The following is a 98,514-nucleotide window of genomic DNA, read 5'->3' as shown; positions in this document are numbered from 1 at the left end:
GCCGAAGGGCGCAGCCGAGACGGGGCCATAGCCGGTGGCGGGGCCGGCCTCGGCGGTGGCGGTGGCGGCGGCGGTGGCGGCGGCGGCGGAGGTGGTTCCTCCACATCCAGCACCGGCACCGTCTCCTCCGGCGCCGGGGCCTCCACCGGCTCCGGCTCGGCCACCTCCACGGGCGGCGGATCGGCCATTTCCACAGGCGGCGGCTCGGACATGGCGACAGGCGGCGGCTCCGCCGGCTGCACCATCGGCGGCGGCTCGGCCGCCACCGGCTCGGGGGGCGCCACGGCGGTCACCGGCGGCGGCTCGGCCATGGTGGGGGTGGGCGGCGGCGCCACGGCCTGCACCGGCTCCGCCACCTCCATGGCTTCGCTGGCCTCCGAGGCGGGGGCGCTGGGCATGCTCGCCACTTCCAGCACCGGCATGTCCAGCGCCGGCGGCTCCTGCGCCGGCATGCCGTAGAGCAGGAACACCGCCGCGCCGCCATGCAGCAGCGCCGAGGCGCCCCAGCCCAGGGCGCGGCTGCCGCGCAGGCCGAGGCCGGGCGCGACACCCAAGGTCTGCGTTGTCATGCCATCAGCCTGTTCAGCGGGCGCGAATGGCGGGGCCGGGCTCCGCCTCGGCGATCAGCGAGACCTTGCTGATGCCGGCCTGGGTGATGCGGCCCATCACGCGCAGCACCTCGCCATAGGGCACGCTGCGGTCGCCGCGCACATAGACCGGGGCCTCGGGGTCCTCCTCGCGCAGCGTGGCGAGGCGGGCGGCCAGCTCGGCGGCCGGCACCTCCTCCTGGCGAAGGAAGATACGGCTGTCGGCGGCCACGGTCAGCACCACGGGCGGGCGCTGGGCGGCGGCGCGCGGCGCGGCCGTCTTGGGCAGCTCGACCGGCACGCCCACCACCATCATCGGCGCCGCCACCATGAAGACGATGAGCAGCACCAGCATGACGTCCACCAGCGGCGTGACGTTCATGTCCGCCATCGGCAGCGGGCCGTCATCCTCGCCACCGCCATGGCTGGGTCCGGCGAAGGCCATGCCGGCTTACTCCGCCGCCGCGTGGCTGGCGTGCGCGGCCACCCGGCTGGGCGGGCGGCGGGAGAGGCCGGAGGCCAGATCGGCCGCCGCCGCCTGCCCGTCCTGCCGCAGCCGGCCGAGGCGGACCAGCAGGCGGTTGTAGGCCATGACGGCGGGAATGGCGGCGACAAGGCCGATGGCGGTGGCGAACAGCGCCTCGGCGATGCCGGGGGCCACCACGGCCAGGCTGGTGTCGTTGCTCTGCGCGATGTTGGCGAAGCTGTTCATGATGCCCCACACCGTGCCGAACAGGCCGATGAAGGGCGCCACCGCCCCGGTGGTGGCGAGGAAGGGCAGGCCCGGCTCCACCTTGCGCAGCTCGCCGCTCAGGGCGTGGCGCATGGCGTGCTCCATGCGGTGGCGGTACTCGAAGCGGCTCTCGCCCTCCTCCCGGCCATCACGCCATTCACGGGTGCCGGCGCGCAGCACGCGGGCGGCCAGCCCCTCGCCCTGCGGCGCCTGCGGGGCGGCCTGGCCACCCGGCGCGGCGGCGCCGACCAGCTTGCGCACCTCCCGCCCCAGCCGGCCCAGCAGCAGCGACTTCTCGACGATGATGGCCCAGCAGATCACGGAGGCGAGCACCAGCGCGATCATGACCGATTTGACCACCCAGTCCGCCATGAGGAACAGGCCGAGCATCGACATGTCGGCATGGCTCGCCGCATTGGCGATTTCCGGGAGGGCGGTGGCGGCGTCGGTCGGGTTCATCGCGACCTCCTCACTTCTCGAAGGAAACGCCGTCGACGCGCGACGACAGCGCGAGACGGGGCAGGCAGGCGGCGGCGGTCTCGGCCGCGCCGCAGGCCAGCAGATCGTTCAGCAGGAAGGCGCCGATGCCGTCGCAGGGCTGGGTGCTCAGGTCGAACACCCGCGCCATGGTCTTCTCGCGCGGCAGCGGGCCGACATCGAGGGAAAGGCGCTGCGCCACCACCCCATCCTTGCCGAAGATCAGCAGGTCGAGGCGCAGCGGATCGACCGGCTCGGCGCCGGGGTTGCGCAGCACCAGCCAGACGCGGCAGCCATTGGCGCCGGCGTTCTGGCGCGGCTCCAGCCGGTTCAGCTCCAGGCCGATGCGCTCCGCCGCGGGCGTGGCGCCGGGCACCGCCGCACCCTGGGCGGCTGCCGGCGAGGCCAGCGGCGCGGCGAGCAGCGCGGCCGTGGCGAGCCCCAGGGCGCCCAGTGTCTGGCGGATCGGCATGGTGGAATCATCCCTTCGCAACTGCGCTGGCTTATGCCGCCAATGAGAGGCGGTTGCAATGCGAATGACTCGCAATATTCCACAAAGATCCGGCACCACGCGCGCAAGGGGGCGTGCCGGCCCCTGGGAGGGACCGTGGGACAAACCGAAAACCATGAAGGAAGGGGGGCTGGTGCCGACGCCCGGGATTGAACCGGGGACCTACTGATTACGAAAAAGTGCATCTCTCATGCAGTGAGACGCAGAAAGAGGCACAGAACCCCTAAGCCATTGAAATTAATTGCTCGAAAATTGTCACTTGATGCGAGGGAGTGACAGACGGTGCGCGGGATGCTGTTTCAGATGAGTCCGCAGTGAGTCCGCGACTGAACCATCAGAGGGTCCGAGCCATGACAAGCGACCTAGCGCCAGGGTGGAACCTAAAATGCCGTGTTCTATGTGTTCTTGTGTTCTACACATACAATATATATAGCCTTTTCAATGTTCTAAAGTCCAAAAATCCATGGAACACGGGCCTTCCTGTTTGTGTTCCGTGTGTTCCGAGGGTCTCGTGAAGCTGGGGAAGCGCGAGATCGACGCCATCACCTGCCCGCCTGACCGCCAGGATCTGCTGGTGTTTGACGACCAGCTTCCGGGGTTCGCTCTCCGCGTCACCAAGGCCGGCAAGAAGGTGTTCCTTTTTCAGTACCGCTTTGGCGGCCGGGTGCAGCGGATGGTGCTGGGGGATTACGGCGTCCTCACCCCCTCGCAGGCGCGTGGGAAGGCGGAGGAAGCCCGTGGCAGGGTCCGGGAGGGCCGTGACCCCTTGGGCGAGCGCAAGACCGCCCAGGCCACCGCCATAGCCGCCGAGACCAGCGCCAGGCGCCAGAAGGTGGCCGATGCCTTGACGGTGGAGATCCTGATCGAGCGCTGGGCCGGGATGGCGCTGAAGGACCGCAGGCCCGCCTACAGCCGGGAGGCAGTCCGGGCCCTACGGGTCAACCTGCCGGATCTGCTGCCCCTGCCAGCCGCAGGCATAGACCACGAGATGGCACAGCGGAGCATTGATGCCGTGGCGCTGGACCGCGGCGAGACCATGGCCCGCCGGAGCCACGCCTACGCCCGAGCGCTGTATGGCTGGGCGATGAAGCGGCGCCTGGTGCCGACCAATCCCTTCGCCGAGGTGCATACCGAGGGCCGCGAGGTATCTCGGGACCGTGCGCTGAGCGATGCCGAGTTGCGGGAAGTGTGGCAGGCGACGGCGAGCCTGGGCCTCCTCTTCGGTTCATATTTCCGGATCCTGATCCTGACGCTTCAGCGCCGCTCAGAGGTGGCGGGCATGAGGTGGAGCGAGTTGTCGCCGGATCTGTCCACCTGGACGGTACCGGCGCAGCGTTCGAAGAATGGTCGGGCGCACCTGGTGCATCTGCCGGAGCCCGCCAGGGCCATCCTGTCCGCCCTGCCCCGCTTACCACCTGCGCTAGGCCGAGGGGGCGCAGGCGCCGAGGCCGCCCCTTCGGAGCTGGTCTTCAGCACCACGGGCACGACGCCCGTTTCCGGCATCAGCAAGGCGAAGGTCCGCCTGGACGAGCTCATCCACAAGGCGCGGCTCAAGGCGGCAGCGGAGGCAGGCCAGGCGGCTACGCCGGCGGCTTTCCCTCCCTGGCGGCTGCATGACCTACGGCGGACAGGCGTGACGACCCTGGCTCGGCTCGGGATCGCGCCGCATGTGGCGGACAGGCTGCTGAACCATGTTGAGGCGACAGGGATCCAAGGCGTAGCGGCGGTCTATCAGCGGCATGACTTCCTGGCCGAGCGGCAGGCAGCCAGCGAAGCCTGGGCGGGGCATGTGCTTCGGCTGGCGGCACAGGACTCGTCTTGACGCCGACAGGCGGCAGGCACATCAATGGGAGCATGAAGCACCGCGATGACAGGCATCGGGCTCCGCAGGCTTCCGGCACACCCAGCCGGCATAGCCGGTATGTCGGCGGCCTGCTGGCATTTGCCGGGCCGGCAGCGCCGTACCCCGCCGTGACCGCGCGGGAGCTCACGGTTAGATCCTGGGCGGCTGTGGGCGCTGCAATGCGCCAAGCCCTGAGTGTGACCAGTGAAGAAGCCAGCCGCGCACCAACCAAAGCCCGCAAGCCAGCCGCCTAGCCCTACCTCAGCACCTCCATTGCCGACTTCGGTCGGCATGTCGGTTCAGATGATGGAGGTGACGGAGGCGCACGCCGGGCCGCTGCCTCCCCCTCGCCAGCTCGAGGGCTACGGCGCCATAGATCCGTCCTTTCCGGAGCGGATCATGCGCATGGCGGAGCAGAACGCGGACACCGGCCGCAAGACGGCTGAGCGCGCTCAGACATTCATGCTGGCCGAGGCGCTGTTTGGGCGGCTGCTGGGCTTTCTGTTTGCGGGCGGCGCCTTTGCGGGATCTGTCTGGCTTGCATTCGCAGGCCATGACTGGGCCGCCGTTGGCTTGGGCACGAGCATAATCGCAGGCGTCACCGCAGCGCTGGTATGGGGCAGGACCTCTTAACCCCGACCTCAGATGCTGAGCAATGGCTGGTCATGGAGCCGCCTTCCTCGGCCGCTTCAGCCGCACCCCTGCCCCGCCACCATTTTCCGGAATGGCTTTACCGCCGGCTGCGGCTAAGTGCCGCTTCCTGAGCGCCCTCAGCCGGTCCTGCGCCTCCTGGCACGAGACCTCCGCCTCAGCGTGCAGGAGGCTGAAGTACTCGCTGGTCTCGTCCGCGGTCAGGCCGACGAGGGTGCGGACGTCATCTGCGTCGATGGTCCAGTGGGCCTTACCCGAGCTGCGGTCCTCGGTCACTGTCGCCTCTTCAGCCACACCACCAGACACGCCACGGCCACCATGATGATGACGCCGGTGGTGTTCTGGCTGATCCACTCGAGGAGGTGGTTAATCGGCAATGATTGGCTCCCTTATGCGCCACGGCTTTTTAGGCACGCCCTAGCGCCCCCGCTATCTTCAGGGGTGAACTCAGCGCCGGCCGCCTCGAGGGCGGCGTAAATCTTCTGGACCGTCGTGGCTCTGGCCAAACTGCCCTTCTCAAACCGGAGCAGCGTCTCGCCAGAAATGCCTGCCAGTGACGCCAGACGAACAGCACTAAGACCAAGTACGGTCCGCGCCTGCCGGCACTGTCCAGCTGTGAGGGGCAAGGTTTTGGAAGCCATGCCAGGATCACTCTTCCCCCACATCACGCTCGCCCCGCACCTCATCTTCGGGTGAGACGGTACGGAGCTGAGGCTCGGGCTCGGTGCTTTCAGGATCACCCTTAGCCCGCTCCGGCAGCTTCTCCAGCGCGGCCCCGATCGTCGCCGCGAAGCTGGGCGGAGCGGTGGTGGGCGTTGGGCTGGTCGCGTCTCGCAGCCGCACGCCAGGGCCGCCACCGTTCTGGGGGATGAAGACCACCCCGGCGGCTTCAAGGGCGGTGCGGACGGAAACGGCAGTCCGGCGCGAAGACGCGTGTCTGCCAGCTTCCAGTCTATCGAGGGTTCGGACAGTTACCCCACAGACTGAGGCAAGATGGTCGCGAGACCAGCCTAGGAGGGCGCGTGCGGCGCGAACCTGAGCGGGGGTGATGTCAGGAAAGACGCCGTTCCCTATCGCGTCCACCTCTAATCAACTTCCGCTGCTGGACAGACGCCCTTTCTCAGCCGCACTCCCGCACCCCCACCATTCTCCGGGATGAACTCAACGCCGGCAGCTTTGAAGGCGGTGCGGACCGCGGCGAGAGTGCTTGGGTGTGGAGAGCGAGCGCCCCGCTCAAAATCAACTATCGTCTGCCTGGCGACCCTTGCCGCCTCAGCCAATTGCATCTGGTTCCAGCCAAGCATGGCTCGTGCACCACGACACTGTGCAGCAGAGATCTCGTTTTCGGACAATCTCAATCTTTCTGATTGACGTTAGACACAAGGCCAATCATATTAATTGAGGTTGGGCACCACTCCAACTAAAAACGGCCGAGCGAGGAGCACCACCTCCACCGCCCGGCCTCCATCACCACCAGCTCGGATCAGGAGCCGGCAACGATGTCGTTTGCCCATAGCACACCCACGCCCACCGCCAGAAGCCTCCAGGCGGCTGACGACGCCCAGCCCAGAAGAAGAGTTCCCTCTGCTCAGGGCGCGCCCACGGTGCGCCCCACCACCGCCGGCTTCTACCTGGCGTACCTGGCCAATGGCGATACCCCGCCCTGGCCACTGGCTGACCGGCTGCTGTTCGGCTTCACCGCGGCAGCTGGCGGCCTCTGCATTCTCTTCGGCGCCTGGGGAGCAGTGGTATGATCCGCCTCCCAAGAAGAGCGGCGCTCGCTGCCGGGCTGAGCCTGCCCACCGCTGCGGCGGGTTTGGGCGCTCTCTCTGCCGTCTCCAGCCTCGACGTGGAACTGCTGGCGACCTGCGCCGAGTACCACGATGCCGTGGCCAAGATCGAAGCCTGGGATAGCCGGGAGGACCCGCCAAAGGGCAGCCAGGAGGCTATCGCCGATGAAGCCTATTGCAGTGATTTGTGCGGGCGAGAGGACGCGGCGCTGATAAAGGCGTGCACTCTGCCAGCGCGCTCCCTCGATGGTCTGCATGCCAAGGCGGCGATGCTGGAGCACGTGATGACCTGGGGCATCAAAGATTGCTCCATCGAGACTGGGTGCCCGCAGGTAGAGCTGACCTTGTCCTTCGTCGAGGACGTGCAGCGCCTGCTGGGTCACCAGCTATGAGCCTGCCCTGCTCCTTCGTCATCCCGCCGCCGCTGAACGGGGAGCCGCCCAAGCCTCCGAAACTTCCCGCGCCGTGGGGCAGAAAGCGCCTGCTGGGTCACCAGCCATGAGCCGCCACAGCCAGCCCGCCACTCACCGCTGCGCCTGGTGCCTCCGGACCTTCGAGACCGTGGCGCAGCGCAGGACCCACGAGCACCTGTTGCACCGGGGGAATTTCTCCCGGTCTCAGGAGGCCGAGGCCGCGGCGAAGATGCAGCATTATCACGCCGACCGCATGGCGGTGCTTCGTGGAAGAGCACCGGCGCCATGATGGGCATGCCCTCAAGCCTTGCTTGCCACTCTGCGAGGCAGATAAAATTCCTGTCGGCGCGGCTAGGTTTGGCCGCCGAAAGCAGGTTCCTCACGCCCTGCCCGCCGCGCCGTCTCCTACTCCGTGAGGCGAGCCGGCGTGAGGCGGGCATGACCGATGATGAGCGGGGCGGGAGCGGTCCCACCCCTGTTGACGCGTCGCTTGAACAGGCATGGGAAAGGTTCGCCGATCCGGCGCTTCTTCAGAGCTATCAGCTTGCCCGGAACGCTTTGCGCGCTCTTTCTCGCCCTTCCTCCCAATCAATCACCTATTCATCCTACCTGAACAACGCTCCCCCCAGTCTTGGGGTAGGCCGACAGGCTGCCGAGTGGCGTCGCAGGGAAAAGCGGGTCCGCCAGATCTGGAGCAGCATAAGCGATGATGTGCTCCGAAAGCTGAAGAGCGGCGAGCTGGCGGCGACCGGCATTATCCACGGTAAACGCTGCCCCATCCTTGCCGAAGTCTGGGCTAACCCGCGCTTCGTTGCGGGAAATCGGAACAGAGTCACCTTGGCAGGCATGGATTATCACCTTGTCCGCGTTGGCCCTCCCCTCCGTGAAGAATCTCCGGCTGTCCAGGAGTCGCAGAAGAAGTCTCGGCCGCACCTGTCGATCTCTGAAGCTAATGATCTGCATCGCGAGTGCGTCGAAGAAGTGCGGAAGGCTGTGGAACAGTCGCCAGAAGGGGTGACCCTTCCGAGCGAGCAGCACAAACGGCACTGGATGGCCAAAGGGATGACGCGCGATGGCTGGCAAGCGGCTCGCAACGAGGGGATAGCCCAAGCCGTCCACAGTTTGGGGACAGGCGAAAGCAAGGCGTGGTCGAAGGGCGGCAGGCCGCGAAGAGCCCGAAAAAACCTACCGGATAACCATCCGCCGGGCGGTTAGACGGGGCGGTTTTCGCCGGTCTTTTCTCCTTCATGCCAGGAGGTGCGCCGGAGCGCATCGGTGGCCAAGAGGAGATCCCGATGCATTCCAGCCAAGAGCGATATCGCACCCGTGAAGAAGCGGCTGAATTCGTGCGCCTTTCCAAGCGCACCCTGGCGGAACTTGCCCGCGTGGGGGGAGGCCCGGCCATGTGCAAGATCGGCCGGCGCGTCGTCTACCCTGAGACCGAGCTGGTGCGGTGGATGGCCAACCGGGTTGTCTCCAGCACCAGCGAAGCGACCCTTCGTCGCCAGCGCGGCTGAGGCGGGCCAGGGCATGCGAGTCCAGCCGCTCTACATCGGGCGTGTGCGGGGCATGCCGGTACGCTTCATCTCGAGCCCACGCTCTGGGCCGGATTATCCATGGCCCGTCTTCGGGGACCTGATGAAGGTGCTGCGCTGCGACCCTGCCCTTCAGGCCGAGCATCTGCGGGCGCTCCAAAGCTACTGGGGCGGCATCACCCATCGGGTGGCCATCGGTAGTGAGATTGCCCTGGCGGTGTCGTTCTGGCTTGCGATGGAGACCATACGAGGCGGGCGTGATCGGGGCCGCGCCTCAAGCCACGACGAAGGCGCACTTCGCATGGCGGGTCAGGACGCCCTGGCCGAGCGTGTGCGGATCATGCCGCCAGCAGCGGGCATCAAGTGGGCCTTGGCAGCTCGGGCTCGGTGCGGGGTGGGCGATGCCTGCACCGCGCATGGTGGTGCCGCATGATGAAAGGGCCTGGCGCTCGCGAACTGGCGCAGATGCTCGGTGCCCGGGCAGCGGTTCTGGCGGCAGAGCTGCTGCCGGCCGGCCGGCGGGACGGCCAGGAATGGCGTTGCGGCAGCCTCAGCGGCGAGCGCGGTCAGTCGTTGGCGGTGCGCCTCACGGGCGAAAGAGCCGGCATATGGTCAGACTTCGCCAGCGGTGAGCGGGGTGACGCTCTCGATCTGGTCGCGGCGGTCCTCTACCGGGGCAACAGAAGCGAGGCGATGCGCTGGGCGCGCCGCTGGCTGGGCCTTAGCGATGGCGGGCGCGCCGCGCCGCTCCCTGCCCATCCCCGCCCTGACACTCGCGCGGCAAGCCGTGATGCCGATGCTGAGCGGCGACGGCGCGCCGCACTGGCGTTGTTCCTCGAGGCAGAGCAGCGCCTGGCCGGCACGCCGGTCGATCTCTATCTCCGATGCCGGGCTATCGACCTGTCCGCCCTCGGCCGCCAGCCGGCTGCCCTGCGGTTTCATCCGCGGTGCTGGTGTCAGGAGACAGGCCGGACCATGCCCGCGATGGTTGCCGCGATCACCGAGCCAGGTGGCCGGCATCTGGCGACGCATCGGACCTACCTGGAACAAGACAAGAGCGGCCGCTGGATCAAGGCCCGGCTCAAACACCCCAAAATGGTGCTGGGCAGCTTCGTGGGGGGCGTGATCCCCCTCCAGCGGGGCGCCAGCGGCAAGCCTCTGCGGCAGGCATCAGAGGGCGAAGAGACTGCCCTGGGAGAGGGCATTGAGAACTGCTTGTCGGCGGCCCTGGCGGCGCCGGAGCTCCGCGTCATGGCCGGCATCAGCGTCGGCAACCTTGCCCGCATCAGCCTTCCGCCTGCGATCAGCCGCATCCTTCTACTGGCCGACAACGACCCGCCCGGCACCCCAGCGGCCTTGGCGCTGCAACGGGCCGTGGATCGGTTCCTGGCCGAAGGACGGCGAATCCGGGTCGCACGGCCACCCCACGGCTTCAAAGACCTGAACGACCTCGCGCAAAGCGACGAAATGGAAACAGCATGACCAACTCTCGTGATGGAGAGAGCGGCAAGTCGAATGTCAGGCGCGCCATTGAAGCCGCTGAGCCCGCCCAGGCGACGCCCTCCGCTTCTGGCAACGTGGTCCCCTTTCAGCCCTTCGGCCGCTTCTTCAAGGTGGATGAGTCTGGGATCTGGAAGCCGGCATCCGACGCCGAGAAGAACGCCATCTGGATCTGCGCGCCCATGGAGGTTCTGGCCGAAAGCCGGTCTCATGAGGGCATGGGCTGGGGCCTTCTGGTCCGCTTCGCTGATCGCGACAACAATACCAAGGATCTGGTGATTCCTCGCCGCCTGCTGGCCGGTGACGGCGCTGCTGTGCGGGAGCTGCTGGCGGATGCCGGCCTGGCTATCGGCACCAGCCCCCCGGCCCGACAAGCGCTTGTTGAGTTGCTGGGGCAGGCACGATCTCCGGCACGGGCAACAAGCGTGCCCCGCAATGGCTGGCATCGGATTGGCGGCAAGCTTGTCTTTGTGCTGCCGGAGGGCGCTGTCGGCGTGAGTGATGAGCGCATCTTTGTTGAGCAAGAGAGCAAGGCGCCGCATGCCTTCCACTCGCAAGGCACTCTTGCCGGCTGGCAGGCCGAGGTTGCGCAACTGTGCACTGGCAACAGCCGACTTGGTTTCGCGCTGTCATGTGCCTTGGCTGCTCCGCTGCTCGAGCTGACAGGATCAGATGGCGGCGGCGCCAACTTCAAAGGGAAGTCGAAGAGCGGCAAGACCACGGCGCTGCGCCTGGCGGCCAGTGTTTGGGGCGGCGAACCAGGATCCGGCGCATCAGGCTACGTTCGCACCTGGCGCGTGACGGGAAACGCGTTGGAGGGCGTAGCGATGGCGCATTCTGGCGCTCTGCTTGCGCTGGATGAGATGGATGAGTTTGGCGACGCCGAGATTGGGCCTGTCGCCTACATGCTGGCATCCGGTCGCGGCAAGGCTCGGGCCAACAGGATGGGTGCGGCTCGCACCGAGGCGCGATGGACCACGCTGCTTCTCTCTACAGGAGAAGTTGGCCTGACAGAGAAGATGGCTGCCGCGAACAAGGTCAGCCGGACAGGCCAGACCGTGCGCCTTGTCGATATTCCTGCCGATGCTGGCGCCGGTCTGGGAATGTTTGAGGTTTTGCATGGGGCGGACAACCTGGGGGACTTCGCGAGGCGCCTAGTGAGCGCCACCACAAATCATTTTGGCACCGCTGCGCGTCCCTGGCTCCAATGGCTGACGGCGCGACTTGCCGAAGATGAGGCAGGCTTTCAGCACTCACTTCGCCAGCGGCGAGATGATCTGGCAAAACGACTTATGCCACAGGGCGCTGAAGGTCAGGTCGCCAGCGTCGCGAACTTCTTCGCTCTGGTCGGGCTGGCAGGGGAATTGGCAAGTCAGGCCGGTATCCTTCCCTGGCCGGAGAGTGAGGCAGAAGACGCTGCGCGCCTGTGCTTCGAGGCTTGGCTCAGCGAGCGAGGCACGATCGGCGCCCGTGAGGATCACCAGGCAGCAGAAGCGCTTCGCAAGTTCATCCAGCTTCATGGCAGAGCACGCTTCCAGCCTTGGGGGCCGCTCCCGGATGAGGTTCAGGAGGATGAAGGCGGGCGGCGCCAGCCTCTGCACGAGCGGTTTCCCGTGGTGAACCGCGCTGGCTTCCGGCGCTGGGAGCAGGATGACCGGAAGCGCTGGCGATGGGTCTACTATGTCAGCCCGGCTGGTATGGCCGAAGCGATGACCGGACTGAACTTCCGCGATGCCATCGGCAGTCTGTTGAAATCCGGCTTTCTGATTAGTGGCGCTGACAGCAAAGCTTCCCGCTCCATGACACCGGCCGGCGAGGCAAAGCAGCGCCTCTATCACGTCAGCGACACAATCCTTATGTCTGAAGACGACGGGGAGTGATCAATATGGATCTGGATCAGGATAGGCCTGTCCCACATCATCCAGTGTATGGAGCTCCCCGCCGCCGGCGCCAGGCACCACCGCTTCAAGCGCCCGTGTTGAACGATGAGGCGCTGCACTTCATCGTCGAGCGGGCTGGCGCGAAGCGTATCCTTGCGCTGGTAGATGCCGCTCAGAGTAATCCGGCGGAGGTCATAGCGCGGCTAGAGCTCGCCGCCCGCCATGTCATTGCTTCTGGGCTGGCTGTGCGGCGTTCGCCACGGCGCGACTATGCCACGCAGATGGATGAGATGGATCGACTGCTGGCCGCCGACCCCACTCTCACCTTCGAAAACGCAGCCCGGATTGCCAGCGGTAACCGGGCCGGGACCATGCACATGGGCCTTCTGCGCCGGCACCGGGCACGAAGGAAGAGGTTTGGCGCTCCTTCCTCCTCCTGAGACAAATCCAGTTCAATCGCAGAGGATAATCAGTGAGATACGGCCGGTTGGTGGTGCTCCCGGCGCGTCTCGCAGCTCCATCGGCGATTCCAGGTTCCGCATTGTCGGTGGAGTGGGCGCCGTTGCTCCATGAGGCAACGGCGCCCTCCCCCTTCCAGGGACCGGAGCATTTCCAATGCCTTTCACCTATGATCAAGAACGGCTTCACCGGCTACGGGTGACGGCCACCACGAAGCGTGCAGCGAGTGAAGCGCTGGCAAAGCGCATCAGTGACGTCCTCTATCCGCGCCAGGCTGAGCTAGAACAGCATTCTGACGAGCTGCAGCGGAACCCGCAGAAGAATGCCCGCTCCATAGCCAGCATCGAGGCCGAAATCTCCCGCGTGAAGGGTGAGATCAAGGCGGTGCTGCAGGAACAGGAACTCTTCGCGGCACCTGCGGCTATCGCAAAAGCTCTACTGCGGGCATGCGATGACTGGATTTCACAGAATAGTGCTGTCCCGCGCGCCAGCGTCTCCTCCCAACGTATGGCGCCGATCTCGAAGGGAGGCTTTGGGGATGATCTTCGCAAGGCGCGCGCGGATCTCGAGAAAGCGCAGCAGTCTATCGAGACTGCCCGCGCCGCGCCGGTTGCCCTTGAAGAAGCCTGCGCCACGCTGGACAGGCTGATTGCAAGCGCTGCGGCCCGGCAGGCCCCATCGATGGGCAGCCTTCTCCGGCGAGATGGACACAAGTCGCTCGATGAACTCGGCTTTCAGGTAACGGTTCGCAATATGGGCGAAGCCTATCCCTCGATAGCTTCGCTTGAATTCCTGGTGGCTCTCTTTCCAGACGCGATCAAAGCCGCGCTTACCCGTCGCCTGGAAGAGGAGGCGGCCAAGGTCGGCCCTGGTCTCACCGAAGTTGAGCGACGGCAGAAGATTGCTGAAGCGGAGCAGCAGATTCGTGCTGCTGAGGTGGCAGAAGAGGTCGCCATTCGTGGGCTCGAGGCTCAGGGCCACGAGATCCTGCGGCGTGCCGATGCGCGACCGGAGATTGTGATTGACGGTCAGGACCAGGCTACCCCCGCAGCTCGAGGCGGCGAGGCTCTTCATCTGGCCTTCAGCTGATCCAGGCCTCCTGGGCATGCCCGGCTTTGAAAGGCCCGGCCAAGTTCCGAAGCCCGCCCCGGAGGAGTGTGCGGCGGGAACACCCTCCCCTCACCAATTTCAGCATAGGAGACGCACAGTGAAAGCCAGACGGACTGATTACGACTACCTGCTCCTGGGCATTATGGACTCCATCGAAGATCAGGCAGCGCCCCCTGAGCCTCAGAAGTCCGCTTCCTCTATCTCAACCAGCGGTCATGATGACAAATGGGGTGCCTCCCATCGTCGGGTGCTGGGCATTGGGGGGCAAAAGGACAGCGTTTCTGGCCTCAGTGCCGTTCCCGCACCGCCGGGCCAACGTACAACCCCTAGTGATCCTGATGGGTGGAATGCCTCCATCATGCGTGTATGCGGGCAGATTAGAGCCGACACCTCGGGCCTTTAGGTGATGGGTTCATGGCAGGGCGGCACGGACAGGGTTCGTGCCGCCTTTCGTGTTCTGAGGGCCTGAAGGAACACGAAAAAAGGGCCTAATGGAACACCCCCAGATATCGCATGTTCCAAGCATATACGTTTTTCTTCAAACACTTAACTGCCATGGAACACGGGAACACGCAGAACACGCAAAAATAGAAAGGAAGCCAGAAGGAGGAATGCGAGACAGATGATGATCCTTTGACGGGCCTACACACCACAGCCTCAGGTTGTCGTCATCTTCGGGCGGCTGGCTTACCCTCCACAATCATAGGTGGCATGGGTCCTTCCCCAATCCAGCTCTAACCAGGGGTAATTCGGACCCCGGTCACGGCCGGTATGTTATACCATAACATCAGCTTTCTTTTGCTGTTGTTGCTGAGAGCGGTCGCCAAAAAGTTGAGATGGCAAAAAGTGGCTTGGGAGGTGCGCCTTCTGAGGAAAGCGGCTGAGCTGATTCGCTCAATGAGTCCGCAGTGAGTCCGCGAAAGAAGGCTAGGCCGGCTCTGAAGAAGCCTGAGCGGCGTAAGTCGCTGAAAAGATGGTGCCGACGCCCGGGATTGAACCGGGGACCTACTGATTACGAATCAGTTGCTCTACCGCTGAGCTACGTCGGCGTGCGGGCGCTCTCTAGCGCCCCTCGCCGGCCAGGGCAACCACCTTCCTGCATCTGCCGCGCCGGAAATGGAACCGCGCCTAGGGCAGCTCGATAATCCGCTATGGATCAGGCTTGAGGCCGCCTGCCGGGTGGCGGAAGGGCGGCGCGGGGCGGGCTGCAGGCCAAGGCCCACCCTTCCCCTAGCCCTGCGCGGCGCCCGGACGGAGCGTGGCTGGCTCGGCGTGTCCCTGTCGGCGGAGACGGAAGGGGTGCGGGTGGCGGCGGTGGAGCGCGGCGGCAAGAGCCGGCCTGTGCCCGGGCGACCCGGTCCTCAACGCCGAAGACGGGCTGGTGCCGAAGACAGGCCGGTGCAGGACAGCTGATCCCCCCGCCCGGCTGCTGGCGGGGCAGGTGCCGGGGGCGGCGCTTCGTCTCACCACCCGGCGCAAGGATGATGTGTGGCACATGCAGGCAGTACTGGGCGAGCAGCCTGTCCAGGGCTGACGCCAGGCGCGCGGCACGCCAAGGCCGGGGGAGATCGCTCCCCCGGCCCCCGCTCGATGGCCTCAGTGGACCAGGACGGGCAGCATCTCGTGCTGGAGGATCGCCGCCGTGGCGAGGCTGGCATCCGGCGCCGCGCCGATCTGCGTCCCGTCCGCCGCGTGGATCGCGACGGCCGGGTTTCCGTCCACCAGGACGGGCCGGATATAGGCGATCTGTTCCGCACCGAAGCGCGCCCAGTCGGCCGGTGCCAGCTGACGCAGCGCGTCGGCGGCGGCGAAGGGGCGTGTCGGACCTTCCTTGTTCATCGCAGGAATCTCCTTTGGCCGTTCCCGGAATGGGACCCGGCGCGCGGCCGGCTTTGCCGCACCGCGTGTGAAACACCGACCGTTCCCGTTTCGGCCGTTCCCCGGCGGGCGGATGGCGACGCTGCCCCAGGCAGTCCGTCGGCGCACCGCCCGGCCAGGGGGGGATAGGGGAAGAATGGCCGGTGGACGTGAAAGTTTAGGCGATGGAAGCCGAACCATCGTCAAGGGCGTTGCCATTGACGAGAGGACGGCCGCCCTGCGCGCCCCGCGTGCCGATGTGGATGGATTTCACCCGCACCTCCGGCTGCGGCCGCTTCAGGTCGATGTGCAGCAGGCCGTTATCCAGCCATGCACCTTCTACGTCGATACCCTCGGCCAGCACGAAGGCGCGCTGGAACTGGCGGGCGGCGATGCCACGGTGCAGGAAGACACGGCCCTCCACCTCCTCGCGCTGCTTGCCGCGGACCACCAGCTGGTTGTCCTCCTGCGTGAGCTGGAGGTCGTCCATGCTGAAGCCGGCGACGGCGAGGGTGATGCGGAGGCGGTTCTCACCGGTCTGCTCGATGTTGTAGGGCGGGTAGCCATCGGCGTTCTTTGCCACCCGGTCGAGCATCTGCTCCAGATGATCGAAGCCGAGGAACAGGGGTGAGCCGAAGAGCGACGAGCGGGACATGGGCCTGGAACTCCTCACGGTGAGCGAGCGTCTGGCAGAGCCCGAAGCACCCTGCCGTCGAGCCCATATTTTGGGCAGCGGTGCGGCGGATGCAAGACCCACCGCCAGCCTCAGAGATTGAAGCCCGGGAGCCGCAGGGCTAAAGCAGCGGCCTCATGTCCGACACCGACCTGCTGCCCATCCTCCTGGTGCCCGACGCGCGGCTGCGCGCCAAGGCCCGCCCCGTCGGCCCCGGCGACGCGGAGGCGGTGCGCGCCCTCGCGCCGCGCATGCTGGCCACCATGTACAAGGCGCCCGGCATCGGCCTCGCCGCGCCGCAGATCGGCGAGCTGCTGCGGCTCGTCGTCATCGACCTGCAGCCGGAGGACCAGCCGCAGCCCTATGTGATGGTGAACCCCGAGATCGTCGCCGCCAGCACCGGGCTGGCCGCGCGCGAGGAGGGCTGCCTCTCCCTGCCCAACCAGTATGCCGAGGTGACGCGCCCGGCCGAGGTGAAGGTGCGCTGGCAGGATCTCGACGGCAGCAGGCGGGAGATGCAGGCGGATGGCCTGCTCGCCACCTGCATCCAGCACGAGATCGACCACCTGAACGGCGTGCTGTTCGTCGACCACATCTCGGCGCTGAAGCGCAACATGCTGCTGCGCAAGCTGGCCAAGGAACTCAAGGGCCGGCAGCGGGACGGCGAATGAGCGGGACGCTCCGCCTCGCCTTCATGGGCAGCCCGGATTTCGCGGTGCCGGCGCTGCGCGCGCTGCACGCGGCGGGGCATGAGGTCGCGGCGGTCTATACCCAGCCGCCCCGCCCCTCCGGCCGCGGCCAGCGCGAGACCCCCTGCCCCGTGCACCGCGCCGCGCTGGAACTCGGCCTGCCCGTGCGCCACCCCGCCCGGGTGAAGCGCGACGTGGCGGAACACGAGGCCTTCCGCGCCCTCGATCTCGACGTGGCGGTGGTGGCGGCCTACGGGCTGATCCTGCCGCCGGCCATGCTGGAGGCGCCGCGTCGGGGCTGCCTGAACATCCATGCCTCGCTGCTGCCGCGCTGGCGCGGCGCCGGCCCGATCCAGGCCGCCATCCTCGCCGGGGACGCCGAGACGGGCATCACCATCATGCGCATGGAGGAAGGGCTGGACACCGGCCCGATGCTGCTCTCCGCCCGGCTGCCGATCGGCCCGCGCGACGGCACGCCCGCCGTGCACGACGCGCTGGCCGCCATGGGCGCCGGCCTCATCCTGCGCGCCCTGGCGGAAAACCCGGCGCCGGTGCCGCAGCCCGAGGCGGGCGTGACCTACGCGCCGAAGCTCAGCAAGGCCGATGGCCGGCTGGACTGGGCGCAGGAGGCCGCCGCGCTGGACCGCCGCGTGCGCGCGCTGAACCCCTGGCCCGGCACCTTCTTCGAGCACCAGGGCGAGACGATCCGCGTGCTGGAGGCCGCACCGGCCGGGGGCGCTCCCGGCGCGGCACCCGGCACGGTGCTGGCGGAGGGCGCCGTCATCGCCTGCGGCGAGGGCGCGCTGCGCCTGACGCGGCTGCAGCGCCCCGGGCGTGGCCCGCTGCCGGCGGCGGATTTCCTGCGCGGCTTCCCGCTGCCGCCCGGCACGGTGCTCGGCTGAGATGCCGCGCTACGCCCTGCTGGTGGAGTATGACGGCGCGCCCTTCGTCGGCTGGCAGCGCCAGGCGGGCAGCCTCTCGGTGCAGCAGGTGCTGGAGGATGCCGCCGCGCCGCTGAATGGCGGGCAGCCCGCCGCCACCCAGGCCTCCGGCCGCACCGATGCGGGGGTGCATGCCGAGGGCCAGGTGGTGCAGATCGAGATCGCCACCGAGCTGGAGCCGCTGCGCCTGCGCGAGGCGCTGAACTACCACACCCGTCCGCACCCGGTCTCGGTGCTGGCGGCGGCGCGGGCGCCGGAGGGGTGGTCGGCGCGCTTCTCCTGCATCGGCCGCGGCTACCGCTACCGCATCCTGAACCGCCGGGCGCGGCCGGCGCTGGAGGCCGGGCGCGTCTGGCACGTGCAGCAGCCGCTGGACGCCGCGGCCATGCACGCCGCGGCGCAGGGCCTGCTCGGCCAGCATGATTTCTCCGCCTTCCGCGCCGCCGCCTGCCAGGCCAAGAGCGCGCTGCGCACGCTGGACCGACTGGACATCGCCCGCCAGGGCGACGAGGTGGTGGTGCACACCGCCGCCCGCAGCTTCCTGCACCACCAGGTTCGCAACATGGTGGGCACGCTGGTGCAGGTGGGGCTGGGCCGCCGCCCCGCCACATGGCCCCGCCAGCTGCTGGACGGGCGCGACCGCACCCTGGCCGGTCAGAACGCGCCGCCCGAGGGGCTCACCTTCCTCTTCGCCCGCTACGAGACGCCGCCGGACTGGTGCTGAAGCCATGCGGGAAGGGCTTGCGGCCGCCGCGCCCGCCCCGCACCCTGGCACCATGTCCGAGCCGAATTTCCAGCGCATCATCCCCGAGGGCGAGGACCGCGAGCGGCTGACCTGCGCCGAATGCGGCTTCATCGCCTATGAGAACCCGAAGATCGTGGTGGGCGCGGTGGTGGCGGAGGGGGAGCGGGTGCTGCTCTGCCGCCGCGCCATCGAGCCGCGCCGGGGCTTCTGGACCCTGCCCGCCGGCTACATGGAGCTGGGCGAGACGGTGGAGGAAGGCGCCCTGCGCGAGGCCTGGGAGGAAGCCCAGGCGCGCATCGCGACGGAGGGGGTGCTGGCCCTCTACTCCATTCCCCGCATCGGGCAGGTGCAGGTGATCTTCCGCGCCCATCTGGCCGTGCCGGGCTTCGCGGCGGGGCCGGAAAGCCTGGAGGTGCGGCTGTTCAATTGGGCGGAGATCCCGTGGGAACAGCTGGCCTTCCCCACCGTGCACGCGGCGCTGCGGCGCTGGCACGCGACGCGCGGCCAGCCGCTTGGTGCGCCCGTGCTGGAGACGGCGGGGCGCTTTCCCGGCGCCACCTCCCCGCAGGGGGTCTGAGCACCGGGAAGCTCGCACCGCGCGGCAACGGGCGGGGCCGCGGCGACGTTACAGCTTCCCATGCCCGCACCGTCACCTTGGCAGCGCGCCGCGCCGTGCCACGATCCCCTGTCCGCCCCGCAGGTGCCGGACGCCGTCCTGGCCATTCCGGTCCGCAACGAGGTGGCGCAGATCGGCGCCTGCCTGGCGGCCCTGGCGGCACAGACCGCGCTGGCACAGCTGACGGTGCTGCTCCTGCTCAACAACTGCACCGACGGCACGCGGGACCGGGTGCGCGGGCTGCGCCCCGCCCTGCCCTTCGCGCTGCTGGCGCTGCGCGTCAGCCTGCCGCCGGAGCGGGCGCATGCCGGCGAGGCGCGCGGCCTGGCGCTCGATGCCGCCGCCGCGCTGCTGGAGGCGCGCGGCGCGTCGGACGGGCTGCTGCTGACCACCGACGCCGACAGCCGCGTGGCGCCGGACTGGCTGGAGGCGATGCGCGCCGCCCTCGCCGCCGCCGCCGATGCCGTGGCCGGCGCGGTGCGCTACGACCCGGCGGAGCGGCGGCGGCTGCCCGCCATGCTGCGCCGGCGGATGCTGCTGGAGGAGCGCTACCACGCCCTGCTGGCGCGGCTGGAGGCGCGGCAGGACCCTTGCCCGCACGACCCCTGGCCACGGCACCGCGGGGCCTCCGGCGCCAGCCTGGCGGTGACGCTGCGGGCCTACCGCCGTGCCGGCGGCCTGCCCCGCTGGCCGGTGGGCGAGGGCCGCGCCCAGGCGGCCGCCCTGCGCTTCGGCGGTGCCCGCATCCGCCACGCGACCGATGTGCGGGTGCGCACCGCCTGCCGCCTGCAGGGCCGCGCCTTGGGCGGCGCCGCCGACACGCTGCGCCAGCAGGCCCTCTGCCCCGAACTGCCCTGCGACCCGATGCTGGAGCCGGCGGACGGCGCGGCGCGGCGCTTCTCGCTGCGGGCGGCGCTGCGCGGGGCCTGGGAGAGAGGGGCCCTGGAACGGATCGTGGAGGCGCCGCGCTGGGAGGCACGGCTTGACCTGCCGCTCGGCTTCCTGACCAGCCGCGCCGCCCTGCCCTTCGTGGCGTTGTGGCCCATGGTGGAATATGCCAGCCCGCTGCTGCGGCCCGAGCCGCTGCTGCCGCAGGCCCTGCCGGGCGAGATCCGCACCGCGGCGCTGCTGCTGACCGGCCTCAGCCCGGCCGGCGCAGCAGGTCCAGCCGATAGTGTTCCGCCCGTTCCTGCCGCACTGCCGGCATGACACCGGCCAGCGCGCCGCTCAGGCCTTCCGCCGCGGCATCGCCCGAGAGCGGATAGTCCGTCGTGCCGGTCCAGTGCACCAGCAGCACCTCGCCGCCCGGCGCCAGATCCCGCCGCGTGAGCGCAGCGACGCGGGCAAGGTCGGCCTCGTCCAGGTAGTAGAGCACCTCGGAGAACAGGATCAGGTCGTAGCGGGCGCGCGGCCACTGCCGCGGCACCTCGCGCTGCGCCAGGGTGAGGCCGGGCAGAGGCCCGCAATGGCGCCGCGCCGACGCGATGGCGCGGGCCGAGCCGTCGATCGCCAGCAGCGAATCGCAGCGCCCGGCCAGCTGCTTCGTCAGCACGCCGATCGAGCAGCCCACCTCCAGCACGCGGCCGTAGCGCGGGCGCTCCAGCGCGGCCAGGGTGGCGGCATACTTGCCGGCCTCGTAGGCGCTGTCGCGGAAGCGCCAGGGGTCGGGGTCGGCGGCGTAGAGCGCCTCGAAATAGGCCGCGGGCAGCGATCCCGTGGGGTGGGTCATGCCTCGGGCTCCACCTCCAGCACGATCTCATAGGGCCGGTCGAAGCGGGCCAGCATGGAAGCGTCCAGCACGAAGCCCTGTGGGTCGTCCAGGATCACCTCGCCAAGCTGGGAGCGGTGGGCGCGGATGGCGGCGCGCTTGTGCGGCAGCACCGAGCCGACCGCCAGCCGGGCACCGCGCGGCGCCATGCCGATCTCGGTCTCGGGCGGCAGGGTATGGCCCCAGACGGGATAGGCCAGGTGCCGCAGCCCCGGGTGGCGCCGCCGCAGCGCCGCCGCCATGGCGTGGGTCGCCTGATGGTCGCAATGCGGGTCGTGCCCCCAGCTGGCCAGCACCGTGCCGGCGCCGATACACCGCACCAGCCCGGAAAGCCGCTCCACCGCCGCCAGGAACCGCATCCCCTCATGCGGCACGGCGGCATCCGGCAGGTGCAGGAAGCGCACCATGCCCGGCGGCACCCCCAGCAGCGCCAACGCGCCGAGCGCCTCGGACTCGCGCAGCGCCCGCAGCGCCTCCGGCGGGTAGTCGCGCGAGCCCGGGTGCGAGGCTGCGCCATCGCTGATGAACGCCACGCAGACCGGCCGCGCCTGCCGGGCCGCCAGGGCGATCAGCCCGCCGCAGCCCAGGCTTTCGTCGTCGGGGTGCGGCGCCAGCACCAGCAGCCCTCCCGGCGCCAGGATCTCGTCCAGCGCGGCGAAGGGGAGCGCCTCGGCGGCATGGAAGAAGGCGCCGGCGGTCACGGCCATGGCAACGGGTCCCTCTCGAGCCAATGGGCGGCGCCCTGCGCCAGCGCCCGGTCCGGCGCCGGCTGGCGCAGATAGGTTGCCAGGTCGCGCGCCACGCGCTCCAGCGGCTGCGGCCGCATGAAGGCCATCAGTCCCACGGAGCGCTGCGCCGCCTCCAGCACCTCCAGCGCCGCGCGCTCCACGGCGCGGCGGGCGAGGTTGATGAAGCCGGCGATGGCATCGGGCGCCGCGTCGCTGCCGGCCAGGGCAGCGGCACGGTCCACCCAGAGCCGGGCGGTCCCGAGCGCGATGGCGGCCTCGCCCGCGCGGTGCAGCTGGTAGGGATCGGCATCGCGGCCACGGGCACGCAGCTGCTCGCGCAGCAGCGCGACGGCCTCCGCCATGCCACCCGACTGCACGGCGAGGAAGCGCCAGGCGCCGCCGGCGAAATGCGGCTCCGCCAGATACTGCTCCGGCGCGCCCAGGCACTGCCCCGTGGCGATGGGCAGCCCCTCCAGATCCACCGCCCCGGTGGCGGAGGCGCGCATCCCCTGTGCCGTCCAGCCGGAGAGGTCGGCGCGCTCGCGCGGGGAGAGATGGGGCAGCACCATGCGCAGCCCGTCCGCGGCACGCGCCGTCACCAGCGGGCGCGTGACCCGGCCTGCCCCGGAGGCGAGGATCTTGCGGCCCCGCAGCACCCCGCCGCCTTCCGCACCTTCCAGACGGAGCGGCGCGGCACCGTCATCGGTCGCCCAGACGCCGAAGAGATGGCCGGCCCGCACATCCTCGGCCATGGCCGCGCGCTGCGCCTCGGTGCCGTAGGCCTGGATCAGGCCGAGGGCGTTGACGTGACCTTCGTACAGCCGCCCCAGCGGCAGGCTGCCGGCCCCGATGGCGGCCAGAACCCGCGCCAGCCGGCGCAGCCCGTCCGCGCCCTGCAGCAGCCCCGCCCCGCCCAGCCCGGCCGGGAGTGGCGCCAGCAGCAGGCCTTCATCGTGCAGCGCGGCCACCTCCGAATCCGGAAAGGCCCCGTCGGCGTCGCGGGCGGCGCCGAGGGCCCGGGCCAGCGAGGCCACGCGCTGCGCGGCGGCGAGAGGGTCCGCCGCCAGGGCGCGGCCGGTCGTAAGGCGCTGTGTCACAGCCGCCGCAACGCAGCGCCAAGGTCAAGGTTACGGCAGAGGTTGAAAAAAGACTGCCGGCTGCCCGTGCCTCAGGCGTGGGACGGCGCCATGCCGGGAACCCGCAGCACCCTTGGGGGTGCTTCGGGCACAGGCCGGGCAGATGCCGCGCAGCGGCCAAACCGGCAGCGCGGCGGGCGCCGGTGTCAGCGCCGCCATGCCGGGGGCGGTGGTTGGATTGCAGGCCGGAAGATGGCCAGAACGGCACCCGCGCAGGGAAAGCAGCGAGATGCCGGCGGCGCCCGGCCATGCCCGTGCCGCGGCCGGGTTGGCGGGGCGCCCCGGGAAGGCCGGGCGGCGGCGCGCCACCGCCGCCCGGTTTCCGTGGCTCAGCCCGCCAGGGTACGGCCGGCGGAGCCGAGATCGGCGAAGGCCTCGTCCAGCCGCTTGACGATGCCCTTCTCGCCGGCGCGCAGCCACTTGCGCGGGTCGTAGAGCTTCTTCGTGGGCTTGCCGTTGGAGGGGTCGATCTGGTGGGTGAAGGCCACCGGACTGGCCTGCACATAGGCGCCCACCGGCTCGGCGAAGGCGAACTGCGTGTCCGTGTCGATGTTCATCTTGAACACGCCGTAGGACACCGCCTCGGTGATCTTGTCCTTCTCGGAGCCGGAGCCGCCGTGGAAGACCAGGCTCATCGGCTTCTCGCCACCGCCGAACTTGGCGGAGACGGCCTCCTGCGAGCCCTTCAGGATCTCCGGCCGCAGCTTGACGTTGCCGGGGGCGTAGACGCCATGGACGTTGCCGAAGGAGGCGGCGACGGTGACATGGCCGATCGGCGCCAGCACCTCCCACGCCTTCAGCACGTCCTCCGGCTGGGTGTAGAGGTGGGCGTTGTCGGCCGATTCCTCGAGGTCGTGGCCGATGCCGTCCTCCTCGCCGCCGGTCACGCCCAGCTCGATCTCCAGGCTCATGCCGAGCGGCGCCATCCGCTTCAGGACCTTGGCGCATTCCTCGATGTTGACGTCCAGCGGCTCGGCCGACAGGTCGATCATGTGCGAGGAGAAGAGCGGCTTGCCGGTGCGCTTCATGTGCTCCTCGCCATGGTCGATCATGGCGTTGACCCAGGGGAGCAGGCTGCGGTCGGCATGGTCGGTGTGCAGCACGACGCAGATGCCATAGGCGGCGGCCACGGTGTGCACATGCTGCGCGGCGGAGACGGCGCCCAGCACGCGGGCGGCGGCGGCATCGGGGCAGCCCTCGCCGGCGAAGAAGCGGGCGCCGCCGTTGGAGAGCTGGATGATGACGTCGGACTTGTTCTTGGCCGCGGCTTCCAGCACGGCGTTGATGCTGTTGGTGCCGACCACGTTCACCGCCGGCAGGGCGTAGCCGCCGTCGCGGCAGGCATCCAGCAGGGCCAGGTAGTCGGCGCCGGTCACCACGCCCGGGCGAAGCTTGGTCGGGGCCTTCTGGCCGGGGGGCAGCATGTCGTTCATCTCGGGTCTCCGGCTGTCTCGCGCGCGCGCTTGGTCATGGCATGAAAAGGCCGCCCCCCGCCGAGGGAGGCCAGCCTTTCCGTTCGATTAACCCTGCCATACGGCAGAGTTGTGGCGGTCGCCAAGCGCAAGCTCAAGACACGCTTCGATCAGCCCCGCGCTCCCAGCGCGGGCGGAACCCTCGCGGCCGGCACGCCGGCCATCAGCCTCCTCAGGCCGCGGCCAGCTGCAGCGGGGCCTTGCGCGGGCGGCGGCTCCTGGTGGGAGCCATGGCCGGCAGCAGCGGCGACATGGCAGAGAGGGTCTCCAGCAGCCGGCTGCGGGCCAGTTCCGCCCCGCGGCTCAGCTGCCCGGTGCCACCATCGGCGGTCAGGTTCAGCCGGTGGCCATCCAGCACCTTCTGCACCAGCTGCGCCACCGGGCCCTCGGCCAGCGCCGCGGCCAGCCAGGCGGCGGAGATGCCGCGCGGCAGCATGCAGCGAATCACCAGCCCCTGCCGCACCAGGAGCGGCACATCCCCGTCGGCGCCGAGCGGCGGCTCGATCTCGACGGTCACGCCATGCATGGCGCCGATCTTGAGGAAGGCGGCGCTGGACATCCTCCGCACCTCGCCGGCCTCGGCGACGTCATCGAGCATGGCCTGGTCGATCCCCGCCATGGCGTCCGAAAAATCGGTCGGCTTCCGCTGCATCTGAGCGCCCTGTCATGTGTTAATCAATTTTTCGTGATGGAAAACCTAGCAGAAAATTCGCCTTTTGCAACGTGCGAATTTCCGCGGCCTTCCCTTCCCGTTCAGCGGCGCCGCAACCTGCGACTCGGCTGGGACAGCCTGCGGCCTCTGTGTTAACAACAAGAAACTCAGGAAGCCGTGGCCCAGGAACAGACCAATGGTGCAGATCACAGCCGGAAGCCGGACCAGCCTCGATTTCCGGAATCCGGAGGCTGTTTCCTGGAATTACCTGACGTTTAGTTCACGGCAGGCAGGCTATGCCCGGGCGGATCTGAGATTCACCGGGGATGCCTCCTACGCCCTCGAGTTCTTCGGCAGCGGCTTCCAGTACGATGCCTATGGCGCTCCCGCGCAGGGCACCGTCTCCGGCTTCCAGGAGAGCCGGGACGGCATCACCACCCTCAGGGTGGAGGGGCTTTCCATGCCGGTCGGCCAGCTGCTGGGCGGCACCTGGCACGGCATGAGCGAGGCCGCCCGCGCCGCCCTCCTGGCCGGCGACGACATCCTGTCCGGCTCACCGCTCGACGACCATGTGCGCGCCTATGCGGGGAACGACGTGCTGCGGCTGGGCGCCGGCAACGACACCGCCCTGCCTGGCCCCGGCGACGACGTGATCGACGGCGGAGCCGGGCTGGACACGGTGGTGCTGAACGGCCCGGCCGCCGAGTACCGGCTGGTGGCGTGGAGCGGCACCCTGGCCACCATCCCGCTGACCGCCTCCGCCCTGGCGCTGGAGGGAAGCGACCGGCTGATCGGCGTCGAGCGCCTCCAGTTCACCAGCGGCGAGCTCCGCCCCGCCATCGGCGAGAGCTTCGCGCCGCTGGCCTACATCGCCGCCAATCCGGAGCTGATCCGCGCCTTCGGTGCCGATGCGGGGGCCGGATTCGAGCATTACCTGCATCATGGCGCCCGCGAGGGGCGGCCGGTGGCCTTCCAGGGCGCGGAATACCTCGCCTCCCACACGGACCTGCAGCTGAACCTCGGCATCGATGTGCAGGCCGCCATCGCCCACTACATCCGGCAGGGCCATGCGGAGAAACGGGCGATCACCTTCAACGCCCTCGAATACACCGCCTCCTACGCGGACCTGATGAACGCCTTCGGCACCGACCGCGAGGCCGGCGCCCTGCACCAGATGACGCATGGCTGGGCCGAGGGGCGCGTGACGCGGTTCGAGAGCCTCGAATACACCGCCTCCTACACCGACCTCATCCTGGCCTTCGGCAGCAACCAGGACAGGGCGGCGGCGCACTATATCGAGCAGGGCCGGCACGAAGGGCGGACGGTGCTGTTCGACGCCCTCGACTACATCGCCTCCCATGACGACCTGATCGACGCCTTTGGCGCCAACCGCGAGGCCGGCGCCCTGCACTACCTCCAGTACGGACGGTTCGAGGGCCGCAAGGTCAGCTTCGACGCCGTGCAGTACCTGACCAACTATGTCGATCTCCAGGTCGCCTTCGGCGCTGACCAGGACGCGGCCGCACGGCACTACATCCTGTACGGCTCCCAGGAAGGCCGCACGGACGACCTCCTGGGCTGAAGGGCCCCGGCCGGACCGGGCCGGCGGAAGCGAGGGGCGGTGTTGCGGCCGGGCGGCGCCTCCCGCACATTCGGTGCCCGCCAGAAACCCTTTCTCCGCAGGAACCGGCATGGCCATTCTGAAGATCGCCCGCATGGGCCACCCCGTTCTGCTGGAGCGGTGCCAGCCGGTGCCGGACCCCGGCGCGCCGGAGATCCGCCGGCTGGTGCAGGACATGTTCGAGACGATGGAGGATGCGCCGGGTGCCGGCCTCGCCGCGCCGCAGGTGCATGTGCCGTTGCGGCTCTTCGTCTTCCGCGTCCTGCCCAACCGCGCCACCGGCGCGCCGGGCGACGTGCCGGTGGGCAACACCGTGCTGATCAATCCGGTGATCGAGCCGCTGGGCGAGGAGAAGCATCTCCGCTGGGAAGGCTGCCTCTCCATCCCCGGCCTGCGCGCCGCCGTGCCACGCTACAAGCGGGTGCGCTACACCGGGCAGGATTGCGATGGCCGCACCATCTCGGCCGAGGTGGGCGGCTTCCATGCCGGCGTCGTCCAGCACGAGAACGACCATCTCGACGGCATCCTCTACCCGACGCGGATGACCGATTTCCGGCTGATGGGCTTCAACGAGGAGATCGCCCGCGTGCAGGAGGCGCAGGCCCTGGCCGAGGCCCGCCAGGAAGCCGGGGCCGCCGAAGCCGGGGCCGCTGGCGCCTGACGCCGCGCGTCAGGCGCTGAGACTCAGGCGCTGAGCGTCAGGCGGCGCTCGCGCCCGGCGGCCAGGGCATCGCACACCGCCATCGCCAGGTGCCGGGCGCAGAAGGGCTTGCGCACCACGAAGGCCGGGGCGCGCTGCCCCGGCAGGGGAATCGGCTCCTCGCTCGCCGTCACGAAGACGATGGGCGCCGCGTCCGCCGCGCCGAGCTGGCGCAGCATCGCCTGGCCGGCGCCGGTGGCCAGCCGCAGCTCGGACAGGATCAGGTCGGGCCGCCCGTCCTTCAGCAGCATCTCGGCCTCCCGCGCCGAGCTGGCGATGCCCAGCACGGTATGGCCGAGGTCGCGCATCGTCATCGACATGTCGAGCGCCGTCAGCATCTCGTCCTCGATGATCAGGATCTCCGCCGGGCAGGGCGGCACGGTGATGGCCCAGGCCTGCGCCAGCAGGGTGCGCGCGGCGCCCGGATCGACCCGGAGGATGCGGGCGATCTGCAACGGGGTGAAGCCTTCCAGGTGGCACAGCAGCAGGGCGTGGCGCTGCGGCGCCGTCAGCCGCCGCAGCCGGCGCCGCAGCCAGAGCCGGACCAGCGCATGCGCCTGCGATTCGGCCTCTTCCGGCAGCGCTTCCACGAGCCGACCCGGATGGGGAGGCGGACAGTCCAGGAGGCTGGAGAGCCGGTCCTGCACCGCGCGGTAGAGCCGCAGCCGCCCCGGAGAGCGTTTCGAAGGGCGGCGCGATTCGTCGGTCAGCAGATCGTTCAGCGCGACTTCCACCACGCGGTCGGCCAGCACGCGGGACCCGAGTGCGGCGTGGGTGTAGCGGCGCAGGGCCCGCAGGACGGGTAACAGGTCGGCGGGGTCAGAGCCCATGCTCGCGTGACCTTCCTGCTCCTGGCAACCAACCTCCGTGCCGGCGGGTTTTCGGCCGGCGGGGCGCGCTTGAATTTCAGACCGAAGGCCTCACCGTTACAACTTCCCTGTCGAAATGCACAGGCCTATGCCTTTACGATGGCACACCACTTCGTGAGAAGAGAGCCCCCGCGTGGCTAAATCCGTCCCTGCGCCCGTGCCTGCCGAGGAAGATCAGGCCAGCGAAACGGCACCCGAGGACAAGGCGGCCGGCATCGCCAGCCCTGACGCCGGGAACACGCGGCGGGACTGGCTCGACGAGCGCCTGCGCGAGGAATACCAGGACGCGGCCGAGGAGCCGCTGCCGCCGCGGCTCCTGGCGCTGCTGCGCAAGCTGCGGCCCTCCGTTCATTAGGTGGCCGCTACCGGCCTGAGAGGGCGCGGCGCGATGTGACGGGGCGGAGGACCACCGCGGGCAGCCGTGGCGGCCGCCCTGCTTCGCCGGAACGTCATGCCGCCGCCACGCATCTGTCGCAGGCCGCGGGTTAACGAATGCGGATCATCAAGCTGAGGTTCCGCATGCCCGACGCACTGCCCCCGCATGCCGAGGTTCCGCCCGGGAAGGTCGCCCATGCCGGTCTGTTTCTGCGGCGCTGGCTGGCCAATCCCCTGCAGATGGGGTCCGTGGTGCCCTCCTCCCCCACCCTCTGCCGCCGCATCGCGGCGCTGACGAGCCAGGGGCCCGGGGAGTACGTGCTGGAGTTGGGGGCGGGCACCGGAGTGCTGTCGCGCGCCCTGCTGGAGCGGGGCGTGCCGCCGGAGCGGCTGATCGTCGTCGAGATCGTGCCGGAGATGGCGGCGCATCTGCGCCGGGTGCTGCCTGGCGTGCGCGTGGTGCAGGGCGACGCCTTCAACCTGCCCGGCTGCCTGCCGCCCGAGGCGCGGGGGCGGATCGGCACCGCCATCTGCGGCATCCCGCTGGTGCTGCTGCCGCTGGAGCGCCAGCGCCGCTTCCTGGCGAGCCTGGAGGCGGTGGCGCCGGGGCTCGGCTTCCTGCTCTACAGCTACTGCATCACCTCGCCCCTGCCCTGGCGCAAGCTCGGCCTGAGCGCCCGGCGCGAGGCCTGGACGCCGCGCAACTTCCCGCCCGCCAGCGTCTGGCGCTACACGCCGCAATGAGAGGCATGCCGGGGGGGTGTGGCCCCTCCCCGGCCCTTTTGCCTATGCCCGTAGCGGCACGAGCTGGGCGCGGAACTGTGCCGCGCAGGCCTCCCAGGAGAAGGACTCCGCCCGTGCGCGGCAGGCGGCCCGGTCCGCCGAGAGGGCGCGCAGGCAGGCGGCGCGCAGGTCCGTGTCCATCGCCCCGATGTTCAGGGGCGGCTCGGCGTTGCCCAGCACGGTGCGCGGCCCGGGCTGCGGGTAGGCGGCGATCGGCGTGCCGCAGGCCATCGCCTCCAGCAGCACCAGCCCGAAGGTGTCGGTCCGGGAGGGGAACACCATCACGTCGGCCGCCGCGTAGGCGGCCGCCAGCGCCTCGCGGTGCAGGAAGCCGGTGAAGCGCGCCTCGGGGTAGCGCCGCTCCAGCGTGGCGCGCAGCGGTCCGTCCCCCACCACCACCTTGCTGCCCGGGAGCGGCAGGGCCAGGAAGTCCTCCACCCCCTTCTCCGGCGCGACGCGCCCGGCGCACAGGAAGATGGGCCGCGGCAAGCCGGCAAAGGCGTCGCGCGGGCCAGGCTGGAACAGGGCGGTGTCCACGCCGCGCGACCAGGGGCGCAGGCGGGTGAAGCCCTGCCCCGCCAGCTCCTGCCGCAGCGCCTCGGTGGCGACGAAGGTGCCGGCGGCAGCGGCATGGAAGCGCCGCAGCACATGCCAGGAGATCGCCGCCGGGACGCCGAGCCGCGCCCGCAGGTAATCTGGGAAGCGGGTGTGGAAGGCCGTGGTGAAGGACCAGCCGCGGGCCCGGCAGAGTCGGCGCATGCTCCAGCCGAGCGGCCCCTCGGTGGCGATGTGCACGGCGTCCGGCGCGAAGACCCCGGCCAGGGCACCCAGCTGCGGCCCCGCTCCCAGCGCCAGGCGGAGGCCCGGCTCACCGGGCACGGCGAGGCCGCGGAAGCGGTCCGGCCCCAGCACCTCCACCGTGTCGCCGCCGCGCCGCAGCGCGGCGGAGACCATGCCGAGGGTGCGCACCACGCCGTTCACCTGGGGCGCCCAGGCGTCGGAGACGATCAGGATGCGCATCTCATGCCGCCGGCAATGCGACGGGCGCCGGCAGGGCAGGCGGCGCGGCGTGGCGCCGGCGCTGCTCGGCGGCCCAGTCGATCAGCTCGAAGCGGCCATCGGCGTTCTCCACCAGCGCGGTGCAGCTTTCCACCCAGTCGCCATCGTTCATGTAGAGCACGCCGTTCACCATGCGCATCTCGGCGTGGTGGATGTGGCCGCAGATCACGCCGTCCAGGCCCCGCCGCCGCGCCTCCTCGGCCAGCGCCACCTCGAAGCGGTCGATCGCCTTTACCGCCTCCTTCACCTGGCGCTTCAGCCACTGGCTGAGCGACCAGTACGGGTAGCCGAGGCGGCGCCGCGCCGCGTTGAACCAGCGGTTGGCCACCAGCGCCGCGTCATAGGCCCAGTCGCCCAGATGGGCGAGCAGCGTGGCGTAGCGCACCACGCTGTCGAACTCGTCGCCATGGATCAGCAGGAAGCGCCGGCCATCGGCCGCCTCATGCACCGCCTCGCGCAGCAGCGCGACGCCGGCCACCTCGAACTCCGGCCCGGCCCAGTCGCGGAACACCTCGTCATGGTTGCCGGGGATGTAGGTGACGCGGGTGCCGGCGCGGGCCATGGCCAGCACGCGGCGGATGACCAGGTCGTGCCCCGGCTCCCAGTACCAGGAGCGGCGGAGGCGCCAGCCATCGATGATGTCGCCGATCAGGTAGAGATGGTCGCACTCGACCTGGTTGAGGAAGTCGAGCAGCAGCTCCGCGCGGCAGCCCCGCATGCCGAGATGAGTGTCGGAGATGAACAGGGCCCGGTAGCGGCGCAGGGCGGGGCGGGGATCAGGCGCGGTGCTGTTGGGCATTCCGGCTTCCCTTGGCTGGGCCCGGGCTTCTGACGTGGCTGCCGGACCGGGATGTTTCGACCAGGGCGGCAGTATCCGAGCCATGCGACGGAGCCGTGACCGTCACATGACAGGCGCTTGACGAATGAGGCGAACGCCGCTGCACATACAATTCTGCCGGGCAAATCAACCTGTGGTTTATAAACGGTGAAGCCGCCATGTCGCTGCGCGTGTTGTTCCCGGGAGTGCCGGACAAATTCTCTTGAACCCTGCAAACCATCGGGCTTGTGCGCGTATTGCGCGCATAGCTAAATGCTTTGCTATTGAAGGTAGTCACTGGTCCTTCAGGAATGGGTGGGCATCACGCAATGCAGGGGGCTTTCGGACGGCGGAAATGGGTGGCGCTCTGCGCCGGCCTGTTGGCCGTGGTGCCTCGCTTCCCGGGGTATGCGGAGTTCCGCTCCGCCTCCGTCATGCCCGACCGGCAGGAATGGGAGGGCTTCAAGGCCCTCTATCTGCTGCCCGTCGGCCGCATCGTTGACACCGGCAACAACAACGCCTCCCACTCCGAGGGCCAGGGCTGGGCGCTGCTGATGGCGGAGGCATTCGACGACCAGCCGGTGTTCGACCGCGTGCTGGCCTGGACACAGCAGAATCTGCGCCGCCCGCAGGATTCGCTGCATGTCTGGAGCTGGCGCCCGGACCGGCGGAATCCGGTGGAAGACACCAACAACGCAGCGGATGGCGACCTGTTCATCGCCTGGGCGCTGGAACGGGCCGGCCGCCGCTGGCACCGGCCGGAACTCACCGAGCGGGCCGCCGCGATCGCCCGGGACCTGCATGAGCGCTGCGTGCGGAGAGTGGGCGGGCGGATCGTGTTGCTGCCCGCCGCCTTCGGCTTCGAACATCCCAGCTATACGGTCATCAATCCTTCCTACTATGTCTTCCCTGCCCTGGATGCGATGGCGCGGCTGCACCCTGAGGGGCTGTGGCGGCCGCTTCGCGAGGATGGGCTGGCGCTGCTGCGGGAGAGCGGCTTCGGCGCCTGGAACCTGCCGGCGGACTGGATCCGCCTGACCGGCAAGCCGGAGGAACCGCCCAGCCCGGCCGTCGGCTGGCCCGCCCGCTTCTCCTACGATGCCGTCCGCATCCCGCTCTACATGGCCTGGGCAGGGCTGCTGGACGAGCCGGCCGCCCGCGCTGCCGCCCGCTTCTGGAGCACCCGTCATCCGGCGGGTTACACGCCGGCCTGGACCGATTTCGCGCAGGACACCGTGGCGCCCTATGCGGCCGACAGCGGCATGCAGGCCATCATGCGGCTGGTCCTCGACCCGCAGGCCCGTGTCGCCGATCTGCCCCAGGTCCTGGCCGCGCCGCACTACTATGCCGCCGCCCTGACGCTTCTGGCCCGCCTGGCCGCTTTCGAGCGCACGATGCTTCTCTAGACCGTCCAGCTCAGCCTGGAGCATGAGGCTTTGCGTGGAGGCGCACCCTGAGAGCAGCATGGATCAGCATGGCGGAAGCGCCGACCGGCCTGAACCCTGTTAGCCGCCAAGGCGGTCGCGCCGCGTGAGGGCAGGCCGCGCGGCGGTGCTGGCCCTGCTGATGACCAGCCTCCTGGCAACCGCACTGGGACTCAACCTGTCGCTGGACCGGCGCCGGACGGAGGATCGCGTGCTGCGCGGCGTCAATGCGCTGGCGGAGGCCGCCGCCGCCCAGGCCGCGGCGATGCTGAACGGCCTGGACCAGGCGCTGCTCGGCCTGGAGGGACTCGACGAGGATGCCGAAGGGGAGGGGCGGCTGCAGCGGCACGAGGCGCTCGCGCCGGAGGGAACCGGGCTGTTTGTGCTCGATGCCGCCGGGGCGGTGAAGCTGGCGACCGCCCGGGGCCGGGAGCACATCGCGGGGCTGCAGCAGGGCTATGCCGCCTCCCTCGCCAGCCTGCCGGCCGGGGAGCCGGCGCTGTATGTCGCGCCGCCGCTGCGCGGCCGCGAAGGCAGCATCCTGCCGCTGCTGCGCCGGCTGGATGCGCACCGCGTGGGCATGGCCTTGCTGCCCCTGCAGGGGCTGGCCGGACAGTATGCGCGGTTGCCGCTCGCCAAGGGTGCCCGCCTGCTGCTGTTCGACGCGGAGGGGCACCGCCTCGCCGTGCATCCGCCCGGGCCCTGGCCGGCGGGCGAGAAGCCGGCACGCGCGGAGGAGGTGGTGCGGGCCCTGCGCGAGCGCCGGCGTGCCTCGGGCATGGACCGTGCCGCGGCCGACGGCACGCCACGCTACTATGCGGCGGTGCCGGTGCAGGGCCAGCCGGTCATGCTCATCGCCCTCCAGAGCCAGAAGGAGGTGATGGCGCCATGGTGGCAGCGCACCTGGCTGCTGATCGGGCTGGCTCTCCTGGCCACCCTCGCCATCGGCGCGGGCACGGTGCTGGTGCTGCGCGAGATGGCGCGGCGGCTGGCGGCCCGGCAGGCCGCCACCGCGCGGCTCGAGGCGCTGGCGCGGGGTTCGGCGCAGATCGCCGCCATGGCCGAGATGCCCGCCCTGCTGCACCGCGTCGGGCAGCTGGCGCGGCAGGCGGCCGCAGCGCGCTTCGCCGCCATCCGCCTGCACGAGCCGGCAGGCCATGAGCCGGTGATCGACCTGAAGCCCGGCGACGCGCCGCCCGCCCTGGCCGCGCTGCGCCGGCTGGCGCTCGAACCCGGCCTCGCCGGTGACGCGCCCTGCCTCTGGCCGGCGCAGGCGGAGCGTCCCGCCGCCCTGTCGGTGCCGCTGCGCGGGGCGGATGGCGCGCCGCTCGGCACACTTCTGGTAGGTGATGCCGACCATGCCTTCGACGCCGACGACATCGCCATGCTGTCGCAGCTGGGCGTTCTGGCCGGCATCGCGATCCGCAACCGGCGCCTGATCGGCACGCTGCACCACGCGGCGCAGGAGGCCGAAAGCGCCCGGGGCCGGGTCGAGTTCATCCTGGAGTCGATCAGCGACGGCTTCATCGCGCTCGATTCGGAATGGCGCTTCGCCTATGCCAACACCGCCGCCCGCCGGATGCTGAAGCTGGCGGAGGGGGCGTTGCCCCGCCAGACCCTCTGGCAGCGCTACCCCATCCTGCTGGAGACCGCGCTGGTGGAGCAGCTGCACACCGTGGCCGCGCGCGGCGGCCGGGCCGAGTTCGACATCACCCTGCCCTGTGAGGGCGGCGACCGCAGCTTCCGCATGCTCTCCTATCCCGCCGGGGATGGCATCGCCCTGCAGTTTCGGGAAACCGGCCAGCGTCAGGCCGCGGCGCCCGAGGCCCTGGCGGGCGGCGCGCTGCCGGGCGCGGCGATCATCCAGGCCGCCGGCCTGGCGCACGATCTGGGCCATCTGATGGCCGCCATGGAGGAGACGGCCTCCCGCCTGCCACCCGAGGCGGCGGAGGCGGCGGAGGCGCTGCGCCGGTCCGGCGCGCTCGGGCAGGCGCTCAGCGGCGCGCTGCTGGGGCTGATCCGCAGCGGCCGGACGGAAGCCCGGCCGGCCGATCCGGCGGCGCTCCTGCGCGGCCTGCTGGGCCTCCTGCGGCGTCTGGCCGGCCCCGCCGTGGCGCTGGAGGCCGAGATTCCGCCAAGCCTGCCGCCCCTGCCGCTGGAAGCGGGCCAGCTGGAAAGCGCCGTGGTGAACCTGGTGCTGAACGCGCGCGCGGCGATGCCGCAGGGAGGATCGCTGCGGCTCACGCTGCACCGGCTGGAGGCGGCGCCGGCGCCGCTGCCGCCGGGGCCGTGCCTGCGGCTTGCGGTACAGGATTCCGGCAGCGGGTTTCACGGGGCGGCCCTTGGCAGGGCGGGCGAGGCCGGCTTCAGCGAAAAGCCCGGCGGGCATGGCCTCGGCCTCGCCGCGATCGCCGCCTTCGCGCGGCGGCAGGGCGGTGCCTTCCGGTTGAGCGATGCTGCCGGCGGCGGATGCCTGGCCGAATTGCTGCTGCCCTGGTCTCCGCTCCCCCTGCCCGCCCCTTCCGAGACGCTGCCGCCGCCACGGCTGGAGGGCAGCCCCTGCATCCTGCTGGTTGAGGACGAGCCATCGCTGCGCCAGCGGCTGACAGCGCAGTTGCAGGCGCTGGGCTGCGCGGTGCATGCGGCGGAGGACGGCCCGGCCGCCTTGCAGCTGGTCGAAGAAGGGCTGCGCCCCGACCTGTTGCTGACCGATGTCATGCTGCCTGGCGGCCTCAGCGGCCTGCACCTGGCTGAGAAGGCCCGGCATTGGCAGCCATCCTGCGCGGTGCTCCTGATCTCCGCCTATGCCGTGGAGGCGGGCACCACGCCCGGCCAGCCGCCGCTTCTTCTCAAGCCCTGCACAGGCGATGAGCTGGCGGCGGCGCTGCAATCGGCGCTCACGCAGAAAGTTCTGGCATCCGATCCACTTTCAGGAGAAAAACTCACATTCCAGTAGATTCCGCAAATTGCTCTGCTATCATAGCGAGCAATGGTAAACGAAACCACAACCCTAGAACCCCCGCTGCGCCGCCCGCGAAGCTTGGCGGAGCAGGCCCGCGTCGAAGGCATCCTGCTGGGGCTGGGTTGCCCCCGCACGGCCGCGACGCTCTCAGAAGCGTTGATGCAGTCCGGCTACCAGCCGAACCTCATCGACGACCTGAATGATTTCTGCGCGGCGCTGGAGCAGGCTCCGGCGCGGGTGGTGGTGCTGGATCTCGACTGGGCCGCGGGCTCGGCCCCCGAGATGCTCCGCCGCATTCCCGGCCGTGGTCGCGGCCTGGTGGTGCTGAGCCGGCAGGCCGGCGAGGCGGAGCGCGTGGCCAGCCTGGAGCTGGGCGCCGATGACCATCTGCCCCTGCCCGTCTCCCCGCGGGAGCTGGTGGCCCGGCTGCGGGCGCTCTCCCGCCGCCTGCCGGCGCCGCCGGCAACGTCGGAGCCGCTGCCGCCGCGCATGGCGATGGGCGTGCTGCTGGACCCTGCCCGGCAGAGGCTGGTTCCCCCCGGCGGGTCGGAAATCCACCTCACCGGCGCCGAGGCCGGGCTGCTGGCGATGATGCTGCGCGACCCTTCCCTCACCGCCGAGCGGGACATGATCGCCGAGCACGTGCTGGGCTATCGGCGGCGGCCGCAGCAACGCGGCGTGGACCAGTTCGCCTCCTCGCTGCGGCAGAAGCTGGAACAGTCCTCGAATGGCGCCATCCAGCTTCTGGCGGTGCGCGGGCGCGGCTACCGGCTGGTGTGGTAGCCTCGCTGCATCCACCCGGCAGGGCGATGATGCGCGATGATTCAGAGTGCCTGTGACGTGCCCGGGCCGGGCGCCACGCCCGGCAACCTCTCCCGCCAGAGCCTGCGCCTGCTGGCGGCCATCCGGCGCCACCATCCGGCGACGGCGGATCATTCGGTGCGGGTGGCCACGGTGCTGCTGGCCATGTGGAGCCACCGCCCGGACGGGCTGGGCGACATGGCCGAGGTGGTGGCGGCCGGCCTGCTGCATGATTTGGGCAAGGTCTTCCTGCCGACCAGCCTGCTCGATGCCGCCCGCGGCCTCAGCGCCCGCGAGACGGACATGATGCGCGCCCATCCCCTGGCCGGCGCCGAGGCCCTGGCCGCGCTGCGCTACCCGGAAGCGGTGCAGGTGGCGGCGCGGGACCACCATGAGCGCTGGCAGGGCGGCGGCTATCCCGGTGGGCGCGCGGGCACGGCCCTGTCACCGCTGGCGCGCGCCATCTGCGTGGCCGATTCCTTCGTCGCGATGATCGAGCCCGGGCGGGCCTATCGCCGGCACCTCAGCGTGGCCGAGGCGCTGCGCGAGGTGCAGGCCTGCTCCGGCACCCAGTTCGACCCCGATTTCGCGGCGCTGCTGGTGGAGGGGCTGGGCGAGACCTTCCAGGCGGAGCTGGGCCTGGACCATGGGCTGAGCCGCCGGAGCACCATGGCCGGGCTGCTGCCTTCGCACCTGCTGGAGCGCGCCCTGCGTCTTCCGCCCTGCCCCTGGTGAGGCGGTGCCTTAGCGCGAGAGGCCGGGAATGCTCTGCGCCAGGCCCGGCGGCAGGTTCTTCAGCAGGCCGGGCGGCAGCGTGACGCTACGGTACTCGGGCGGCAGGCGGAAGCGGGCCGGGTCCTGCCGGGTGTAGGAGACGGCGGTGGCCTCCAGCATGCCCTGCTTGCCCTCATGCTTGCCTTGCGCGCGCAGCAGCACGCCATCCGGCGTCAGGCAGACGGTGCCCTGCCCGTCCGGATTGCTGACGCGCCAGATGTCGCAGCGGTGGCCGGCCACGGTGGCGCTGCCGGCCGGCGTCATCGTCGTGCCCGGCGGAAGCCCACCGGTCAGCGGCAGCTTCTGCTCGTCCGGCAGCTGCATGGCGGTGCGCATCGAATCCATCACCATCATCGCCTGGCCGCGCGGCAGGTCGACCAGCACCCATCCCGGCGCCTCCGGCGGCTCGACCCGCAGCCGCCGCTCGGCGGCGAGCCATGCCGCCTGCACCGTGCGCGGTGCCTCGCGCCCGCCGCGGGCCGTGTAGGTCACCGCCACGTCGCGGGTGGGCCAGAGCTGGGCGGGGGCGTTCTGCGCCAGGGCGGCGCCGGCGCCGGTCCACGCGAGGGCCAGGGCCAGGATGGCGGTGCGTCGCATCGGAAATCCCCCTACCGGCCAGGCCGGACAGCCGCGCCGGAGCTGGCTTGCGCTTCCGCTCCGGCCGCCGCAGGCTGCGGCACGATTCAGTTAAGAAGGGGAACGCCCATGAGCAAGATCGCCGTCGTCACAGGCGCGGGCAGCGGCATCGGCCGCGCCGCCGCGCTCGCCCTGCTGGGCGCAGGCTGGCATGTCGCCCTCGCCGGCCGCCGCGCCGATGCGCTGGAGGCCACCATCGCCCAGGCGGGCGAGGCCGGCGCGCGCTGCCTGGCGGTGCCGACGGATGTGGGCGACGCCGCCTCCGTGGCCGCGCTGTTCGCCGCCGTGAAGGAGAAGTGGGGCCGCTGCGACCTGCTGTTCAACAATGCGGGGCGCGGCAGCCCGGCGGTCGATTTCGACGAGATCTCGCACGAGGACTGGTTCGGCGTGGTCGCGGCCAACCTGAACGGCGCCTTCCTCTGCGCGCAGGAGGCCTACCGCATGATGAAGCACCAGGAGCCGCGCGGCGGCCGCATCATCAACAACGGCTCGATCAGCGCCTACGCGCCGCGTCCCGGCTCGGCCCCATACACGGCCACCAAGCACGCCATCGGCGGCCTGACCAAGTCGCTCAGCCTCGACGGGCGGAAATGGGACATCGCCTGCGGCCAGATCGACGTCGGCAACGCCGCGACCGAGATGACCGACCGCATGACCAAGGGCGTGCCGCAGGCCAACGGCACCATGATGGTGGAGCCGCGCATGGATGTGCGGCATGTGGGCGAGGCCGTGCTGCACATGGCCTCGCTGCCGCTCGACGCCAACATCCAGTTCATGACGGTGATGGCGACGAAGATGCCCTTCGTCGGGCGCGGCTGAGCCAGGCGGGCCGGGGCGCGACCGCCCCGGCCCTGCCGCGTCAGTCCACCTGCGCGCCGGAGCGGCGCACCACCTCGCCCCAGCGGGCGATGTCGCGCTCCTGCACGGCGCGGAACTCGGCCGGGGTGGAGAGGGTGCTGGGTGTGATGCCCTGGGTGTCGATCAGCCAGCGGCGGAACTCGGGCGTGGTGATGATGCGCTGGATCTCGGCGTTCATCCGCGCCTGGATGGGCTCCGGCAGGCCGGGCGGCGCGAAGATGCCGTACCAGGTGCTGCTGTCGAAGCCCGGCAGGCCGCAGGCCTCGGCCACGGTGGGCACCTCGGGCAACGCCTCCAGGCGCTTGGCCGTCGTCACCGCCAGCCCCTTCACCTGCCCCTGCTTGATGTAGCCGATGGAGGGGCCGGACTGGTTGAAGAACAGGTCCACATCGCCGGACAGCAGCGCCGTCTGCGCGCCGGGCTGCCCGCGGAAGGGCACATGCACGATGTCCAGCCCCGCCACCTGCGCGAACTGCGCGCCGGCCAGGTGGGTCGAGGCGCCGTTGCCGGTGGAGGCGTAGTTCAGCTTGCCCGGCTGCGCCTTCGCCGTGCGGATCACGTCCTGGCAGGTGGCGAGGCCGGGCCGCCGCTCCGCGCTGACGGTGAGCACGTTCGGCACGTCGCCCAGATGGGCGATGGGCGTGCTGTCCTTCACCGGGTCGAAGGGCAGGCTGCGGTAGAGCGTGGCGTTGATGGCGTGGGTGCCGGCCGTGCCGAAGAGGAAGGTGTAGCCATCCGGCTTCGCCTTGGCCACATGATCGCTGGCGATGTTGCCGCCGGCGCCGCTGCGGTTGTCCACCACCACCGGCACGCCCAAGGCCTGGGAGAGCGGCTCGGCCAACTTGCGCTGGTAGATGTCCACGCCGGAGCCGTTCGGAAAGCCGCCCATCAGGGTGATGGGCCGGTTGGGCCACGCGGCGTCCTGTGCCTGTGCCGTGGCGAGAGGGGCCCATAAGCCGGCCAGTGCGAGGCCAAGCAGCAATCGGCGCATTGTCGGTGGCTCTCCTTCTGTGTGCAGCACCGAGGCTATCCCTGCGCCGGCAATGGGGGGAACCCGGAAAGCGCCCCCTTTCCACGCCGCGTTCAGACGCTGCGCAAATCCAGCAGGCAACGGGGCACCAATGCGCCCAAACCGATGGCATGCCCGGCAAGCTGCTGGCGGATCTGCAGCGCCTGCAGCCGCGCCGCCTCCTTCAGCAGGTCCGTGTCCTCCAGCGCGCCGAGCGTGGCCTGCTGGTCGTCCAGCTGCTCCAGGTTCAGCGAAAGCTGGGCCTCGATGGCGCCACGGTCGGCGGCGAAGCTGTCGCGCGCTTCCAGCACGGCCAGGGTGAAGGCACTGAGATCCGGCAGCATGGCGCGGGCGGCGGCCGAATCGGCGGGCGGGCGCGGCAGCCGGCTGGCGATCCGCTCCAGCAGGTCCAGCGAGCGAAGCATGCCCGGGTTGCCATCCTCCGCGTTGCTCATCAGCAGCTGGCTGACATGGCGCGAAGCGGCCAGCAGCGAGAGGATCTCCTGGAAGTTCCGCTGGTAGCGCGCCAGGGCGGCGCGGCCCTCCTCCCCGGGCAGGGCGGGATCTGCGATCAGGACGAGGATGCGGCCGGCCTCGCTGGCCAGCATGTCGATGTCTTCCAGCACCTGGCGCAGCAGGTCGAGCATTGCCTTGGCGCTGCTGAGTTGGCGCCCGGCGGCGAGGATGCTGTCGAGTTCGTCCATCTCCGTGGGCCGCAGGCCAGGGGATGGCGTGGGAAGCAGGGGAGCAGAATCCAGCGACATGCAAGGGTTTCCCTTCAGCCGGCTCCGGCCGGCGCTCGGGATATGTTCTGGACCCGCAGCATTGAAGATATCGCTAAGGCACGAAAAAGCCCCCGGCGCGGGCTGCGCCGGGGGCTCCATTCATTCCGTCGCGGGACGGCGCCGGGGGCTCAGTTGCCCTTCAGCACCACCGCCTGGCGGCCACGCTGGCCGTCGCGGACCTCCAGGTTGAGCTTCTCGCCCTGCTGGACATCCTGCTTGCCGGCGCGCTGCAGCACGGAAGAGTGCAGGAACACGTCCTGGCCACCATCATCCGGCGTGACGAAGCCGAAGCCGCGCACCTGGTCGAACCACTTCACCGTGCCGTTCACGGCGTAGGTCGGGCCACCCTCGTCACGGCCGCCGAAGTCGCGGCGCGGCGGACGGTCGCCGAAGCTGCGCGGCGCGCCGAAGCCACCACCGCCGCCGCCGCCACCGAAGCCGCCACGGTCGCCGAAATCACGGCGCGGCGGACGGTCGCCGAAGCCGCCACGGTCGCCGAAGCCACCGGGCGCACCAAAGTCGCGGCGCGGCGGACGGTCGCCGAAGCCGCCACGGTCGCCGAAGCCACCGGGCGCGCCGAAGTCGCGGCGCGGCGGACGGTCGCCGAAGTCGCGGCGCGGCGGACGGTCGCCGAAGCCACCGGCACCAAAGTCGCGGCGGGGACGGTCGCCACCGGGCGGGGCGCCCGGGCCGAGCTTGCGCTCGTGGATCTTGGTCACCAGCCGGCGACCCTGGCGGTCCGCGCCGATCTCGCAGACCAGCTTGTCACCGGTCTCGGGCGGCTCGATCCCGGCCTCGGTGAGCGCCGAAGCGTGGAAGAACACGTCCTGACCGTCCGGGCCCAGTACGAAGCCGAACCCCTTACGGCCGTTGTACCACTTGACCTCGGCCTCGATGGGCCCGGCGCCGCCCTGCGAATCGTTATCCGGAAACACTGCGTCTCGTATCCGTAAAAGTGTGCGGCCCGACGGGATGCAGGGCCGGCATGGTCCATCCTCGCACCAGAGCGTCCCGATTGCTAGTCGAATCGCCGTGGATCGTAGGGTTCCAGCGCAATATCCGGGCGCCGGCCGGCCAGCAGCGCGGCCACCAGCGCGGCCGTGCGCGGGCCGGCCACCAGCCCCACATGGCCATGCCCGAAGGCCAGCACGATATCGCCCGAATTCCGCGCCGGGCCGATGCAGGGCAGGCCGTCCGGCATGCTGGGACGGTTGCCCATCCAGACCTTCACCCGCTCCGCCGGCAGGTCGCGCGGCAGGCCGGGGAAGCAGCGCAGCAGGTGGTCGCGCAGGATCTCGGCGCGCTTCCAGTTGGGCGCCGCGTCGAGCGCGGCGATCTCCACCTGCCCGGCGACGCGCAGCCCCGCGCGGGTCATGGTGATGGCCATCTTGCCGTCCGACGGCATCAGCGGAATGCGTGGCCCCGTCTCGGGATTCGCGATCACCGCGTGGTAGCCGCGCTCGGTCTGCAACGGCACGCGGCTGCCGGCGGCGGCGGCCAGCACCTTGGAATGGGCACCGGCGGCGATCACCGCCCGGTCGGCGGCGATCTCGCCGCCCTGCGTCGTCACCGCGCGCAGCCTTCCGCCCTCGACGCGGAAGCCGGTGGCGGCGCTGCGCGCGCGGCGCACCCCTTCCCGCTCGGCCAGCGCCACCAGCGCCGCCACATAGGCGCCGGGGTCGGCGCAGTGGCCACCCTGCTCGGCCAGGATGCCGAAAGTGTAGCGGCGGTCGAGGGTAGGCTCGCGCTGGCGCAGTTCCTCCTCCCCCACCTCGCGCCAGGCGAGGCCGACCTCGGCGCGGATGCGCCAGGCCATCGCCTCCGTCTCGAAGGCGGCGCGGCTGGGATAGATGTACATCAGCCCGGTGCGGTGGATCAGCTCCGGCACCCCGGCCTCCTCGGCCAGCGCCTGGTGCAGCGCGGGCGCGCCGTCGAGCAGCGGCTTCAGCGCCCGCGCGGTGCGCAGCACCTTGGCCTCGGTCCAGCCGGCCCAGAGGTAGCGCAGCAGCCAGGGCGCCACGCGCGGCAGGTAGCCCCAGCGGATGGCCAGCGGCCCCAGCGGATCGCGCAGGAAGCCCGGCACCTTCTTCCATGTCCCCGGCATGGCGGGCGGGATGACGGATTGCGGCGAGAGCCAGGCGCCGTTGCCATAGCTCGCCGCCTGCTCGCCGCCCGGCTCGCCAGGATCGATGAGGGTGACATCCCAGCCCTCACGCCGCAGCGCCAGCGCGGTGGCGGCGCCGACGATCCCGGCGCCGATGATCGCGGCATGGCCCCGCATGGCGCCGCTCACCGCGATTGCAGCGCGGCGTCGCGCCCGAGCAGCGAGACATGGGCGGAGACGACGCGCCAGCCTTCCGGCAGCCGCGCCATGATCTTGGTCTCCCGCCCGATCAGGCCAGTGCCGACGCGCTCGTATTCCAGATGGGTGGCGGCGAAATCCTGCCCGAAGGCGACGATGTGCACCGTCCGCTGCACACGCTGCGCATAGGCCTTCACCGAGGCGCGGAAGGCGCGGATGGCGTCGTGCCCGTAGAGGATCTCGCCGATGCCGAAGCGCACGGTGCGCGGATCGGCCCAGAAGATGCCGTCCAGGATTTCCGTGCGGTTGTTCATCAGCGCGTCCTCGTAGCGGTCGAACACCGCCCGGACTTCCGCAATCACCGCCGGATCGTCGATCTGCACGCGAGCACCCCTCCGCTGCCAGGAACCAGGAGGTGCAGCGTGCCGCAGCACGCGCGCGGGCGAAAGGGGGCCGGCCATAGGGCCGGCCCGGAATCGCCTCAGCCGGCGTCGGCCACGGCGCGCTTGGCCATCACCGTCACCAGGTTGGCGCGGTACTCGGCGCTGCCATGGATGTCGCTGTTCAGGTCGTTGGCCGGCTGGCGGATATTGGCCACGGCCTCGGGCGACCAGTTGGCGGCGAGCGCGGCTTCCATCTCCTTCTGGCGGAAGGCGCAGGAGGCGGCGCCGTTGACGCCGACGCCCACGCCCTTCGGCCCCTTGGCGACGAAGACGCCCGTCATCGAGTAGCGGCTGGCCGGGTTGCGCAGCTTGGCGTAGCCGGCCTTCTCGGGAATCGGGAAGGAGACGCCGATGAGCAGCTCGCCCGGCTCCATCGCCGTGGTGAACATGCCGACGAAGAAATCGTCGGCCGGGATCTGCCGGCGGTCGGTGATCAGGGTGGCGCCGAGGGCGAGCGCGGCGGCGGGGTAGTCGGCCGCCGGGTCGTTGTTGGCCAGGCTGCCGCCGATGGTGCCGCGGTTGCGCACCTGGGTGTCGCCGATCGTCGCCGCCATGCGCGCCAGCGCCGGGATCGCCGCCATGATCTGCGGGTCGGTCGCAACCTCGAAATGCTTGACCATCGCGCCGATGACGATGGCATCGCCCTCGCGCTTGATGCCGCGCAGCTCGGCGATGCCGGAGAGGTCGATCAGCGCCGTCGGCATGTTCAACCGGTGCTTGAGCGCCGGCAGCAGGGTCATGCCGCCGGAGATCGGCTTGGCATCCGGATCCTCGGCCAGCAGCTTCACCGCATCCGCGAGGCTGCTCGGCTTGTGGTAGGCGAAATCATACATCGCGAGGGGCTCCCTACTCGGCGGCGGCGGGCAGGGCCGCGCCGTCCTTGGCATGGATGATGGACCAGATCTTCAGCGGTGTCGCCGGCATCTCGACATGGGTCACGCCATAATCACGCAGCGCGTCCACCACCGCGTTGATGACGGCGGGCGGCGAGCCGATGGCGCCCACCTCGCCACAGCCCTTCACGCCGAGCGGGTTGTGCGTGCACAGCGTGGTGCTGGTGGAGACGCCGAAGGAGGGGATCTGCGTGGCGCGCGGCATGGCGTAGTCGTTGAAACTGGCGGAGAGCAGCTGGCCCTCGGCATCGTAGACCGTGTTCTCGATCAGCGCCTGGCCGATGCCCTGGGCCAGCCCGCCCTGGATCTGCCCTTCGACGATCATCGGGTTGATGACGCGCCCGACATCGTCGCAGGCGGTGAAGGCGACCACGGCCACCTCCCCCGTCTCCGGGTCGATCTCAACCTCGCAGATGTGGCAGCCGCCGGGATAGGTGAAGTTCTTCGGGTCGTAGAAGGCGGTCTCCTCCAGCCCGGGCTCGATCTCCTCGATCGGGTAGTTGTGCGGCACGTAGGCCGCCATGCTGATCTCGGCGAAGGCCTTGGCGCGGTCGGTGCCGGCGACGCGGAACTGGCCGTTGCTGAACTCGATATCCTCGACCGAGGCCTCCAGCAGGTGGGCGGCGATCTTCCTGCCCTTGGCGATGATCTTGTCCATCGCCTTGACCATGGCGCTGCCGCCGACGGCCAGGCTGCGCGAGCCGTAGGTACCCATGCCGAAGGGGATCTTGCCGGTATCCCCATGCACGATCTCGACCTGCGAGAGCGGCACGCCGAGCTGCTCCGAGACAAGCTGGGCGAAGGTGGTCTCATGCCCCTGCCCGTGGCTGTGCGTGCCGGTGAAGACCGAGACGCTGCCGGTGGGATGGACGCGGATATTGGCCACCTCGTACAACCCCGCCCGCGCGCCGAGCTGCCCCACCAGCTTGGAGGGCGCGATGCCGCAGGCCTCCAGATAAGTCGAGACGCCGATGCCGCGCAGCCTGCCGCGCGCCTTCGCCTCGGCGCGGCGGGCTTCGAAGCCGGCATAGTCGGCGCCGCGCAGCGCCTCGCGCAACGTCGCCTCGTAGTCGCCGCTGTCATATTGCAGGGCGACCGGCGTCTGGTACGGGAACTGGTCGGGTCGGATGAAGTTCTTCCGCCGGATCTCGATGCGGTCCATCCCCATCTCGCGCGCCGCGACGTCGACGAGGCGCTCCAGCAGGTAGGTCGTCTCGGGCCGCCCGGCGCCGCGATAGGCATCGACCGGCACGGTGGAGGTGAACACCGCCTTCACCTGCCCGTGGATGGCCGGGGTGGTGTAGACGCCGGCCAGCAGCGTGGCCGAGAGATAGGTCGGCACGGCGGGCGCGAAGGTGGAGAGGTAGGCGCCCATATTCGCCAGCGTCGAGACGCGCAGGCCGAGGAACTTCCCCTCCCGGTCCAGCGCCAGCTCGGCGGTGGTGACGTGGTCGCGCCCATGCGCGTCGGAGAGGAAGGCCTCGCTGCGCTCGCAGGTCCACTTCACCGGCCGCTTCAGCTGCGCCGCCGACCAGGTGACGATGGCCTCCTCGGCATAGTGGTAGATCTTGCTGCCGAAGCCGCCGCCCACATCGGGCGCCACCACCCGCAGCCGGTGCTCCGGCACCTTCAGCACGAAGGCGCCCATCAGCAGCCGGATGACATGCGGGTTCTGGCTGGTGGTGTAGAGGGTGTGCTCGCCGCTGTGCGGGTCGTAGTCGCCGATGGCCGCGCGCGGCTCCATGGCGTTCGGCACCAGCCGGTTGTTGGTGGTCTCGAAGCGGACCACCTTGTGCGCCGTGGCGAAGGCGGCGTCGGTCGCAGCGGCGTCGCCGATCTCCCAGTCGAAGCAGACATTGCCGGGCGCGTCGTCGTGCAGCAGGGGCGCGCCGGGCGCCAGCGCCGCCGCCATGTTGGAGAGCGCCGGCAGCGGCGTGTAGGAGACGGCGATGGCCTCCGCCGCGTCCCGCGCCTGGTTGCGGGTCTCGGCCACCACCACGGCCACCGGGTCGCCCACATGGCGCACCTTGCCGCTGGCGAGGACCGGGTGCATCGGCTCGGCCATCACCTGGCCGCCCTTGCCCGTCACCTGCCAGCCGCAGGGGATGCCGCCAAGCCCGGCCGCCTCGATGTCGGCCGCCGTGTAGACGGCCTGCACGCCCGGCATGGCGGCGGCCGCGGCGGTGTCGATGCCGTCGATCCGCGCATGCGCATAGGGGCTGCGGAGAATCCAGGCATGCAGCTGGCCGGGACGGTTGAGATCGTCCGTGTACTGCCCGCGGCCGGAGAGGAAGCGGAGATCCTCCCGGCGGCGGACACTGGCCCCGATCCCCTCGGAGGGGTGGGTGGTGACATTCATGGACTTCGCCTCCCTAAGGCGTGCGGAACGCTTCTGTCTCGCGCCGGCCTTATATGGCCGGTCGTCGTCGTCAGCGGCGGCTGCGCGCGGCCTAGCCGGCGCGCGCCAGCTCCGGCGTGCGGCCCTGCATCACATCGGCGGCGGCGGCGATCGCCTTGACGATGTTGTGGTAGCCGGTGCAACGGCAGATGTTGCCTTCCAGCCCCTCGCGGATCTCCTGCTCGGACAGGCCCTGCGGGTGCTTCTTCACCAGGTCGATGGCGCTCATCACCATGCCCGGCGTGCAGAAGCCGCATTGCAGGGCGTGATACTCGCGGAAGGCCTCCTGCATCGGGTGCAGCGTGCCATCGGCGGCGGCCAGCCCCTCGATGGTGGTGACCTGCGCGCCATCGGCCTGCACGGCCAGGATGGTGCAGGACTTCACGCTGTCCTCGCCCATCTGCACCACGCAGGCGCCGCACTGGCTGGTGTCGCAGCCGACATGCGTGCCCGTCAGGCGCAGCTTCTCGCGCAGCACTTCGACCAGAAGCGTGCGGGCTTCCACTTCAACGGTGTGGCTCTTGCCGTTCACGGTCAGCGTGACTTGCGGCATGCCGCGTCTCCCCCATGCAGACGGCGCCGCGCGACGCGGCGTCCCTGGGGGAAGGGTCATCCAAGCACGGGCAGCCCGTCAAGCGGGCGCATGTATCCTGGGCGTGACGTTTAGCACAGCACGACGCGATTGAGAAGCGTTCTCATCTCATGGCCAGGAAAAAGGGGGCCATGGCCCCCTTCCCCGCGCCTCAGGCCAGCGTGGCCGAGACGCCGCGGGCCAGCGGGTTCTTCTCCGCCGGCAGATCATGCAGGTGGCAGGCGGCCCATTGCCCCGGCGTGGTCTGCTGCAGCTTGGGCTCGTCGCTGCGGCAGCGGTCGAAGGCATAGGGGCAGCGGGTGTGGAAGCGGCAGCCCGTGGGCGGGTTGATCGGGCTCGGTACGTCGCCCGTCAGCACGATGCGCTCGCGCGCCGCGCCCGGCTCCGGCACCGGCACGGCGGAGAGCAGCGCCTCGGTGTAGGGGTGCTTCGGCGCCCCGAACAGCTCCCGCCGCGGCGCGATCTCGACGATCTTGCCGAGATACATCACCGCCACGCGGTGCGTCATGTGCTCGACGATGGCCAGGTCGTGGCTGATGAACAGCATCGCCAGGCCGAGCTCCTTCTGCAGGTCCTGCAGCAGGTTGACGATCTGCGCCTTCACCGAGACGTCGAGCGCCGAGACCGCCTCGTCGCAGACGATCAGGTCCGGCTCGCCGGCCAGGGCGCGGGCGATGCAGATGCGCTGCCGCTGCCCGCCCGAGAATTCATGCGGCCAGCGGTTCACGGCGTCGCGCGGCAGGCGCACCGTGTCCATCAGCTTCGCCACCCGCTCGTCGAGGTCGGCGCTGTTCTTGGCCAGGCCGAAATTGCGGATCGGCTCGGCCAGCAGGTCCTTCACCCGCATCCGCGGGTTGAGGCTGCTGAAGGGGTCCTGGAACACCACGCCGATGCGCCGGCGCAGCGGCCGCAGCTTGCCCGCGCTGAGGTCGTCGATGCGCTGGCCGTCCAGCACCACCTGCCCGGCCGTCGGCGGGAACAGCCGCAGCAGCGCCTTGCCGACGGTGGACTTGCCGCAGCCGGATTCGCCCACCAGCGAGAGCGTCTCGCCCTTGTCGATGTGGAAGGTCACGCCGTCCACGGCATAGACTTGGCCGGTGGTGCCGCCGAAGAAGCCGCCCTTGATGGGGAAGTGCTTCTTGAGGTCGTTCACCTCCAGCAGCGGGCGGGCGCCCCGGTGGGCGTTCGCCTGGGCCGCCGGGTGGGCGTTCGCGTGGGCGGGGTGGGTTCCCATGGTCATGCTCATGCGGCGACGGCCTCCTTCACCGCGTAGTGGCAGGCGGCGACATGGCGCGGCGCCTTCTCTTCCAGCGCCGGCGCCACCTCGCGGCAGAGATCGGTGGCGTACGGGCAGCGGCTGGCGAAGACGCAGCCCTGGATCTTCTGCTTCAGGCTGGGCACCAGGCCGGGGATCTCGGCCAGGCGCTCGGTGGTGCCATCGAGCGAGGAGCCGAGCTTGGGCACGGCGCCGAGCAGGCCCTGGGTGTAGGGGTGCTTGGGTGTGCGGAACAGGTCCTCGACCCGCGCCTCCTCCACCTTGCGGCCGGCGTACATGACGATGACACGCTCGGCCACCTCGGCCACCACGCCGAGATCGTGCGTGATCAGCACGATGGCGGCGCCGACGGTGCGCTTGAGGTCGCGCATCAGGTCGAGGATCTGCGCCTGGATCGTCACGTCGAGCGCGGTGGTCGGCTCGTCGGCGATCAGCAGCTTCGGATTGCAGGCGAGCGCGATGGCGATCATCACGCGCTGGCGCATGCCGCCCGAGAGCTGGTGCGGATATTCCTTCACCCGCTTGGCGGGCGCCGGGATGCCGACCAGCGTCAGCATCTCCACCGCCTTGGCCTCGGCCTGGGACTTGGAGAGCCCCTGATGCAGCCGCAGCGCCTCGCCGATCTGCTGGCCGATGGTCAGCACCGGGTTCAGCGAGGTCATCGGCTCCTGGAAGATCATGCTGATCTCGTTGCCGCGGATGGCGCGCATCTCGCGCTCCGACAGCTTCAGCAGATCCCGCCCCTCGAAGCGGATGGAGCCGGCGAGCTTGCCCGGCGGCTCGGGGATGAGCCGCAGGATGGACATGGAGGTGACGGACTTGCCGCAGCCGGACTCGCCCACGATGGCGACGGTCTCGCCCGCCTCCACCGAGAAGGAGAGCCCGTCGACGGCGCGGTTCACGCCGCCATCGGGGGTGCGGAAATGCGTCTGGAGGTTCTCGACTTCGAGCAGCGCCATGGCGTTACACCCGCTTCGCCGCGCGCGGATCGAGCGAATCCCGCAGGCCGTCGCCCAGCAGGTTCACCGCCAGCACGGTGATGGAAAGGAAGATGGCGGGGAAGAACACGATGTAGGGCTTCACCTGCCACAGCGCCCGGCCCTCGGCCATGATGTTCCCCCAGGAGGGGATGATGGGCGGCGTGCCCGCGCCGATGAAGGAGAGGATGGCCTCCGTGATCATGGCGCTGGCGCAGATATAGGTGGCCTGCACCGTCATCGGCGCCAGGGTGTTGGGCAGGATGTGGCGCCAGATGATGACCGGCGTGCGGGTGCCGCAGGCCACGGCCGCATCCACATAGGGCTGCTCGCGAAGCGAAAGCACCACGCCGCGCACCAGGCGCGAGACGCGCGGGATCTCGGCCACCGTGATGGCCAGGATGACGTTGCCGACCGAGCCGCGCGTCAGCGCCATCAGCGCGATGGCGAGCAGGATGGAGGGGATCGACATCAGCCCGTCCATGACGCGCATGATGATGCTGTCGGCCCAGCGGACGAAGCCGGAGACGAGGCCGATGAACAGGCCGATGACCGAGGCGAAGAAGGCCACGCCGAAGCCCACGATCAGCGAGACGCGGGTGCCGTAGAGCACGCGGGAATAGACGTCGCGCCCCAGCATGTCGGTGCCGAACCAATGGGCGGCCGAGGGGTCGCGCGTGCGCATGACCGGCGCCAGAGCGGTCGGGTCCTTCGTCCACAGGAAGGGGGCGAAGACGGCGACGCCGATCATCAGCAGCAGCAGTGCGCCGCCGAAGGCGATGGTGGGGTGGCGCATCAGGTAGCCGAGGAAGCCCTTGCGCGGCTGCTTCGGCTGCATGACGTCCGGCGTGGGCGCCGCCGCGGCGACGTCCCGACGCGACACGGCGCCCGGGGGCAGGATGGTGGTGCTCAATACCGGATCCTCGGGTCGAACAGGGTGTAGCTCAGGTCAATGAGGAGGTTGACCAGCACGTAGACGAAGCTGAACAGCAGGATCACGCCCTGGATCACCGGGTAGTCGCGGCGCAGGATGGCGTCCACCGTCAGCCGGCCGAGGCCGGGGATGGCGAAGACGCTCTCCGTCACCACCGCGCCGCCGATCAGCAGCGCGACGCCGATGCCGATGACCGTGACGATCGGCACGGCGGCGTTCTTCAGGGCATGCACGAACAGCATGGTGCCCTGCCCCGCGCCCTTGGCGCGCGCCGTGCGGATATAGTCCTGCTGCAGCACCTCGAGCATGGTGGCGCGGGTGATGCGGGCGATCAGCGCGATATAGACGCCGCCCAGCGCCACGGAGGGCAGCACGAGGTTGGACAGCCACGGCCCCAGCCCCTCCGCGAAGGGGGTGTAGCCCTGCACCGGGAACCAGTCCAGTTCCAGCGCGAAGTAGTAGGCCAGCAGGTAGCCCACCACGAAGACCGGCACCGAGAAGCCCAGCACGGCGAAGGCCATCACCGCGCGGTCGATCCAGGAGCCGGCCTTCCAGGCGGCGACCACGCCCATCGGCACGGCGATGCTGATGGCGAGGAACAGCGTCACCACCATCAGCGAGAGCGTCGGCTCGATGCGCTGGGCGATCATCCGCGTCACCGGCAGGTTGGTGAAGATGGAGACGCCGAGGTCGCCCCGCAGGATGCGGAACACCCACTCCCCGAACCGCACCAGGAAGGGGCGGTCGAGGCCGAGGCTGGCGCGGATCCGCTCCACATCGGCCGGCGTGGCCTGGTCACCCGCGATGACCGCCGCCGGATCGCCGGGGGCGATGTAGAGCAGGCTGAAGACAAACAGGGCCACGATCGCCATCACGGGGATCGTCGCCAGGACACGTCGGACGATGTAGGCGAACATGCTTTTCGATCAGCTCTTGGTGACGCCCCAGAAGAACGGGATCGGCGCCTTCACGACGCCGGACACGTTCTTCCGCCAGGCCTGGTAAGAGAGGAAGAAGCCGGTCGGGGCGTAGAGCCCGAAATCCATGGCTTCCTTGTTCAGCTTGTCGATCGCGGCCTTCTCCGCGGTCATGTCGGGGGCGGCGAACCACGCATCGCGCGCCGCCTCGATGGCTTCACTCTTCGGCCAGCCGAACCAGGCGCCATCGCCATTGGCGCGGATCGCCGTGTAGGCGGCCGGGTTGATGCAGTCGGCGCCGGCATGCCAGGTGTGGAAGATGTGCCAGCCACCCTGGCCGGGCGGGTTCTTCATGGCGCGGCGGCTGCCCACCGTGCCCCAGTCGGTGGCGACGAAATCGACATTCATGCCGATCCGCTTCAGCAGGTCGGCGCTGACATCGCCGAAGGCCTTGGTGATCGGCTGGTCCTGCGCCACCAGGATGGTGATGGGCTGGCCGTCATAGCCGGCCTCCTTCAGCAGCTTCTTGGCGCCCTCGTAGTCGCGCTTGCCCTTCAGGATGTCGCCGCCCACCTCGGTGTAGAGCGGCGTGCCGGGGGTGAAGAAGGAGGGCATGGACTTCCACAGCTCGGGGTTGTCGCCCACGAGCGCGCGCATGTAGTCCTCCTGGCTCAGCGCCATCATGACGGCGCGGCGGGCGCGCGGGTCGTTGAACGGCGCGTGCAGGTGGTTCATGCGGAAGCTGCCGACATTGCCCAGCGGATCGGCGATGTCGACATTGACGTTGCGGTTGCGCTTCAGCAGCGGCACCAGGTCGGCGATGGGGTTCTCCCACCAGTCCACCTCGCCATTCTGCAGCGCGGAGGAGGCGGTGGCCGGATCGGGCATGATGACCCACTCCACCTTGTCCACCATCACGCGCTTGCCGCCGGCCATCCAGTCGGCTGCCTCTTCGCGCGGCACATAGCCATCAAATTTGGCGAAGGATGCCTTGGCGCCCGGCACCCACTCGTCCTTCACGAAGCGGAAGGGGCCGGAGCCGACATACTCGGTGATCTGCTGGAACGGATCGGTCTTCGCGATGCGCTCGGGCATGACGAAGCTGCAGGGCGAGTTGTTCTTCGCCAGTGCCAGCAGCATCTTCGGGTAGGGCTGCTTCAGCGACCAGCGGAAGGTGCGGTCGTCCACCGCTACCAGTTCGTTCTGGATGGCGCGGATCATCTGCCCCATCGGGTCACGCACCGCCCAGCGGGCCATGCTCGCCACCGCGTCCTTGGCCAGCACCGGCTCGCCATCGTGGAACTTCAGGCCGGGGCGCAGCCTGAAGGTCCAGGTCAGACCGTCGGCCGAGACCTCCTCGCTCTCCACCATCTGGCGCTGCGGCTGCAGCTTGGAATCGAAGCCGTAGAGCGTGTCCCACACCAGCATGGCGGCGTTGCGGACGACATACTGCGTGCCCCAGATGGGGTCGAAATTGGCGAGATTCGCCTGCGGCACGAAGCGCAGCGTGCGCGCGCCCGCCCCCTGCGCCAGCGCCGGCGCGGCGAGGCCGCCGCCCAGCGCCGTGGCGCCGCCCGCCCCCGCCGCGAGCTTCAGGAAAGACCTGCGTTCCATCGTCATGATCCTTCGTCTTCCAGCATTTGGCCGTTCCGGCCGTTTGCCGGCCCGCCGACCCCCGGCCCTGTGCCCGGGAGATGCTGGCGGCGGGCCAGCATGTTTTGTGCCATCCGAGCCGGTGCCATCCAAGCCGGTGCCATCCGGGCCGGAACGCGCCGGTCCGGCGCGGCTAGGCCTTCTCGATGTTCCAGAACACGGTGGAGGGCGAGCGCTGCACGCCGCGAAGGGTCCGGCGCCAGGCGGAGGGCTGCCAGTAATAGCCGAGCGGGACGTAGGGGATGGTCTGCATCGCCCGCTCATTCAGCGCATCACCGATCCGCTTCGCCTCGGCCGGGTCGCCCGCGCGGAGCCACGCGGCGCGCAGCCGCTCGATCTCCGGATCGTCCGGCCAGCCGAACCATGCATCCTTTCCATTGGCACGGAGCATCAGATGGATCGGCGGAAGGTTCAAGGAGGTGCCGAGCGAGGTGGTGTGGAACACGCTCCAGCCCCCCTTCTCGACCGGCTCGCGGCTCGCGCGCCGTTGCACCAACGTCCCCCAATCCACTGAAACAAATTCGACATTCATGCCGAGCCGCCGCAGCAGGTCGGCGGTGACGAGCGACAGCGCGTTGATCTGCGGGTAATCGCCTGGCGCTAGCAGCACCACCTTCTCGCCGGCATAGCCGGCTTCCTTCATGGCGGCCTGCGCGCGCTCCAGGTTGCGCGTCTTGAGGACCTCGCTGCCCTGCTCGGTTTCCAGCGCCGAGCCGCAGGTGAACACGCCGGGGCACTCGCCCCAGGCCTCGGGCGCCTCGCCCGCCACGGCGCGCAGGTAGTCACGCTGGTCCACCGCCATGGCCACGGCGCGGCGGATGGCGGGATTGTCGAAGGGTGGGTGCAGGTGGTTCAGCCGCAGGCAGCCATAGGTGCCCTCGCTCAGCCGCTGCTCCACCACCACGTCACGGTTGCGCTTCAGGAGCGGCAGCAGGTCGTGCAGCGGATATTCCCAGTAATCCTGCTCGCCGGTCAGCATGGCGCTTGAGGCAACGGCCGGGTCGCTGATCACGGTCCATTCCACGCGGTCCAGCAGCGGCCGCTTGGCGCCGGCGAGCCCATCCGGCGCGTCGTCGCGCGGCACGTAGCCGGCGAACTTCTCCCACACCGATTTCTGCCCCGGGTTCCATTCATCCGCCAGGAAGCGATAGGGGCCGGAGCCGATCGCCTCGCGGATTTGGGTGAAGGCGTCCACCTGCCCCAACCGCTCGGGCATGATGAAGGCGGGGGACGGGCTCTTGCCCAGGGCGAGGGCAAGATACGGGAAGGGCTGCTTCAACCGGAAGCGCAGCCGCCGGTCGTCGAGCGCGGAGAGCTCGTCAAGCGACATCCACAGCACCTGGCCGAAGGCGTCGCGCCGCGCCCAGCGGGTGATGGAGGCGACGCAATCCTTCGCCCGCACCGCCTCGCCGTCGTGGAACTTCAGGCCGGGCCGCAGGGTGAAGGTCCAGCTACGCCCGTCATCCTCCACCACCCAGCCTTCCGCCATCTGCGGCCGCGGCTGGTTGCGGGAATCGACGGCGGTCAGGGTGTCATAGACCAGGTAGCCATGGTTCAGCGTCACCACGGCGGTGGTCCAGAACGGGTCCAGGCTGGTGAGGTTGGCCTGCGGCACCACGCGCAGCGTGCGCGCCGCCGCGCCCTGCGCCAGGCCGGGGCGCGCCAGCGCCACTCCCGCCAGGGCCGCACCGGCCCCCAGCATGTTTCTGCGAGACAGTTCCGTCATTGCCATCCCCCTCGGGTTTCGGGCGCGTGGCGCCCTCTCCTCCTGCGTGCTGGCAGCGCCGGCGCATGGCCGGCCGGGCGGATGGCGCAACGCCTCCGCCTCTCCCGCACGGGATCGGAGCGTCACCCCCGCCTGCCCGTGCTCTCCCCTTCGCGAGTGGAACAGGCGGCGGCGGCGGCTGCAAGCGCCCTTGCCGCGAAAAGGCCACAAAAACGCAAAAAGGCCCCGGTCGGGGCCTTTCCGGCGCAAAGCCAAATTGTGCTCAGGCGTTGCGCTGCACGTTCCAGAACATGGGCAGGCCCTTCAGCACACCCGTCAGGTTGCGGCGATAGGCCCAGGCCTGGAAATACTGGCCGCAGGGCAGATAGGGCACGTCCTGGAAGGCCTGGAGCTGGATGTCGCGCGCGATGGCCTTCTGCGCCTCGAGGTCGGGCGCCTCGAACCAGGCATTGCGCAGCTCCTCCAGCCGCGGCGCGGTGGGCCAGCCGAACCAGGCGGACTGGCCGTTGCCGCGCAGCGCCTGCTGCACGCCAGGGTTGAACATGTCCACCCCGGCCCAGAAGGTGAAGAACATGCTCCAGCCGCCCTTCTCCGGCGGCTCCTTGCTGGCGCGGCGCTGCACCACGCTGCCCCAGTCGGTCGAGACGAACTCGACGTTCAGCCCGCACTTCTTCAGCATGTCGTGGCCGACCTGCGCCAGCGCGTTGAGCGAGGGGAAGTCCGAGGCGGCGATCAGCACCACCTTCTCGCCCTTGTAGCCGGCGGCGGCGAGGTCGGCCTTCACCTTGTCGTAGTCGCGGCGGCTGGTCAGCACCTCCATGCCGGCATCGGTGGCCAGCGGCGTGTCCGGCGGGAAGACGCCCACCCCCTCGCGCCACAGGCTCTTGTCGGTGCCGATCACCGCCGTCATGAAATCGGCCTGGCTGACGGCGCCGAGCAGCGCGCGGCGGATGGCCGGGTTGTTGAAGGGCGGGTGCAGGTGGTTGAACCGCGCCATGCCCATCAGGCCCGTCGGGTCCTGAATTTCCAGGTTGACGTTGCGGTTGCGGCGCAGCAGCGCCTGCAGGTCGCCCGGCGGCTGCTCCCACCAATCCACCTCGCCGTTCTGCAGGGCGTTGGCGGCGGTCGCCGCATCCGGCATCACATGCCATTCGATGCGGTCGAAATTCACCTTCTTCGGGCCGGCCGTCCAGCTCACCGGGCCGTCGGCGCGCGGCACGTAGTCGGCGAATCGCTCATAGACGACGCGCGCGCCCGGCACCCGCTCATCCGGCTTGAAGCGGAACGGGCCGGAGCCGATCATCTCCTTCACCGCCGTGGTGGCGTCGGTCTTGGCCAGCCGCTCGGGCATCATGAAGCAGACCGGCGTGGAGGGCTTGCCCAGCGCCTCGAACAGCAGCGGGAAGGGCTGCTTCAGGCGGAACAGGATGGTCTTGTCGTCGGGGGCGGAGAGCTCGTCCACCACCGTCATCATCACTTGGCCCAGCGCGTCGCGCTTCGCCCAGCGCTGGATCGAGGCCACGCAGTCGCGCGCCCGCACCGGCTCGCCATCGTGGAATTTCAGCCCGTCGCGCAGCGTCATGGTGACGCGGCGGCCATTCTCCTCGACGACATGGCCCTGCACCATCTGCGGCTGCGGCTTGTAGTCCTCGTCGAAGCCGTACAGCGTGTCCCAGATCAGGTAGCTGTGGTTCCGCGTCACATAGGCGGTGGTGATGATCGGGTCGGCCACGGCCAGGTCGGCCTGGGGCACGAACTTCAGCACCCGCGCGGCGCTGCCGCCGGTTCCCTGCCCGATGGCGAAGCGCGGCAGCGCGGTGGCGGCGGCGAGGCCCGCGGTGGCGCCCAGCAAGTGGCGTCGATACATGTCTTTCGGTCTCCCCGGAGGGTTCGGCCCATCCTGTGCGCGAAGGGAAGCCGAGGCCCCGCTCCTGTGCAAGAGGCGATGTGCGGAAGCGGCGCCGCCGGCCAACTCTTGGCAGGCGGAGCGGGCCGGCCTATCCCGCGCCACATGCTTCCCGCCCTCACCCGACGCCTCCGGCAGGCCCGGTCCCGGCATGGCGCGCTGCTCGGGCAGGCGCTGCGCTTCGGCGTCGTCGGCGTCATCGGCTTCATCGTCGATACCGCCACGCTCTACCTAGCGCTGTGGCTGGGCGCCGGGCTGTATGGCGGGCGGGTGCTCTCCTACCTGGCGGCAGCCAGCGGCAACTGGGCGCTGAACCGCGCCTGGACCTTCCGCGCCGCCGGCCGCCCCGCCGGGCGCGCCGGCGCGGCGCGGCAATGGGCGCTGTTCCTGCTGGTGAACCTGGCGGGCTTCGTGGCGAATTACGGCACCTACGCCACCCTCGTGGCGCTGTGGCCGCTGGCCGCGGCGCATCCGGTGGTGGCGGTGGCTGCCGGGTCGCTCGCCGGCATGACGGGGAATTTCCTGTTGAGCCGCCGCTTCGTCTTCCGCGGCGCCTGAGCCGCCCCATCTGCGATGGGCTTTGCGGAAACGCCCCGATGTCCAGAGACGCCACCCTTCCCGCCGCCCCGGCGCCGCGCATCGCGGTTCTGGTGCCCTGCCACAACGAGGCCGTGGCGATCGGCGGCGTGGTGGCCGGCTTCCGCCGGACGCTGCCGCAGGCCTGCGTCTATGTCTATGACAACAATTCCAGCGACGCGACGCGGGAGGTGGCCCGCGCGGCGGGCGCGCAGGTCGGCAGCGAGACGCTGCAGGGCAAGGGGCATGTGGTGCGCCGCATGTTCGCCGACATCGAGGCCGACATCTATGTGCTGGTCGATGGCGACGGCACCTACGACCCCACCGCCGCGCCCGCCATGATCCGCCTGCTGCGCGAGCGGCAGCTCGACATGGTGACGGGGCTGCGCGTCAGCCACGAGACGGCGGCCTACCGGCCGGGCCACCAGCTCGGCAATCGGCTGCTCACCGGGCTGGTGGGGCTGGTCTTCGGCCGCCGCGTCAGCGACATGCTCTCCGGCTACCGGGTGTTCTCGCGCCGCTTCGTCAAATCCTTCCCCGCCCTGGCCACCGGCTTCGAGACGGAGACGGAGTTCACCGTCCACGCGCTGGAGCTGCGCATGCCGGTGGGCGAGATGGTAACGGCCTACGCCGCCCGGCCTGCCGGCTCGGCCTCCAAGCTGCGGACGCTGCGCGACGGCTGGCGCATCCTCGGCACCATCCTCGGCCTGCTGCAGCGGGAGCGGCCGCTGCCCTTCTTCGGCGGGCTGGGGGGGCTGCTCTTCCTGGCCTCGCTCGGCTTCTTCCTGCCGGTCTTCTCCACCTACCTGGAGAGCGGGCTGGTGCCGCGCCTGCCCACCTTCCTGGCCTCGGTGGCCTTCCTGCTGCTGTCCTTCCTCTTCCTGGCCGTCGGGCTGGTGCTGGAGACGGTGACGCGCGGGCGGCAGGAGGCCAAGCGGATCGCCTATCTCGCCATACCCGCGCCGCCGGCGCCGGAGAGCATGGCGCCGGCTGCAACTTCAGCTTTACAGTAAAATGAGGAATGAAACAGATGATGGATTGATGCGTGCCTCGCAGCGCGCATCACGGTAAGGTGCGTCCACTTGCGGCACACTGCCAAGCCGCGTTTTTTTATGTTGGAGTACCAGCCGGACATGTCCGCGCCCCAGCGCATTCGGCCAGAGTCGGCCGCCCAGGCGGATTCCGCCGACCAGACCGAGAGCCCCGCCTCCGGCCTTCCCGAAGGCTTCCGCCCCGCCGCCGGCGAGGACAGGCTGCCTGCCCTGCTCGGCTATGCGCTGGCGGTCGAATCCGGCACCGCGCCCTCCGCCGAGGCCGCCCCCGCCCGCCGCGCCGAGGCCGAGCGGCTGATGCAGGACTGGGCCTACCGCCACCTGCACAACCACCTGGAGCGGCTCCGCGCCGAGGCGGCGCGCGAAGCGCTGGCCGGGCAGCGGCCGCCGCCAGGCTTCCTGACCCTGGTGGCCGCGGTGCTGGCGGGGCTGCTGCTGTTCGCCGCGCTGGCCTGGGTGGCCCTGGCCTTCGGCCTGCACCTTCCCGCGCTGCCCTTCCCGCAGGGGCAGGGCTGAGCGCCATGGCCCTCGCCCCCCGCCCCGGCGCCGCCCCGGTCACGCCGCTCTCGCGCGCCATCGCCGCCTGCCGCAAGGAATTCATCGCCGTCGGCCTGTTCAGCGGCATGGTGAACCTGCTGCAGCTGACCGTCTCCATCTACATGATGCAGGTGTTCGACCGGGTGCTGGCCACCCGCAGCATCGACACCCTGCTGTTCCTCAGCCTCATCGCCATCCTGGCCCTGCTGCTGCTGGCGCTGCTGGAGGCGGTGCGCAGCCGCATCATGCAGCGCAGCGCCGCCTGGATCGAGGCCCGCGTGGCGCCGGAGGGCTTCGAGCGCGCGCTGGAATCCCAGCTCCGCGGCCGCCCCTACCGCATGGAGGCGCTGCGCGACCTGGGCTTCTGCCGCTCCTGGCTCGGCTCGCCCGGGGCGCTGGCGCTCTATGACGTGCCGTGGGTGCCGATCTACCTGGCCGCCATCTTCATGCTGCACCCGGTGATGGGCTTCATCGCCCTCGGCGGCGCGGTGCTGCTGTTCATCCTGACCCTGGTGAACGAGCTGACCACCTCCGCCCTGCTGCGCGAGGCCAACACCGCCAGCATGGCCGGCCAGCGCCGCGCCGACGCGATCGCCCGCAACGCCGAGGTGATCGACAGCATGGGCATGACCTCCTCGGTGATGCGCCGCTGGCGCCAGGCCGTGGCGGACACCGTGGTGCCGCAGGAGAAGGCGGCCGACCGCGCCGCCGTGCTGCTCTCGGCCACCAAGTTCTTCCGCCTCGCCGTGCAGCTCGCCATCCTCGGCGTCGGCGCCTATCTCGTGCTGCAGCAGCAGCTCACCTCGGGCGCCTCGATCGCCGGCTCGATCATCATGGGCCGCGCGCTCGCGCCGGTGGAGCAGCTGATCGGCGGCTGGAAGGGGCTGGTGCAGGCGCGCCAGGCGCTGAAGCGCCTCTCCGCCTTCCTGGCCCTGCCGCGCATCCGCCCGCCCGGTCTGCCGCTGCCCGAGCCGGTCGGCCGCCTCTCGGTCGAGCGCGTCTCCTACGGCATGCCGGGCATGGCGGTGGCCATCATCAAGGGCGTCAACTTCGCGCTCCAGCCGGGCGAGAGCCTGGCCGTGATCGGCCCCTCCGCCGCCGGCAAGACCACGCTGATCCGCCTGCTGATCGGCACGCTGCAGCCCAATGCCGGCAATGTCCGGCTCGACGGCGCCGATGTCTACACCTGGCAGCGCGAGGATTTCGGCCGCCATGTCGGCTACCTGCCGCAGGATGTGGAGCTGTTCGACGGCTCGGTGCTGAGCAACATCGCCCGCATGGGCGACGCCACGCCCGACGCGGTGTTCGAGGCCGCCAAGATGGCCGGCTGCCACGAGATGATCCTGCGCCTGCCGGCCGGCTACGACACCGAGATTGGCGAGGGCGGCCAGCATCTCTCGGGCGGCCAGCGGCAGATGATCGGCCTCGCTCGCGCGCTGTTCGGCCGGCCCAAGCTGGTGGTGCTGGACGAGCCCAACTCCAACCTCGACGGCGATTCCGAGGCCGCCCTGCAGCGCGCGCTCGATGCGCTGAAGGCCCAGGGCACCACGGTGGTGCTGGTCTCCCACCGCCCGGCCCTGGTGCAGGGCGTGGACAAGGTGCTGCTGCTGAAGGACGGCGCCGTGGAGATGTTCGGCCCCCGCGCCGAGGTGCTGAAGCGCCTGATGGCGCCGCCCCGCCCGGCCGAGGTGGCCGCCCCCCCGGCCCAGCCCCGGCTGGCCAACACCAACAGCGGAGGCGCGGCATGAGCGTCACCACCCTTCCTCCGGGCGGCGAGCTGCAGAAGGCCGGCCCCAGCACCCTTCCCCCCGTCGCCCCCGACCTGACCCTGGACGCGCCGCGCCCGCGCACCCGCGGCACGATGCTGTTCGGGCTGGCGGCCACCGTGCTGTTCGTCGGCGGCTTCACCGCCTGGTCGGTGACGGCGCCGCTGGCCGAGGCGGCGATCGCCCCCGGCGAGATCCGCAGCGAGGGCAACCGCCGCACCGTGCAGCACCTCGAGGGCGGCATCGTGCGCGAGATCCTGGCGCGGGACGGCGACAAGGTGAAGGCCGGCCAGGTGCTGATGCGGCTGGACGAGGTCCAGTCCGGCAGCGGGCTGGAGGCGCTGCGCGCCCAGCGCTGGGCCCTGCTGGCGCAGGATGCGCGGCTCCGCGCCGAGGCCGCCGGCGCGCCCGACATCACCTTCCCCCCGGACCTGTCCGGCAGCTCCGACCCGCGCGTGCTGGAGGCGATGACCGGGCAGCGCACCCTGTTCTCCGCCCGCCGGGCGCATCTGAACAGCCAGCTCCAGGTGCTGGAGGCACGGATCTCCCAGCACGAGGCGACCGCCACCTCCGCCCAGGGGCAGATCGCCAGCCAGCGGCGCCAGCTCGCGCTGATCCGGCGCGAGGAGCAGGACGTGCAGACCCTGGTGCGCCAGGGGCTGGAGCGGATGCCGCGCCTGCTGGCGCTGCAGCGCAACGTCGCCTCGCTGGAAGGCAACATGGTCGACCTGATGGGCCAGGTGGAGCGCGCCAACGCCTCGGTCGATGAGGCGCGCAACCAGATCCGCCAGACCCGCGACCAGATCATGGCCGAGATATCCGCCGAGGCGCGCGAGACGCGCAACCGCCTGAACGAGACGGAGGAGAAGCTGCGCGCCGCCCGCGACGTGGCGCAGCGGCGCGAGATCGTCGCGCCGGAGGACGGCACCATCGTCGGCAGCCGCTTCTTCAACCTCGGCGCCGTGGTGCGCGCCGGCGAGCCGGTGATGGAGATCGTCCCCGCCGAGGACCGGCTGGTGGCCGAGGTGCGCCTCTCCCCCACCGACATCGACGTGGTCTATCCCGGGCTGCATTCCGAGGTGCGGCTGCCGGCCTTCAAGCAGCGCCTGGTGCCCTACCTGCATGGCGAGGTGACCTATGTCGCCGAGGATGTCACCCTGGACGAACGCACCCGCATGAGCCATTACCGGGTGCAGATCGCCATCGAGCCGGATCAGCTGGCCCGGCTGGAGAATGTGGCGCTGCGGCCCGGCATGCCGGTCGAGGCGCAGATCCAGACCGGGAGCCGCAGCTTCTTCCGCTACATGATGCAGCCGGTGCTCGACAGCTTCCACCGCGCCTTCCGCGAACAGTAAGCCCAGACTCGCAGGAGTATTCCACCCGATGTCCGACAAGCCCGTCCTGTTCGCCGATGGCGTTCTCGAGGCCAGCGTCAACTACGGCGTGACCCGCATCACCCTGGCGCAGACGGGCTCCGACGGGAAGCCGGTGCCCTGCGGGCAGCTGATGATCCCGGTGGTGCAGCTGCCGGCCTTCGCCAACAGCGTGGTGGCGCTGCTGAAGCAGATCGACGCCAAGGTGAAGCAGGCGCAGCAGCAGGCGGCGCCCGCCGAGCCCGCCGCGCCGGAGCCGCAGGCGGTGCCGGGCTCCTTCCGCTTCTCCGGCTGAGCGCCGGCGCGGCCATGCGGCGCGTGCGGCCGGCGCTGCTGGCGTGCCTCCTGGCGGCCGCCCTCCCCGGCGGTGTGGCGGCGCAGGCGGCGCGGGACTGGGCGGCAGCCTCCCGCCCCGCCGCCGGGCCGCCACGCATCGCCGGCGGCTACGGGCTGGGCTGCATCGCCGGCGCCGTGGCGCTGCCGGCCGATGGGCCGGGCTGGCAGGTGGTGCGGCTCTCCCGCAACCGCTTCTGGGGCCACCCTGACCTCATCGCCTATCTCCGCGGGCTGGGGGCACGCGCCCAGGCCGCCGGGCTGCCGCCCTTCTGGGTCGGCGATCTCGGCCAGCCGCGCGGCGGCCCCATGCCCTGGGGCCATGCCAGCCACCAGATCGGGCTCGACGCCGATATCTGGCTCGACCTGCGGCCCAAGCCCGCCCTGCCCCCCGCCGCCCGCGAGCGGATCGAGGTGCCCTCGGTGGTGCGGGAGGACGGGATGCGCGTGGACCCCGCGCGCTTCACGCCGGCGCATGCGCTGCTGATCCGCCTCGCCGCGGAGCACCCGGCGGTGGACCGCATCTTCGTCAACCCGGCGATCAAGCAGGCGCTGTGCGAGGCCATGCCGGGCGCCGCCTGGCTGCGCCGCGTGCGGCCCTGGCGGGGTCATGATTCACACTTCCACATCCGGCTGCATTGCCCGGAAGGCCAGCCGGGCTGCCAGCCCCAGGCGCCGGTGCCGCCCGGCGACGGATGCGATTCCAGCCTGGCCTGGTGGTTCACGCCCGAGGCCCGCCAGCCCGCGCCGCGCCCCGGCAAGCCGGCGCCGCCACCCGCGCTGCCGGCCGCCTGCACCGGCATCCTGGCTGCGCCTTAAGCTTTACAATCAATGGTTTGTGGTGCTTTTTTGATCCTGCCTCCCGGCAGGATCCGCGGCCTTGCCGGCAGCCTTGTCGCCGGCAGCCTGTCAGCAGCCGCGCAGGCGCAGGGCCAGCACCGGATCATCCGTGGCCATCGCATCCACGCCCAGGGCCAGGGCGCGCTCGATGCTGGCGGCATGGTTGGCGCCCCACACCCCCACCTTCAGCCCGGCCGCGCGCAGCTTGCGCATCAGCCCGTCATCGAGCGCGGCGACATGCGTCTCCACCATGTCGAACCCGTAGGCGCGGGCGACGCCGGTCACGCCCTCGGCGCCGATCTGCCGCAGCAGGGCCGGCTCGAACAGCCAGATGACTCCCGCGAGCCCGCCAGCCTGCATCGCCGCCGCCGCCAGCGTCGCCTCGAAGGCGATGATGCGGCTCTGCGGGCGGATGCCGGCGGCATCCAGAACAGCGAGGGTGCGGGGCAGCAGGGCCGGGTCCGGCGCCACGCCGGGAGCCGTCTTCAGCTCCACCTGGAGTTGCATCGGACGGTCCCGGAACAGCGCCGCCACATCGGCCAGCAACGGCACGCGGGCACCCCCCGCCCCGGCCCCGCGCAGCCGCGTCGCGGCCAGATCCGCCGCCGGGCGCGCCGCCACGGGGCCGTCGCCCTCCGTGGTGCGGTTCAGCGTCGCGTCGTGGATCACCACCGGCACGCCGTCGGCCGAGAGGTGCACGTCGCACTCCGCCTGCTCCACAGCCAGGGAGAGGGTGTTGCGGAAGGCTTCGAGGCTGTTCTCGGGCCAGAGGAAGGCGCCGCCGCGATGGCTGACGATGGCGGTGCCGGCGCCGGCCGGAGCGGCCGTTCGGGGGGCGGGTTCGGTCATGGCCACGCTTCTCTGCCGCAGCATGGCTTCTGGCGCAACGGTGTGCAGCCTTGTATCATTGGTTGAAGCTCTCCGGGAGGTCGTGACATGCCCCTGCTGTTGGTTGCCCACGATCAGTCGCCCGATGGCGCCCTCGCGCTGGAGGACGCCGTATGGCAACTGGCGGAGTCGCACCTCGCCCTTCCTGGCTCGCTCCTGGTGGAAAGCGCGGTTTCGGCGCGCTACCTGGTGGAGCATCTGAAGGGTGCGATGCGCCGGGCGGGCCTGGATGGCGCCCTGCTCGTCGCGCCGGTCACCAGCGCCAACTGGGATGGCCTCTCAGCGGAGGCCGGCGAGTGGCTGCGCACCAGGCTGGCTTGAAGCCGCGCTCGGCCGGGCCGGCCATGCTCGCGCGCCGCGCCCCGCGCCGCCGTTCGTTCCGCCCCGCGATGGCCGCGCTGGGCCTGGCGCTTTCCCTCTGCACGCCCGCCCTGTGCACGCCCCCGTTGGCGGCCGAACCGCAGGAGACCATCACCCTGAAGGTGGTGGGCGGCCTGGCCGGCGTGTCGCAGTACACCCGGTACGAGGAGCCGTTCTGGCGCCACCGCGTCACGGAACTGACCAAGGGCCGCGTCACGGCCGAGATCACACCGTTCGACCGCGCCGGCTTCCGCGCCGAGGAGGTGCTGCCGCTGATGCGGCTCGGCGTCGTTCCCTTCGGCACCGCGCTCGTCGCCGTCGTCTCCAGCGAGGAGCCGGAGTTCAACGCGGTCGACCTGCCGGCGCTCAACCCGGATATCGGCCGGCTGCGCGAGACGGTGCGCCTCTACCGCCCGCACCTGCGCGACATCCTGCAGGAGCGCTACGGGGTCGAGCTGCTCTCGATCTACACCTACCCCGCGCAGGTCACCTGGTGCACGCGGCCCTTCAACGGCCTCAGCGATCTCTCCGGGCGGCGGGTGCGGACCTCCTCGGTGGGGCAGGCGGAGATGTTCGAGGCGCTCGGCGCCACCTCCGTGGTGATTCCCTTCGCTGACACCGTGGCGGCGCTGCGGGCGGGCGTCGTGGAATGCGCCGTCACCGGCACCCTCTCCGGCTACACCGTCGGGCTGCACGAGGTGACGAGCCATGTGCACAGCATGGCGCTGACCTGGGGCGTCTCGATGTTCGGCGCCAACAAGGCAACCTGGGACTCGCTGCCGGCCGATCTGCGGGAGACCATCCGGCAGGGGCTGGCGGAGCTGGAGACCTCCATCTGGGACGCCGCCGCGCAGCAGACGGGCGAGGGCCTCGACTGCAGCGCCGGCCGGCCCGGCTGCACCACCGGGCGGCCCGGCCGCATGACGGTGGTGCCGGTGACGCCGGCCGACCAGCAGCGCCGCCGCCAGCTGCTGATCGAGACGGTGCTGCCCCGCTGGATCGACCGCTGCGGCGAAAGCTGCTCCAGTGCCTGGAATACCTATCTGGGGCCCTCGCTGGGCATCCTGACCCGGCCCGACTGACATGCTGCAATTCCGACGGATCCGGCTGGCCATTCTGCTGGCCGCGGTTGCCCTGCTGCTTGCGCAGTGGTTCGCCACGGCCATGCTGATCGGCCGCTCCCGCGAGGCGGCCATCGGCGTGGCCAGCGACACCGTCCAGCGCGTGGCGCGCGCCGTCGAGGCCTCGCTGAACCGCAACTTCGTGCAGGTGGATGCGGTGCTGGCGGGGCTGCCCGCCATCATCACGCCGCTCGCCACGAATGGCGGCCTGGACAGCGCCCTGCTCGACCGCATCCTGCGCGAGCTGAACAACCAGAACTTCACCTTCCGCGACATCCTGCTGGTGCGGCCGGACGGGGTGCCGCTGGCCACCGGCCTCGCCGTCTCGCGCCGCCGCCCGCTGCCGCTGGCGCTGGACAAGAGCTTCTTCGAAAGCGCGCCGCGCCCGGGCGCCGTGCTGATCGGCGGGCCGTTCCGCAACCCCGCCACCGGGGAGTGGTCGCTCTTCATGGCGCGCCGGGTCGCGCTGCCGGGCCATGGGCTGCTGCTGGCCGTGGCGGAGATGCCGGTGCCGGTGCTCGGCACGCTGCTGGCGGTGGGCGGCGAAGGGGCGGGGCTGCGCATCACGCTGGAGCGCGACGACGGCACGCTGCTGGCCAGCCTGCCGCATGATGAGACGCGCATCGGCACGCGGCTCAGCCCTGGCGCGGCGCAGAGGCTGCAGGAAGCCACCGGCACCGCGGCCACCGAGATGAACAGCCGCTTCGAAAATGGGCGCGTCATCTCGGCGGTGCGGCCGCTGCTCTACCCTGCCCTGTCGCTCTCGGCGAGCATGAAGCTCTCCGCCGCCCTGGCCGAGTGGGAGAAGGAACGCTTCCGCGCGATGGTGATCTCCCTCGGCTTCGCCGCCCTGGTGGCGGCGCTGGGGGGCGCGCTGGCGATGGCGATGCGGCAGCGCGAGAAGGTGGAGGCCGAGCGCATCCGCTGGCGCGCCACGCTGGAGAATGCGCTGGACTCCATGACGGACGGCTTCGTCATGTGGGACGCGAACGACCGGCTCATCGCCTGCAATGCGCGCTACAAGGATTTCTACCGCGTCAGCGCGCCCTTCATCGAGCCCGGCGCGCATTTCGAGGACATCATGCGGGAGGGCTTCCTGCGCGGCCAGTACCCGCAGGCGGGCGACGACCTGCAGGCCTTCCTGGCCGAGATGCGGCGCTGGCACCGCGGCAACAACCCGCCGATGGAGCGGCTGCTGCCCGACGGGCGCTGGGTGCTGATCACCGAGCGGGCGACGCCGGGCGGCGGCACGGTGGGCATCCGCACCGACATCACCGAGCTGAAGCAGGCGATGGAGGAGCTGGCCACCGCGCGCGACGCCGCCGCCGCCGCCGGCGAGGCCAAGAGCCAGTTCCTGGCGCGGATGAGCCATGAGCTGCGCACGCCGCTGAACGGCATCCTGGGCTTCGCCCAGGTGCTGCTGAACGACCCGCGCCTGGCCGCCGACCAGCGCGACCAGCTGCGCACCCTGCACGAGGCCGCGCGCCACCTGCTGGAGCTGGTGAACGGGCTGCTCGACCTTTCCAAGATCGCCGCCGGCCGGCTGGAGCTGCACCCCGCCCCCACCGAGCTGATGCCGCTGCTGGAGCGCAGCGCGGCGCTGCTGACGCCGGAGGTGCAGCGGAAATCGCTGCGCTTCGCGCTGGAGCTGGCGCCGGGCACGCCCGCCAGCGTGCTGGTGGACGCCATGCGGCTGCGCCAGCTGATCCTGAACCTGCTTTCCAACGCGGTGAAGTTCACGCCCTCCGGCGGCCGGGTGACGCTGCGGGCGCGGTCCCTCCCCGGCGCGGACGGCATCCGCCTCGAGGTGGAGGATACCGGCCCCGGCGTGCCGCCCGAGCAGCAGCACCTGCTGTTCCGCGATTTCGTGCAACTCGCCAGCCCCGGCGCGCAGACGCCGGAAGGCGGCGTCGGCACCGGGCTGGGGCTGGCGATCGCGGCGCAGCTGGCGGAGCTGATGGGCGGCCGCATCGGCTGCGACAGCCCGCCGGGCCAGGGCGCCACCTTCTGGGTGGAGTTGCCGCTGCCCACCGCCCTGCCCGCGCCCGCCCACTCTCCGCCCGGCAATGCCGGGCCGGCGCCGGCCGAGTCCGACACCGCCAGCCGGATGCCGCTGCAGGTGCTGGTGGCGGACGACGTGCCGGCCAACCGGCTGGTGGCCCGCGCCATGCTCACCAGTGCCGGGCACCACGTCACCTGCGTCGAGGATGGCGCGGTGGCGCTGTCGGCCGTGCAGCAGGGCGAGTTCGACCTAGTGCTGATGGACCTGCAGATGCCGGTGATGGACGGGCTGGAGGCCACCCGCCGCATCCGCGCCCTGCCGCCGCCGCGCGGCCGCGTGCCGGTGATCGCCGTCACCGCCTCGGCCATGCCGGAGCAGGTGGAGGCCTGCCGCGCCGCCGGCATGGATGGCCATCTGGCCAAGCCGATCGACCGCGAGACGCTGCTGCGCCTGGTGCAGCAATACGCCGACGACCGGCGCACCCGCCCCGGCGCCACGCCGCAGTCGGACGGGGCGCTGGAGCAGGCCGTGCTGGTCGACACCTCCGCCTGCGCCGCACTGGCCGCGGATCTCGGCCCGGCGGCGAGCGCCGTGCTGTGGGAGTTCGTGGCCGAGCTGGGGCGCGGCCAGGAAAGCGTGGCGACGCTGCTGCATACGCTGGACGTGAGCGAGATCCGCCCCACCGCGCACCGCCTGCTGGGCGTTGCCCGCACCATCGGGGCGCGGCGCCTGTCGCGGGCGCTGGAGGATCTGCAGCGCACCGTGGCGCAGTCCGGTTCCCTCAACGAGCCGCTGGCCCGGGTGCAGGCCACGCTGGACGCCACGGTGCCGGCGCTGCGCGGCTGGGTGACCCAGCAATTCGGCCACCCCATGGTCGAGCCCGCCGCGGAGGGCTGAGCCCTCCGCCGGCGGCGGCGTTCAGCCCAGGGTGGCCAGGCGCTCCCCGAGCAGGGCGAAGAAGGCGTCGGCGTCCAGCCGCTCCAGCAGCCGGGCATTGGGCGGGGCCGGGCCGCGCTGCCAGCGGTCGATGCGGGTGCGGCCACGGTCCGGCCCTTCCAGCACCACGGCGGCGGAGACGGGGCGGTGCGTGAACAGCGCCGGCGCCACCAGCCAGGCCACGGCGCAGGGGTCGTGCAGCGGCGCGCCGCGCCCGTCGAACCGGCGGGAGGGCGGCAGGGCGGCGAGGATGTCGGCCGCCGCCCGCAGGCAGCGGCCGCCGCCGCAGGCGCGCAGCGCGGCGGCGCGCGCCGGCGTCACCAGCGCCTGGGCGGTGAGGTCCAGCGTGGCCAGCGTGACGGGCCGGCCGCAGCCGAGCAGCATGGCCAGCGCCTCGGGGTCCATGGCGGCGTTGAACTCGGCGGCGGGGGTCCAGTTCCCCTCGCCCACCGCGCCGGTCATCAGCACGATCTCCGCCACCCGCCCGGCCAGCGCCGGCTCGGTGGCCAGGGCCAGCGCCAGGTTGGTGGCCGGCCCCAGCCCCACCAGCGTGACGCTCTCCGGCGGCGCCGCGCGCAGCCTCTCGCGCAGCACGTCGGCGGCGAGGCCGGGGGCGGCGGCCGGCCCCTCGGGCAGCACCACGCCGCCCAGCCCGTCCTCGCCATGCACCTGGGTCTCCGAGCGGAAGGCGCCGACCAGGGGGCGGTCGGCGCCGCCCACCACCGGCACGGCGCTTCCCCGCGCACCGGCCAGCCCCAGCACGGCGCGGGCGTTGGGCAGGGTCTTCTCCAGCCCCACATTGCCGCCCGCCACGGTGACGAGCCGCAGGTCGATTTCCGGCGACGCAAGCGCCAGCCAGAGCGCGATGGCGTCATCCGTGCCGGGGTCACAATCCAGCAGGATGGTGCGCGGTGCGGCGGTCATGCGGGCAGCTCCGTCTCGACGATGCTGGCCAGGAAGGCGGCACCGGCGGCCAGGGCATCGTCGTTGAAGTCGAAATGCGGGTTGTGGTGGTAGCCCTCGGGGTGGGCGGGCGCGCCGGTGCCGAGCCAGGCATAGGCGCCGGGCCGGACCTCCAGCATGGCGGAGAAATCCTCGCCGGCGGTGATGGCGGGGTAGTCGTCCAGCGCGGCGGCCGCGCCCACCGTGGCGATGGCGGCGTGGTGCATCAGCGCCGCCTGCGCCGGATGGTTCACCGTCGGGCCCAGGCGGCGGGTGTAGGCATACGCCACCGCCACCCCGTGCGTGGCCGCCATGCCGCGCGCGATGCCGCCGATGCGGCGCTCCAGCAGCTCGCGGTTGGCGGCAGTGAGGGCGCGGGCAGTGCCGCGCAGGCGCACCTCGGCCGGGATGACGTTCGGCGCCTCCGGATGGCCCGCCGCCATGTGGCCGACGCTGACCACCCCCACCCCCATCGGGTCCAGCTCGCGCGCCACGATGGAATGCAGGGCGGCGACGAACTGCGCCGCCGCCAGCGTGGCGTCGGTGCCCAGATGCGGCTTGGCGCCGTGGGTGCCACGGCCACGGAACACGGCCTCCCAGGTGTCGGAGGAGGCCAGCACCGGCCCCTTCGGCACGGCGACATGGCCGAGTGGCAGGCCCGGCAGGTTGTGCAGCGCATAGACCGCGTCGGCCGGGAAGCGCGTGAACAGCCCCTCCGCCACCATGCGCTGGCCGCCGCCCCGCGATTCCTCGGCCGGCTGGAACACCAGGTGCACCGTGCCGGCGAAGCGGTGCCGGTTGGCCGCCAGCCACTTCGCGGCGCCGAGCAGCATGGCGGTATGGCCGTCATGGCCGCAGGCGTGCATGCGGCCGGGCACGGTGGATGCGTAGGGCGCCCCGGTGGCCTCGGTCATGGCCAGCGCGTCCATGTCGGCCCGCAGCGCGATGGCGCGGTTGCCGCCCCTGCCGCCCTCCGCGCCGCCACCCTGGCCACGCAGCGTGCCGACCACGCCGGTGCCGGCCAGCCCTTCCGCCGTCTCGATGCCGGCGGCGCGCAGCTCGGCGGCGACGAAGGCGGCGGTGCGGTGCTCCTCGAAGCCCAGCTCCGGATGGGCGTGCAGGTCGCGGCGCCAGGCGGTCATGGCGGGGGCGAGCGGGGCGAGGTCCTCGGGCGTGGGCATGCGGCTCCTGCGGGCTGCGGCGGAATGGGCCGGCCACCATGCCACCGGCCGCCGCGCCCGGCCACACCGCCCCCCCCGGCATTGCTCCGGAGAGGGGAATGCGGCAAGCAAGCGGTTTCGGCCGATGGGGTGCCCTCGCCGCCGACTCTCTCATATGATAAGATGACGTCCTGGCCGGAACGGCCGGAGGAGGAGGCCATCATCATGGACGGACGCAGCGAGGCTGAAGCCACGCCTGGGATCGAGCTGGCACCGCTCTCGCCGCCGGCCAACCTGACGGCGGAGCTCGTCCGCCGGCTGGCCGCCGAGATCCGGGCCGGGCGGCTGCGCCCCGGCGACCGCCTCCCCACCGAACAGGCGCTGATGCGGCAGGCCGGCGTCTCCCGCACCGTGGTGCGCGAGGCCGTGGCCGCGCTGCGCGCCGAGGGGCTGGTCCTGACGCGCCAGGGCGTCGGCGCCTTCGTGGCTGACCCGGCGGCGCGCGGCCAGGTCCGCATCGATCCGGGCGAGATGCGCTCTCTCAACGACGTGCTGCAAGTCATTGAACTGCGTATCGCCATTGAGACCGAGGCGGCCGGGCTGGCGGCCGAGAGGCGCGATCCGGCGGCGCTGGAGCGCATTACCCAGGCCGCCGCCGTGTTCGACCGGGCGGTGGATGCGGGCGAGAGCGCGGTGACGCAGGATCTGGAGTTCCACCGCGCCATCTTCGCCGCCACGGGCAACAGCTTCTTCCCGCGCTTCCTGGAGTTCCTGGGGCCGATGCTGATCCCGCGCCAGACGGTGCGGCCCTATATGGAGGAGCCCTCGGCGCGCACCGCCTATCTGGTGCGGGTGCGGGAGGAGCATGCGCGAATCGCCGCCGCCATCGCCGCCGGCCAGGCGGCTGCCGCGCGTTCCGCCATGCGCCGCCACCTGACGGCAAGCCGCGACCGCTACGCCCGCCTGGCGGGACAGCTCGCCTTGTCCGAACGTGGCTGAGGGCATGCGCCCCGTCAGCAGCATGCGGGCAGGAAAGCTTGAGGAACAACGCGAAAGGCGGCCTTTCTGAGACCGCTGCGGAAGATCCGGGAAGGACTTCAGGAAGAAGAACACTTCCTGCCCCGCCTCCGCCCGGCTCCGCCACGCCGACGTCAGTGCCGCCACGCCAACCTGCACCTCAGCCATCGGAACCAAGTGGCGGAAAATACGGCATTCGCTTGTTGACCAACGTATTGGAACCTTCGTAGAACACCCGAATGGTTGCCGCTTTGTTCGCGACACTGTTCTGGCTGCAGGGAGCCCTCCAATGCTGACGCGCAAGCAACACGAGTTGCTGATGTTCATCGACCGGCACCTGCGCAGCACCGGCTTCTCGCCCTCCTTCGAGGAGATGAAGGACGCGCTGAAGCTGCGCTCCAAATCCGGCATCCACCGCCTGATCACGGCGCTGGAGGAGCGCGGCTTCCTGCGCCGCCGCGCGCACCGGGCCCGCGCGCTGGAGGTGATTCGCCTGCCGGAAGGCGTGGCGCCCGCCCCCCTGCCGCCCATCCTCCAGCCGGAGGAGGCCGCGCCGCCCCGGCCGGGCTTCGCGGCCAATGTCATCCGCGGCAATTTCGCCTCCAACCTGGCCGGCGTGGCCAAGGGCGCGAACGAGGCGGCGGCGGTGAGCCTGCCGCTCTATGGCCGCATCGCCGCCGGCCAGCCGATCGAGGCGCTGCGCGACCAGGGCACCAATGTCGGCGTGCCGGCCGGGCTGCTGGGCAGCGGCGAGCACTATGCGCTGGAGGTGTCCGGCGATTCGATGATCGAGGCCGGCATCCTGGATGGCGACACGGTGATCATCCGCCGGGGCGATACCGCCGACAGCGGCGACGTGGTGGTGGCGCTGGTGGACGACGCGGAGGTGACGCTGAAGCGCCTGCGCCGCCGCAACAACTCCATCGCGCTGGAGGCCGCCAACCCGCGCTACGAAACCCGCATCTTCGGGCCGGACCGGGTGAAGGTGCAGGGCCGGCTGGTGGGGCTGCTGCGCCGCTACTGAGGCGGCGCTACGGCGCGGCTGCGCGCGGACGGGGCGGCGGCGGCACCCAGGGCCGCGCCCCCCGCCAGGCGCGGTCCGAGACCACCCGCGGCGCCTCGCCCGGCCGCAGCCAGACGGCATGCGGCCCATCCCGCCAGACGCTGAAGCGGTCCACCCAGGGCGTGCCCGGGCAGCGGCCGCGGATCGGCTCCGCCGCCACCAGCAGCGCGGCGCCCGTGGCGCAATGCGGCGCTGCCAGCAGCGGCGGCGCCGTCTCGTTCCGGCGCGGCTTCGGCGCGCGCAGCAGCAGGGCCACGGGCCCCTCCGGATATGGCTGGAAGCGGCAGGCTTGCGGCGTGCAGTCCAGCCCGGGGGGGGCGGCCTCGCCATCGCGCAGGGTGTCCGCCTCATCCTCCCCCCAGCCGCGCAGCCAGGCATCCCGCACGAAGGTCGAGCCGCCGCTGGCCTTCTGCACCACCACCCCCGCCGGGGTCCGCAGCGCGATCAGCTTCGCGTCGGCCGAGACCAGCAGGTCCGGCGGCGTGACGAAGGCGCCGCTGGCCAGCCCGGCCACCAGCATGGGCAGGCCCAGCAGCCGCCAGCGCGCGCGCCACAGGCACAGCCATACCAGCGCTGCCGAGGCCAGCAGCAGCCCCCAGCCCGGCATCGGCGTGGCCTGGAGCGCGGCGCCGGGCCAGGCGGCCACGCCGCGCGCCACCAGCAGCACCGCCTCCACCCCCCAGCCCATCGGCGCCAGTGCCCAGGCTTCCAGGCCCAGCGGCATCAGCACCAGCGCCACCAGCCCCGCCGGCATCACCAGGAAGGAAGTGAGCGGCACCGCCACCATGTTGGCCACCACGCCATAGAGCTGCAGCCGGCCGAAATGGTGCAGGCCATAGGGGCTGGTGGCGATGCCGGCCAGCAGCGAGGTGGCCAGCATGCCCAGCAGCAGCACCGCCGGCCGCCGCCACCAGCCGGGCGCGGCACGCAGGCGCGCCAGCCAGGGCGCCATCGCCTCAGCCCCGGCGATCAGCACCAGCACGGCGGCGAAGCTCATCTGGAAGGAGGGGCCGAGCAGCGAGGCCGGGTTGAAGGCCAGCACCACCGCCACCGCCACCGCCAGCGCCCGCAGCGAGAGCGCCCGCCGGCCCACCAGCAGGCCCAGCGTCACCAGCGCGGCCATGGCGAAGCTGCGCTGCATCGGCACCTGCGCCCCGGTCAGCAGCAGGTAGGCGCCACCGAGCGCTAGGCTGCCGGGGGCGGCAAGGCGCGTGCCCTCCACCCGCAGCGCCAGCCAGGGCCACAGCGCCACGCCGAAGCGCAGCACGCCAAAGCCGAGCCCCATGACGATGGCGATGTGCAGGCCCGAGACGGAGAGCAGGTGCGCCAGCCCGGAATCGCGCATCGCCACGATGTCGGCGGGGGGGATGGCGCTCTGCCCACCGGTCAGCAGCGCGGCGGAAATGGCCCCGGCCCCGCCCGACAGCGCCGCCATCACCCGCTGCTCGATGCCGGCGCGCAGCGCGGCGAAAGGCTGCGGCGCCCCGGATTCCGCCAGCCTTTCGGCCGGGCCGAGGGCGAAGCCGGAGCCGCCCTGCCCCTTGAAGAAGGCCTCCCGCTGGAAATCCCAGGCGCCGGGATAGGCGGGGGCGGAGGGCGCACGCAGCAGCGCGCGCAGGCGGATGCGGTCGCCGGGGATGGGGCGCAGCGGATCATTCGCCCGCAGCCGCACGCGCAGCCAGCGCGGCAAGGGCTCGGCACCATCCAGGCGCGGCGCCGCCAGGGTCACGCGCAGGCCCTGCGGCAGGGCCTCCACGGCATCCACCTGGCCTTCCAGGATGACGGCGCGGGAAGGCAGTTCCAGCGGCGGCGGCAGGCGCCCGGCATGCCAGAGCGGCAGCGCGAAGCCCAGCGCCGCCATGCCCGCCAGCGCCACCGGCCAGGCCGCCATCCGCCGGCCGCGCCAGCCCAGCAGCACCGCCAGCAGCAGCAGCGGCCAGGGCAGCCAGAGCCAGCCCCGCCCCGGCTCCGTCCGCCCGGCGAAATAGGCCAGCACCCCGGCGCCCAGCGCCACCGGCAGCCACAGCGGCAGGCGCTGCCATTCCGGCGCCAGCAGGGCCTCGAGACGGGCCGCCAGCAAGGCTCCCCGACGCCAGGAGGCGGCAAAGCCGCGCAGCACCGGCATGGAGGCGATCAAGACGGTCACGGTTTATCAACCATTGCGCGCACTCTACAGCAGCGCCCTGCGGTGGTAGAAGCATTGGCTCGAAGGAATTGGCCGAGCAATGACCGTACGCACCCGTTTCGCCCCCTCCCCGACCGGGTATCTGCACATCGGGGGGGCGCGCACCGCCCTCTTCAACTTCCTCTTCGCGCGCCACCATGGCGGGCAGTACCTGCTGCGCATCGAGGACACCGACCGCGCCCGCTCCACGCCGGAAGCGGTGCAGCAGATCCTGGACAGCCTGGAATGGCTCGGCCTCAGCCCGGACGAGCCGCCGGTGATGCAGACCGCGCAGGAAGCCCGCCACGCCGAGGTGGCCCGCCAGCTGCTGGCCGAAGGCAAGGCCTACCAGTGCTTCTGCACGCCGGAGGAGCTGGCGGAGATGCGCGAGACGGCCATGAAGGAAGGCCGCCCGCCGCGCTACGATGGCCGCTGGCGCGACCGCGACCCGGCCGAGGCGCCGGCGGGCGTGAAGCCCGTCATCCGCATTAAGGCCCCGCGCGAGGGCGAGACGGTGATCCACGACCTCGTCCAGGGCGAGGTGCGGGTGCAGAACACCGAGCTGGACGACATGATCATCCTGCGCTCGGACGGCACGCCCACCTACCTGCACGCCGTGGTGGTGGACGACCACGACATGGCCATCACCCATGTCATCCGCGGCGACGACCACCTGACCAACACCTTCCGCCAGGTGATGGTCTATGACGCGATGGGCTGGCACCGGCCGCGCTTCGCCCACATCCCGCTGATCCACGGCGCGGACGGCGCCAAGCTTTCCAAGCGCCACGGCGCGGTGGGCGCGCTGGAGTTCCGCGACCAGGGCTTCCTGCCGGAGGCGGTGTGCAACTACCTCCTCCGCCTCGGCTGGGGCCATGGCGACGAGGAGTTCGTGCCGCGCGACCGCGCCATCGAACTGTTCGACCTGGACGGCGTCGGCCGCGCCGCCAGCCGGATGGACTACGCCAAGCTCACCCACCTGAACGCGCAGTACCTGCGCCAGAAGGACGCGGACGCGGTAACGGGCGAGGTGCTGGAGATCCTGCGCCGCAACGGCCCGCTGCCGCGCGGTGCCGCCACCACCATCCGCGCGCTGATGCCGGACATCCAGCCGCGCGCCCGCACGCTGGTGGAGGCGGCCGCCATGTGCGGCTTCGCCATCGCCAGCATCCCGCTCACCTTCGAGCCGAAGGCGCAGGCGCAGCTGAACAACGAGGCCAAGGCGCGGCTGCTCGACCTCGCCGAGTTCCTCTCCGAGGCGCCCTGGGAGCGTGCCGATCTCGACAAGTGGCTGCGCGACTATGCCGAGGTGAAGGAGATGAAGCTCGGCGCCGTGGCGCAGCCGCTGCGCGCGGCGCTGACCGGCAGCACGCAGTCGCCGCCGATCGACGCGGTGCTGTTCGCGCTGGGGCGCGAGGAAGCGCTGGCGCGGATGCGCGCCGCCGCCGGCGCCTGAACCGGCGGGCCGGGCGGCGCGCCGCCCGGCCCTGCCCGCCTCACCCGAAGGCGGCGAACACCTTCCGGTCCCGGCTGTCCTGCATCAGCTTGGTGATGCTGGGCACCTTCTCGAAGCCGAGGCCGGTGGGCAGCCCGTCCGGCTCCTCGGGCGCGGCCACTTTGGCGTAGCTGTCGCCGCCCACCTTCTCCCACTTCCCCGCCGGCTTCTTGACCTCGAGGTTGACCACCGTCGCCTTGAACACCAGCCGCACGATCGCCTCCTTCGGCGCGCTCGGCTTGGCCAGGCTCGGATGGCCGCCGATCATCTCCCAGCCATTCTTCAGCGACCAAGCCGTCAGCGCGTCCTTGTCCATCATCGGTGCATGCTCCTGTTCCGTGGGCGTTCATGCGCCGGAATGCGGTGGCGCGACAGGCATTTCCTGTCGCACCGGCCCTTTCCCTCGGCGCCGCGCGGGTTCATGTAGCCGCTTTCGACAGGTGTGGACGGCGTTCCCGCCGCCGCGCGCCGGGCAACCGGGAGTAGGACCGACGTGAACGAAAGCCTTCTGAACCGCCTGCGGGCCATGCAGCCCGAGCTGGCCGCCATCCGCCAGGACATCCACGCCAATCCCGAGATCGGCATGGAGGAGAAGCGGACCGCGGCGCTGGTGGCGGAGAAGCTCCGGGGCTGGGGCCTCGAGGTCACCGAGCAGGTCGGCCGCCACGGCGTGGTGGGCACGCTGAAGGGGCGCCTGCCCGGCCAGCACGCCATCGGCCTGCGCGCCGACATGGATGCGCTAATGATCCACGAGGCCACCGGCAAGCCCTACGCCTCGGTGAACGAGGGGCTGATGCATGCCTGCGGGCATGATGGCCACACCACCATGCTGCTGGGCGCGGCGAAGTACCTGTCCGAGAACCGCGACTTCGGCGGCACCGTGCAGTTCATCTTCCAGCCGGCCGAGGAAGGCCGCGGCGGCGCCAAGGCGATGCTGGCGGACGGGCTGTTCGAGCGCTTCCCCGTCGATGCCGTCTATGGGCTGCACAACATGCCGGAAATGCCGCTCGGGCAGTTCGGCATCCGCCCCGGCCCCTTCATGGCGGCGCCGGACCGCTGGGTGGTCACCTTCCGCGGCACGGGCGGGCATGGCGGCGCGGCGGCGCATCTCTCGACCGACGTGACGGTGCTGCAGGCGCAGTTCATCATGGCGCTGCAGACGGTGGTGAGCCGCAACGTGGCGGCGGTCGATTCCGCCGTCATCAGCGTCGGCGCCATCGCCGGCGGCTCCTTCGGCTCCACCAACGTGATGCCGGCCGAGATCCGCGTCGGCGGCACGGCGCGCTCCTTCACCCCCGCCGTGCGGGAAACGATGGAGCGCCGCATGACCGAGCTGGCGCAGGGCCTCGCCGCCAGCTTCGGCTGCACGGCCGAGGTGGAGTACCGCCGCAACGGCACGCCGCTGGTGAACCATGCCGAGCAGACGGCGCTGGCCGCCAGTGCCGCCGCCAGCCTGGTGGGCGCCGGCATGGTGCAGGACGACGCGCCGCCCGTCACGGGGGGCGAGGATTTCGCCTACATGCTGGAGCGGAAGCCCGGCGCCTTCATCTTCATGGGCCAGGGCGCCGGCGGTGCCACCGCCGAGGGGCTGCACACACCGACCTACGACTTCAACGACGACGCCATCCCCTACGGCGCCGGCTACTGGGTCAGCCTGGTGCAGCAGGAGCTGGGCGGCCGGAAGAGCTGAAAGAAGGCGGGGCCGGGCGCAAAGCCCGGCCCCGCCGGAAGCGTCAGCCGCGCGGCTTCACGTCCATGGCGCGCGTCATCTCGTCGGCGCGCGGCGTGTGCTGCAGCGTGTCGCGCAGCGCCCACAAATTCACCTGGTGGTGCAGCGGGATATAGGCGAAGTCCTCCGCGATCAGCTTGGACATCTGCTGGAACAGCGCCTCGCGCTTCTCGTCGTCCACCGTCTCCAGCGCCCGGGTCAGCAGCGCGTCGAATTCCTTGTTCGAATAGAGCGTGTGGTTGACCGAGCCCCAGCCCTTGCTGCGGTCGCGCGTGGCGAACTGGCCGCGCATGCCGGCCGAGGGCTCGCCCACCGAATTGGCCCAGCCGCTGAGCGCGATCGAATTGTCCTGCTGCGCCGTGCGGGAGAAGAAGACGGAGGAGGGCATGGTGTCCACCACCGGCTTGACGCCGATGCGCGCCCACATCTGGCCGATGGTCTGCGCGATGATGGAGTCGTTCACGTAGCGGTTGTTGGGCGCCAGCAGCGTGATCTGCAACCCGTCCGGGAAGCCCGCCTCGGCCAGCAGCCGCTTCGCGCGGGCGGGGTCGTAGGGCGGCGGCGCCACGTCCGGGGCGTAGCCGAAGGTGCCTTCCGGCATCATCTGCCCCGTCGGGTTGGCGGCGCCCGACATCACCCGGTCGGCGATGCCCTTGCGGTTGATGGCGATGGACAGCGCCTCGCGCACGCGGCGGTCGAGGAAGGGGTTCTTCTCCAGCTTCTCGCCGTTCGGTCCCGTGACATAGGGCGTCTGCTCGCGCATGTCGTAGCGCATCAGGATGCTGCGCAGGCTGTTGGCGCGGGAGATGTGGAGGCCGCTCTCCTTCTCCAGCCCGGCGACATCCTGCGTCGGCACGCTGTCGATCATGTCCACGTCGCCGGCACGCAGCGCGGCGACGCGCGCGCCGTTGCTCGGGATCATGCGGTAGTCCACCCGCTCCCAGGTGGGGCGGCCGCCCCAGTAGGCATCGTTGCGCACGAACATGGCGCGGGTGCCGTGGTCGTAGCGCTCCAGCCGATAGGGGCCGGTGCCCATGGCGGCCTTGCCGCCGTTGAAGTCGGAGGTGGAGACCTCGTCGCCCAGGCCGCGCCAGATCACCGCCACCTGCGTCAGGTCGGTGGGCAGCAGCGGGTGCACCTTATCGGTGTGCAGCCGCACCGTGTGCGGGTCCACCACCTCCACGCGCGTGATGCTGCGGGTGTAGATGGCGTAGGAGCCGGGGCTGTTCGCCACCTTCGGCACGCGGGCGAGGGTGTTCACCACATCCTCGGCGGTGAAGGGCTCGCCATTGTGCCAGGTCACGCCGCGGCGCAGCTTCAGCTCCCAGGTGAGGTCGTCGATCGCCTTCCAGCTCTCGGCCAGGCCCGGCACGGGGCGGCTGTCCGGCGTACGGTCGATCAGGCTCTCGAACACATGGTCGGCCAGCGCGGCGTTCGGCGTCAGCGTGTGGTAGTGCGGGTCGAAGGAGGTGGCGGGCGCGGCCACCGCCAGGCGCAGGGTCTGCGCCCCGGCCGGCATGGCGGCGGCGCCGAGGCCGAGGGAGACGAGGAGGGCGGCGGCGGCCCGTTCGGTGCGTCGCATCGTGAAAGCTCCCGTTCCGGCACCGGAGATCCCGGGCCGTTTGCAGCGGCCGTGTTGGCCATTCTTCTTGTCGTGCCGGACACTGGACCAGCCACGCGCCCGCCCTGTCAACGCCCATAAGCCCGTGCCCACGCTCGCGGGGCGGCGCCTGGAGGCCGACTGGACGGCAGGATGGAATGCCGCTTTCCTGCCCTGGATGAGCGGGAGCGAAGCGGGATGGCCAGGATTCGAGGAGGGCCGCATGGCCGGACCTCCGGTACCTGGGCCTTCGGCAGCCGGACCTTCGGCAGCCGGATTGGCCCCGGCGAGCTCACCTCCCCCGATTGCGCCGATTTTCCAGCGAGGTTGAAGCGATGCGGCTTGCCCTGATCCACGCCCTGCGGCATTCGCCGCCCCCCATCGAGGCGGCGCTGGCCCGGCTCTGGCCGGAGGCGCGGCCGATGAACCTGCTGGATGACAGCCTCTCCGCCGATCTGGCGCGCGACGGGGCGCTGACCCCGGACATGACCGAGCGCTTCCAGGCCCTGGCGGATTACGCGGTCGGCACTGGGGCGCGCGGCATCCTGTTCACCTGCTCGGCTTTCGGCCCCTGTATCGAGGCGGTGGCCGCGCGCCACGCCACCCTGCCGGTGCTGAAGCCCAACGAGGCGATGATCGAGGAGGCGGCCGCCACGGGCCGGCGCATCGGCCTGCTCGCCACCTTCGCGCCGACGCTCGATTCCATGCCGCCCGAATTCCCGCCCGGCCTCGAGGTGGTGCCCTGCTTGGCCGAAGGCGCGCTGGCCGCGCTCGACGCGGGCGACACGGCGGCGCATGACCGGCTTGCCGCCGAGGCGGCCCGCAGCCTGGCGGGGTGCGATGCGATCGCGCTGGCACAGTTCAGCCTGGCGCGCGCCGCCACCGCCGTGGCGGCGGCCACCGGCCTGCCGGTGCTGACCACGCCGGACAGCGCCGTGCGCAAGCTGCGCCGCCTGCTTGCTGCCTGAGAAGCCGGCCGGCGCCGGCGCCAACCGGCCGGTAAGGCGCGGCGTGGCAGGCTGCGGCCATGTCCGAGCCCGACCTGCCGCTAACCGCCCATTAACTGGAAGGCCATCCCCTGCCGCCGCTGCGCCCTGCCACCGTGCGGCGCGGCTGGATGGACGAATCGCCCGATGGCTTCGCCTATCGCTGCCTGCCGCTCACCGCCGCCAACGGCCATGGCTGGGAGGTGCAGGGCCAGACCGGCTTCGAGGCCTGGTGGAATGGCGGGGCGGCGCCGGAGGATGTGGTGATCCGGGTGCTGAAGCCGGGCGGGCTGGCGCCGGCCAGCCATTTCGGCCTCGGCGTGCTGACCTTCCCGCTGCCCATGCTGCTGCGCACCGCGCCGGGGCAGGTGCTGTGGGTGAGCGGGCCGCCCAATGCGCCGAAGGATGGCATCGCCCCCCTCACCGGCCTTGTCGAGACCGATTGGGCGCCGATGAGCTTCACCATGAACTGGCGCTTCACCCGCCCGGACCATGTGGTGCGCTTCCGCCCCGGGGAGCCGGTGGCCTTCTTCTTCCCGCTGCCGCGGGACCTGCTGGCCCGCACCCGCCCCGAGACCCGGCCGCTGGCCGACAACCCGGCGCTGGCCGCCGCCCATGCCGCCTGGAGCGAGGGCCGCGGCCGCTTCAACGCCGCGCTGAAGCAGCCGGACAGCCCCGAGCGCGTCCAGGGCTGGCAGCGGGACTACCACCACGGCCAGCGCGCCGCCGGCCACCCAGCCCGGCCCCGCGCCCGCCCCTTCCCCGCGCCGGGCGGGAAGCCGCCGGCCTAGACGGGCAGCGTCACCAGCGCCGTCAGCCCGCCCCCGGGGCGGTTGCGCAGCACCACGTCGCCGCCATGGGCGCGCAGGATGTTGCGGGCGATGGGCAGGCCGAGACCGGTGCCGCCGGTCTCCCGGTTGCGGCTGGTCTCCAGCCGGCGGAAGGGCTGGAACACGGTCTCCAGCGATTCCTCGGGAATGCCGGGGCCGTCATCCTCCACCCGCAGCCGCAGCAGCGCCGCCTCGGCGCCGGTGCCCGGCCCCTCCAGGCGGAGGCGGGCGCTGCCGCCATAGTTCAGCGCGTTGCCCACCAGATTCGCCAGGGCGCGCTTCAGCGCGATCGGCCGGCCACGCACGCGCAGCCGCTCGGGGCCCTCATAGGCGGTGGTCTCGGGCGCCAGCTCGGGCCGCGCATCCGCCGCCTCGTCCAGCACGGTGCGGCAGAGCGCGGCGAGGTCGAGCGGCACGGAGGGCTCGGTGGCGGAATCGTCGCGGGCGAAGGCCAGGGTGGCGTTCACCATGGCCTCCATCTCATCGAGGTCGGCCAGCATCTTGCGGCGCTGCTCCTCGTCCTCCAGGAACTCGGCGCGCAGCCGCAGGCGGGTGATGGGGGTGCGCAGGTCGTGGCCGATGGCCGCCAGCATCTGCGTCCGGTCGCCGACGAAGCGGCGGATGCGCTCGGCCATGGTGTTGAAGGCGCGGGCGGCGGTGGCCACCTCCAGCGGCCCGTTCTCCGGCAGCGGCGGCGCGTTCACGTCGCGCCCCAGCCGCTCGGCGGCGCGGGCGAGCGCGGAGACGGGGCGCGTCAGCCGCCGCGTCGCCCACAGGATCAGCGCCAGCGCCGCGCCGGTCATCAGCGCGAAGGCAAAGAGGAAGGTCTCGGAATGCCAGGGCCGCGGCGGCGGCAGGGCCATGCGCATATTCAGCCACAGCCCGTCCGGCAGTTGCATGGCCAGCACCAGCATGCCCGGGCGCGGCCCGCCCGCCACCAGCGCCTCGCGCGGGCGGAAGCGCGCCGGACCGGCGGTGACGAGATCCAGCCGGAACAGCCGCACCAGCGAGGCCGAGGCGCGCGGCATGCCCGGCCGCACCGCCGGCAGGTCCGACAGATCGGCGATCAGCCCGGGCGGCAGGTCGATATCGTAGAGCATCGCCTCGCGCCGGTCGGGCGGCGCCAGCAGCACGGTGCGCCAGACGCCGAAGGCGCGCGCGCTGATCTCGCGCGAGAGGGCGAAGCGTTGCAGGTCCACGCGGTCGAGCGCGTGGATGGTCAGCCCCGCCGCCTGCACCATCATGAGGGCCAGCGTCAGGAACACCGCCGTGCGCCCGGCCAGGCTGCGCGGCAGCAGGCGGTGAATCATGGGCGCCGGCCGGGGCCGTTGTCCTGGCGCATCGCTCAGCCGGCCGCCCCGGCCGGGCGGGGGCCGGCGGGCGGCTCGCCGCCGGGCCGCTCCGCGCCACCGCGCTCGGCCAGCTTCTCCACCGTCGCGGCCAGCACGTAGCCGCCGCCGCGCACGGTCTTGATCAGGCTCGGGTTGCGCCCGTCATCCTCCAGCTTGCGCCGCAGGCGGGAGACGGCGACGTCGATGGCGCGGTCGAACGGCCCGGCCTGGCGGCCGCGCAGCAGGTCCATCAGCATGTCGCGCGTCAGCACCCGGTTGGGGCGCTCGACCAGCACCATCAGCAGCTCGTACTCGCCCCCCGTCAGCGAGACCTCGACGCCATCCTGGTTCAGCAGGCGGCGCCGCGCCGGCTCCAGCGTCCAGCCGGCGAAGCGGATGGAGCGGGCGGGCGGCTCCTGGCTGGCGCCGCTCTCGCCGCTGGCGCGGCGCAGCACGGCGCGGATGCGCGCCAGCAGCTCGCGCGGGTTGAAGGGCTTGGCCACGTAGTCATCGGCGCCGAGCTCCAGCCCGACGATGCGGTCCGTCTCCTCGCTCATCGCCGTCAGCATGACGATCGGCACGTCGGACTGGCTGCGCAGCCAGCGGGCGAAGTCGAGCCCCGATTCGCCCGGCAGCATCAGGTCCAGCACCACGAGGTGGTAGCGGCCGAGCGGCCAGAGCCGCCGGGCTTCCCGCGCATCGCGCGCGGCGGTGACGCGGCAGCCCTGCCGCTCGAGGAATTTCGACAGCAGGTCGCGGATCTCGCGATCATCGTCCACGACCAGGATATGCGGGGGCGGTTCCATGAGCTCGACCATAGAGGCGATATGGCGACGTTGCCTGGAAGGCATGTTACAGGCTTTTGCCACCGCGCGCCCTGTTGCGGTTCGTATCATTCGGCAGCGAAAAACATGCCTCGTGCGGCGCGAAGCCTGGCCGGCCTTCCGCCCGGCCAGGCGGCATGGCATCCTGCGCCGGAAGAGACCTGCGCCCGAAGAGACAGGGGTGCCGCGCCCCGCGCCCGCGAGGAACCCATGGCCATCCTGCCCTTGCGCCGCAAGGAAAGCAGCCCGCCCCGGACGGCGGCGGCGCCCCCCGCGCCTCTCCACGCGCCTCCTCTGGTGGTGCCGGACGACATCAGCCTCGCCCCCAGCATCCCCCCGCCGCGTCGGGAGGACCGCCGCGCCCGCCCGCGCGACTGGCTGCGTGTGGGAGTCGTGGCGCTGGCGCTGCTGGCCGCCGGCACCGCCCTGGCGGTGAGCGCCCCGCGCGAGCGGGATGCCCCGGCGGTGGTGGCGCACCGGCGCTTCCTGGCGGGCTTCGGCGTGGCCGGCCCGCAGGCGCCGGCCGGCCTGCCGGATCTCTCCGCCCTCGGGCTGCGGCTGGACAGCGCCAGCGAGGCCGGGGGCGGCCTCTATGGCGGCTATCGCGGCGCCGGCGGCTGCCGCCTCGGGCTGTGGCTGGGCGGGCGAGAGGCGGTGCCGACGCGCATCCCGCCGGGCTGGCGCACCGCCCTGCTGCCGCACGAGGCCGGCGTGCTGTGGCTGGCGGCCGAGCCGGGGATGCAGCCCGCCCGCTTCGCGGCGCTCGCCGCCGCCATCGGCCAGCCGGAGGCGGCGCCGCCCGCCTCTCCCCTGGGCGAACCGCCCTGCCCGGACTGAACCCTCAACAGCCGCCCGCCTGGGCGCTGGAAGGCATTGCCGCCCTCTGCCGGCTGGATGCGGATTTCGCCCGCATCGAGCCGGCGGCCGGGCCGCTGCCGTGGCGCAGCCGGCCGCGCGGCTTCGGCGGCCTCGCGCGCACCATCCTCGGCCAGCAGATCAGCAACCAGGCGGCGGGAGCCATCTGGCGCCGCTTCTCCGCCCTGCCCGGCGCGCTGGAGCCGGCGGGGCTGCTGCAACTGACGGACGAACAGTTCCGCGCCGCCGGCCTCTCCCGCCCCAAGGTGGCGCATCTGCGCGGGCTGGCCGAGGCCTGCCTGGCCGGCACGCTGCAACTGGAGGCGCTCTCCGGCATGGCCGACGCGGTGGCCATCGCGCATCTCTCGGCGCAGCGCGGCCTCGGCCCCTGGACGGCGCAGGTGCACCTGATCTTCGCCGAGGACCGGGCGGACATCTTCCCCTATGCCGATGTGGCCCTGGCCGCCGCCGCCCAGCACCTGAAAGGCCTGCCGGCGCGGCCGGGGCCGAAGGCGCTGCTGGCCCTCTCGGCGGCATGGTCGCCGTGGCGCTCGCTAGCGGCGCGGCTGCTCTGGCACCACTGGCGGCACGTCACCGGCCGCCCGGCGGGCGAGGAAGCCTGAGCCGCGCTTGGCATGGCTGGTCGGCGTGACCATCGCGTGACACTGTGCGGCGCATCATGCCGAGCCCCCGCCTTTCCGCCCGTGTCCACGCCACGGCCGCGCCGCCCATCCCCACCGCCCGCGCCTGGGCCGCCCGCTACGACGGCGGCGCCGGCCCGATGCTCGACCTCACCCAGGCCGTGCCGGGCTACCCGCCGCACCCGGCGCTGCTGGAGCGGCTGGCCGAGGCGGCCGGCAGCCGCGCCTGTGCCGGCTACGGCCCGATCGACGGCGACGCGCCGCTGCGCGAGGCGCTGGCCGCCGACCTCGCCGCCACCTATGCCGCGCCCATCAGCGCCGGCGAGGTCACCATCACCGCCGGCTGCAACCTCGCCTTCACCATGGCCATGACGGCGCTGGCCGGCAGCGGCGACGCCGTGCTGCTGCCGACGCCCTGGTACTTCAACCACCGCATGGCGCTGGAGCTGCTGGGCATCACCGCCCTGCCCTTCGAGACCCGCGCCGAGGACGGCTTCCTCCCCGACCCCGAGCGGCTGGCGGCGGCGCTGACGCCCGAGACCCGCGCCGTGGTGCTGGTGACGCCGAACAACCCGACCGGCGCCATCATCCCGCCCGACACCATCGCCCGCATTGCCGGGATCTGCCGCGCCCGCGGCGTCTGGCTGGTGCTGGACGAGACCTATCGCGACTTCCTCCCCGAGACCGGCGCGCCGCCGCACACCCTGTTCCAGGACCCGGGCTGGACGGAAGGGCTGGTGCATCTCTATTCCTTCGCCAAGTCCTACTGCATTCCGGGGCACCGCGTCGGGGCCATCGTCGGCGGCGGCGCCTTCCGCGCGGAGCTGCTGAAGGTGGTGGACACCATGCAGATCTGCCCCGCCCGCGCACCCCAGGCGGCGCTGGCCTGGGCCATTCCGGCACTGGCCGGGTGGCGCGCCGGCAACCGCGCCATCATGGCCGGCCGCGCCGATGCCTTCCGCGCCGCCATGGCGCGGGCGCCGGGCTGGGCGGTCGATGCGCTGGGCACCTACTTCGCCTATCTACGCCTGCCCGCGGGGCAGCCGGACGCCATGGCCGCCGCCGAGGCGCTGGCGGCGCGGCACGGGCTGCTGACCCTGCCGGGGCCGTTCTTCGGGCCGGGGCAGCAGCGGCACCTGCGCCTTGCCTTCGCCAATGCGGAGGAAAGCGCGCTGGCCGAGGTCCCGGGGCGGCTGAACGCGGCGCTGCGACGCTAGGAAAGCCGCCCCGCGGGGCGACGCCGAACGCGCGGTGTTCGTCCTCCCCGAAATCTCGTACAACAGGCGGCGCACCCGCACCGCTTCGGACCCCCGCGGCTCTGGGGGCCCGGTCGGCGGATGTTCCACCCGGGGGACTGGGATACAGGCATGGCTGAAGATCCCTACAAGGTTCTGGGCGTTCCCCGAGACGCGACGCCTGACGCCATCAAGCAGGCGTATCGCAAGCTGGCCCGGCAGCACCACCCGGACCTCAACCCCGGCAAGCCCATGGCGGAAGTACGCTTCAAGGAAGCCTCCGCCGCGCACGACCTGCTGTCCGACCCGGAGCAGCGTGCGCGCTTCGACCGGGGCGAGATCGATGCCGCGGGCCAGGAGCAGCGCCCCCCGAGCAGCTACCGCCGCCATGCCGAGGCCGCGCAGGGCGCGCGTTACGGCGACGCCGCCCACGAGGACACCTTCGAGGACTTGTTCGCGGAGATCTTCGCAGCCCGGCGGGCGGCGGAGGCCGCCCCCCGGCGCGGCGACGACGCGACCTACAAACTGGCCGTGCCGTTCCTCAGCGCCGTGCAAGGCGCCACCGAGCGCCTGACGCTGCCCGATGGCCGGGTCCTGGACCTCAAGATCCCGCCCGGCGTGGTCAGTGGCAGCGTCCTCCGCCTCCGGGGAAAGGGCGAGCCCGGCCGCAATGGCGGCCCTGACGGCGATGCCCTGATCGAGCTCGAGGTCGGAACCCACCCCGAGCTGCGCCGCGAGGGGATGGATCTGCACAAGGACCTGTCCGTGAGCCTCAGGGACGCGGTGCTGGGCGGCGCCGTTCTGGTCTCAACCCCGTCCGGCACGGTGCGCGTCACGCTGCCGCCGCACACCGACACGGGCCATCTCATCCGCCTGCGCGGGAAGGGCGTGGCGGCCCATGCCGGCCACCCGGCCGGCGATCTGATCCTGTCCATCCGGGTCGTCATCGGGCCTCCGGATGCGGCGCTGGAAGCCTTCCTGCGGGACTGGCGGCCCGCGCCCGTGGAGAAGCCGGAAAACGCGCCGGAACCGGGAGCGAAGGCAGCGCCATGATCACGCTCGACATCCTGCTTGCCCGGTTCACCACCCTGGACCCCGGCGACCTGCACCGCTGGATCGCCCAGGGCTTCGTTCGCCCGGAGGTCACGGAAGGCGAACTGCGCTTCGAGGAGATCGACGTGGAGCGCGTGCGGCTGATCCTCGACCTGCGCGACGTGCTGGAGGTGGATGAGACGGCGCTGCCCGTGGTGCTGTCGCTGGTCGATCAGGTCTATGCGCTGCGCCGCCGGCTGCGGCAGCTTGAGGGCGGGTCGCGTCTGGGTGGGGAATAGAAGGCCGGGGGAAGGAATTCCCCCGAGCCCCCATCTTCTTTCTGCAAGTTCTCGGGCGAGGCATCTTGCCCTGCGGGATGACAGGAAGGACATTCGCCGCCACTCGGCTCCGCCGATGCCAGGACAGGCAGAAGGACCGCCACCATGACCCTCCTCCAGACCGACGCGCGCGGGCTGCGCCGCCGCATGCTGCTGGCCGGGATCGCCGCCGGAGCGCTGGCGCGCCCGGCCGTGCTGCGCGCCCAGGGCAGCCCCATCCGCATCGGCGAGATCAATTCCTACACCGCCCAGCCGGCCTTCCTCGGGCCGTATCGCAATGGCTGGCTGCTGGCGCAGGAGCAGGTCAACGCCGCCGGCGGCATCGGCGGCCGCCCGCTGGAAACCGTGTTCCGCGACGATGCCGGCCGCCCCGAGGACGCGGTGCGACTGGCCGGCGAGCTGCTGAACGCCGAGCGCGTGGCGCTGCTGGCCGGCGGCTACCTCTCCAATGTCGGCCTCGCCCTGGCCGACTTCGCCCGGCAGAACAAGCGCCTCTACGCGGCGAGCGAGCCGCTGACGGACGCGCTCGTCTGGTCGCGCGGCAACCGCTACACCTTCCGCCTGCGGCCCAGCACCTACATGCAGGCCGCCATGCTGGTGGAGGAAGCCGCCAGGCTCCCCGCCAAGCGCTGGGCCACGGTCGCGCCCAACTACGAATACGGGCAGTCGGCGGTGAAGTGGTTCCGCGAGCTGCTGAAGGCGAAGCGGCCGGATGTGGAGTTCGTCGGCGAGCAGTTCCCGGCGCTCGGCCGCATCGATGCCGGCGCCACGGTGCAGGCGCTGGAGCGGATGAAGCCCGAGGGCATCTTCAACGTCACCTTCGCCACCGACCTGCTGAACTTCGTCCGCCAGGGCAACACGCGCGGCCTGTTCGAGGGCCGCGCGGTGGCCTCCATGCTGAGCGGCGAGCCGGAATACCTGGAGCCGCTGGGCGAGGAATGCCCGGATGGCTGGATCGTCACCGGCTACCCGCGCGACGACCTGGACAACCCCACCCACACCGCGCTGCGCGACGCCTACCGCGCCAAGTACAACGAGCTGCCGCGCTGCGGCTCGATCGTCGGCTACGACACGGTGCAGGCCATCGCCGCCATGCTGCGCAAGGCGAACAGCACCGAGACGGAGGCGATGGTCGAGGCCTTCAAGGGCATCCGCTACCAGACCGGCTACGGCACGGGCGAGGTGGAGTTCCGCGCGCTCGACCACCAGGCGACGCTCGGCGCCTTCGTCGGCCGCACCAAGCTCGAAGGCCGCCGCGGCAAGATGGTGGACTGGCGCTATGCCGACGGCGCCAACTACCTGCCCGGCGATGAGCAGGTGCGCGCCTGGCGGCCGCAGGAGTAGCACCGCCTTGGAAGCCCTGGCCGTCCAGGCGCTGGCCGGACTGGCCAGCGCCTCCTCCCTCTTCCTGGTGGCCTCGGGGCTGACGGTGATCTTCGGCGTCAGCCGCATCGTCAACTTCGCCCATGGCAGCCTCTACATGCTGGGCGCCTTTCTCGCCTGGACTTTTGTGAGTCACGGGCCGCTCGCGGAACTCGGCGGCTTCTGGGGGTTCTGGGGGGGCGTGCTGCTGGCGGCGCTCTGCGTGGGCGCGCTCGGCGCGGCCCTGGAGATGACGGTGCTGCGCCGCATCTACCACGCGCCGGAGCTGTTCCAGCTTCTCGCCACCTTCGCGCTGGTGCTGATCGTGCAGGATGTGGCGCTGCTGCTCTGGGGTGCCGACGACAAGTTCGGGCCCCGCGCGCCGCTGCTACGCGGCGCGGTCGAGATCCTCGGCCTGCGCTTCCCGCGCTACGAGCTGTTCCTCATCGCGGTGGGGCCGGTGGTGCTGGGGCTGCTCTGGCTGCTGTTCCACCGCACCCGCTTCGGCATCCTGCTGCGCGCCGCGACGCAGGACCGCGAGATGGTCTCCGCCCTCGGCGTCGACCAGCGCCTGCTCTTCACCGCCGTGTTCTTCCTCGGCGCCGCCCTCGCCGGGCTCGGCGGCGCGCTGCAATTGCCGCGCGAGGCCGTCACGCTGCACATGGACATGGCCATCATCGTCGAGGCCTTCGTCGTCGTCGTCATCGGCGGGCTTGGCAGCCTGCCCGGTGCCTTCCTGGCGGCGCTGCTGATCGGCGAGCTGCACGCCTTCGGCATCCTGGTCTTCCCGCGCATCACGCTGGTGCTGGTGTTCCTGGTGATGGCGGTGGTGCTGGTGCTGCGGCCGCACGGGCTGCTGGGCGCCCCGCCCGGCGCGCCGCCCGCCAGCGAGCAGGCGCCGCCCCTGCCCCGCCCGCTGCCGCGTGGCCTGCGGCTGGCCACGCTCGGCGCACTGGCGGCGCTGCTGCTGGCCGCGCCCTTCCTCGGCGACTACCCGCTGATCCTGCTGGCCGACTTCGCCATCTTCATCCTCTTCGCCGCCAGCCTGCACCTCATCATGGGGCCGGGCGGCATGGCGAGCTTCGGCCACGCCGCCTATTTCGGCGCCGGCGCCTATGCCGCGGGGCTGCTGCTGCGCCACCTCGCGGCGCCGATGGAGATGGGGCTGCTGCTGGCGCCCTTCGCCGCCGGGCTGGTGGGGCTGCTCTTCGGCTGGTTCTGCGTGCGGCTCTCCGGCGTCTATGCCGCCATGCTGACGCTCGCCTTCGCGCAGATCGCCTGGAGCGTCGCCTTCCAGTGGGTGGAGGTGACGGGCGGCGACAACGGCCTGCTCGGCATCTGGCCGAGCAACTGGGCGCGCGGGAAGCTCGCCTTCTTCTATCTCAGCGCCGCGCTCTGCGGCCTCGGCGTGTGGCTGCTGCGGCGGGCCATCCACGCGCCCTTCGGCTTGGCGCTGCGCGCGCAGCGCGATTCCGCGCTGCGCGCCGAGGCCATCGGCATCGACGCCTTCCGCATCCGCTGGCTGGCCTTCGCCTATGCCGCCGCCTTCGCCGGGCTGGCCGGCGCCCTGTTCGCCTTCGGCAAAGGCAGCGTGTTTCCCACCTACCTCGCCATCCCGCGCAGCGTCGATGCGCTGCTGATGGTGCTGCTGGGCGGCGTGCAGACGGTGAGCGGGCCGATCCTCGGCGCCATTGCCTATGCCGGGCTGCAGGAGCAGCTGGCGCGCGTGACGGAGCTGTGGCGGCTGCTGCTCGGCCTCGTCATCCTGGCGCTGGTGCTGTTCTTCCCGCGCGGCCTCGCGGGCGCCCTGGCCCAATGGGGCGAGAAGCGGGCATGAGCATGCCCCTTCTCGAGGCCGAGGGGCTGATCAAGGCCTGGGGCGGGGTGCGCGCCGTGGATGGCGTCTCCTTCGCCCTCGCCCCCGGCGAGATGCTGGCACTGATCGGCCCCAACGGCGCCGGCAAGAGCACCTGCTTCAACATGCTCAACGGCCAGATCCGCCCCGATGCCGGGCGGGTGCGGCTGGGGGGCCGGGACATCACCGGGCTGCCGCCGCGCGCCGTGTGGCGGCTCGGCGTCGGCCGCACCTTCCAGGTCACCGCCACCTTCGGCTCGATGAGCGTGCGGGAGAATGTGCGGGCCGCGCTGCTCTCCCATCACCGCCGGCTGCTCGGCCTGTGGCGCCCGGCGGCGCGGCTCCACACGGCGGAGGCGGAGGCGCTGCTGGACCGTGTGGGCATGCTCGCCCAGGCCGACCGCCCCTGTGCCGTGCTGGCCTATGGCGACCTCAAGCGGCTGGAGCTGGCCATGGCGCTGGCCCACAGCCCCCGCCTGCTGCTGATGGACGAGCCCACCGCCGGCATGGCCCCCGCCGAGCGCGGCGCGCTGATGCAACAGACCGCCGCCATCGCGCGGGAGGCCGGTATCGCCGTGCTGTTCACCGAGCACGACATGGATGTGGTGTTCGGCCATGCCGACCGCGTGCTGGTGCTGGAGCGCGGGCGCCTGATCGCCGCCGGCGCGCCGGAGGAGGTGCGGGCGGACCCGCGGGTGCGGCAGGTCTATCTCGGCGGGGGGCGGTTCTGATGCTGGCGGTGGAGGGGCTGCACGCCCATTACGGCCGCGCGCACATCCTGCACGGCGTCTCGCTCACCGTGGCGGCGGGCGAGGTGCTGTGCCTGCTGGGCCGCAACGGCGCCGGCAAGAGCACGACGATGAAGGCCATCATGGGGCTGGTGCCGCCCAGCGCCGGCACGGTGCGGCTGGAAGGGGGGCGGCTGGAAGGGAGGCGGCTGGAGGGGCGCGATCTCGCCGGGCAGCCGCCGCACGCCATCGCCCGCGCCGGGCTCGGCTATGTGCCGGAGGAGCGGCGCATCTTCACCGGTCTCACCGTGCTGGAGAACCTGGAGGTGGGCCGCCGCCCGGCCCGCGCCGGCCTCGCGCCCTGGACGCCGGAGCGGCTCTTCGCCCTCTTCCCCAGCCTCGGCGGGATGCGCCACCGGCCGGCCGGGCGGATGAGCGGCGGCGAGCAGCAGATGCTCACCATCGCCCGCACGCTGATGGGCAACCCGCGCCTGCTGCTGCTCGACGAGCCCTCCGAGGGCCTCGCGCCCGTGGTGGTGGAGCGCATGGCCGAGGCCATCCTGGCGCTGAAGGCGGAGGGGCTCTCCATCCTGCTCTCCGAGCAGAACCTGGCCTTCGCCGGCGCGGTGGGGGACCGCGCCTGCATCCTGGAGACCGGCACGCCCCGCCAGACCCTGCCGATGCCGGCGCTGATGCGGGATGCGGCGCTGCGGGCGCGCTACCTCTCGGTGTGAAGCGGGCGGCGCCTCAGAGCAGCGCCCAGGACGCCACCCAGCCGAACAGCCAGCCGCCCAGAATGCCCAGCACCGCGCCGAGCATCACCTCGCGTGCCAGGGCGTGCAGCCGCGTGCCTGAAGAGGAGGAGGACGCGGGCAGGGCAAGCTGCCCTGCCCGCGTCATGCCGGGCTGCCGCTCGGGGCGTCTCGCATACCACCAGGACGGGGGGGCCGCCGGGGGAAGGCGGTTCCAGGTGGCCGGGACGGGGGCGTGGGGGAACGGCATCGGCATGACCGGATGCGAACATAAATAGAACATGAAGGCAAGTGGCCTTCGCCGTTCTACCCCGGAAAAAGAGAACAGACAGGGAAAATTTTTGGAGAGGGGCCGGAACGACCCCGCCCCTCTCAGCCGCCGCCGATCTCCCCCAGCACCGCGTCCACCGCCGCCAGGAAGTGCTCGGCATGCTCCTGGCGGAACACCAGCGGCGGGCGGATCTTGAGGATGTTGGCATGCGGCCCGGCGGCGCTGATCAGCACCCGCCGCTCGCGCAGCCCGTTCACCAGCCGCGCCGTCTCGGCCGTGGCGGGGGCCTTGGTGGCGCGGTCCGTCACCAGCTCGACGCCGACGAACAGCCCGGCGCCGCGCACGTCGCCGATGAGGGCGTGCCGCTCCGCCAGCTTGCGCAGCCCCGCCGCCAGGAAGGCGCCGGTCGTGCGGGCGTTCTCCACCAGCCCCTCGCCCTCGATCACCTCCAGCACCGCCTGCCCCACGGCGCAGGAGACCGGGTTGCCGCCGAAGGTGTTGAAGTAGCGCGTCGCCTCCCCGAAGCGGGCCAGGATGTCGGGGCGCGAGACCATGGCGGCGATCGGGTGGCCATTGCCCATGGGCTTGCCCATCGTCACGATGTCCGGCACCAGCCCGTGGCGCTGGAAGCCCCACATCGCCTCGCCCGTGCGGCCGAAGCCGGGCTGCACCTCGTCGGCGATGAACAGGCCGCCCGCCTCGCGGATCGCCGCCACCGCCGGCGCCAGGAAGCCGGCGGGGTCGGCGAACACGCCGTCGCTCGAGAAGATGGTGTCCACCAGCAGCGCGGCGGGGGTGATGCCGCTCACCCGCATGTCGGCGATGGCGGCGCGCACATCGGCGGCGAGGCGCTCCGCCACGCCAGGGCCGCCGCGGTAGAGGTCGGGCGCCGGCACGGTGCGGACATGGGCGCCGAGGGTGACGTGGCTGCCGAGCGAGGGCGACATCTCGGAGATCGCCACCGTCACGCCGTGATAGGCGAGGCTGGTCACGATGAAGCCGGTGCCGCCGGTGTGGCTGCGCGCCACGCGGAAGGCGAGGTCGTTCGCCTCGCTGCCGGTGCAGGTGAACATGACGTGGCCGAGCGGCTCGGGGAAATAGCCCAGCAGCTTCTCGGCGTAGTCGAGGATGACGGGGTTCAGGTAGCGGGTGTGGGTGTTCAGCGTGGCCGCCTGGCGCGCCAGCGCCGCCACCACATGCGGGTGGCAGTGCCCGACGCTGGCGACGTTGTTGTACACGTCGAGATAGGCGTTGCCGTCCGGGTCGTAGAGCCACACCCCCTCGCCGCGCACCAGATGCACCGGGTTGGCGTAGAACAGCCGGTAGGCAGGGCCCAGCAGCTTTTGCCGGCGGGCGATCATCGCCTGCTCGCGCGTGCCGACGCCGTTGGTCGCCTTCGGGTCGTAGGCGTTGATCATGCTCATGCGGTCAGGGCCTTTCGCAGGTAAGCCTGGGCCTCGGCGCGCGGCAGGGCGCCCAGGCGGCGCAGCCCGGCGAGGCTGCGCGGGTAGTTGCGCAGGATGTAGGGCGCGTTCTCCGGCTGCCGCGCCGCGCGCCAGCCGCTGATCGTCACCGCCACCGCCATGCGCGTGGCGATCAGGTCGGCCAGGATGGCGACCTCCTCCTCCGCCAGCGGGCAGATGCCGTGGAAGGCGGCGGCGAGCTGCGCCGGGCCTTCCAGCGGGTGGCCCTCCTCCGCCATCTGGTAGGCGGCCGCCGTGGCCAGGTCCTGCACCAGCGGCGCGCGCACCATGTCGCCGAAATCGATGATGCCGGCCACCACGTCGTCCCGCGCCGCGTCGGCCAGGATGTTGTGCGGGTTGAAGTCGTTGTGGATCACCTGCCGCCGCAGCCCGGGCAGCACCGGCAGGGCATGGGTGGCGAAGCGCTCCAGCACCGCCCCGGCCAGTGCGCGGTCCTCGGCCCCGGGCAGCTGCGCCACCAGCGGGCGCAGCCGCAGCGCGTGCTGGATGTCCCACATCAGCGCGTGGTCCTCCGCCGGGTGGCGGAACGCCCGCAGGGCGAGGTCGAGCCGCGCCAGGGTGGCGCCCACGGCGGCGCGCTGCGCCGGGCCGGGTGCCGCCAGGTGCAGCGGGCGGCCGGGCAGGTAGTCCAGCACCCGCACGCGGCAATCGGGCTGGCCTGGGCGGCGCCACAGCGCCTCCGGCCCCTCGCCCGAGAGCGGCGGATGCAGGCGCGGCACCGGCAGGGTGGCGCCCGCCACCGCCAGGTGCAGCAGCGCCCGGCTCTGGAAGTCCGAGACCGCCGGGTCCTCGGCCGGGTGGATCACCTTCAGCACGTATTCGGCGCCATCGGCGGCGCGCAGGTGGAAGTTGCGGTCGCGCTCGCCGGTCAGCGGCCGCACCGCCACCGCGAGGCCGAAGCGCGCCTGCGCCAGGGCCGCCACCTCCGCCTCCGTCACCGCCGGGGGGGCGGCATCGAGCACGGCACCCAGCTCATCCCCCGGAACCTCGTCCTGTTGCATTCTGGCCGCCACGGTCCGTCCTTCTGCTGAATCGTCGGCGGCATCATGCGCCGGCGCGGCGCCCGCGGCCATGGGGCGGCCTGTCCGGAATTCCGGACATCGCCCTTCCGCAGCGGCCGGAAGGGCGGACACCGGAAGCCGCCCGCCCCGCGCAAGCCCTTGTTCCGGAACGCGGCGCAGCGCTGGCAAGCGACTTGCAGAGAGGCGGCGATGCGCAACGCCGAGACCGCTCCGCGCCGGCTCCCGCCAGCCACCCCGATGCGGGGTGCCCTGGCGGGGCCTGCTATGAACCGGGAAAGCCCCGCCACGCCGCCCCCCGGGGCACGCGGGGGCGGGCCCGACGGAGCACGCCGCACGCCCATGACCTTCGCCCTTCCTTCCCTGTCGCTGGCTGTCCGCCTGCCGCTCCTGGTCGGGCTGGCGGTGTTCCTCTCCTCGGTCGGCACCACGCATCTCGCGCTCCACATCATGCAGCGCGAGCTGAACCGCGAGATCTCGCGGCTGGCCGATGTCTATATCGACAGCCTCTCCGGCACCGCCCTGCCCTGGCTGCGCGCCGGCGACTTTGGCGGGCTGGAGGCGGCGCTGGAGCGCAGCATGGGCTTCCAGCGAGGGGTGAACGACCTCGCCATCGTCGTCGCCGACCCGAACGGCCTGCCGCTCGCCCGCGCCGGCGAGCCGCAGGGCCAGCCGCCCATGGCCTTCGGGCTGACCGGCGTGCAGTGGTCGCTGAACCCGGCCGGCGACACCGCCTGGGCGCAGCGCGAGATGGTGGCGGACGGCCAGGTGGTGGCGCTGGTGGCGGCGCAGCTCGCCTTCCCCGAGCAGGTGGGGCGGCAGCAGCGGGTGATGTGGGTGCTCACCGTGGTGGACCTGCTGCTGGCGGCCCTGGCCGCGGGGCTGGCCATGCTGTTCGCCCGCCGGCTGATGCGCCCCTTCCTGTCGGTGACGGCGGCGCTGGAGCGGGCCGGGAGCGGCCGCTTCGCGCCGCTGGGCTTCACCCCGCGCGACGCCGAGGCCAACCGGCTGGCGCAGGCCTTCAACCTGATGGCCGCCCGGCTGCGCGAGCGGGAGGAGCTGGCCACCCGCCTGGCCGAGCGGGAGCGCGCCGCCATGCTCGGCCGCCTCGCCGCCTCCGTGGCGCACGAGGTGCGCAACCCGCTGGCCGGCATGCTGACGGCGCTGGAGACCACCCGGCGCTTCGGCGACGACCCGGCGGCGCGCGAGCGGGCGCTCGACTTGGTGGAGCGCGGCCTGCGGCAGATCGAGGCGGTGGTGCGCAGCACGCTCGCCACCCACCGCCAGGATGGCGAGCGCCGCCCCGTCTCCGCCGAGGATCTGGAGGATCTGCGCCTTCTGGTGATGCCGGAGGCACGGCGTGGCCAGGTCTGCCTCGGCTGGCGGGTGGCGCTGCCGGAGCCCTTCCCCACCGATGCGCTGCGGCTGCGCCAGCTGCTGCTGAACCTGCTGCTCAACGCCGTGGCCGCGACGCCGGCCGGGCGGGAGGTGCGGCTGCAGGTCACCCGCCCGGCCGAGGGGCTCCTGGTGGCGAGCATCGAGGACGAGGCGGGCGGCCTGCCGCCGGAGGCGGAGCAGCGCCTCTCCGGCGGCGAGGCCAGCGGGGTGGCGGGCGGGCTGGGGCTGGAGATCGCGGCGCAGCTCGCCGCCAGCCTGGGCGCGCGCATCAGCGTCGAGGCCGCGCCGCGCGGCAGCCGCATCACCCTGCACCTGCCCGCCCGCGCGGAGGAGACGCCATGAACCAGACCGCCAACGCGCCGCGCTCCGTGGTGCTGATCGAGGACGATGCGGTGCTGGGCGAGAGCCTGGTGCAGCGGCTGACGCTGGAGGGCATCGCCACCGCCTGGGCGCGCAGCGCGCGCGAGGGCGAGGTGCTGCTGCGCCGCCAGCGCCCGACGCTCATCGTCTGCGACATCCGGCTGCCGGACGGCAGCGGCGAGGCGCTGCTCACCCGGCTGATGCCGGAGCTGGGCGGCACGCCGATCATCGTCGTCACCGCCTTCGGCGATGTGGCGCAGGCGGTGCGGCTGCTGCGCGCCGGGGCCGACGACTACGTGGAGAAGCCCTTCCCCGCGCAGCTGCTGATCGACAAGCTCGCCGCCTATTCGGGCTGGTCGGCGCCCCTGCGCCCGGCGGATGACGGCGCCGGCTGGCGCTCCCCGGCCATGCAGACGCTGCGCCGCCACCTGCTCAAGCTCGCGCGGGTGGACACCACCGTGCTGCTGGGCGGCGAGAGCGGCGCCGGCAAGGAGGTGGCGGCGCGCGCCCTGCACGAGAGCGGCCGGGCCGAGGCGGGCCGCGCGGCGGCGCCCTTCGTCGCCGTCAACTGCGCCGCCATCCCGGCCGAGCTGCTGGAGAGCCAGATCTTCGGCCATGAGCGCGGCGCCTTCACCGGCGCCACCGAGCGCCAGCCCGGCTTCGCCGAGCGTGCCGCCGGCGGCACGCTGTTCCTCGACGAGGTGGCCGAGCTCGGCCCGGCGCCGCAGGCCAAGCTGCTGCGGCTGCTGCAGGAGCGGCGCTTCACCCGCCTCGGCGGGCGGGAGGAGCTGCCGCTGCAGGCGCGCATCGTCGCCGCCAGCAACGCCGACCTGCGCGCCCGCGTGGCCGAGGGCCGCTTTCGCGAGGATCTCTACTACCGCCTCGCCGTGGTGGAGCTGGCGGTGCCGCCGCTGCGCGAGCGGCCGGAGGATCTGGGCGCGCTGGCGGCGCATTTCCTGCGCCACTTCGCCCAGGCCTTCGCGCGGGAGGCGCCGGAGCTGACCGCGCCGGCCTTCGACGCGCTGCTGGCGCACCGCTGGCCCGGCAATGTGCGCGAGCTGCGCAACCGCATCGAGCGGGCGATGGTGCTGGCCGAGGGGCCGCGCCTGGAGCCGGCCGACCTCTTCCCCGAACGCCAGGCGCAGGAGGCGCCGCCGCTCTCGCTGGCCGAGGCGCGCGACGCCGCCGAGCGCGAACACATCCGGCGCGTGCTGGCCCGTTCCGGCAGCCGCGTGGGCGACGCCGCCCAGCTGCTCGGCATCTCCCGCACCACGCTGTGGGAGCGGATGAAGCGCCTCGGCATCAAGGGCTGAGTTTCCAAGGTATCCCCAGGGAGGATCCGTTGAAGGCGACAAGAGACTTCGAAGACATCATCGGCGGCGCGCTGATGATCGCGGGGGGCACGTGGTTCGCGCTCTATTCGCTGAACTACAACATGGGCACGCTGCGGCGGATGGGGCCGGCCTATTTCCCGCTCTCCATCGGCGTGCTGGTCGTGGCGTTCGGGCTGATCATCCTGGTCCCCGCCCTGTTCCGGGCCGGCACCCTGCCGCGGCCCGAATGGCGGCCCTTCCTGGCCATCTGCATCGCGGTGCTGGGCTTCGCGCTGCTGGTCGACCGCTTCGGGCTGATCCCGGCGGTGCTGCTGCTGACTGTCCTGGCCGCCTTCGCGGAACGCAACCCGAGCCTGCGGCTGACCCTGGTGCTCGCCGCCAGCCTCGCCGCCATCGCCGTGCTGGTCTTCACCATGGGCCTCGGCATTCCCATCCCGGCCTACCGGTGGAGCCTCTGATGGACATGTTCGCCAACCTCGCGATGGGCTTCGGTGAAGCCTTCGCGCCGCAGAACCTGCTGTACTGCTTCATCGGCGTGTTCCTGGGCACCTTCGTCGGCGTGCTGCCGGGCATCGGTGGCCTGGCCACCATCTCCATGCTGCTGCCGCTGACCTTCTACGTGCCGCCCACCGCCGCCATCATCATGCTGGCCGGCATCTACTACGGCGC

97 protein-coding genes, 1 tRNA gene and 1 pseudogene (1 of these 99 only partly in view) are annotated in these 98,514 nt (G+C 71.5%); 54 read left to right on the top strand and 45 right to left on the bottom strand.

Annotated elements, in window-relative coordinates; translation table 11 throughout:
• The 4 genes and pseudogenes from ACFOY6_RS02780 to ACFOY6_RS02765 all read right to left on the bottom strand — a co-directional run.
• Window positions 1–569, bottom strand: a pseudogene (locus tag ACFOY6_RS02780) (hypothetical protein); the annotation flags it as partial.
• A gap of 13 nt (window positions 570–582) precedes the next feature.
• A complete protein-coding gene (tolR, locus tag ACFOY6_RS02775; RefSeq protein WP_109517740.1) occupies window positions 583–1,032 on the bottom strand; it encodes a protein TolR in 450 nt (149 codons plus the stop codon).
• A gap of 6 nt (window positions 1,033–1,038) precedes the next feature.
• On the bottom strand, window positions 1,039–1,779 hold the full coding sequence (locus ACFOY6_RS02770; protein WP_379648790.1) for a MotA/TolQ/ExbB proton channel family protein: 741 nt from the start codon (window positions 1,777–1,779) through the stop codon (window positions 1,039–1,041).
• Window positions 1,780–1,789: 10 nt separating this feature from the next.
• A complete protein-coding gene (locus ACFOY6_RS02765; protein WP_109517738.1) occupies window positions 1,790–2,269 on the bottom strand; it encodes a Tat pathway signal protein in 480 nt (159 codons plus the stop codon).
• Between the two features lie 550 nt (window positions 2,270–2,819).
• On the opposite strand from ACFOY6_RS02765, the gene ACFOY6_RS02760 reads away from it, so the two are divergent.
• Window positions 2,820–4,130 carry a tyrosine-type recombinase/integrase gene (locus ACFOY6_RS02760; RefSeq protein WP_379648786.1) on the top strand — a complete coding sequence of 437 codons (1,311 nt, stop codon included), beginning with the start codon at window positions 2,820–2,822 and terminating at the stop codon, window positions 4,128–4,130.
• 324 nt (window positions 4,131–4,454) lie between these two features.
• Window positions 4,455–4,784 carry a DUF2335 domain-containing protein gene (locus tag ACFOY6_RS02755; RefSeq protein ID WP_379648784.1) on the top strand — a complete coding sequence of 110 codons (330 nt, stop codon included), beginning with the start codon at window positions 4,455–4,457 and terminating at the stop codon, window positions 4,782–4,784.
• A gap of 30 nt (window positions 4,785–4,814) precedes the next feature.
• Here the strand turns inward: ACFOY6_RS02755 and ACFOY6_RS02750 are convergent, their stop codons facing one another.
• The 3 genes from ACFOY6_RS02750 to ACFOY6_RS02740 all read right to left on the bottom strand — a co-directional run bounded on the left by ACFOY6_RS02750 (window position 4,815) and on the right by ACFOY6_RS02740 (window position 6,139).
• Window positions 4,815–5,078, bottom strand: coding sequence for a hypothetical protein (locus ACFOY6_RS02750; RefSeq protein ID WP_379634135.1), 264 nt, complete (start codon window positions 5,076–5,078; stop codon window positions 4,815–4,817).
• Between the two features lie 372 nt (window positions 5,079–5,450).
• Window positions 5,451–5,885 (bottom strand): helix-turn-helix domain-containing protein, encoded by a 435-nt coding sequence (locus ACFOY6_RS02745; protein ID WP_379634133.1) that lies wholly within the window; start codon window positions 5,883–5,885, stop codon window positions 5,451–5,453.
• Window positions 5,886–5,887: 2 nt separating this feature from the next.
• Window positions 5,888–6,139, bottom strand: coding sequence for a helix-turn-helix transcriptional regulator (locus ACFOY6_RS02740; protein WP_456316927.1), 252 nt, complete (start codon window positions 6,137–6,139; stop codon window positions 5,888–5,890).
• A 162-nt stretch (window positions 6,140–6,301) separates the two neighbouring features.
• Between ACFOY6_RS02740 and ACFOY6_RS02735 the strand changes: the two genes are divergently transcribed.
• The 9 genes from ACFOY6_RS02735 to ACFOY6_RS02695 all read left to right on the top strand — a co-directional run bounded on the left by ACFOY6_RS02735 (window position 6,302) and on the right by ACFOY6_RS02695 (window position 13,468).
• Window positions 6,302–6,556: a hypothetical protein gene (locus ACFOY6_RS02735; RefSeq protein ID WP_379648782.1), complete on the top strand. Its 255-nt coding sequence runs from the start codon at window positions 6,302–6,304 to the stop codon at window positions 6,554–6,556.
• Window positions 6,553–6,984: a hypothetical protein gene (locus ACFOY6_RS02730; protein ID WP_379634130.1), complete on the top strand. Its 432-nt coding sequence runs from the start codon at window positions 6,553–6,555 to the stop codon at window positions 6,982–6,984. Before ACFOY6_RS02735 ends, ACFOY6_RS02730 begins: the two co-directional genes overlap by 4 nt.
• 459 nt (window positions 6,985–7,443) lie before the next feature.
• On the top strand, window positions 7,444–8,220 hold the full coding sequence (locus ACFOY6_RS02725) for a hypothetical protein (RefSeq protein WP_379634128.1): 777 nt from the start codon (window positions 7,444–7,446) through the stop codon (window positions 8,218–8,220).
• A gap of 80 nt (window positions 8,221–8,300) precedes the next feature.
• Complete coding sequence (locus ACFOY6_RS02720) at window positions 8,301–8,522, top strand: helix-turn-helix transcriptional regulator (protein ID WP_379648780.1); 222 nt, start codon at window positions 8,301–8,303, stop codon at window positions 8,520–8,522.
• 121 nt (window positions 8,523–8,643) lie between these two features.
• Entirely contained in the window at window positions 8,644–8,973 is a 330-nt protein-coding gene (locus tag ACFOY6_RS02715) for a hypothetical protein (RefSeq protein ID WP_379634126.1), read from the top strand.
• Window positions 8,970–10,022, top strand: coding sequence for a DUF7146 domain-containing protein (locus tag ACFOY6_RS02710; protein ID WP_379648778.1), 1,053 nt, complete (start codon window positions 8,970–8,972; stop codon window positions 10,020–10,022). The genes ACFOY6_RS02715 and ACFOY6_RS02710 overlap by 4 nt, the downstream gene beginning before the upstream one ends.
• Window positions 10,019–11,920 carry a DUF927 domain-containing protein gene (locus ACFOY6_RS02705; RefSeq protein ID WP_379648776.1) on the top strand — a complete coding sequence of 634 codons (1,902 nt, stop codon included), beginning with the start codon at window positions 10,019–10,021 and terminating at the stop codon, window positions 11,918–11,920. The genes ACFOY6_RS02710 and ACFOY6_RS02705 overlap by 4 nt, the downstream gene beginning before the upstream one ends.
• 98 nt (window positions 11,921–12,018) lie before the next feature.
• On the top strand, window positions 12,019–12,360 hold the full coding sequence (locus ACFOY6_RS02700) for a hypothetical protein (protein ID WP_379634118.1): 342 nt from the start codon (window positions 12,019–12,021) through the stop codon (window positions 12,358–12,360).
• A 175-nt stretch (window positions 12,361–12,535) separates the two neighbouring features.
• Complete coding sequence (locus ACFOY6_RS02695; RefSeq protein ID WP_379648774.1) at window positions 12,536–13,468, top strand: hypothetical protein; 933 nt, start codon at window positions 12,536–12,538, stop codon at window positions 13,466–13,468.
• 995 nt (window positions 13,469–14,463) lie between these two features.
• On the opposite strand, the gene ACFOY6_RS02690 is transcribed toward ACFOY6_RS02695, so the two are convergent.
• The 3 genes from ACFOY6_RS02690 to ACFOY6_RS02680 form a co-directional block, all read right to left on the bottom strand.
• Window positions 14,464–14,538: transfer RNA gene (locus ACFOY6_RS02690), tRNA-Thr, on the bottom strand.
• Between the two features lie 547 nt (window positions 14,539–15,085).
• Complete coding sequence (locus ACFOY6_RS02685) at window positions 15,086–15,328, bottom strand: DUF1150 family protein (protein WP_099093790.1); 243 nt, start codon at window positions 15,326–15,328, stop codon at window positions 15,086–15,088.
• Window positions 15,329–15,524: 196 nt separating this feature from the next.
• Complete coding sequence (locus ACFOY6_RS02680; RefSeq protein WP_109517737.1) at window positions 15,525–16,001, bottom strand: Hsp20 family protein; 477 nt, start codon at window positions 15,999–16,001, stop codon at window positions 15,525–15,527.
• Between the two features lie 155 nt (window positions 16,002–16,156).
• Between ACFOY6_RS02680 and def (ACFOY6_RS02675) the strand changes: the two genes are divergently transcribed.
• The 5 genes from def (ACFOY6_RS02675) to ACFOY6_RS02655 all read left to right on the top strand — a co-directional run bounded on the left by def (ACFOY6_RS02675) (window position 16,157) and on the right by ACFOY6_RS02655 (window position 20,219).
• Entirely contained in the window at window positions 16,157–16,690 is a 534-nt protein-coding gene (gene def / locus ACFOY6_RS02675) for a peptide deformylase (protein ID WP_109517736.1), read from the top strand.
• Window positions 16,687–17,610 (top strand): methionyl-tRNA formyltransferase, encoded by a 924-nt coding sequence (gene fmt / locus ACFOY6_RS02670; RefSeq protein WP_379634113.1) that lies wholly within the window; start codon window positions 16,687–16,689, stop codon window positions 17,608–17,610. The genes def (ACFOY6_RS02675) and fmt overlap by 4 nt, the downstream gene beginning before the upstream one ends.
• Before the next feature lies 1 nt (window position 17,611).
• Window positions 17,612–18,373, top strand: coding sequence for a tRNA pseudouridine(38-40) synthase TruA (gene truA, locus ACFOY6_RS02665; RefSeq protein WP_379648772.1), 762 nt, complete (start codon window positions 17,612–17,614; stop codon window positions 18,371–18,373).
• Between the two features lie 52 nt (window positions 18,374–18,425).
• Complete coding sequence (locus tag ACFOY6_RS02660) at window positions 18,426–18,971, top strand: NUDIX hydrolase (RefSeq protein ID WP_379648770.1); 546 nt, start codon at window positions 18,426–18,428, stop codon at window positions 18,969–18,971.
• Between the two features lie 123 nt (window positions 18,972–19,094).
• Window positions 19,095–20,219 (top strand): glycosyltransferase, encoded by a 1,125-nt coding sequence (locus ACFOY6_RS02655; protein WP_379648768.1) that lies wholly within the window; start codon window positions 19,095–19,097, stop codon window positions 20,217–20,219.
• On the opposite strand, the gene ACFOY6_RS02650 is transcribed toward ACFOY6_RS02655, so the two are convergent.
• The 5 genes from ACFOY6_RS02650 to ACFOY6_RS02630 form a co-directional block, all read right to left on the bottom strand.
• Complete coding sequence (locus ACFOY6_RS02650) at window positions 20,152–20,739, bottom strand: class I SAM-dependent DNA methyltransferase (protein WP_379648766.1); 588 nt, start codon at window positions 20,737–20,739, stop codon at window positions 20,152–20,154. The two genes, ACFOY6_RS02655 and ACFOY6_RS02650, sit on opposite strands and share 68 nt — an antisense overlap.
• The gene (locus ACFOY6_RS02645; RefSeq protein ID WP_379648764.1) at window positions 20,736–21,485 is read right to left on the bottom strand and encodes a PIG-L deacetylase family protein; all 750 of its coding nucleotides are present in this window, start codon (window positions 21,483–21,485) and stop codon (window positions 20,736–20,738) included. The genes ACFOY6_RS02650 and ACFOY6_RS02645 overlap by 4 nt, the downstream gene beginning before the upstream one ends.
• A complete protein-coding gene (locus ACFOY6_RS02640; RefSeq protein ID WP_379648762.1) occupies window positions 21,476–22,603 on the bottom strand; it encodes an acyl-CoA dehydrogenase family protein in 1,128 nt (375 codons plus the stop codon). The genes ACFOY6_RS02645 and ACFOY6_RS02640 overlap by 10 nt, the downstream gene beginning before the upstream one ends.
• 368 nt (window positions 22,604–22,971) lie before the next feature.
• Window positions 22,972–24,066: a class II fructose-bisphosphate aldolase gene (gene fbaA / locus ACFOY6_RS02635; protein WP_379648801.1), complete on the bottom strand. Its 1,095-nt coding sequence runs from the start codon at window positions 24,064–24,066 to the stop codon at window positions 22,972–22,974.
• A 220-nt stretch (window positions 24,067–24,286) separates the two neighbouring features.
• Window positions 24,287–24,766, bottom strand: a complete 480-nt coding sequence (locus ACFOY6_RS02630; RefSeq protein WP_109517729.1) for a hypothetical protein — start codon at window positions 24,764–24,766, stop codon at window positions 24,287–24,289.
• Window positions 24,767–24,962: 196 nt separating this feature from the next.
• Here ACFOY6_RS02630 and ACFOY6_RS02625 point away from each other — a divergent pair, with 196 nt between their 5' ends.
• Both ACFOY6_RS02625 and def (ACFOY6_RS02620) read left to right on the top strand, forming a co-directional pair.
• Entirely contained in the window at window positions 24,963–26,348 is a 1,386-nt protein-coding gene (locus ACFOY6_RS02625; protein WP_379648760.1) for a calcium-binding protein, read from the top strand.
• A 109-nt stretch (window positions 26,349–26,457) separates the two neighbouring features.
• Window positions 26,458–27,048 (top strand): peptide deformylase, encoded by a 591-nt coding sequence (gene def, locus ACFOY6_RS02620; protein ID WP_379634093.1) that lies wholly within the window; start codon window positions 26,458–26,460, stop codon window positions 27,046–27,048.
• Between the two features lie 23 nt (window positions 27,049–27,071).
• Here the strand turns inward: def (ACFOY6_RS02620) and ACFOY6_RS02615 are convergent, their stop codons facing one another.
• Window positions 27,072–27,917 (bottom strand): sigma factor-like helix-turn-helix DNA-binding protein, encoded by an 846-nt coding sequence (locus ACFOY6_RS02615; RefSeq protein ID WP_109517726.1) that lies wholly within the window; start codon window positions 27,915–27,917, stop codon window positions 27,072–27,074.
• 172 nt (window positions 27,918–28,089) lie between these two features.
• On the opposite strand from ACFOY6_RS02615, the gene ACFOY6_RS02610 reads away from it, so the two are divergent.
• Both ACFOY6_RS02610 and ACFOY6_RS02605 read left to right on the top strand, forming a co-directional pair.
• Window positions 28,090–28,311 carry a NepR family anti-sigma factor gene (locus tag ACFOY6_RS02610; protein ID WP_146201914.1) on the top strand — a complete coding sequence of 74 codons (222 nt, stop codon included), beginning with the start codon at window positions 28,090–28,092 and terminating at the stop codon, window positions 28,309–28,311.
• Between the two features lie 164 nt (window positions 28,312–28,475).
• On the top strand, window positions 28,476–29,075 hold the full coding sequence (locus ACFOY6_RS02605; RefSeq protein ID WP_379648757.1) for a class I SAM-dependent methyltransferase: 600 nt from the start codon (window positions 28,476–28,478) through the stop codon (window positions 29,073–29,075).
• Window positions 29,076–29,117: 42 nt separating this feature from the next.
• Here the strand turns inward: ACFOY6_RS02605 and ACFOY6_RS02600 are convergent, their stop codons facing one another.
• Together ACFOY6_RS02600 and ACFOY6_RS02595 are read right to left on the bottom strand one after the other, a co-directional pair.
• Window positions 29,118–30,134 (bottom strand): glycosyltransferase family 4 protein, encoded by a 1,017-nt coding sequence (locus tag ACFOY6_RS02600; RefSeq protein WP_379648755.1) that lies wholly within the window; start codon window positions 30,132–30,134, stop codon window positions 29,118–29,120.
• A gap of 1 nt (window position 30,135) precedes the next feature.
• Window positions 30,136–30,972 (bottom strand): UDP-2,3-diacylglucosamine diphosphatase, encoded by an 837-nt coding sequence (locus ACFOY6_RS02595; RefSeq protein WP_109517723.1) that lies wholly within the window; start codon window positions 30,970–30,972, stop codon window positions 30,136–30,138.
• Between the two features lie 377 nt (window positions 30,973–31,349).
• Between ACFOY6_RS02595 and ACFOY6_RS02590 the strand changes: the two genes are divergently transcribed.
• From ACFOY6_RS02590 to ACFOY6_RS02575, 4 genes are all read left to right on the top strand, one after another.
• Window positions 31,350–32,396, top strand: a complete 1,047-nt coding sequence (locus ACFOY6_RS02590) for a glycosyl hydrolase family 8 (RefSeq protein WP_379648753.1) — start codon at window positions 31,350–31,352, stop codon at window positions 32,394–32,396.
• A 124-nt stretch (window positions 32,397–32,520) separates the two neighbouring features.
• Window positions 32,521–35,370: a response regulator gene (locus ACFOY6_RS02585; protein ID WP_379648751.1), complete on the top strand. Its 2,850-nt coding sequence runs from the start codon at window positions 32,521–32,523 to the stop codon at window positions 35,368–35,370.
• Window positions 35,371–35,454: 84 nt separating this feature from the next.
• The gene (locus tag ACFOY6_RS02580; protein WP_379648749.1) at window positions 35,455–36,159 is read left to right on the top strand and encodes a response regulator transcription factor; all 705 of its coding nucleotides are present in this window, start codon (window positions 35,455–35,457) and stop codon (window positions 36,157–36,159) included.
• Between the two features lie 36 nt (window positions 36,160–36,195).
• Window positions 36,196–36,912: an HD-GYP domain-containing protein gene (locus ACFOY6_RS02575; RefSeq protein ID WP_379648747.1), complete on the top strand. Its 717-nt coding sequence runs from the start codon at window positions 36,196–36,198 to the stop codon at window positions 36,910–36,912.
• A gap of 9 nt (window positions 36,913–36,921) precedes the next feature.
• On the opposite strand, the gene ACFOY6_RS02570 is transcribed toward ACFOY6_RS02575, so the two are convergent.
• Complete coding sequence (locus tag ACFOY6_RS02570; RefSeq protein WP_379648745.1) at window positions 36,922–37,548, bottom strand: hypothetical protein; 627 nt, start codon at window positions 37,546–37,548, stop codon at window positions 36,922–36,924.
• A 108-nt stretch (window positions 37,549–37,656) separates the two neighbouring features.
• Here ACFOY6_RS02570 and ACFOY6_RS02565 point away from each other — a divergent pair, with 108 nt between their 5' ends.
• Window positions 37,657–38,406 carry an SDR family oxidoreductase gene (locus tag ACFOY6_RS02565; protein ID WP_109517717.1) on the top strand — a complete coding sequence of 250 codons (750 nt, stop codon included), beginning with the start codon at window positions 37,657–37,659 and terminating at the stop codon, window positions 38,404–38,406.
• 40 nt (window positions 38,407–38,446) lie between these two features.
• Here the strand turns inward: ACFOY6_RS02565 and ACFOY6_RS02560 are convergent, their stop codons facing one another.
• From ACFOY6_RS02560 to ACFOY6_RS02490, 15 genes are all read right to left on the bottom strand, one after another.
• Window positions 38,447–39,436 carry a Bug family tripartite tricarboxylate transporter substrate binding protein gene (locus tag ACFOY6_RS02560; RefSeq protein ID WP_379648743.1) on the bottom strand — a complete coding sequence of 330 codons (990 nt, stop codon included), beginning with the start codon at window positions 39,434–39,436 and terminating at the stop codon, window positions 38,447–38,449.
• A 92-nt stretch (window positions 39,437–39,528) separates the two neighbouring features.
• Window positions 39,529–40,218: a hypothetical protein gene (locus tag ACFOY6_RS02555; protein ID WP_146201912.1), complete on the bottom strand. Its 690-nt coding sequence runs from the start codon at window positions 40,216–40,218 to the stop codon at window positions 39,529–39,531.
• Between the two features lie 149 nt (window positions 40,219–40,367).
• The gene (locus ACFOY6_RS02550; RefSeq protein WP_146201911.1) at window positions 40,368–41,174 is read right to left on the bottom strand and encodes a cold-shock protein; all 807 of its coding nucleotides are present in this window, start codon (window positions 41,172–41,174) and stop codon (window positions 40,368–40,370) included.
• 83 nt (window positions 41,175–41,257) lie between these two features.
• Window positions 41,258–42,520, bottom strand: a complete 1,263-nt coding sequence (locus ACFOY6_RS02545; protein ID WP_379648740.1) for an NAD(P)/FAD-dependent oxidoreductase — start codon at window positions 42,518–42,520, stop codon at window positions 41,258–41,260.
• An 8-nt stretch (window positions 42,521–42,528) separates the two neighbouring features.
• The gene (gene hpxZ, locus ACFOY6_RS02540) at window positions 42,529–42,924 is read right to left on the bottom strand and encodes an oxalurate catabolism protein HpxZ (RefSeq protein WP_109517714.1); all 396 of its coding nucleotides are present in this window, start codon (window positions 42,922–42,924) and stop codon (window positions 42,529–42,531) included.
• A gap of 98 nt (window positions 42,925–43,022) precedes the next feature.
• A complete protein-coding gene (locus ACFOY6_RS02535) occupies window positions 43,023–43,817 on the bottom strand; it encodes an FAD binding domain-containing protein (protein WP_109517713.1) in 795 nt (264 codons plus the stop codon).
• Between the two features lie 13 nt (window positions 43,818–43,830).
• Window positions 43,831–46,236 (bottom strand): xanthine dehydrogenase family protein molybdopterin-binding subunit, encoded by a 2,406-nt coding sequence (locus ACFOY6_RS02530; RefSeq protein WP_379648737.1) that lies wholly within the window; start codon window positions 46,234–46,236, stop codon window positions 43,831–43,833.
• A gap of 91 nt (window positions 46,237–46,327) precedes the next feature.
• Window positions 46,328–46,828 (bottom strand): (2Fe-2S)-binding protein, encoded by a 501-nt coding sequence (locus ACFOY6_RS02525; RefSeq protein ID WP_109517711.1) that lies wholly within the window; start codon window positions 46,826–46,828, stop codon window positions 46,328–46,330.
• Window positions 46,829–47,018: 190 nt separating this feature from the next.
• A complete protein-coding gene (locus tag ACFOY6_RS02520) occupies window positions 47,019–48,113 on the bottom strand; it encodes an ABC transporter ATP-binding protein (protein WP_245906438.1) in 1,095 nt (364 codons plus the stop codon).
• Complete coding sequence (locus ACFOY6_RS02515) at window positions 48,110–49,102, bottom strand: ABC transporter ATP-binding protein (protein ID WP_109517710.1); 993 nt, start codon at window positions 49,100–49,102, stop codon at window positions 48,110–48,112. Before ACFOY6_RS02515 ends, ACFOY6_RS02520 begins: the two co-directional genes overlap by 4 nt.
• Before the next feature lie 4 nt (window positions 49,103–49,106).
• Window positions 49,107–50,033: an ABC transporter permease gene (locus tag ACFOY6_RS02510; protein ID WP_219929758.1), complete on the bottom strand. Its 927-nt coding sequence runs from the start codon at window positions 50,031–50,033 to the stop codon at window positions 49,107–49,109.
• Window positions 50,030–50,971 carry an ABC transporter permease gene (locus ACFOY6_RS02505; RefSeq protein ID WP_109517709.1) on the bottom strand — a complete coding sequence of 314 codons (942 nt, stop codon included), beginning with the start codon at window positions 50,969–50,971 and terminating at the stop codon, window positions 50,030–50,032. Before ACFOY6_RS02505 ends, ACFOY6_RS02510 begins: the two co-directional genes overlap by 4 nt.
• Window positions 50,972–50,980: 9 nt before the next feature.
• The gene (locus tag ACFOY6_RS02500; protein WP_379648734.1) at window positions 50,981–52,585 is read right to left on the bottom strand and encodes an ABC transporter substrate-binding protein; all 1,605 of its coding nucleotides are present in this window, start codon (window positions 52,583–52,585) and stop codon (window positions 50,981–50,983) included.
• 172 nt (window positions 52,586–52,757) lie between these two features.
• Entirely contained in the window at window positions 52,758–54,341 is a 1,584-nt protein-coding gene (locus tag ACFOY6_RS02495) for an ABC transporter substrate-binding protein (protein ID WP_379648799.1), read from the bottom strand.
• Window positions 54,342–54,612: 271 nt separating this feature from the next.
• Window positions 54,613–56,217, bottom strand: coding sequence for an ABC transporter substrate-binding protein (locus ACFOY6_RS02490; protein ID WP_379634054.1), 1,605 nt, complete (start codon window positions 56,215–56,217; stop codon window positions 54,613–54,615).
• A gap of 144 nt (window positions 56,218–56,361) precedes the next feature.
• Between ACFOY6_RS02490 and ACFOY6_RS02485 the strand changes: the two genes are divergently transcribed.
• The 7 genes from ACFOY6_RS02485 (at window position 56,362) to mepA (ending at window position 62,712) form a co-directional block, all read left to right on the top strand.
• Window positions 56,362–56,814: a GtrA family protein gene (locus ACFOY6_RS02485; protein ID WP_379648732.1), complete on the top strand. Its 453-nt coding sequence runs from the start codon at window positions 56,362–56,364 to the stop codon at window positions 56,812–56,814.
• 38 nt (window positions 56,815–56,852) lie between these two features.
• Window positions 56,853–57,845 carry a glycosyltransferase gene (locus tag ACFOY6_RS02480; RefSeq protein ID WP_379648730.1) on the top strand — a complete coding sequence of 331 codons (993 nt, stop codon included), beginning with the start codon at window positions 56,853–56,855 and terminating at the stop codon, window positions 57,843–57,845.
• Window positions 57,846–57,965: 120 nt separating this feature from the next.
• Window positions 57,966–58,400, top strand: coding sequence for a hypothetical protein (locus ACFOY6_RS02475; RefSeq protein ID WP_379634050.1), 435 nt, complete (start codon window positions 57,966–57,968; stop codon window positions 58,398–58,400).
• Between the two features lie 5 nt (window positions 58,401–58,405).
• Window positions 58,406–60,169: a type I secretion system permease/ATPase gene (locus ACFOY6_RS02470; RefSeq protein ID WP_109517703.1), complete on the top strand. Its 1,764-nt coding sequence runs from the start codon at window positions 58,406–58,408 to the stop codon at window positions 60,167–60,169.
• Entirely contained in the window at window positions 60,166–61,542 is a 1,377-nt protein-coding gene (locus tag ACFOY6_RS02465) for an HlyD family type I secretion periplasmic adaptor subunit (protein WP_109517702.1), read from the top strand. The genes ACFOY6_RS02470 and ACFOY6_RS02465 overlap by 4 nt, the downstream gene beginning before the upstream one ends.
• Window positions 61,543–61,570: 28 nt before the next feature.
• Window positions 61,571–61,855, top strand: a complete 285-nt coding sequence (locus ACFOY6_RS02460) for a hypothetical protein (RefSeq protein WP_379634042.1) — start codon at window positions 61,571–61,573, stop codon at window positions 61,853–61,855.
• Window positions 61,856–61,869: 14 nt separating this feature from the next.
• Window positions 61,870–62,712 (top strand): penicillin-insensitive murein endopeptidase, encoded by an 843-nt coding sequence (gene mepA / locus ACFOY6_RS02455; protein WP_379648727.1) that lies wholly within the window; start codon window positions 61,870–61,872, stop codon window positions 62,710–62,712.
• A 90-nt stretch (window positions 62,713–62,802) separates the two neighbouring features.
• Here mepA and ACFOY6_RS02450 read toward each other — a convergent pair whose 3' ends face one another.
• Entirely contained in the window at window positions 62,803–63,582 is a 780-nt protein-coding gene (locus tag ACFOY6_RS02450) for a glycerophosphodiester phosphodiesterase (RefSeq protein WP_379648725.1), read from the bottom strand.
• 87 nt (window positions 63,583–63,669) lie between these two features.
• Between ACFOY6_RS02450 and ACFOY6_RS02445 the strand changes: the two genes are divergently transcribed.
• Genes ACFOY6_RS02445 through ACFOY6_RS02435 form a run of 3 tightly spaced genes read left to right on the top strand, consistent with a single transcriptional unit; the run spans window position 63,670 to window position 68,001 of the window.
• Window positions 63,670–63,942 (top strand): hypothetical protein, encoded by a 273-nt coding sequence (locus tag ACFOY6_RS02445; RefSeq protein WP_109517699.1) that lies wholly within the window; start codon window positions 63,670–63,672, stop codon window positions 63,940–63,942.
• A gap of 23 nt (window positions 63,943–63,965) precedes the next feature.
• On the top strand, window positions 63,966–65,063 hold the full coding sequence (locus ACFOY6_RS02440) for a TRAP transporter substrate-binding protein (RefSeq protein WP_379648723.1): 1,098 nt from the start codon (window positions 63,966–63,968) through the stop codon (window positions 65,061–65,063).
• A gap of 1 nt (window position 65,064) precedes the next feature.
• Window positions 65,065–68,001, top strand: coding sequence for an ATP-binding protein (locus ACFOY6_RS02435; protein ID WP_379648721.1), 2,937 nt, complete (start codon window positions 65,065–65,067; stop codon window positions 67,999–68,001).
• 21 nt (window positions 68,002–68,022) lie between these two features.
• Here the strand turns inward: ACFOY6_RS02435 and ACFOY6_RS02430 are convergent, their stop codons facing one another.
• Entirely contained in the window at window positions 68,023–68,964 is a 942-nt protein-coding gene (locus ACFOY6_RS02430; protein WP_379648719.1) for a nucleoside hydrolase, read from the bottom strand.
• Window positions 68,961–70,163, bottom strand: a complete 1,203-nt coding sequence (locus tag ACFOY6_RS02425) for an amidohydrolase (protein WP_379648717.1) — start codon at window positions 70,161–70,163, stop codon at window positions 68,961–68,963. Before ACFOY6_RS02425 ends, ACFOY6_RS02430 begins: the two co-directional genes overlap by 4 nt.
• A 204-nt stretch (window positions 70,164–70,367) precedes the next feature.
• Here ACFOY6_RS02425 and ACFOY6_RS02420 point away from each other — a divergent pair, with 204 nt between their 5' ends.
• Complete coding sequence (locus tag ACFOY6_RS02420) at window positions 70,368–71,141, top strand: FadR/GntR family transcriptional regulator (protein ID WP_109517761.1); 774 nt, start codon at window positions 70,368–70,370, stop codon at window positions 71,139–71,141.
• Window positions 71,142–71,448: 307 nt separating this feature from the next.
• A complete protein-coding gene (locus tag ACFOY6_RS02415) occupies window positions 71,449–72,183 on the top strand; it encodes a LexA family protein (protein ID WP_109517696.1) in 735 nt (244 codons plus the stop codon).
• 7 nt (window positions 72,184–72,190) lie between these two features.
• On the opposite strand, the gene ACFOY6_RS02410 is transcribed toward ACFOY6_RS02415, so the two are convergent.
• Entirely contained in the window at window positions 72,191–74,368 is a 2,178-nt protein-coding gene (locus tag ACFOY6_RS02410; protein ID WP_379648714.1) for a ComEC/Rec2 family competence protein, read from the bottom strand.
• Between the two features lie 79 nt (window positions 74,369–74,447).
• Between ACFOY6_RS02410 and gltX the strand changes: the two genes are divergently transcribed.
• Complete coding sequence (gene gltX, locus ACFOY6_RS02405; RefSeq protein WP_379648712.1) at window positions 74,448–75,842, top strand: glutamate--tRNA ligase; 1,395 nt, start codon at window positions 74,448–74,450, stop codon at window positions 75,840–75,842.
• 40 nt (window positions 75,843–75,882) lie between these two features.
• On the opposite strand, the gene ACFOY6_RS02400 is transcribed toward gltX, so the two are convergent.
• Complete coding sequence (locus tag ACFOY6_RS02400; RefSeq protein WP_379634030.1) at window positions 75,883–76,200, bottom strand: hypothetical protein; 318 nt, start codon at window positions 76,198–76,200, stop codon at window positions 75,883–75,885.
• Between the two features lie 174 nt (window positions 76,201–76,374).
• Between ACFOY6_RS02400 and ACFOY6_RS02395 the strand changes: the two genes are divergently transcribed.
• On the top strand, window positions 76,375–77,571 hold the full coding sequence (locus tag ACFOY6_RS02395; RefSeq protein ID WP_379634028.1) for a M20 aminoacylase family protein: 1,197 nt from the start codon (window positions 76,375–76,377) through the stop codon (window positions 77,569–77,571).
• Window positions 77,572–77,614: 43 nt separating this feature from the next.
• On the opposite strand, the gene ACFOY6_RS02390 is transcribed toward ACFOY6_RS02395, so the two are convergent.
• Window positions 77,615–79,192 carry an ABC transporter substrate-binding protein gene (locus ACFOY6_RS02390; protein WP_109517693.1) on the bottom strand — a complete coding sequence of 526 codons (1,578 nt, stop codon included), beginning with the start codon at window positions 79,190–79,192 and terminating at the stop codon, window positions 77,615–77,617.
• Window positions 79,193–79,545: 353 nt separating this feature from the next.
• On the opposite strand from ACFOY6_RS02390, the gene ACFOY6_RS02385 reads away from it, so the two are divergent.
• Both ACFOY6_RS02385 and ACFOY6_RS02380 read left to right on the top strand, forming a co-directional pair.
• Entirely contained in the window at window positions 79,546–80,178 is a 633-nt protein-coding gene (locus ACFOY6_RS02385) for an arylsulfatase (protein ID WP_379648710.1), read from the top strand.
• 95 nt (window positions 80,179–80,273) lie between these two features.
• Window positions 80,274–80,987, top strand: a complete 714-nt coding sequence (locus ACFOY6_RS02380; protein WP_379648797.1) for a DUF6065 family protein — start codon at window positions 80,274–80,276, stop codon at window positions 80,985–80,987.
• Here the strand turns inward: ACFOY6_RS02380 and ACFOY6_RS02375 are convergent.
• Together ACFOY6_RS02375 and ACFOY6_RS02370 are read right to left on the bottom strand one after the other, a co-directional pair.
• On the bottom strand, window positions 80,984–82,336 hold the full coding sequence (locus ACFOY6_RS02375; protein ID WP_379634021.1) for an ATP-binding protein: 1,353 nt from the start codon (window positions 82,334–82,336) through the stop codon (window positions 80,984–80,986). The two genes, ACFOY6_RS02380 and ACFOY6_RS02375, sit on opposite strands and share 4 nt — an antisense overlap.
• A 35-nt stretch (window positions 82,337–82,371) precedes the next feature.
• A complete protein-coding gene (locus ACFOY6_RS02370) occupies window positions 82,372–83,163 on the bottom strand; it encodes a response regulator (RefSeq protein ID WP_245906430.1) in 792 nt (263 codons plus the stop codon).
• A gap of 228 nt (window positions 83,164–83,391) precedes the next feature.
• On the opposite strand from ACFOY6_RS02370, the gene ACFOY6_RS02365 reads away from it, so the two are divergent.
• From ACFOY6_RS02365 to ACFOY6_RS02325, 9 genes are all read left to right on the top strand, one after another.
• On the top strand, window positions 83,392–84,018 hold the full coding sequence (locus ACFOY6_RS02365) for a hypothetical protein (protein WP_379648707.1): 627 nt from the start codon (window positions 83,392–83,394) through the stop codon (window positions 84,016–84,018).
• Window positions 84,006–84,659 (top strand): DNA-3-methyladenine glycosylase family protein, encoded by a 654-nt coding sequence (locus ACFOY6_RS02360; protein WP_379648795.1) that lies wholly within the window; start codon window positions 84,006–84,008, stop codon window positions 84,657–84,659. Before ACFOY6_RS02365 ends, ACFOY6_RS02360 begins: the two co-directional genes overlap by 13 nt.
• Window positions 84,660–84,715: 56 nt before the next feature.
• Entirely contained in the window at window positions 84,716–85,894 is a 1,179-nt protein-coding gene (locus tag ACFOY6_RS02355) for an aminotransferase (protein ID WP_379634017.1), read from the top strand.
• Window positions 85,895–86,044: 150 nt separating this feature from the next.
• Window positions 86,045–86,965, top strand: a complete 921-nt coding sequence (locus tag ACFOY6_RS02350; protein ID WP_379648705.1) for a DnaJ C-terminal domain-containing protein — start codon at window positions 86,045–86,047, stop codon at window positions 86,963–86,965.
• A complete protein-coding gene (locus ACFOY6_RS02345) occupies window positions 86,962–87,243 on the top strand; it encodes a hypothetical protein (protein ID WP_379634015.1) in 282 nt (93 codons plus the stop codon). Before ACFOY6_RS02350 ends, ACFOY6_RS02345 begins: the two co-directional genes overlap by 4 nt.
• 144 nt (window positions 87,244–87,387) lie before the next feature.
• Window positions 87,388–88,626, top strand: a complete 1,239-nt coding sequence (locus ACFOY6_RS02340) for an ABC transporter substrate-binding protein (protein WP_379648703.1) — start codon at window positions 87,388–87,390, stop codon at window positions 88,624–88,626.
• A gap of 7 nt (window positions 88,627–88,633) precedes the next feature.
• Window positions 88,634–90,481 (top strand): ABC transporter permease, encoded by a 1,848-nt coding sequence (locus ACFOY6_RS02335; protein WP_379648701.1) that lies wholly within the window; start codon window positions 88,634–88,636, stop codon window positions 90,479–90,481.
• Complete coding sequence (locus ACFOY6_RS02330; RefSeq protein ID WP_379648699.1) at window positions 90,478–91,230, top strand: ABC transporter ATP-binding protein; 753 nt, start codon at window positions 90,478–90,480, stop codon at window positions 91,228–91,230. The genes ACFOY6_RS02335 and ACFOY6_RS02330 overlap by 4 nt, the downstream gene beginning before the upstream one ends.
• Window positions 91,230–91,961, top strand: a complete 732-nt coding sequence (locus ACFOY6_RS02325; protein ID WP_379648697.1) for an ABC transporter ATP-binding protein — start codon at window positions 91,230–91,232, stop codon at window positions 91,959–91,961. The genes ACFOY6_RS02330 and ACFOY6_RS02325 overlap by 1 nt, the downstream gene beginning before the upstream one ends.
• 13 nt (window positions 91,962–91,974) lie before the next feature.
• On the opposite strand, the gene ACFOY6_RS02320 is transcribed toward ACFOY6_RS02325, so the two are convergent.
• From ACFOY6_RS02320 to ACFOY6_RS02310, 3 genes are all read right to left on the bottom strand, one after another.
• Window positions 91,975–92,127 carry a hypothetical protein gene (locus ACFOY6_RS02320; RefSeq protein ID WP_181378172.1) on the bottom strand — a complete coding sequence of 51 codons (153 nt, stop codon included), beginning with the start codon at window positions 92,125–92,127 and terminating at the stop codon, window positions 91,975–91,977.
• A gap of 224 nt (window positions 92,128–92,351) precedes the next feature.
• Entirely contained in the window at window positions 92,352–93,674 is a 1,323-nt protein-coding gene (locus ACFOY6_RS02315) for an aspartate aminotransferase family protein (protein ID WP_379634011.1), read from the bottom strand.
• On the bottom strand, window positions 93,671–94,735 hold the full coding sequence (locus ACFOY6_RS02310) for a phosphotransferase (RefSeq protein ID WP_379648695.1): 1,065 nt from the start codon (window positions 94,733–94,735) through the stop codon (window positions 93,671–93,673). The genes ACFOY6_RS02315 and ACFOY6_RS02310 overlap by 4 nt, the downstream gene beginning before the upstream one ends.
• A 360-nt stretch (window positions 94,736–95,095) precedes the next feature.
• Here ACFOY6_RS02310 and ACFOY6_RS02305 point away from each other — a divergent pair, with 360 nt between their 5' ends.
• The 4 genes in view from ACFOY6_RS02305 to ACFOY6_RS02290 are tightly spaced (at most 29 nt apart) and all read left to right on the top strand, a layout consistent with a single transcriptional unit that may run on beyond the window.
• A complete protein-coding gene (locus tag ACFOY6_RS02305) occupies window positions 95,096–96,493 on the top strand; it encodes an ATP-binding protein (RefSeq protein WP_379648693.1) in 1,398 nt (465 codons plus the stop codon).
• On the top strand, window positions 96,490–97,824 hold the full coding sequence (locus ACFOY6_RS02300; protein ID WP_379648691.1) for a sigma-54-dependent transcriptional regulator: 1,335 nt from the start codon (window positions 96,490–96,492) through the stop codon (window positions 97,822–97,824). The genes ACFOY6_RS02305 and ACFOY6_RS02300 overlap by 4 nt, the downstream gene beginning before the upstream one ends.
• Before the next feature lie 29 nt (window positions 97,825–97,853).
• Window positions 97,854–98,303, top strand: a complete 450-nt coding sequence (locus ACFOY6_RS02295; RefSeq protein WP_379648689.1) for a tripartite tricarboxylate transporter TctB family protein — start codon at window positions 97,854–97,856, stop codon at window positions 98,301–98,303.
• Window positions 98,303–98,514 carry the 5' end (the start) of a tripartite tricarboxylate transporter permease gene (locus ACFOY6_RS02290; protein ID WP_109517679.1) on the top strand. It continues 1,303 nt past the right edge of the window, so only the first 212 of its 1,515 coding nucleotides appear in the window; its start codon is at window positions 98,303–98,305; its stop codon lies off the right edge, out of view. Before ACFOY6_RS02295 ends, ACFOY6_RS02290 begins: the two co-directional genes overlap by 1 nt.

Origin of the sequence: Teichococcus aestuarii, from assembly GCF_042651065.1 — a bacterium.
Taxonomy (GTDB): domain Bacteria; phylum Pseudomonadota; class Alphaproteobacteria; order Acetobacterales; family Acetobacteraceae; genus Pseudoroseomonas; species Pseudoroseomonas aestuarii.
The sequence above is the reverse complement of the archived record's forward strand: the minus strand, read 5'-3'. Positions and strand labels throughout refer to the sequence as shown.

What these genes read in the sequence shown, in the direction of transcription:
- tolR (WP_109517740.1), bottom strand. Translation starts at nt 1,032, where the DNA reads ATGGCCTTCGCCGGACCCAGCCATGGCGGTGGCGAGGATGACGGCCCG.
- ACFOY6_RS02770 (WP_379648790.1), bottom strand. Translation starts at nt 1,779, where the DNA reads ATGAACCCGACCGACGCCGCCACCGCCCTCCCGGAAATCGCCAATGCG.
- ACFOY6_RS02765 (WP_109517738.1), bottom strand. Translation starts at nt 2,269, where the DNA reads ATGCCGATCCGCCAGACACTGGGCGCCCTGGGGCTCGCCACGGCCGCG.
- ACFOY6_RS02755 (WP_379648784.1), top strand. Translation starts at nt 4,455, where the DNA reads ATGATGGAGGTGACGGAGGCGCACGCCGGGCCGCTGCCTCCCCCTCGC.
- ACFOY6_RS02735 (WP_379648782.1), top strand. Translation starts at nt 6,302, where the DNA reads ATGTCGTTTGCCCATAGCACACCCACGCCCACCGCCAGAAGCCTCCAG.
- ACFOY6_RS02730 (WP_379634130.1), top strand. Translation starts at nt 6,553, where the DNA reads ATGATCCGCCTCCCAAGAAGAGCGGCGCTCGCTGCCGGGCTGAGCCTG.
- ACFOY6_RS02725 (WP_379634128.1), top strand. Translation starts at nt 7,444, where the DNA reads ATGACCGATGATGAGCGGGGCGGGAGCGGTCCCACCCCTGTTGACGCG.
- ACFOY6_RS02720 (WP_379648780.1), top strand. Translation starts at nt 8,301, where the DNA reads ATGCATTCCAGCCAAGAGCGATATCGCACCCGTGAAGAAGCGGCTGAA.
- ACFOY6_RS02715 (WP_379634126.1), top strand. Translation starts at nt 8,644, where the DNA reads ATGAAGGTGCTGCGCTGCGACCCTGCCCTTCAGGCCGAGCATCTGCGG.
- ACFOY6_RS02710 (WP_379648778.1), top strand. Translation starts at nt 8,970, where the DNA reads ATGATGAAAGGGCCTGGCGCTCGCGAACTGGCGCAGATGCTCGGTGCC.
- ACFOY6_RS02705 (WP_379648776.1), top strand. Translation starts at nt 10,019, where the DNA reads ATGACCAACTCTCGTGATGGAGAGAGCGGCAAGTCGAATGTCAGGCGC.
- ACFOY6_RS02695 (WP_379648774.1), top strand. Translation starts at nt 12,536, where the DNA reads ATGCCTTTCACCTATGATCAAGAACGGCTTCACCGGCTACGGGTGACG.
- ACFOY6_RS02685 (WP_099093790.1), bottom strand. Translation starts at nt 15,328, where the DNA reads ATGAACAAGGAAGGTCCGACACGCCCCTTCGCCGCCGCCGACGCGCTG.
- ACFOY6_RS02680 (WP_109517737.1), bottom strand. Translation starts at nt 16,001, where the DNA reads ATGTCCCGCTCGTCGCTCTTCGGCTCACCCCTGTTCCTCGGCTTCGAT.
- def (WP_109517736.1), top strand. Translation starts at nt 16,157, where the DNA reads ATGTCCGACACCGACCTGCTGCCCATCCTCCTGGTGCCCGACGCGCGG.
- fmt (WP_379634113.1), top strand. Translation starts at nt 16,687, where the DNA reads ATGAGCGGGACGCTCCGCCTCGCCTTCATGGGCAGCCCGGATTTCGCG.
- truA (WP_379648772.1), top strand. Translation starts at nt 17,612, where the DNA reads ATGCCGCGCTACGCCCTGCTGGTGGAGTATGACGGCGCGCCCTTCGTC.
- ACFOY6_RS02660 (WP_379648770.1), top strand. Translation starts at nt 18,426, where the DNA reads ATGTCCGAGCCGAATTTCCAGCGCATCATCCCCGAGGGCGAGGACCGC.
- ACFOY6_RS02650 (WP_379648766.1), bottom strand. Translation starts at nt 20,739, where the DNA reads ATGACCCACCCCACGGGATCGCTGCCCGCGGCCTATTTCGAGGCGCTC.
- ACFOY6_RS02645 (WP_379648764.1), bottom strand. Translation starts at nt 21,485, where the DNA reads ATGGCCGTGACCGCCGGCGCCTTCTTCCATGCCGCCGAGGCGCTCCCC.
- fbaA (WP_379648801.1), bottom strand. Translation starts at nt 24,066, where the DNA reads ATGCTGCCCCCCGGCCAGAAGGCCCCGACCAAGCTTCGCCCGGGCGTG.
- ACFOY6_RS02630 (WP_109517729.1), bottom strand. Translation starts at nt 24,766, where the DNA reads ATGCAGCGGAAGCCGACCGATTTTTCGGACGCCATGGCGGGGATCGAC.
- ACFOY6_RS02625 (WP_379648760.1), top strand. Translation starts at nt 24,963, where the DNA reads ATGGTGCAGATCACAGCCGGAAGCCGGACCAGCCTCGATTTCCGGAAT.
- def (WP_379634093.1), top strand. Translation starts at nt 26,458, where the DNA reads ATGGCCATTCTGAAGATCGCCCGCATGGGCCACCCCGTTCTGCTGGAG.
- ACFOY6_RS02615 (WP_109517726.1), bottom strand. Translation starts at nt 27,917, where the DNA reads ATGGGCTCTGACCCCGCCGACCTGTTACCCGTCCTGCGGGCCCTGCGC.
- ACFOY6_RS02605 (WP_379648757.1), top strand. Translation starts at nt 28,476, where the DNA reads ATGCCCGACGCACTGCCCCCGCATGCCGAGGTTCCGCCCGGGAAGGTC.
- ACFOY6_RS02600 (WP_379648755.1), bottom strand. Translation starts at nt 30,134, where the DNA reads ATGCGCATCCTGATCGTCTCCGACGCCTGGGCGCCCCAGGTGAACGGC.
- ACFOY6_RS02595 (WP_109517723.1), bottom strand. Translation starts at nt 30,972, where the DNA reads ATGCCCAACAGCACCGCGCCTGATCCCCGCCCCGCCCTGCGCCGCTAC.
- ACFOY6_RS02575 (WP_379648747.1), top strand. Translation starts at nt 36,196, where the DNA reads ATGATTCAGAGTGCCTGTGACGTGCCCGGGCCGGGCGCCACGCCCGGC.
- ACFOY6_RS02570 (WP_379648745.1), bottom strand. Translation starts at nt 37,548, where the DNA reads ATGCGACGCACCGCCATCCTGGCCCTGGCCCTCGCGTGGACCGGCGCC.
- ACFOY6_RS02565 (WP_109517717.1), top strand. Translation starts at nt 37,657, where the DNA reads ATGAGCAAGATCGCCGTCGTCACAGGCGCGGGCAGCGGCATCGGCCGC.
- ACFOY6_RS02560 (WP_379648743.1), bottom strand. Translation starts at nt 39,436, where the DNA reads ATGCGCCGATTGCTGCTTGGCCTCGCACTGGCCGGCTTATGGGCCCCT.
- ACFOY6_RS02555 (WP_146201912.1), bottom strand. Translation starts at nt 40,218, where the DNA reads ATGTCGCTGGATTCTGCTCCCCTGCTTCCCACGCCATCCCCTGGCCTG.
- ACFOY6_RS02545 (WP_379648740.1), bottom strand. Translation starts at nt 42,520, where the DNA reads ATGCGGGGCCATGCCGCGATCATCGGCGCCGGGATCGTCGGCGCCGCC.
- ACFOY6_RS02535 (WP_109517713.1), bottom strand. Translation starts at nt 43,817, where the DNA reads ATGTATGATTTCGCCTACCACAAGCCGAGCAGCCTCGCGGATGCGGTG.
- ACFOY6_RS02530 (WP_379648737.1), bottom strand. Translation starts at nt 46,236, where the DNA reads ATGAATGTCACCACCCACCCCTCCGAGGGGATCGGGGCCAGTGTCCGC.
- ACFOY6_RS02525 (WP_109517711.1), bottom strand. Translation starts at nt 46,828, where the DNA reads ATGCCGCAAGTCACGCTGACCGTGAACGGCAAGAGCCACACCGTTGAA.
- ACFOY6_RS02520 (WP_245906438.1), bottom strand. Translation starts at nt 48,113, where the DNA reads ATGAGCATGACCATGGGAACCCACCCCGCCCACGCGAACGCCCACCCG.
- ACFOY6_RS02515 (WP_109517710.1), bottom strand. Translation starts at nt 49,102, where the DNA reads ATGGCGCTGCTCGAAGTCGAGAACCTCCAGACGCATTTCCGCACCCCC.
- ACFOY6_RS02505 (WP_109517709.1), bottom strand. Translation starts at nt 50,971, where the DNA reads ATGTTCGCCTACATCGTCCGACGTGTCCTGGCGACGATCCCCGTGATG.
- ACFOY6_RS02500 (WP_379648734.1), bottom strand. Translation starts at nt 52,585, where the DNA reads ATGGAACGCAGGTCTTTCCTGAAGCTCGCGGCGGGGGCGGGCGGCGCC.
- ACFOY6_RS02490 (WP_379634054.1), bottom strand. Translation starts at nt 56,217, where the DNA reads ATGTATCGACGCCACTTGCTGGGCGCCACCGCGGGCCTCGCCGCCGCC.
- ACFOY6_RS02485 (WP_379648732.1), top strand. Translation starts at nt 56,362, where the DNA reads ATGCTTCCCGCCCTCACCCGACGCCTCCGGCAGGCCCGGTCCCGGCAT.
- ACFOY6_RS02480 (WP_379648730.1), top strand. Translation starts at nt 56,853, where the DNA reads ATGTCCAGAGACGCCACCCTTCCCGCCGCCCCGGCGCCGCGCATCGCG.
- ACFOY6_RS02475 (WP_379634050.1), top strand. Translation starts at nt 57,966, where the DNA reads ATGTCCGCGCCCCAGCGCATTCGGCCAGAGTCGGCCGCCCAGGCGGAT.
- ACFOY6_RS02470 (WP_109517703.1), top strand. Translation starts at nt 58,406, where the DNA reads ATGGCCCTCGCCCCCCGCCCCGGCGCCGCCCCGGTCACGCCGCTCTCG.
- ACFOY6_RS02465 (WP_109517702.1), top strand. Translation starts at nt 60,166, where the DNA reads ATGAGCGTCACCACCCTTCCTCCGGGCGGCGAGCTGCAGAAGGCCGGC.
- ACFOY6_RS02460 (WP_379634042.1), top strand. Translation starts at nt 61,571, where the DNA reads ATGTCCGACAAGCCCGTCCTGTTCGCCGATGGCGTTCTCGAGGCCAGC.
- mepA (WP_379648727.1), top strand. Translation starts at nt 61,870, where the DNA reads ATGCGGCGCGTGCGGCCGGCGCTGCTGGCGTGCCTCCTGGCGGCCGCC.
- ACFOY6_RS02450 (WP_379648725.1), bottom strand. Translation starts at nt 63,582, where the DNA reads ATGACCGAACCCGCCCCCCGAACGGCCGCTCCGGCCGGCGCCGGCACC.
- ACFOY6_RS02445 (WP_109517699.1), top strand. Translation starts at nt 63,670, where the DNA reads ATGCCCCTGCTGTTGGTTGCCCACGATCAGTCGCCCGATGGCGCCCTC.
- ACFOY6_RS02440 (WP_379648723.1), top strand. Translation starts at nt 63,966, where the DNA reads ATGCTCGCGCGCCGCGCCCCGCGCCGCCGTTCGTTCCGCCCCGCGATG.
- ACFOY6_RS02435 (WP_379648721.1), top strand. Translation starts at nt 65,065, where the DNA reads ATGCTGCAATTCCGACGGATCCGGCTGGCCATTCTGCTGGCCGCGGTT.
- ACFOY6_RS02430 (WP_379648719.1), bottom strand. Translation starts at nt 68,964, where the DNA reads ATGACCGCCGCACCGCGCACCATCCTGCTGGATTGTGACCCCGGCACG.
- ACFOY6_RS02425 (WP_379648717.1), bottom strand. Translation starts at nt 70,163, where the DNA reads ATGCCCACGCCCGAGGACCTCGCCCCGCTCGCCCCCGCCATGACCGCC.
- ACFOY6_RS02420 (WP_109517761.1), top strand. Translation starts at nt 70,368, where the DNA reads ATGGACGGACGCAGCGAGGCTGAAGCCACGCCTGGGATCGAGCTGGCA.
- ACFOY6_RS02415 (WP_109517696.1), top strand. Translation starts at nt 71,449, where the DNA reads ATGCTGACGCGCAAGCAACACGAGTTGCTGATGTTCATCGACCGGCAC.
- gltX (WP_379648712.1), top strand. Translation starts at nt 74,448, where the DNA reads ATGACCGTACGCACCCGTTTCGCCCCCTCCCCGACCGGGTATCTGCAC.
- ACFOY6_RS02400 (WP_379634030.1), bottom strand. Translation starts at nt 76,200, where the DNA reads ATGATGGACAAGGACGCGCTGACGGCTTGGTCGCTGAAGAATGGCTGG.
- ACFOY6_RS02390 (WP_109517693.1), bottom strand. Translation starts at nt 79,192, where the DNA reads ATGCGACGCACCGAACGGGCCGCCGCCGCCCTCCTCGTCTCCCTCGGC.
- ACFOY6_RS02385 (WP_379648710.1), top strand. Translation starts at nt 79,546, where the DNA reads ATGCGGCTTGCCCTGATCCACGCCCTGCGGCATTCGCCGCCCCCCATC.
- ACFOY6_RS02375 (WP_379634021.1), bottom strand. Translation starts at nt 82,336, where the DNA reads ATGATTCACCGCCTGCTGCCGCGCAGCCTGGCCGGGCGCACGGCGGTG.
- ACFOY6_RS02370 (WP_245906430.1), bottom strand. Translation starts at nt 83,163, where the DNA reads ATGGAACCGCCCCCGCATATCCTGGTCGTGGACGATGATCGCGAGATC.
- ACFOY6_RS02365 (WP_379648707.1), top strand. Translation starts at nt 83,392, where the DNA reads ATGGCCATCCTGCCCTTGCGCCGCAAGGAAAGCAGCCCGCCCCGGACG.
- ACFOY6_RS02355 (WP_379634017.1), top strand. Translation starts at nt 84,716, where the DNA reads ATGCCGAGCCCCCGCCTTTCCGCCCGTGTCCACGCCACGGCCGCGCCG.
- ACFOY6_RS02350 (WP_379648705.1), top strand. Translation starts at nt 86,045, where the DNA reads ATGGCTGAAGATCCCTACAAGGTTCTGGGCGTTCCCCGAGACGCGACG.
- ACFOY6_RS02345 (WP_379634015.1), top strand. Translation starts at nt 86,962, where the DNA reads ATGATCACGCTCGACATCCTGCTTGCCCGGTTCACCACCCTGGACCCC.
- ACFOY6_RS02340 (WP_379648703.1), top strand. Translation starts at nt 87,388, where the DNA reads ATGACCCTCCTCCAGACCGACGCGCGCGGGCTGCGCCGCCGCATGCTG.
- ACFOY6_RS02330 (WP_379648699.1), top strand. Translation starts at nt 90,478, where the DNA reads ATGAGCATGCCCCTTCTCGAGGCCGAGGGGCTGATCAAGGCCTGGGGC.
- ACFOY6_RS02325 (WP_379648697.1), top strand. Translation starts at nt 91,230, where the DNA reads ATGCTGGCGGTGGAGGGGCTGCACGCCCATTACGGCCGCGCGCACATC.
- ACFOY6_RS02320 (WP_181378172.1), bottom strand. Translation starts at nt 92,127, where the DNA reads ATGACGCGGGCAGGGCAGCTTGCCCTGCCCGCGTCCTCCTCCTCTTCA.
- ACFOY6_RS02315 (WP_379634011.1), bottom strand. Translation starts at nt 93,674, where the DNA reads ATGAGCATGATCAACGCCTACGACCCGAAGGCGACCAACGGCGTCGGC.
- ACFOY6_RS02310 (WP_379648695.1), bottom strand. Translation starts at nt 94,735, where the DNA reads ATGCAACAGGACGAGGTTCCGGGGGATGAGCTGGGTGCCGTGCTCGAT.
- ACFOY6_RS02305 (WP_379648693.1), top strand. Translation starts at nt 95,096, where the DNA reads ATGACCTTCGCCCTTCCTTCCCTGTCGCTGGCTGTCCGCCTGCCGCTC.
- ACFOY6_RS02300 (WP_379648691.1), top strand. Translation starts at nt 96,490, where the DNA reads ATGAACCAGACCGCCAACGCGCCGCGCTCCGTGGTGCTGATCGAGGAC.